We start from the raw sequence: 112,088 nt of genomic DNA on the forward strand, positions 1-112,088 counted from the left end.
CGTACACGACGGGTTTCGAGGGGGTCATCCCGTTCATCCAGCGCCGTCACTCGGAGACCGAGTCGGAGTGGAGCCGCGAGCGCTACGAGGGCTACATGCGGGAGATCCCGTGCCCCGCGTGCCAGGGCGCCCGGCTCAAGCCCGAGGTGCTCGCGGTCAAGGTCGGCGGTGCGTCGATCGCCGAGGTGTGCCGGATGTCGATCGACGAGTCGGCGGCGTTCCTGAACGCGCTGGAACTGGGCGCGCGGGAGCGGCAGATCGCCGCTCAGGTCCTCAAGGAGATCCAGGCCCGACTGGGCTTCCTGCTGGACGTCGGGCTCGACTACCTCTCGCTCGACCGGGGCGCGGGCACACTGTCCGGCGGCGAGGCGCAGCGCATCCGGCTGGCCACCCAGATCGGGTCGGGCCTGGTCGGTGTCCTGTACGTGCTCGACGAGCCCTCCATCGGGCTGCACCAGCGTGACAACCGGCGGCTGATCGAAACCCTCACCCGGCTGCGGGATCTCGGGAACACCCTGATCGTCGTCGAGCACGACGAGGACACGATCAAGGTGGCCGACTGGGCCGTCGACATCGGGCCGGGCGCGGGGGAGCACGGCGGTCAGGTCGTGCACTCGGGGCCGGTCGCCGACCTCCTCTCGCACGCCGACTCGCTGACGGGCATGTACCTGTCCGGGCGGCGGTCCATCGAGATGCCGGCCGTGCGGCGCCCGCGCGACCCGAAGCGACAGCTGACCGTCGTCGGCGCCCGCGAGCACAACCTCAAGGGCATCGACGTCGCGTTCCCGCTGGGCTGCATGGTGGCCGTCACCGGGGTGTCCGGGTCGGGCAAGTCGACGCTTGTCAACGACATCCTCTACACGACCCTGGCCAACAAGTTGAACGGCGCCCGGCAGGTCGCCGGCCGGCACCGGACCGTCAAGGGGCTCGACCAGCTCGACAAGGTGGTGCACGTCGACCAGAGCCCGATCGGCCGCACGCCGAGGTCGAACCCCGCCACCTACACGGGGGTGTGGGACCACGTCCGGAAGCTGTTCGCGCAGACCACCGAGGCCAAGGTCCGCGGGTACCAGCCGGGCCGGTTCTCGTTCAACGTCAAGGGCGGCCGCTGCGAGGCGTGCTCCGGCGACGGGACGATCAAGATCGAGATGAACTTCCTGCCCGACGTGTACGTCCCCTGCGAGGTGTGCCACGGCGCCCGGTACAACCGGGAGACGCTGGAGGTCCACTTCAAGGGCAAGACCGTCGCCGACGTGCTGGACATGCCGATCGAGGAGGCCGCGGAGTTCTTCGAGGCGGTCCCGGCGATCTCCCGGCACCTGAGGACGCTGGTCGACGTCGGGCTGGGCTACGTCCGGCTCGGGCAGTCCGCTCCGACGCTGTCGGGCGGTGAGGCGCAGCGCGTGAAGCTGGCCGGGGAACTGCAGAAGCGGTCGAACGGCCGGACGGTCTACGTGCTCGACGAGCCCACGACCGGGTTGCACTTCGAGGACATCCGGAAGCTGCTCGGCGTCCTGCAGGGCCTGGTCGACAAGGGCAACACGGTCATCGTGATCGAGCACAACCTCGACGTGATCAAGAGCTCGGACTGGGTGGTCGACCTCGGTCCCGAGGGCGGCAGCGGCGGCGGCACCCTGGTGGCCGAAGGCACCCCAGAGGACGTCGCGGCCGTGCCGGAGAGCCACACCGGGAGGTTCCTCGCCGAGGTCCTGAAGCCGTCGAAGCCGGTCCGGAGGACAGCAGGTAAGACGGCGGCGAAGACGGCTGCCAAGAAGGTCGCGGCCCAGGCACCGGCCAAGGCGGCCGCCGCCAAGACCACGACCGCGCGCAAGACGACGACCCGTAAGGTCGCGGCGCGCGCCTGATCAGCGAGTCCTTCCGAAGACTCGGCAATGCGTGACGAAGCCGTCCTGTCGGGCAGGGTCCCGCGTGGTTGCCGAGTCTTCGGCGGTTCTGCGGAACCGTCAGAGGTCCTCGTTCTCGGCCCCCAGGGCGAGGTCCGACCAGAACGGGATATGTGCATGGTCAGCAGTGGGCGGCTGCTCGTTTCGACCGAACTCGCGACTGATGTAGTCGAGCAGGTCACCGCCGTAGTGGATGACGTCCGTCTGATGCACTGACAGGACGGGCTCAGAACCTGTGAAGGGCGAGGCCGGGACGTACCGGTGCCCGTAGAGCGGGATCAGCACCTGTACGTCGGCCAGGTACTCCCGAGCGACCGTCTCGGCAGCCTTCGGATCCCGGGGGCGTGGCCCCCACGACGCGGGCCAGAACCCGTTGTTGTGCACGTCGAAGACGACGCCCTCGACGGGGGCGTCGAGACGCTGCCTCACCATGGCCGGCGTCGCGTGGCGCCAGTTGATCCAGGCGTCCCCGACCGGCAGCCCCGTGCGCAGCAACGCGCGGTGGAACTCGCCGAACGTGAAGCCGTACTTCTTCTCGATCCGCTTCACGTCGGCCTCGGTCAACGGGCGGTCGACCCGTACGCCGGCGTCGGACAGGGCAGCGACGACATCGTCGGCGTCGAACGTCATGCGCCCCATGATTGCCGGTCGGGTTCCGCGGAACCCGACCGGGGCAACAGGTCCTCGCAAGTGATGGCAGCCGTGATGGCAGGCACGGCGCTGATTTGTAGAGCGAGCGCTGCCACCACGCCTGTCTCCATCGGCGTGCCCGCTCACCTCACGCGCCGGACCAAGATCAATGTATTGATCGCTGAATCGGACGTGCAGTCATCAGGGCCAGATCATTCAGTCATCCATTCATTGATCAAGGTCGCGTCCGGACTGTCGGTGGTCCCTCCTACGGTGGGTGTCGAGGGGGCAGCACGGAGGCAGGGAACGTCATGGACGAGCACGCGGAAGGCCTGGAACGCGTCGTGACCGCATACGGCGCCGAGGACTACCTCCGGCAACTCAGTCATGAGCTGCTCGGCAGCCCGCGGCCCGAGTGCCTGGCCTGCTACGTGTTCCGGATGGTCAACGAGTTCGGCTGCGACCACACCCGACGGTTCACCGGACACTGGCGCCAGACCCGGGCCCGGCACGCCACGGGCCTGGAGCGGCGGCTCGACGGCGCCGGCGCGTTCTGCGACTGCCGGCTCTTCCGCAACGGCTGGCGGTTGGACGCGCCGCGAGCCGTCCATCGCGGCGAACGCCCGGCCTGTCCAGGGGTGGGGCCGCGGTCGGCCCAGCCGTGCGCCCTGTGGTGCAGGATCCGCCGGCCCCCACGTCAGCGCTGACGGCGACTGTCGCCCGCCCGACCTAGAGTGAGTACGTGCCCGATCCCGCGACCTACCGCCCGGCCACCGGTTCCATCCCGGAGCAGCCCGGCGTCTACAAGTTCCGGGACCCGTCGGGCCGGGTGATCTACGTCGGCAAGGCGATCAGCCTGCGGCAGCGCCTCAACTCCTACTTCGCCGACCCGGCCAACCTGCACCCGCGCACGCAGACGATGGTCTTCACCGCGGGCAGCGTCGAGTGGACGACGGTCTCCACCGAGGTCGAGGCGCTCCAGCTGGAGTACGCCTGGATCAAGGAGTTCGACCCGCGGTTCAACGTGAAGTACCGCGACGACAAGTCGTACCCCTACCTCGCAGTCACGATGGGCGAGGAGTTCCCGCGGGTCCAGGTGATGCGCGGGGCCAAACGCAAGGGCACCCGGTACTTCGGGCCGTACGCGCACGCCTGGGCGATCCGCGAGACCGTCGACCTGCTGCTGCGCGTCTTCCCGGTCCGCACCTGCAGCGCGGGCGTGTTCAAGCGGGCCGGGCAGATCGGGCGGCCGTGCCTGCTCGGCTACATCGACAAGTGCTCGGCCCCGTGCGTCGGCAAGATCTCGGAAGAGGACCACCGCGCCCTGGCCGAGGAGTTCTGCGACTTCATGGGCGGCTCCACGCAGCGCTACGTGAAGCGCCTCGAACGCGAGATGCGGCACGCCAGTAACGATCTCGAGTTCGAACGGGCGGCGCGGCTGCGCGACGACATCCAGGCCCTGACCCGGGCGATGGAGAAGAACGCCGTCGTCCTGCCCGACGACACCGACGCCGACGTCTTCGCCCTCGCCGAGGACGACCTGGAGGCCGCGGTCCAGGTGTTCCACGTCCGGGGCGGGCGGGTGCGCGGCCAGCGCGGCTGGGTCGTCGAGAAGGTCGAAGAGGTCGACACCGCCGGCCTGGTCGAGCACCTCCTGCAGCAGGTCTACGGCGACACCACCGCCGACGCCGTCCCGCGTGAGGTCCTGGTCCCGACCGAGCCCCCGTTCGCCCACGAGGTCGAGCAGTGGCTGGGCGGCCTGCGCGGGTCGAAGGTCCAGGTCCGCGTCCCGCAGCGCGGCGACAAGCGCGCGTTGATGGAGACGGTGGCCCGCAACGCCACGCAGGCCTTGGCCCTGCACAAGGTCAAGCGCGCGGGCGACCTGACGACGAGAAGCAAGGCGCTGCAGGAGATCCAGGAGGCCCTCGACCTGCCCGAGGCCCCGCTGCGGATCGAGTGCTACGACGTCTCCCACGTCCAGGGCACCAACATCGTGGCCAGCATGGTGGTCTTCGAGGACGGCCTGGCCCGCAAGAGCGAGTACCGCCGGTTCACGATCAAGGGCCAGGACGGCTCGGACGACGTCGCCGCCATGCGCGAGGTCATCACCCGCCGGTTCCGGCGCTACCTGTCCGAGAATGCCGACGCCCCGGTCGATCTGACCCCCGAGGCCGAGTCGGAGGAGCCCGGCGTCCCGGCCGCGATCGACCCCGAGACCGGCCGGCCCCGCAAGTTCGCCTACGCGCCCCAGCTGGTCGTGGTGGACGGCGGTGCGCCCCAGGTCGCGGCCGCGGCCGCCGCGATGGCCGAGCTGGGCATCGTCGACGTGGCCCTGTGCGGGCTGGCGAAACGCCTCGAGGAGGTCTGGCTGCCGGACGACGACCAGCCGGTCATCCTGCCCCGCACCTCCGAGGGGCTGTACCTCCTGCAGCGGGTGCGCGACGAGGCGCACCGGTTCGCGATCACGCACCACCGGCAGCGGCGCAGCACCCAGATGACGGCCAGCGTCCTCGACGAGGTCCCCGGCCTGGGCCCAGCCCGCAAGAAGGCCCTGCTGGCCGCGTTCGGTTCCGTGAAGAAGCTGAAGGCCGCCGACGCCGAGACCATCGCCGCCGTCCAGGGGGTCGGCCCGAAGGTGGCCCTGGCCGTCGTCCGGGCCCTGCACCCCGAGGAGCAGCCGGCGGCGCAGCCCGCGATCGACATGGCCACGGGTGAGTTGCTCGACTGACCGACCTGCGCAGTCCGGGCCCCGGCGTCTGACAGGCTGTGGACCGTGACGACTGGGGTGGCCGCCGACGGCGTGGACGAAACGCTGCGGCCGGAGCTGTTGGTGATCACCGGTATGTCCGGCGCGGGCAGCAGCACGGCCGCGAAAGCGCTGGAGGACCTCGGCTGGTACGTGGTCGACAACCTGCCGCCGCAACTGATCGGCGACCTGGCGGACCTGACCGCCAAGGCCGCGCCGGCGCTGCCGCGGGTGGCGGTGGCGGTCGACGTCCGGGGGCGCACGTTCTTCCCCGCCCTCAACGCGGCGCTCGCGCAGGCCCGGGCCCGGGGCACGCGCACCCGGCTGCTGTTCCTGGACGCGACCGACGACGTCCTGGTCCGGCGGTTCGAGTCGGTCCGCCGGCCGCACCCGCTGCAGGGCGCCGGCGCCCCGCTGGACGGCATCGTCGAGGAACGGATCATGCTCGGCGAGCTGCGCGGTGAGGCCGACACCGTGGTCGACACGTCCCGGCTCAACGTGCACGAACTCTCCAGCAAGATCATCACCTTGTTCGGCGACCCCGGCGACCCCCAGATCCGCCTCCTGGTCATGTCGTTCGGCTTCAAGTACGGGTTGCCGCTGGACGCCGACCTGGTCGCCGACATCCGGTTCCTGCCCAACCCGTTCTGGGTGCCGGAGCTGAAGGCCCACACGGGTCTCGACCCCGACGTCGCCGAGTACGTGCTCAGCCGGGAGGGGGCCGTCGAGTTCCTGGACCGGTACACGGCGGCGCTCGAACCCGTGCTGAAGGGGTACGTCCGGGAGAACAAGCGGTACGCGACGATCGCCGTCGGGTGCACGGGCGGCAAGCACCGCTCGGTCGCGATGGTCGAGCAGCTCAGCCAGCGGCTCGCCGTCCCGGGCGTCGTGGCCGTGACCGCCGTCCACCGGGACCTGGGGCGGGAGTAGGGGAATGGTGCAACCCGAAGCCGGGCCGATCCCCAGCCGCCGGGGCCCGAAGGTCGTCGCGCTGGGCGGCGGTCACGGCCTCGCCGCCAGCCTCGCGGCGCTCCGCCTCCTGACCGACCAGCTGACCGCGGTCGTCACCGTCGCGGACGACGGGGGTTCCAGCGGGCGGTTGCGGCGAGAGTTCGGCGTCCTGCCGCCCGGCGACCTGCGGATGGCGTTGTCCGCGCTGTGCGACGACGGCGAGTGGGGCCTGCTGTGGCGGGACGTGCTGCAGCACCGGTTCGCCAGCGCGGGCAGCCTGCACGACCACGCGATGGGCAACCTGCTGATCGTCACGCTCTGGGAGGTGCTGGGCGACGCGGTCGCCGGGCTGGACACGGTGGCCAGGCTGCTCAACGCGCGCGGCCGGGTACTGCCGATGACGTCGGTGCCGCTCGACATCGAGGCCACCGTGCGCGGCCTCGACCCGGGCGCCCCGGACGACCTGACCGTCGTGCGCGGGCAGGTCGCGGTGGCCACCACGTCCGGGCACGTCGACGCGGTCCGGCTGCTGCCGGAGGACCCGCCGGCCTGCCCGGAGGCGGTCGAGGCGATCCTCGACGCCGACTGGGTCGTGCTCGGGCCCGGGTCGTGGTTCACCAGCGTGATCCCGCACCTGAAGGTCCCGGGTCTGGCCGAGGCGCTGCGGACCACGAAGGCCCGCCGGTGCGTGACCCTGAACCTGACCCCGCAGCAGGGCGAGACCGAGGGCTTCTCACCCGAGGCGCACCTCGAGGTGCTCGCCGCCCACGCCCCGCAGCTGCGGATCGACGCCGTCCTCGCCGACCCGTCCTCGGTGGACGACGGGCGCGCGCTCGCGCGCGTGGCGAACGACCTGGGCGCGGGGCTGCTGCTGCGGCACGTCGCCGCGGGGGCGGACCACCACGACCCGCTGCGGCTCGCGGCCGCCTACCGGGACCTGTTCGGCACCGCCTGAGCGACCACCGGGGCGTCCCGCGTTCGGCATACATCGGCGATACGCCCCCTCGCCTAGGGTGGCCGGGGTGCGGGTGTTGGTGGTGGAGGACGAGCCCTACCTGGCCGATGCCGTCCGCGACGGGCTGCGGCTGGAGGCGATCGCCGCGGACGTCGCCCTCGACGGTGCGCAGGCCCTCGAACTGCTGGCCGTCAACACCTACGACGTGGTGGTGCTCGACCGGGACCTGCCCACGGTGCCCGGGGACGACGTCGCGCGGGCGGTCGCGGCCGGGGGCGACGGCCCCCGGATCATCATGGTGACCGCGGCCGATCGGCTCGACGACAAGGCGAGCGGGTTCGAGCTGGGGGCCGACGACTACCTGACCAAACCCTTCGAGCTGCGCGAACTGGTGCTCCGGCTGCGGGCCCTGGCCCGGCGGCCCGCGACCGGACGCCCGCCGGTGCTGGAACGGTCCGGGGTGCGGCTCGACCCGTTCCGACGCGAGGTGTTCCGCGACGGCCGGTACGTGGCCCTGACCCGCAAGCAGTTCGCCGTGCTCACCGTGCTGATGGAGTCGGCCGGGGGTGTGGTCAGCGCCGAAGACCTGCTGGAGCGGGCCTGGGACGCCAACGCCGACCCCTTCACCAACGCCGTCCGGATCACCATCTCCACCCTGCGCCGCCGCCTCGGCGAACCGCAGCTGATCCACACCCTGCCCGGCTCCGGGTACCGGTTCGGGGCGCCGTGACGGGCCGGCCCGTGGATTCCCCGGATTCCCCGGATTCCCCGGTGCCCCGCGCCCCGGGTCTGAGCGTCCGGTGGCGGTTGACCCTGAGCTACGCCGGGTTCCTGGTGGCGGCCGGCGCCCTGTTCAGTGTGGTCCTGCTGCTGCTCCTGCGCTACGCACCGACCGGTCGTCTCGTGCCGGCGCGGCCTGGCGGGTTCGCGCCCGACCGCCATGACCTGCTGGCGGTCGCCGTCCCGCTCTGCCTGCTGATGATCGGCTTCCTCGCCGTGGTGGGCCTGACCGGCGGGTGGCTGCTGGCCGGCCGGGTGCTGCGACCCCTGGAGCTGCTCGGCGCGGCGGTCCGGACGGCGGGGCAGGGCTGGCTCTGGAACCGGGTCCGGATGCCCGGCCGGGACGACGAGTTCCGCCGCCTGGCCGACGGTTTCGACCGGATGCTGGACCGGCTGGAGAGCACCTTCGAGGAGCAGCGCCGGTTCACGGCCAACGCCTCGCACGAACTGCGCACCCCGCACGCGGTGATGAAGACGATGCTCCAGGTGGCCCGGGCCGACCCGGCCGGGCGCGACGTCGACGAACTGCTGCGCCGCCTGGCCGAGACCAACGACCGGGCGATCGACACGCTCGAGGCGCTCCTGCAGCTGAGCCGGGTGGAGCGCACCGACGGGGTGGCCGGGCCCCGGCCGTGCGACCTGGCGCTGATCATGGAGGAGAGCCTCGAGGCCCAGGTCCCGCCCGACCGGGTCCGGGTGGAGACGTCGACGGACTCGGCGACCGTGCTCGGCGACCGCGCCCAGCTCGGCGCGCTGGCCGACAACCTGCTCCGGAACGCCCTGGTGCACAACGTGTCCGGAGGGACCGTCTGGATCGTCACCGGTCGGGACCCGCTCGGCCGCTCGTTCGTGTCGGTCGAGAACACCGGGCCGGACGTGCCCCCCGACCTGGTGCCCCGCCTCACCGAGCCGTTCGTGCGGGGGACCGGGCGGACCCGGTCCCCGGGGGTCGGCGAAGCGCCCGGCAGCGGGCTGGGCCTGGCCATCGTGGCCGCCGTGGTCGGCGCCCACGGGGCCGACCTCGACGTGAGGCCCCGGCCCGGGGGCGGCCTGCGGGTCGTCGTCCGGTTCCCGGTCCGGTCGGTGCTGCAGGCACCCTGACCGGACGCCCCGAGCACCCCCTTCGGGGGACGCGGGGCGTCCACCGGTCGGCCGAGCGGGGTGTTTGACCCCGGTGCGAGGATGGTTCACATGGCTCTGACCGCAGTGGTGAAGGACGAACTCAGCCGGCTCCAGGTGACGAAGCCCTGCTGCCGGAAGGCCGAGGTCTCGGCCCTGCTCCGGTTCGCGGGCGGCCTGCACATCGTGAGCGGCCGGATCGTGGTCGAGGCCGAGCTCGACACCGGCCAGACCGCCCGGCGGCTGCGCCGGGACATCGCCGACGTCTACGGCCACGGCTCCGACGTCGTCGTCCTGGCCCCCGGTGGGTTGCGCCGCGGCAGCCGGTACGTCGTCCGGGTGACCAAGGACGGCGACGCCCTGGCCCGCCAGACCGGGCTCGTCGACGGCCGGGGCCGGCCCGTCCGCGGGCTGCCGCCGCAGGTCGTCTCCGGCGCCACCTGCGACGCCGAGGCCGCCTGGCGCGGGGCCTTCCTGGCCCACGGCTCCCTGACCGAACCGGGCCGGTCGTCGGCCCTCGAGGTCACCTGCCCCGGCCCCGAGGCCGCCCTGGCCCTGGTCGGCGCGGCCCGCCGGCTCGGCGTCCAGGCCAAGGCCCGTGAGGTGCGCGGCGTCGACCGCGTGGTGATCCGGGACGGCGACACGATCGCCGCCCTGCTGACCCGCCTCGGCGCCCACGACGCCGTCCTGGCCTGGGAGGAACGGCGGATGCGCCGCGAGGTCCGGGCCACCGCCAACCGGCTGGCCAACTTCGACGACGCCAACCTGCGGCGCTCGGCCCGCGCCGCGGTCGCCGCGGGCGCGCGGGTCGAACGGGCCCTCGACATCCTCGGCGAGGAGGTCCCCGACCACCTGAAGATCGCCGGCCAGCTGCGCCTCGCCCACAAGCAGGCCAGCCTCGAGGAGCTCGGCCAGCTCGCCGACCCGCCGATGACCAAGGACGCCGTGGCCGGGCGCATCCGGCGCCTGCTGGCGATGGCGGACAAGCGGGCCTCGGACCAGGGGATCCCGGGCACCGAGGCGAACCTGACCCCGGAGATGCTCGACGCCTGAGGCGCGGCTCAAGTGTGTGTCCGGACACGGTGACCGGACATCTGCCGCCTGAGCAGCGACGGTAGGGTTGGCGGTGCTCGCAGACCGTGGGCAGACGTCCAGCTTCGAAGGGGAACAGTCGCGTGACCGTTCGCGTAGGGATCAACGGCTTCGGCCGAATCGGCCGCAACTTCTTCCGCGCCGCCCGGGCGGCGGGTGCCGACATCGAGATCGTCGGTGTCAACGACCTCACCGACAACAAGACCCTGGCGCACCTGCTGAAGTACGACTCGATCCTGGGCCGTCTCGACGGCGAGGTCAGCTTCACGGGCGACGAGATCTCCGTCGACGGCAAGAGCTTCAAGGCGCTCGCCGAGCGCGACCCCGCGGCCCTGCCGTGGAAGGACCTCGGCGCCGACGTCGTCATCGAGTCGACCGGCATCTTCACCGACGCGACCAAGGCCAAGGCCCACGTCGACGGCGGCGCGAAGAAGGTCATCATCTCGGCGCCGGCCAAGAACGAGGACATCACGGTCGTGATGGGCGTCAACCACGAGCTGTACGACCCGGCCGCGCACACCATCATCAGCAACGCCTCGTGCACCACGAACTGCCTGGCCCCCATGGCCAAGGCCCTCAACGACGGCCTGGGCATCGAGCGCGGTCTGATGACCACGATCCATGCCTACACGCAGGACCAGAACCTGCAGGACGGCCCCCACAAGGACCTGCGCCGGGCCCGCGCCGCCGCCCTGAACATCGTGCCGACCAGCACCGGTGCGGCGAAGGCCGTGAGCCTGGTGCTGCCGGAGCTGAAGGGCAAGCTCGACGGCTACGCGCTGCGCGTGCCGACGCCGACCGGCTCGGCCACGGACCTGACCTTCACCGCGTCCCGCGAGACGACGGTCGAGGAGGTCAACGAGATCGTGAAGGCCGCCGCCGAGGGCGCTCTCAAGGGCTTCCTGAAGTACACGACCGACGAGATCGTCTCCACCGACATCGTCACCGACCCGGCGTCGTGCATCTTCGACTCGGGCCTGACCAAGGTGATCGGCGACCAGGTCAAGGTCGTCGGCTGGTACGACAACGAGTGGGGCTACTCGAACCGGCTCGTGGACCTCACGGTCCTCGTCGGCGCCTCTCTCTGACCCGCCCCCCGCGACGAAGGACGGATCTCGCCGATGCTGACCATCGACGACCTCGGTGACCTCAAGGGCAAGCGCGTTCTGGTCCGCAGCGACCTGAACGTCCCGTTGGACAAGGAGACGGGGGCGGTCACCGACGACGGCCGGGTCCGCGCCTCCGTGCCCACCTGGCAGCGGCTGCTGGACGCCGGCGCCAAGGTGATCGTGTGCGCCCACCTCGGGCGTCCGAAGGGTGAGCCCGACCCGAAGTACTCGCTGCAGCCGGCCGTCGGCCGGGCCTGCGAGCTGCTGCCGGGCGTGAGCGTCACGCTCGCGGAGGACACCGTCGGCGAGTCCGCGAAGGCCGCGGTCGAGGCGATGGCCGACGGCGAGATCGTCGTCCTGGAGAACCTGCGGTTCAACGCGGGGGAGACGAGCAAGGACGACGCCGAGCGCGGCGCGTTCGCGGACGAGCTGGCCGCCCTGGCCGACGCGTACGTGAGCGACGGGTTCGGCGTCGTCCACCGCAAGCAGGCCTCGGTGTACGACGTCGCGCAGCGCCTGCCGCACGCGGCCGGCGGCCTGGTGCTGGCCGAGGTCGAGGTGCTGAAGAAGCTCACCGAGAACCCGGCCCGGCCCTACGCCGTCGTGCTCGGCGGGTCGAAGGTGTCCGACAAGCTCGGGGTCATCGACAACCTGCTCGAGGTCGCCGACCGGTTGCTGATCGGCGGCGGGATGCTCTTCACGTTCCTGAAGGCCCAGGGCTACGAGGTGGGCCAGAGCCTGCTCGAGGAGGACCAGCTCGAGACGGTCCGCGGCTACCTGGCCCGGGCCGAGGCGCAGGGCGTCGAGGTCATCCTGCCGGTGGACGTGGTGGCCGCACCGGGCTTCTCGGAGGAGGGCGCCGAGGTGTTCGCGGCCGAGGCGATCCCGGCCGACCGGATGGGCCTGGACATCGGCCCCCTGTCGGCGACCCTGTTCGCCGACAAGCTGTCCGACGCGCGGACCGTGTTCTGGAACGGCCCGATGGGCGTGTTCGAGGTGGAGGCCTACGCCGGCGGAACCCGCGCCGTCGCGCAGGCCCTGGCGTCGTCGTCCGGGTTCAGCGTGGTCGGCGGCGGTGACTCCGCCGCCGCCGTGCGGACCCTCGGATTCGACGAGGACGCCTTCGGTCACATCTCGACCGGTGGCGGGGCCAGCCTGGAGTTCCTGGAGGGCAAGACGCTCCCAGGCCTGACCGTTCTGGAGAGCTGAGCCCGTGGCCACTGGTACGACTGCAGATTCAGGACGCACCCCGCTCATGGCGGGGAACTGGAAGATGAACCTGGACCACCAGCAGGCGGCGCACCTGGTGCAGAAGCTGGCCTGGTCGCTGCAGGACGCGAAGCACGACTTCGACGCCGTCGAGGTCGCCGTCCTGCCCCCGTTCACCGACCTGCGCTCGGTGCAGACGCTGATCGACGGCGACAAGCTGAAGCTCAAGTTCGGCGCCCAGGACCTGTCCCAGCACGAGGCCGGCGCCTACACGGGCGAGATCTCGGGCGCGATGCTGGCGAAGCTGGGCTGCTCGTACGTGGCGGTCGGGCACAGCGAGCGGCGCGAGTACCACGGCGAGACCGACGCCCTGGTCAACGCCAAGCTGGTCGCGGCGTTCCGGCACGGGCTGACCCCGATCCTGTGCATCGGTGAGGGGCTCGAGGTCCGCAAGGCGGCCACCCACGTCGACCACTGCACGGCCCAGCTCGAGGCGGCGCTGACCGATCTCACCGCCGAGCAGGTGGCCACGATCGTCATCGCCTACGAGCCGGTCTGGGCGATCGGCACGGGCGAGGTGGCCACGCCGGAGGACGCGCAGGAGGTCTGCGCGGCGGTCCGGGACAAACTGGCCCAGCTGTACTCCCAGTCGCTGGCCGACGGCGTGCGCGTGCTCTACGGCGGGTCGGTCAAGGCGGCCAACGTCGCCGGGATCATGGCCCAGGAGGACGTGGACGGCGCGCTGGTGGGCGGGGCGAGCATCGACCCGGCCGAGTTCGCGTCGATCGCCCGGTACCGGGACCACGTCACCCGCTGAACCTGCTCGAACTGAACAGGTGTCAAGGGGATTGCCCGATTCTTCCTGCCGCAACCTGTCCGGATAAGCTCCCGGAATCGCTTACGCTGTGTGTCTGCGACCCGGAACGGGCCGCAGACCGCAAGAGTTCGACCAGGCACTTCGACCGACGAGGACCTCGTGACCGCGCTTCGCTACATCCTCCAGGGCCTGCTGGCCGTGACCAGCCTGATCCTCACGTTGTTGATCCTGATGCACAAGGGTCGGGGTGGCGGCCTCTCGGACATGTTCGGCGGTGGGATGAGCTCCAGCATGGGCAGCTCCGGCGTAGCCGAGCGCAACCTCAACCGGTTCACCGTCGCGACCGGGCTGGTGTGGGGCACCGCCATCGTGCTGCTGAACCTGCTCACCCGCTTCTTCCCGACCACCAGCTGACGAGACCGTTCAGCTACACAGCTTTCAAGGAGGGTCAGACGTGGCCAGTGGCAACGCGATTCGCGGCAGCCGGGTCGGAGCAGGGCCGATGGGCGAGGCGGAGCGCGGCGACGCAGCTCCCCGGTTCCGTATCTCGTACTGGTGCGCGAACGGCCACGAGACCACCCCGAGCTTCTCGGAGGAGGTCGGCGTCCAGCCGCCGGAGACCTGGGACTGCCCGCGCTGCGGGTTCCCGGCCGGCCAGGACCAGACCACCCCGCCGTCGCCCCCGCGCAACGAGCCCTACAAGACGCACCTGGCCTACGTGAAGGAGCGTCGTAGCGACGCCGACGGTCAGGCCATCCTCGATGAGGCGCTGGCCTCGCTGCGGGCGCGCAAGCTCATCCGCTGACTCCTGCGGTGATCATGCACAAACGCATGATGCCCCGCTGACCGGGTTCAGACCCGGCGCGGGGCATCATGCGTTTGTGCATGATCACCGCGCACTCAGGGGGCAGGGGCGGACTCGCGGTCCAGGAACCAGAGGGTGCGCTGCTCGCCGTGGACGCGGCGGGCGGGCAGGGTGGGCTCCCCGGGTACCGGGGTGAGCGCCTTGGCCACCGCCTCGGCCTTCCCGGCCCCGCTGGCCAGCAGCCAGACCTGCCGGGACGAGCAGAGCACCGGCATCGTCAGGGTGATCCGGGTGGGCGGGGGCTTGGGGGATTCCCGGACGGCGATCACCGAGTGGTCGCCGACGGCCAGCCCGGGGTGCCCCGGGAAGAGCGACGCGACGTGCCCGTCGGGACCGACGCCGAGCAGGACGACGTCGAACTCGGGTACCGCGCCGCCGCCCGCGGCCACCAGGTCGGCGGCGTACCGGTTGGCGGCCGCGTCCACGTCGTCCCCGTCCGGGCCGTCGCTGGGCGGCATGGCGTGCACGGTGCGCGGGTCCAGGTCGAGGGCGTCCAGCAGGGCGGCGCGAGCCTGCTTCTCGTTCCGGTCGTCGTCGTCCGCGGGCACGAAACGCTCGTCCCCCCAGTAGAAGTCGACCCGGTGCCAGTCGACGGCCGTCCGGGCGGGCGAGGCGGCCAGGGCTGCCATCAGCGCGTTGCCGTTGGATCCGCCGGTCAGGACGACGTGCGCCCGGCCCCGCGCCGCGATCGCGTCGACGACCTCGGTCACCAGACGGGCGGCCGCCGCCGCGGCGAGGGTCTGCGGGGTGTCGTGCACCAGGAGCTGCCGGGTCATGCCTGCACCTTTCCGGACGTCTTCCGGGCGGGAGACTTCTTCGCCGCGGTCCGCTTCTGCGGCACCCCGGCCCGGAGGACCTCGCCGAACAGTTCGTCCGGGTCGAGCCGGCGCAGCTCCTCGACCAGGCAGTCGGTGTCGGTCCGCCGTTGCATGGCGATCCGCCGCTCGGGACGCCCGGGCTGGGTGAGCGTTCCGACGGTGCCGCCGGGGCGCTCCAGGGTGATCGGACCGGACGCCCGGGTGAGGGTCACGGCGGTCACCCCGCTCCCGGCGTCCCCCCGGTGCTTCGTCACCGGCGCGTCGAGGGCCGTGCCGAGCCAGTCGGCCAGCAGCTCGAGGCTGGGGGAGTCGGACCCACCGGTCACGGAGATCTTCGTGACCCGCTCGTAGGGGCGCGTGTCGAGGGCGGCGGCCAGCACGGACCGCCAGCGGGTGATCCGGCTCCAGGCCAGGTCCGTGTCCCCGGGGGCGTGCCCGACCGCCAGTTGCTGCAGCCACTTCACCGGGTTCTTGGCCCGGGCCGCGTCGGTGATGCGGCGCTGCCCCATCCGGCCGATCGGGTCCTCCGAGGGGACGTCCGGGCCGGCCCCGGACCACCAGACGACGACGGGCGCATCCGGCAGCAGCAGCGGCACGATGACGCTGTCGCCGTGTTCGGCCAGCGGCCCGTACATCCGCAGCACGATCACCTCCGACGCCCCGGCGTCGCCGCCGATCCGGATCTGCGCGTCGAGGCGTGACGTGCCGCGCCGGTTGCCCCGCACGACGGCGATCACGCGGCTCGGGTGTTCCCGGCTGGCGTCGACGGCGATCTCGATCGCCGCGTCGGCGACGTCGTCCTCGGTGACCACCACGAGCGTGAGGACCCGGCTCAGTGCCGAGGCCCCGCCGTCCCCGCGCACGCTGACCAGCCGGTGGGTGAGCGCGGAGGTGCCGGTGTTCGGCAGGTCGATGATCACGGCCGCCTCCAGGTCCGTCCGTCGCGCTCCAGCATGGCGTGCGCGGAGTCGGGCCCCCAGCGACCGCTGGTGTACGGCTCGGGCTGACCGCGGCGGGCCCAGTGCGCGGTGATCGGGTCGAGGATCCGCCAGGACAGCTCGACCTCCTCGTGCCGCGGGAACAGCGGCGGGTCGCCGAGCAGGACGTCGAGGATGAGCCGTTCGTAGGCCTCGGGCGAGGATTCGGTGAACGAATGCCCGTACCCGAAGTCCATGTTCACGTCGCGGACCTCCATCGACGTGCCCGGCACCTTCGAGCCGAACCGGATGGTCACGCCCTCGTCCGGCTGGACCCGGATCACGATGGCGTTGTGGCCGAGTTCCTCGGTGGCGGTGTTGTCGAACGGCAGGTGGGGGGCCCGCTTGAACACGACCGCGATCTCGGTGACGCGCCGCCCGAGCCGCTTACCGGTCCGCAGGTAGAACGGCACCCCGGCCCAGCGGCGGGTGTCGATGTCCAGCCGGATCGCCGCGAACGTCTCGGTGGTCGAGTCCTGCGGGATGCCGTCCTCGTCGAGGTACCCGATCACCTGCTCATTGCCCTGCCACCCGGCGGCGTACTGCCCGCGGGCGGTGTGCTTGTCGAGGTCCGGGGGCAGGCGGACGGCGGACAGCACCTTCTGCTTCTCGGCGCGCAGGTCGCGCGCGTCGAAGGACACCGGCTCCTCCATCGCCGTCAGGGCGAGCAGTTGCAGGAGGTGGTTCTGGATCACGTCCCGGGCGGCCCCGATGCCGTCGTAGTAGCCGGCCCGGCCGCCGATCCCGATGTCCTCGGCCATCGTGATCTGCACGTGGTCGACGTAGTTGTTGTTCCAGATCGGCTCGTACAGCTGGTTCGCGAACCGCAGCGCGAGCAGGTTCTGGACCGTCTCCTTGCCGAGGTAGTGGTCGATCCGGAACACCGAGTCCTGCGGGAACACCGACTCGACGATCTCGTTCAGCTGCCGGGCCGACTTGAGGTCGTGCCCGAAGGGCTTCTCGATCACGACCCGGCGCCAGTGCTCGCCGTCCGGCCCGGTCCCGGCGTCGGCCAGCCCCGAACGGGAAAGCTGCTTGACGACGGTCGGGAAGGCACCGGGCGGGATGGACAGGTAGAAGGCGTGGTTGCCGCCCGTGCCGCGGACCTCGTCCAGCTCGCGGACCGTGTCGGCGAGCCGGTCGAAGGCGTCGTCGTCGTCGAAAGAGCCCGGTACGAAGCGGAATCCCTCGGCGAGCTGGCGCCAGACCGGTTCCCGGAACGGCGTGCGCGCGTGCTGCTTGACGGCCTCGTGCACGACCTCGCCGAAGTCCTGGTCGGCCCAGTCGCGGCGGGCGAACCCGACCAGCGAGAACCCCGGCGGCAGCAGGCCCCGGTTGGCCAGGTCGTAGATGGCCGGCATCAGCTTCTTGCGCGCGAGGTCGCCGGTCACCCCGAACATCACCATGCCGCAGGATCCGGCGATGCGGGGCAGCCGGCGGTCGCGTTCGTCCCGGAGCGGGTTGGACCGGTAGGTCGACGGGCTCACGCGCGCCGGGCCTGACCCAGCGCCCCGATCAACTGCTCGAGCGCTCCCGCCCCGGTCAGGTTGAGCCGTAGCACCGGCCGGTCGTGCTCGGCCAGCACGGTCGCATCACCCGCGGCCTGGGCCGAGATCAGCTGCCCGAAGGTGAACGGCCGGTCCGGGATCGCCAGGTCGTCCGGGTGGTCGGCGGTGATCTGCAGGTACACGCCGACCGGCGGGCCGCCTTTGTGGAACTGGCCCGTGGAGTGCAGGAACCGCGGCCCCCAGCCGAACGTGACCGGGCGTCCGGTGACCGCGGCCAGGCCGTCACGGACGTCGGCCAGCCGGGCGTTCGTGAGCCGGTCCAGGTAGGCCATCACGGCGACGAAACCGCGGTCACCGAGCTGCCCGAGCAGGGCCGAGACGGCGTCCACGACGGTGACCGAACCGCTCGTCGAGGCGGGGAGGAAGTCTCCGTGGGCGCGGATCTCGATGCCCGCGTCGGTGGCCAGGGCCGGTTCGGGCGCCGGGGTGGCGTCGAGCAGGCCGCGGGCGGCCTTCTTGGCGCTCTCGACGTCGGGCTGGTCGAAGGGGTTGATGCCGAGCAGGCGCCCGGCCACCGCGACCGCGTACTCCCAGAGCAGGAACTGGGCGCCCAACGGACCCCGGACCCCGGCCCGTGCCGCACCGTCCCCGTCGGGCAGCCCGTCGGACTCCGGGGCGAGCAGCGAGACCTGGACGACGTCGAAGGCGCCGGACTCCGGCGCCCGGCCGGACGGGACGACGACCGGCAGCACGCCAGTGTGGTCCTTGCCGGTGGACTCGGCGATGAGCTGCTCGGCCCAGTCGCCGAAACCCGGTAGGCCGGAACCGGAGTCGGTGATGAGGATCTTGTCGTGCAGCCCGCCGTCGGAGGCGGGGGAGGCGCCCAGCACGGCCCCGAGGACCAGCGCCGGGTTGCTCTCCGAGTCCTCCGCCAGGAGGTCACTGACCGAGGCGGCCTCGTCGAGCAGCCCGCCGATGTCGACCCCGGCCAGCCCCGAGGGCACCAGCCCGAACGCCGTCAGCGCCGAGAACCGGCCGCCGACCCCGGGATCCGCGTTGAAGACCTTCCGGTACCCGGCCTCCTTCGACGCGGCCTCGAGCGGCGAGCCCGGGTCGGTGACGATGACGATCCGGGACGCGGCGTCGATGCCGGCGTCGGTGAACGCCTTCTCGAACACCCGCCGCTGGCTGTCCGTCTCGACCGTGGAACCGGACTTGCTGGAGACCACGATGACCGTGCGCTCCAGCTCCACGAGCGCGGCCGCGACCTGACCCGGGTCGGTGCTGTCCAGCACCACGAGGTCGACCCCGGCCTCGGCCGCGATCACCTCGGGGGCCAGCGACGAGCCGCCCATGCCGCACAGCACGACACGGTCGACGCCCTCGGCCTGCAGTTCCGCCCGCAGGGCCAGGATCGGCTCGACGAGCGGTCGCGACGAGTCGGCCAGGCCGACCCAGCTCAGCCGGATGGATGCCTCGGACTCGGCCTCGGGCCCCCACAGCGTGGCGTCCTGGGCCGCGATGCGGCCGGCCACCTTGTCGGCCACCAGGGTGGCGAGGTGGGTCGCCAGAGCCGCGCGGGCGTCGTCCCCGGCCGTGAAGACGGCCAGGCCGGCGGCGTCGTCGGCCGGCCAGTCGGTGCTGTCGTTCATTCCCCGGTTCTCCGCTCTGCTCAGTTGCCCTCGACCTGGGCCTTGGCCCGGTCGAGCTCGTCGGTCACCGTGGCGAGCAGTTCGGTCCACGACTTCTCGAACTTCTCCACGCCCTCGACCTCGAGCAGGTCGACGACCTCGTCGTAGCTGATGCCCAGCCCGTCGAGGCGGTCGAGCAGCGCGGCGGCCTCCTCGTAGGTGCCGTGCACGGTGTCGCCGGTGATCTCGCCGTGGTCGGCCACCGCGTCGAGCGTGGCCCCCGGCATGGTGTTGACCGTGTTGGACGCGACCAGCTCCGTCACGTACATCGTGTCGGGGTAGTTCGGGTCCTTGACGCCCGTGGAGGCCCACAGCGGGCGCTGGGCCCGCGCCCCGGCGTCCTCGAGCGCCGCCCAGCGGGCGGTGCCGAACACCTCCTCGTAGGCCTGGTAGGCGAGCCGGGCGTTGGCGATGCCGGCCTTGCCCTTCAGCGCGTTCGCCTCGTCCGTGCCGATCGCCGTCAGCCGCTTGTCGATCTCGGTGTCGACCCGGGAGACGAAGAACGAGGCCACGGACTGGATCTCGGCCAGGTCGAGGCCCTTCTCCCGGGCCCGCTCGAGGCCCTCGAGGAAGGCCTCCATGACGGCCCGGTACCGCTCGAGGCTGAAGATCAGCGTCACGTTCACGCTGATCCCGTCGCCGATCGCGTCGCGGATCGCCGGGAGCCCCTCGACGGTGGCCGGGATCTTGATCATCAGGTTCGGCCGGTCGACGGTCTGCCAGAGCAGGCGCGCCGACTCGATCGTCTTCTCGTACTCGTGGGCCAGCCGCGGGTCGACCTCGAGCGACACGCGCCCGTCGAGGTGCCCGGTCGACTCGTACAGCGGCGCGAACATGTCGCAGGCCGCGCGGACGTCGTCCGTGGTGATCTCGAAGACGGCCCGCTCGGTGTCGGCGCCGGCCCCGACCAGGCCCTTGACCTGCTCCTCGTAGCGGTCGCCCTTGGCCAGCGCGCTGGCGAAGATCGTCGGGTTGCTCGTGACCCCGACGACGCCCTTCTCGGCGATGAGCCGCTTCAGGTCACCGCCCTCGAGGAGTTCGCGGGACAGGTCGTCCAGCCACACGGACACGCCGTTCTCGGCCAGGGCATCTATCGCTGGGTAGTTCGACATCGTCATTCCTCCTGAAAGTCTCGACCGCGGAGTAGTTCTCGAAGCTCAGGCCTCGGCCGCGGCGATGCTGTCGCGGGCCGCCGCGGCCACCGCCTCGGCGGTGATCCCGAACTCCCGGTACAGCGTCTTGAAGTCGGCCGACGCGCCGTAGTGCTCCAGCGAGACGATCCGACCGGCGTCTCCGACCAGCTCCCGCCAGCCCTGCGCGATCCCGGCCTCGACCGAGACCCGGGCGCGCACGGTGTGCGGCAGGACGCTGGCGCGGTAGTTGGCGTCCTGCTCGTCGAACCACTCCCGGCACGGCATCGAGACCACTCGGGTCGGAATGCCCTCCGCCTGAAGGGTTTCGCGCGCCTCGACGGCCAGCTGAACCTCGGAACCGGTACCGATCAGGATCACCTTCGGCGCGCCGCCGTCGGCCTCGGCGAGGATGTAGCCGCCCCGCGCCGTCCCGTCGGCGGCGTTGAAGGCGTCCGGGCCACGCTCGAACGTCGGCACGTTCTGGCGGGTGAGGATGAGACCGGCGGGCCGGTCGGTGTGCTCGAGGATGGTGCGCCACGCCCAGGCCGTCTCGTTGGCGTCGGCCGGGCGGACGACGTCCAGCCCGATCATCGCCCGCAGGGCGGCCAGGTGCTCGACCGGCTGGTGGGTCGGCCCGTCCTCGCCGAGGCCGATCGAGTCGTGCGTCCAGACGTACGTGACCGGGAGCCGCATCAACGCCGCCAGCCGGACGGCGGGGCGCATGTAGTCGCTGAAGGTCAGGAACGTCGCGCCGTACACGCGCGTCCCGCCCGACAGCGCGATGCCGTTCATGATCGAACCCATGGCGTGCTCACGGATGCCGAAGTGCAGCGTGCGCCCGTAGACCGAGCCCTTCCACATGTCCGTCTGCCGGGCGTCCGGCAGGAACGACGGCTCGCCCTTCATGGTCGTGTTGTTGCTCTCGGCCAGGTCCGCCGAGCCGCCCCACAGCTCCGGCAGCGCCGCGGCCAGCGAGTCGAGCACGGCGCCGGACGCCTTGCGGGTCGCGACGTCCTTCCCGCCCTCGAACGTGGGCAGGTTGGTCTGCCAGCCGTCGGGCAGCCGCCGGACGGCGAGGCGCTCCTGCAGGGCGGCTCGTTCCGGGTCGCTCTTCTGCCAGGCGGTGAACTCCTCGAGCCACGCGGCGCGCAGCGCCTGGCCTCGCTCCTGCGCCTTCCGGGTGTGCTCGATCACCTCGGGCTCGACGACGAAGCTCTCGTCCGTCGGGAAGCCCAGGATCTCCTTGGTGGCCGCGATCTCGTCGGCGCCCAGCGCCGAACCGTGCGAGGCGCCGGTGTTCTGCTTGTTCGGCGCCGGCCACGCGATGATCGTGCGGAGCACGACGATCGACGGCTTGTCGGTCGTGGCCTTCGCCTTCAGCAGCGTCTTGTACAGACCCGCGACGTCCTCGTGGTAGTCGCCACCCGCCGTCCAGTCGACCTCGTGCACGTCCCAGCCGTAGGCCCGGTAGCGGGCCGCGGTGTCCTCGGACAGCGCGACGTCGGTGTCGTCCTCGATGGAGATGTGGTTCTTGTCGTAGATCACGACGAGGTTGCCCAGTTCCTGGGTGCCGGCCAGCGACGACGCCTCGGAGGTCACGCCCTCCTCGATGTCGCCGTCGGAGGCGATCACCCAGACGGTGTGGTCGAAGAGACCCTCACCGGCCGGGGCGTCGGGCTGCAGCAGCCCGCGCTCGCGGCGCGCGGCCATCGCCATGCCGACCGAGCTGGCCAGCCCCTGACCCAGCGGGCCGGTCGTGATCTCGACGCCGGCCGTGTGCCCGTACTCGGGGTGCGCCGGGGTGAGTGAACCCCACGTGCGCAGCGCCTTCAGGTCCTCCAGCTCCAGGCCGTACCCGGCCAGGTAGAGCTGGATGTACAGGGTGAGGCTGCTGTGGCCGGCGGAGAGCACGAACCGGTCGCGGGCCGGCCACTGGGGGTCGGTCGGGTCGTGCTTCATCAGCTTCTGGAACAGCAGGTAGGCCACGGGGGCCAGGCTCATCGCCGTCCCGGGGTGGCCGTTGCCGACCTTCTGGACCGCGTCGGCGGCGAGCAGCCGGACGGTGTCGACCGCCCGCTCGTCGAGCTTCGACCAGTCCAGTTCGGCTGCGGAGTCGGTGCTGTGCGTACCGGTCGCGGTGTCAGTCACGGCGATCTCGGATCCTTTCCATAGAAAGCCCCTCGCGCTACGTGATCAGCCTAGTCTCCTGGTGGCGGGGCGCCTGTCCAGTCAGGCTCGGGCGGACGGAGGATGAACGTCCGGTGAGAGATGCCCCCGGACATGCCCAGGGGGGTCACCCGACCGGAGTCGCCCCCGCGTACAGTGTGCGACCGTGACCGCAGTCGAACCGCGCCGCGAGGCGGCGACCGGGCTCACCGCGACTCCGCGGCACGTGCCCGTCGTCCCGCCCGCCGCCCCGGGTCTGGAGCTGTCGGCGCCCTCGGGGGAGTCCCTCCAGGTCGTCGCGGGCGCCCGGCAGAGCCCCGGCCGCCGCGCCCTGCGCAAGGTGAACGCCTACGTCGCGCTGACCAAGCCGCGGATCATCGAGCTGCTGCTGGTGACGACCGTCCCGTCGATGATCCTGGCCCAGCAGGGCCTGCCGTCGGTGTGGCTGATCCTGGCCACGCTGGTCGGGGGCAGCCTGGCCGCCGGCAGCGCCAACACGCTGAACATGTACATCGACCGCGACATCGACAAGGAGATGCGCCGCACCGAGGGGCGGCCGCTGGTCACCGGTGAGGTGTCGCCGCGCGGCGCGCTGGTCTTCGGCGTCGTCCTGGGCGTCGTGTCGTTCGTCCAGCTCACCTGGACGGTCAACCTGATCTCGGCGGTGCTCGCCCTCGCCGCGATCCTGCTCTACGTCTTCTTCTACACGCTGCTGCTCAAGCGCCGCACCCCGCAGAACATCGTCTGGGGCGGCGTGGCGGGCTGCCTGCCCGCGCTGATCGGCTGGTCCAGTGTCACCGGCCGGCTCGACGTCGCCCCGTTCGTTCTGTTCGGGATCGTGTTCCTCTGGACGCCGCCGCACTACTGGCCGCTGTCCCTGCGCTACAAGGACGACTACGCCGCCGCCGGCGTGCCGATGCTGCCCGTGGTGGCCGACACGGTGACCGTGGCCCGGCAGATCGTCGTCTACTCGTGGGTGATGGTGGCCTGGTCGCTGCTGCTCATTCCGACCGCGCCCACGGGCCCGATCTACGCGGTGTCGGCCGTGCTCCTGGGCGCCGGGTTCCTCGCGGGGGCCTACGGGCTGCTGGGCCGGGCCAAGCGGGACGAGCCGCTGGAGCCGATGAAGCTGTTCCACGGCTCCATCACGTACCTGTCGCTGCTCTTCGTCGCCGTGGCCGTCGACCCGCTGGTGGGCCTGCACTTCTGAGCCTGCGCGCCACCGTGGGCACGGTGTGACACCGCGACCGTTGGATGAGCACTGTGTGACACCGTGCTCATCCGCCAGGACTCACACCGCGACGGGCGCCGCCGGACGAGGGACGTCGGCGCCGGTGGTCAGCACCGCGTGCGCCGTCGCTGTGACGGCCGCGACGAGCAGCGCCGCGCCGACCATGTGGGCGGCCACCAGGACGGCGGGCACGCCCGTGAAGTACTGGACGTAGCCGATCAACCCCTGGGCCAGCGTGACACCGAGCAGCTCGAGGGAACGCCGCTGGGCCGCCCGAGGGGCGTCGGTGAGCCGGAGGGCCAGGATCAGCGCGCAGACCAGCCCGACGAACAACCAGACGGCGTCCGCGTGCAACCAGCTGACGGTCCGCACGTCGAACCCGAACCGGTGCGAGACGTCGGCGTCGCCGGAGTGCGGCCCGCTGCCGGTCACCACGGTCCCCAGGACGACGACGAGCGCGGCGACCGCGCTCACCGCCAGCACCAGCCACCGGACCTCGGCGCGGGCGGGCGGGGAGGCCGCGTCGGACAGCTCGACACGCGACGGAACCGCCTGCAGCAGCAGCCAGGTCGACACCGCGACCAGCAGGGCCGAGCAGAGGAAGTGCAGCGACACGACCCACGGGTTCAGGTCGGTCAGCACGGACACCCCGCCGATCACGGCCTGCGCCGGGACGCCGAGCAGGGGCACCAGCCCCAGCCGCGCGAGCCCGCGGTCGCGCGGGGTGCCGCCCCGGGCCCGCAGCTTCACCTCGTGCCAGACGGCGAGGGCGGCCAGCACCACGGCGGCGACGAGAACGTAGGTGAGGAGCCGGTTCCCGAACTCGACGTACTTGTGCCACCCCTGGGCCTGCGTCACGGTCGGCGTGTACGAACCCGGCACGCACTCGGGCCACGTCGGGCAGCCGAGCCCCGAACCGGACAGCCGCACCACGCCACCGGTGAAGATGATGACGACCTGCATCACGAGGTTGAAGACCAGCACCCGGCGCAGCCCCAGGCCGTGGGCCCGGGATGCCGCCAGGGAGAGGAGCCGTCGCACCGCCGTCACGCGAACAGCCTAGAAGTCAGGGACGGCGCGGCCGGAGGGTGGGGTCCAGCTCGGGGGCCAGCACCGTGACCGACGCCTCCGTCACGGTGCGGCGGACCTCCTCGGGCCGGGCGTCCACCGGGACGCCGGTCGCGGCCGCGATCCGCGCCCACACCTCGTCGCGCGGGGCGACCAGATGGACCTCGGTGCCTTCCGTGGCGTCGACCGGGAAGACGTCACGCGGCACGGACCGCTCCGAACGCGCTGCGCAGCCGCGTGAACCGACCCGTACGGATCGGAGTGACCGAGGCCAGGGGCGCCGCGTCGACCCGCGACAGGGCCAGGGAGGCCTGGGCGGACGCCGAACGCGTGGAGACCGGGACCAGCCGGACCAGCGTCCAGGTCAGGTCGCGCCGGGTCAGCCCGACCAGCCAGGTGCCGAAGGAGTTCTGGGCCGGGTCGAAGGTGTGCCGCTGCGCCCAGGCGGTGATGAAGACGCGCTCGACGACCAGTTCGGCCGTGGGGCCGGCGCCCAGGGCCCGGACCGCGTACCCGTGCACGAGCGCGGCGTACCGCTCATAGGCGAGGGCCAGGGCGGCCGGTTCACCGGCGGCGAACCGCTCGGCCACGAGGACCGGCAGGGGCACCTCCGCGGCCGGGCGCGGAGGGGCGTCGAGCCCGCTCGGCAGGTGCATGCCCCGCGGCGGCGTGAGCACCGCGGCCAGGGCGGTCAATCGGAGTGCCTGCGCACCCGGGACCGGCGACTCCTTGTACCTGTCCGTCCGCATCAGCCCACCTCCTGCGGGCCAGCGTAACGGTGCGAATCACCGCCGAACAGGACGCCGCGGGGCGTGTTGCTCAGAGTGAGCGAAACCTCAGGAATCCCACCGGAACCACCGCGTCGCAGCGGCCCCGATGATCACGGCCCAGGCGGCCAGCAGCAGCAGTTCGCGCCCCGGCCAGGCGCCGTACTCCAGCGCCGCTCGCAGCCCGTCCCCGAGGGCCGCCGAGGGCAGCCAGCGCACCCCTTCGCCGAACCCGCCGAGCCGGTCGGAGGAGAGCACGACGCCACCACCGGCCAGCAGCAGCACCCAGACGAGGTTGGCCACGGCCAGGACGGCCTCGGCGCGCATCGTCCCGGCCAGCAGCAGCCCGAGCGCCACGAAGGCGGCGGAACCGAGCACGGACACTCCGAGTGCGGGCAGCACCCCCGACGCGGCGGGCGACCAGCCGAGGGCCAGGGCCGCCGCGCCGAGCACGACGATCTGGATCAGTTGCACCGCCACCGTGGCGAGCACCCGCCCGGCGAGCAGACCGGAACGCCCGAGCGGCGTCGTCCCGAGCAGGCGCAGGAACCCGGCCCGCCGGTCGAACCCCGTGCCGATCGCCTGCCCGGTGAAGGCCGTGGAGATCAGGGCCAGGGCCAGCACCCCAGGCGTCACGATGTCGATGCGCGCCGCGGAACCCGTTGCGGCCGTAGTGACTTCGACGAACGAGCTGCGCGCGAGACCGACCAGCACCAGCAAGGGCAGGATCAGCGTCAGCAGCAACTGCTCGCCGTTGCGCAGCATCGCCAGCAGGTCGAACCGGGCCTGGGCGAGGACCCGCGCACGGGCCGGGGCCGCCGCACCGGCGGGGGAGAGGTCGAGCGCGCTCATGCCCGGTCGACCTCCGTGCCGACCCCGGTGCCCGCCAGCTCGAAGAACACGTCCTCCAGGCTGCGCCGGCCGAGGTTCAACCCCTCCGGCATCACGCCGAGCTCCGCGCACCACGCGGTCACGGTGGCCACGTCCGCGGCCGTCAGCGGGCACTCGGCGGTGCCCCGCACCAGGTACTGGCCGGGCTGCGGCTCGGTCACGGTCACCGCGGCCGGCAGCCGGGCGGCCAGCGCGGCCGCCGGCAGCGCGGCGGGGGCGTTGAACCGGACGACGTGCCCCTCGGTCGCGGTGAGAGCGGCCGCGCTGCCCGAGGCCACCACGGTGCCGCCGGAGATGAGGACGACGTGGTCGGCCAGCTTCTCCGCCTCGTCGAGCAGATGCGTGGTCAGGACGACGGCCACGCCCGCCGCCCGCAGCCCCGCGACCAGCTCCCAGACGGTGACCCGGGACTGCGGATCGAGCCCGGCGGTCGGCTCGTCCAGGAACACCACGTCGGGGCGCCCGACGAGGGCGGCGGCCAGCGCGAGCCGTTGCCGCTCGCCCCCCGAGAGCCGGCGGACCGGCGTCCGGGCGCTGCCGGTGAGCCCGAGGCGTTCGAGCAGGACCCCCGGCTCGTGCGGGTTCTCGTGCATGGCGGCGATCAGGGACAGGACGTCGCCCGCGCGGGCCGCGGCGGGCAGTCCACCGCCGCCCTGCAGCATCACGCCCACCCGGGGGCGTAGCGCGGCGCCGTCGCGCTGGGGGTCGAGGCCGAGTACGCGCAGCGCCCCGTCGTCCGGTCGGCGCAAACCCTCGAGGCACTCGATGGTGGAGGTCTTGCCGGCGCCGTTCGGGCCGAGCACGGCCGTCACCTCACCGGCCCGGGCCGTGAGGCTCACCCCGTCGACCGCCTTGTGCCCGCCGTAGGCCTTGACCAGACCGGTGACCTCGACGGCGACGGAGCGGGGCCGCACGAGGTCGGGGGCGGCCTCGCGCGACGAGAAGGTGGCTGCCACGGGATCAGACTAGGCACCCGGGTCGACGACTTGAGCCGGGCGGGTAATAACGACACACTGATGTGGTGAAAATGCAGGAGGTGGACCAGCCGACCCGTGACCGGGTCAGCCGGGAGATCCTTCAGCAGGGGCCCGTCACCGCGCGTGACCTCGCGGAGACGCTGGGTCTGACTCCGGCGGCCGTCCGGAGGCATCTGGACGGGCTGGAGGCGCAGGGCCTGGTCGAGGTCCACTCGTCGTCGACAGCCTCCGACGGCTCCCCGCGCGGTCGCGGCCGTCCCGCGCGGCGGTACGTGCTCAGTGATTCCGGTCACGCGACCATGTCGGCCGAGTACGACCACCTCGCCGCACACGTCCTGGAGTACCTGGCCCGCACGGCCGGTCCCGAGGCCGTGGCGGGGTTCGCCCGGGAGCGGGCCGAGCGCCTGGCGGCGCGGTACCGTCCCGCGGTCGAGGCCGCCGGCCCCGGACCGGGCTCGCGGGCGCAGGCGCTGGCCGGTGTCCTGAGCGAGGATGGATACGCGGCCGCGGTGCGTTCCAACCCACGGGGTGCGACGCAGCTCTGCCAGGGCCACTGCCCGGTCCAGCACGTGGCCGCCCGGTTCCCCCAGCTGTGCGAGGCCGAGACACAGGCGTTCTCGACCCTGCTGGGCGTGCACGTCCAGCGCCTGGCCACCCTGGCGCACGGAGAGCACGTCTGCACCACCCACGTACCCGCACCACTGGAAGCACCCGTTTCGAGGGAGAAGAGAGCCGATGACCACCGCGTCGCATCCTGAGCTCGAGGGGCTCGGCAAGTACGAGTACGGCTGGGCCGACTCGGACGCCGCCGGCGCCTCCGCTCAGCGGGGGCTGTCCGAAGCCGTCGTCCGCGACATCTCGGCGAAGAAGAACGAACCGGAGTGGATGCTCGACCTCCGGCTCAAGGGCCTGAAGATGTTCGGCCGCAAGCCGATGCCGTCGTGGGGCTCCGACCTGTCGGAGATCGACTTCGACAACATCAAGTACTTCGTGCGCTCCACGGAGAAGCAGGCGGCCAGCTGGGACGAGCTGCCCGACGACATCAAGAACACCTACGACCGGCTGGGCATCCCGGAGGCCGAGAAGCAGCGCCTGGTCGCCGGGGTCGCCGCGCAGTACGAGTCCGAGGTGGTCTACCACCAGATCAACGAGGAGCTCGAGAGCAAGGGCGTCATCTTCGTCGACACCGACACGGGTCTGCGCGAGTACCCCGAGCTGTTCCAGGAGTACTTCGGCTCCGTGATCCCGGTGGGGGACAACAAGTTCGCGTCCCTGAACACCGCGGTGTGGTCGGGTGGCAGCTTCATCTACGTGCCGAAGGGCGTGCACGTGGAGATCCCGCTGCAGGCCTACTTCCGGATCAACACCGAGAACATGGGCCAGTTCGAGCGGACGCTGATCATCGCCGACGAGGGCTCGTACGTGCACTACGTCGAGGGCTGCACCGCGCCGATCTACAAGTCCGACTCGCTGCACTCGGCGGTCGTCGAGATCGTCGTGAAGAAGGACGCCCGGGTCCGGTACACGACCATCCAGAACTGGTCGAACAACGTGTACAACCTGGTCACCAAGCGGGCCACCGCCGCCGAGGGCGCCACCATGGAGTGGATCGACGGCAACATCGGTTCGAAGGTCACCATGAAGTACCCGGCCGTGTACCTGCTGGGCGAGCACGCCAAGGGCGAGACGCTGTCGATCGCGTTCGCCGGCGAGGGCCAGCACCAGGACGCGGGCGCCAAGATGGTGCACGCGGCCCCGCACACGTCGTCCTCGATCGTCTCGAAGTCCGTCGCCCGCGGCGGCGGCCGGACGTCGTACCGGGGCCTGATCCAGGTCCTGGAGGGCAGTCACCACGCGGCGAGCACGGTGCGCTGCGACGCGTTGCTGGTCGACACGATCAGCCGCTCCGACACTTACCCGTACGTCGACGTCCGCGAGGACGACGTGTCGATGGGTCACGAGGCGACCGTCTCCAAGGTCAGTGAGGACCAGCTCTTCTACCTGATGTCCCGCGGGATGACCGAGGAGGAGGCGATGGCGATGATCGTGCGCGGCTTCATCGAGCCGATCGCCCGGGAGCTCCCGATGGAGTACGCCCTCGAGCTCAACCGGTTGATCGAGCTCCAGATGGAAGGTGCGGTGGGTTGAGCAACCCCGTCAGCGGCGCGGTCGAGACGACCGGCGTCGTCGAACTCCACCGCGCCAGTTTCGACCTGGCCGACTTCCCGACCCCGAACGGTCGCGAGGAGGACTGGCGGTTCACGCCGCTCGACCGCTTCCGCGGCCTGCTCGAGGCACCGGCGACGTCCGGCGGCCACCTCAAGTGGACGACGGACCTCCCGGAGGGGGTCGTGCTCACCTCCGTCGGGGCGGACGACCCGCTGCGCCGCCAGGTGCCGAAGCCGGTCGACCGGGTCGGCGCGCTGGCCTACGCGCACAGCGACGGTGCGGTCGTCGTCCGGGTCCCGGCCGAGGCCGAGCTCGACGCGCCGGTGACCATCCGGCTGGACGGCGAGCCGGGCCCCGACGGGCTGCCGCAGCTCGTGCACGGGCACACGATCGTCGAGGTCGGGGCGCATGCTCAGGCCACGATCGTCCTGGAGCACCACGGCTCGGCCCGGTACGCCTCCGAGGTCTCCGTGCTGGTCGGGGACGGCGCACGGGTCCAGCTGGCCTCGTTGCAGCTGTGGGCGGACGACGCCGTACACCTCGGCCACGTCGGGATCCGGGTCGGGCGCGACGCGACCGTGCACTCGACGCAGGTCAGCCTCGGCGGTGACGTCGTGCGTGTGGTCGAGACGGCCGAGTTCGCGGGCCCCGGCGGGAACGTCGACCTGAACGGCGTCTACATCGCCGACGCCGGCCAGCACATCGAGCACCGGCTGTTCGTCGACCACGCCGTGCCGAACTGCCGGAGCAACGTGACGTACAAGGGCGCCCTGCAGGGCGACCGGGCGCACACCGTGTGGGTCGGTGACGTGCTGATCCGGGCGGCGGCCGAGGGCACCGACACGTACGAGCTGAACCGGAACCTGATCCTGACGGACGGGGCCCGGGCCGACTCGGTGCCGAACCTGGAGATCGAGACCGGCGAGATCGTCGGCGCGGGCCACGCCAGCGCCACGGGCCGGTTCGACGACGAGCAGCTGTTCTACCTCCAGGCCCGGGGCATCCCCGAGGCCGAGGCGCGGCGGCTCGTGGTCAGAGGATTCTTCGCCGACCTGGTGGCGAAGATCGGCGTCCCGGCCGTTCAGGACCGGTTGATGGCCGAGATCGAGAAGGAACTGGACATGGAGGTCAGTGAGTCGTGAGTGATTTCGAGCGCGCCTGCAGCGTCGGCGACGTGCCCGAGCCCGGTTCGGCTCACCAGGTGTTCGTGGGCGGCGAGATGCTGGCCATCGTCAAGGACTCCGAGGGCACCATCCACGCCATCGAGGACACCTGCACCCACGCGATGATCTCCCTGTCGGAGGGCGACGTCGACGGCTGCACCATCGAGTGCTGGCTGCACGGCTCGCGTTTCGACCTGCGCACCGGCGAGCCCACGGGGCTGCCGGCCATCACCCCCGTCGAGGTGTACCCGGTGAAGATCGAGGGCGACGACGTCCTCGTCGACACGTCGCGCACCATCGGCGAAGAGAACGCGGCGAAGCTCGCGGCTAAGGAGTAATACGTTGTCCACGTTGGAGATCCGCGACCTGCAGGTGCAGGTCGACACGGAGCAGGGCGCCAAGCAGATCCTGCGCGGCGTCGACCTCACCGTCCGCAGCGGTGAGACGCACGCGATCATGGGGCCGAACGGGTCGGGCAAGTCGACCCTGGCCTACTCGATCGCCGGGCACCCGAAGTACACGATCACCGGCGGCACCGTCACCCTCGACGGTGAGGACCTGCTGGCCATGAGCGTCGACGAGCGCGCCCGGGCCGGCCTGTTCCTGGCCATGCAGTACCCCGTCGAGGTGCCCGGCGTCACGGTGTCGAACTTCCTGCGCACCGCCAAGACCGCCATCGACGGCGAGGCCCCGGCGCTGCGGCACTGGGTGAAGGACGTCCGCGGCGCCATGGAGCAGCTGCGGATGGACACCGCGTTCGCCGACCGCAACGTCAACGAGGGCTTCTCCGGCGGCGAGAAGAAGCGCCACGAGATCCTCCAGCTCGAGCTGCTCAAGCCGAAGATCGCCGTCCTCGACGAGACCGACTCGGGTCTCGACGTGGACGCGCTCAAGGTCGTCTCCGAGGGCGTGAACCGGGCCCGCAGCGGCACCGACGTCGGCGTCCTGCTGATCACCCACTACACCCGGATCCTGCGCTACATCCGCCCCGACTTCGTGCACGTCTTCGTCGACGGCCGGATCGTGGCCGAGGGCGGGTCCGAGCTGGCCGACACCCTCGAGGCCGAGGGCTACGACAAGTTCACCCCCGCGAAGGCCTGACGTCTCCGATGTCCGGGTTCAGCACCGCCGAGGTCGACGCACTTCAGCACGGTCGACTGACCGGTGCTGAAGTGGGCGCGATCCGCGCCGACTTCCCGGTGCTGTCCCGGCACGTCAACGGTCGGCCGCTGGTCTATCTCGACTCGGCGGCCACGTCGCAACGTCCGGTCCAGGTGCTCGACGCCGAACGCTCGTTCGCGGAGGCGCACTACGCGGCGGTGCACCGCGGCGCGCACACCCTGGCCGGGGAGGCCACCGATGCGTTCGAGTCGGCCCGCGAGCGGGTGGCCGGGTTCGTCGGAATGCCCGCCGAGGCGCTGGTCTGGACCAAGAACGCCACCGAGGCGCTGAACCTGCTGGCCCTCTCGCTCAGCTTCCCCGGGCCGCGGCAGCTGGGCCCGGGCGACGAGATCGTCACCACCGAGCAGGAGCACCACGCCAACCTGGTGCCGTGGCAGGAGACCTGCGCTCGGACCGGGGCCACGTTGAGGTACGTCCCGCTCGGTGACGACGGCCGACTCGACCTGTCCGACCTCGGCTCGATCGTCACCGAGCGCACGAAAGTCCTGGCTTTCAGCCATGTCTCGAACGTCCTGGCCACGGTGACGCCGGTCGCGCAGCTGGTCGCCGCGGCCCGGGCCGTGGGGGCCCTGACCGTGCTCGATGCCTGCCAGTCCGTGCCGCACCTGCCGGTCTCCGTCCCCGAGCTGGGCGTGGACGCGATCGCCTTCTCGGGGCACAAGATGCTCGGCCCCACCGGGATCGGCGCGCTCGTCGCCCGGCCCGAGCTGCTCAGCGAGCTCCCGCCCGTCCTGACCGGCGGGTCGATGGTCGAGGTCGTCACCCTCGACGGCACCACCTACCGGGAACCGCCGCAGCGGTTCGAGGCGGGCACCCAGCCCGTGGCCCAGGCGGTCGCCCTGGCCGCCGCGGTCGACTACCTGGAGAAGGTCGGCCTGCAGCGCGTGCACGCGCACGAGCTGCACCTGGGCCGGTTGCTCCTGGACGGCGTCCGCTCGGTGCCCGGGGTCCGCGTACTGGGCCCTGAGGATGCCGAAAGCCGCATTGGGACGGTCGCTTTCAGCGTGGACGGCGTGCACCCGCACGACGTCGGTCAGGTGCTGGACGACGCCGGCGTCGCCGTCCGCGTCGGGCACCACTGCGCGCAGCCCGTGCACCGGCGCTACGGCGTCACGGCGAGTACCCGGGCCAGCGCCTACCTGTACACGACCGAGGCCGAGGTGGAGACGTTCGTCGACGCGCTGCGCACCGTCCGGCCCTTCTTCGGACTCGGCTGAGGGAGTACCGGATGAGCACCCCGAGCACGGCGATGCAGCAGCTGTACCAGCAGCTGATCCTCGACCACGCCCGCGAGAAGCACGGTTTCGGTGACCTCGCGGCGCCGACCGGCACCAGCCGGCAGTACAACCCGCTGTGCGGTGACGAGGTGACCCTGAAGATCGAGGTCGCCCAGGGCGCCGTGGCCCACGTGGCCTGGACCGGCGACGGCTGCTCGATCAGCCAGGCGTCGACGTCCGTGCTGCACGACCTGGTCACGGGCCGTCCGGTGAGCGAGGCGCTCGAGGTGCTGGCGACGTTCCGCGACCTGGTCCGCTCCCGCGGCCAGGTCGAACCGGACGAGGAGCTGCTGGGCGACGCGGTGGCCTTCGCGGGGGTGGGGCGGCACGCCAACCGGGTCAAGTGCGCGATGTTGGGATGGACCGCGCTGGAGGATGCGTTGCTCCAGTCGGGAACGCAGGGAGCAGGAGGAGAAGGCGATGAGTGAGGCAGCGGTGATCCCCGCGGACGCGGCGGACGTGGAGGAGGCGATGCGTGACGTCGTCGACCCCGAGCTGGGCATCAACGTCGTCGACCTGGGCCTGATCTACGGCGTCACCATCGACCAGGCCAACCACGCGACCATCGACATGACCCTGACCTCCGCGGCCTGCCCGCTGACCGACGTCATCGAGGACCAGGCGGCCACCGCCCTGGACGGCATCGTCACCGGCCACACGATCAACTGGGTCTGGATGCCGCCGTGGGGCCCGGACAAGATCACCGACGACGGGCGCGACCAGCTTCGGGCCCTGGGCTTCAACCTGTAACGGCACCGCGCCCGGCAGGCCGGCCGGGACGGCGTCCCGGTCTGGGACGGGGTTCGGCGTGCGGCGGCTTCACCGGGTGGTGCCGGGCGGTAGTCGCCCGGCCTGCACCTCAACCGCGCGCGGGAAGATGCCGATCTCCCGGTGTGGACTGGCTTCGCGCGCGCCCCGCCGAGATCGACGACACCACCCGGTGCCGTCTGCTCGAGCACGCCGCCCGGACCTCGGCCGTGGCCAACCTGTCCGCCCCCGCCCTGGTCACCCTGATCTGGGTCGTATTGGCCGGCTCCGGTGAGGTCGACCCCCCGCTGGTGGTCTGGACGACCGCGGTGGCGGTGAACTTCCTCGTCTACGGGGCGAATCTCCGCCGCATGCTGCGGGCCCTGCGCGCCGGGGCACCACCCCGACGCGAGAACGCCCTCCTCGCCACCAGCCTGGCGTCGACCGGCACGCTCTGGGGCAGCCTGGCGTTCGTGGTGCCGCCCGTCACCGACGGGTCGGCGGCGGCGGTCACCGTCTTCGGCATGAGCGTGGTGCTGATGGTCGGCAACCTGGTCTTCACGTCCGGCTCGACCGGTCCGTTCCTGGCCTTCCACCTGACCCTGGCCGCCACCTCCGGGACGGGGATGCTCGTGGCCGGCAACTGGCGGCTGGCCCTGCTCCTCGCCTTCACCACGGTCGGGGGTGCCGCCCTCAACCGGGAGCTGCACCGCACGGTCGTCGGTGCAGTCACGTTGGCCCGGCGCAACGAGTTGCTGGCCGCGCAACTCGCAGAGGCCAATGCCGGGCTCGCCGAGGTGGCCAGTCGTGACCCGCTGACGGGCCTGGCCAACCGCGACGTCTTCCGCGGTCGGATCCGCGACATCATGACCGACCGCCGCCCCGACGGCCCGCTGCCCGCCGTCGTGTACTTCGACATCGACCACTTCAAGACCGTCAACGACACCTACGGGCACGCCGTCGGTGACCGCTTGCTCCTGGAGGTGACCGACCGCCTGGCGCAGCGGGTCGGGCCCGGCGAACTGCTCACGCGGATCGGGGGCGACGAGTTCGTCCTGCTCGTCGACGACGGCCGCGACGGGCGAGGTCTGGAGGCGGCCGGCCGGGTGATGGACGCCTTCGCCGCGCCGTTCTCCCTGGACGACGTCACCCGCCGGTTCACGGCCAGCGTCGGCGTCGCGGTGGCCGACCTGACCTGCACCCACGTCGAACTGGTGGCCCGCGCCGACACGGCGCTCTACCGGGCCAAGGCCCTCGGCCGGGACCGGGTGCAGGACTGGGAGTCCATGCAGTCCGAGGCGGCTCTCCACATCTGATCTGCGCACCCGAGGACCGGGCGGTGGCAGGCTGTCCCCCGTGGGTAGCCGCGAGATCCGGGTCGGTGCCGACCGGCTCGAGCGGTGGGTGGCCGGTTTCCGCGAGCGGCACGGGCCGCCCACCGAACTGCTGGAGTCCGACGTCCTGACCCTGCGCGCTCCCGACGGCGCGACCGCCGTCCTGCACGCGACCTACCCGCCCCTGTCCGGTGCGCCGACTCCGGCGGCCCTGGCCGCCAACGCGGGCGCCGACCGGGTCGTCGCGGTCCTCCTGGTCCGCCGCGGCGGGTACGCCTGCGCGGTCGTGCACGGCGACCGGGTCACCGCCTCCAAGGTCGGGTCCCGCTACGTGCAGGGCCGCACGGCGGCCGGGGGCTGGTCGCAGCAGCGGTTCGCCCGCCGCCGCGAAGGTCAGGCCAAGCAACTGCTCGGGGACGTCGTCGAGGTCGCCCAGCGGGTGCTGCTGCCGGCCGGGGCCGACGTACTGGCCACCGGCGGTGACCGGGCGCTCGTGACCGACGTCCTGAACGACACCCGGCTCGCGAGCCTCAGGTCGCTCGACGCGGGCCCCTACCTGGAGGTCGGCGACCCGAAGTCCGACGTGGTGAAGGCCCTGCCGGACCGGCTGCGCGCCGTGCGGATCACGCTGACCGAGCCGTAGCCGAACCTCCGGGCCCGCGGCCGTACCGTCCTGAGGTCATCCGCAGACCCCGGGGGAGCACTCCGGCTCAGACCGAGGCGAAGGTGTTGCAGGAGTCGATGTCCCCGCTGGTGTAGCCGGTGGTGAACCACTGGGCCCGTTGCGCGGCCGAGCCGTGGGTCCACGACTCCGGGTCGACGCGGCCCTGCGCCTTCTTCTGGATCCGGTCGTCACCGACCGCCTCGGCCGCGTTCACCGCCTCTGCGATGTTGTCCTTGGTCAACGCGATGCCGTTGTCGGAGTCCTTGTCGGCCAGGGTCGCCCAGGCGCCCGCATAGCAGTCGGCCTGCAGCTCCATCGCGACCGAGTAGCGGTTCGCGTTGTCCGGGTCGCTCTGCTGCGCGGAGCGGACCTTGCGTTCGGTGCCGAGCAGGGTCTGCAGGTGATGGCCGTACTCGTGCGCCTCGATGTAGGCCTGCGCGAACGTACCCTCGGCGCCGAACTGCTGCTGCAACTGCTCCAGGAAGCCCAGGTCGAGGTAGATCTTCTCGTCCGGCGGGCAGTAGAACGGGCCGACCTGCGAGCTGGCCTGGCCGCAGCCGGTGTTCACGCCGTTCTCGAAGAAGACCAGGCGCGGCGGCTCGTACGACAGCCCGCGCCGGGAGAACTCCTCCGACCAGACGTCGTCGGCGACGTTGTAGACCTTGATCATGCGGCAGTCGACGTACTTGTCGAGGGCGCCGTCGGAGTTGCACCGCTTCTCCAGCTCGGCCGTGGACTCCTGCCGGCTGCTGCTGCCGGTCTGCGCCGGGGTGATCTGGCTGAGGTCGACGTTGCCGCCGCCGAGCAGCTGGACCAGCACGTAGACGATCAGGCCGACGACGCCCGCGCCACCGCCGATGGCCAGGCCGCCACCGCCCATGCCCCGGCGGTCGTCGAGACCCCCGACGTCCACCCGGTCGTTGTCGAACTCGATACCCATCGGGCCCTCCAGCGCTTGGGTCGGTCAGCGGGACTGATCACCCGACGGTAACGCCTGCGGGCGGGTCCAGCTCACGCACGGTGCCGTCCCAGCCGCTGGTGAACAGCGCGGGCGCGGGGCCGCCGGGCCCGACCACCCCCGGACCGACCCGCACCGAGCTGGCTCCGGGGACGGTCGCGATGGCGCAGTGCGCGCCCGTGGCCGGGTCGACCTTCTCCACCCGGTTGCCGAGATTGGCCGCCACGTAAAGACTTCCGTCGGGCGTGGCGGTCAGGTCGTCGACCGCGTCGAGGACGGTGCCGATCCGGGCCACGGTCCGCGCGGCCCCGGCCCGCGCGCCGCCCGACAGCAGCGGGATCGCGACGATCTCGCCCGTGTAGGTGTCGTCGCTGTAGAGCGTCGTCCCGTCCGGTGAGACCGCGAGGCCGTTCGAGTGCCCGTAGGACGACCAGCGGGCCGTCTTCACGCCTGTGGACGGTACGACGCGGGTGATGCCGGAGAGCCCGAACACCGCGCTGCTCGCCGCGGCCAGGCTGCCGTCCGGCAGGCCGGCCAGCCCGTTCGGCGCGGTCACCGAGGCGACCTTGCGGGTGGCGCCCGTGGCCAGGTCGATCGCGGTGACGGTGCCCGGCAGGGCCAGCGCGATGTTCAGTGCCGAGTCGCCGGTGTTCACGTAGAGCGTGCCGCCCGCCCGCACGAGACCGCCGGGGGCGTCGAGCCCGGTGGCGACCGTCGTCCGGCCCGTGGCGGTGACCCGCTCGACCGCGGAGCGGTCGACCGCGGAGACGTAGAGCCCGCCCGCGCCGTCCGGGGCGATGTTCTCGAGCGTGCCGAGCCCGGAGGCGACGGTCGTGACCGTCCAGCCTGCGCACCCGGCCGGGGTCGTCGCGGCACCCGCGGGGGCGGCCGCGCCCAGCAGCCCTACGGGGAGGGCCGCAACGGCCAGGAAAGCCCAAGATCGCCTCATGGCTCGGAGCGTAACCGGACCCCCGGCCCGGGCACCGTAGAATGGGCCGGCACGGACGTCGTCCGACGCCCGTGCCGGCCCCCACCACCTGCAGGAGAACCGCACCCATGATCGTCGCCCAGGGTGTGGAGCTGCGCGCGGGCGCGCGCCTGCTGGTGGAGAACGCCACCTTCCGGGTCGGCCCGGGGCAGCGCGTCGGGCTGGTCGGTCGCAACGGCGCCGGCAAGACCACCCTGACCAAGGTGCTGGCCGGCGAGGCCCAGCCCGCCGCGGGCACCGTGACCCGCAGCGGCGAGATCGGCTACCTGCCGCAGGACCCGCGGGGCGTGGACCTGGAGGAACTGGCCCGCGACCGGGTGCTGTCCGCCCGCGGCCTCGACGAGATCATCACGCGGATGCGCGAGACCGAGGGCCAGATGGCCAGCGCGGACGACGAGACGCGGGACAAGGCGATGGCCCGCTACGCGCGGCTGGAGTCCCAGTTCGTCACCCGGGGCGGGTACGCGGCCGAGAGCGAGGCGGCCACCATCTGCGCCAGCCTGTCACTGCCGGAACGGGTGCTGGACCAGCCGCTCGGCACGCTGTCCGGCGGGCAGCGTCGCCGGGTGGAGCTGGCCCGGATCCTCTTCTCCGACGCCGAGACCCTGCTGCTCGACGAGCCGACCAACCACCTGGACGCCGACTCCATCGTCTGGCTGCGGGACTTCCTGAAGGTGTGGTCGGGCGGGCTGATCGTGATCAGCCACGACGTCGAACTCCTCGAGGCGACCGTCAACGCGGTCTTCCACCTCGACGCCAACCGGTCGGTGATCGACGTCTACAACGTGGGCTGGAAGGCGTACCTGCAGGCCCGCGAGACCGACGAGAAGCGCCGCCACCGGGAGCGGGCCAACACGGAGAAGAAGGCCGCCGTGCTGCTGCAGCAGGCGGACAAGATGCGGGCCAAGGCCACCAAGGCGGTCGCCGCCCAGAACATGATCAAACGGGCCGAGAAGATGCTCGGCGGCCTCGAGGAGACCCGGCAGGCCGACAAGGTGGCCAAGCTGCGGTTCCCGTCCCCGGCCCCCTGCGGGCGCACCCCGCTGATGGCCTCGGGGCTGAGCAAGTCGTACGGCAGCCTGGAGATCTTCACCGACGTCGACCTGGCCATCGACAAGGGCTCACGGGTCGTCGTCCTGGGCCTCAACGGCGCGGGCAAGACGACCCTGCTGCGCATCCTGGGCAGCGTCGAGAAGCCCGACACCGGTCAGATCGAGGCCGGGCACGGCCTGCGGATCGGGTACTACGCCCAGGAGCACGAGACGCTCGAGGTCGACCGCACGGTGCTGGAGAACATGCGCTCGGCGGCCCCGGACCTGCAGGACGCGCAGGTCCGCACGGTGCTGGGGTCGTTCCTGTTCCAGGGGGACGACGTGCACAAGCCGGCCGGTGTGCTGTCCGGTGGGGAGAAGACCCGGCTGGCGCTGGCCACCCTGGTCGTCTCCGGAGCCAACGTGCTCCTCCTGGACGAGCCGACGAACAACCTCGACCCCGCCTCCCGGGCCGAGGTCCTCGACGCCCTGCGCCGCTACGAGGGGGCCGTCGTCCTCGTCACCCACGACGAGGGGGCGGTCGAGGCCCTCAACCCCGAGCGGGTCGTGCTGTTGCCCGACGGCGCCGAGGATCTCTGGAATTCGGACTATCTGGACCTGGTCTCCCTCGCCTGAGAACCGCTCCGGCGCAAAGATTCGGGCGCTACCCGGCGTCACGGACCCCCGCGGGGCTTTTCAAGATGCCGACCCGTGATCTGTTGACCACCATGAAGGTCATCTAGCCGTTCTCGGAAGAGGAGGATTCGTGGCCGAGACCGTCAAGAAAGGCGTCAGGATCACGGGCACCGACCGCTCGAAGCTCGCCGGAGAGCTCAAGAAGAAGTACACCCAAGGGGCCAGCATCCGGGCGCTGGCGGAGGAGACCGGCCGCTCGTACGGCTTCGTGCACCGCATCCTGACGGAGAACGACGTGGCCCTGCGCGGGCGCGGCGGTGCGACCCGGGGCAAGGCGAAGGCGGGCCGCTGAAACACTCCTGAGGGCTCCCAGGAGCCGGCGCGAGAGGCCGGCGAAGACTCCGGGCGCCCGTCCACCGGCACCACCTGGTAGGACGGACGTCGGGAAGCTTCGCCGGCGTCCGCGTGTTTGGAGTCCCTCGAGGGACCGATCAGGAGGGGCTCGACAGAATGCAGCCAGGTGGTGGCATGGCGGGGTGGCAGATCATGCGCTCCTACCGCCGTGACGAGGACGTGAAGGACCAGAAGCTCGCCCCGGGTACCCGCCGGCGGATCCTGGGCTTCGCCCGCCCCTACCGCACCCGGATCGCGGTCTTCCTCGCCCTCGTCGTCTTCGACGCCTTCCTGACCGTCGCCTCGCCGCTGCTGCTCAAGCGCATCGTCGACGACGGGGTGATCCCGAAGGACCGGGGCGTGGTCGTGGGGCTGGCCCTGGTCGTGGCCGCCGTGGCCGTCGTCGACGTGGCCGCCGGGCTCGTGCAGCGCTACCAGTCGGCGCGGATCGGCGAGGGGCTGATCTACGACCTGCGCACCCGGGTGTTCGGGCACGTGCTCCGCCAGCCGGTCGCCTTCTTCACCCGGACCCAGACGGGGGCGCTCGTGTCCCGGCTGAACAACGACGTGATCGGCGCCCAGCAGGCCTTCACCTCGACGCTGTCGAGCGTGGTCTCGAACGTGGTCTCGCTGATCCTGGTGGCCGGGGCGATGTTCTACCTGTCCTGGCCGATCACTCTGGGGGCGCTCCTGCTGCTGCCGCTGTTCCTGCTGCCCGCCCGCCGGATGGGACGCCGCCTGCAGGGGCTGGCCCGGCAGCAGATGCAGGTGCAGGCCGACATGGGCTCGCGGATGACCGAGCGGTTCAACGTCGCGGGCGCCATGCTGGTGAAGCTGTTCGGGCGACCGGCCCAGGAGGACGCCGAGTTCGGCGAGCGGGCCGGGCAGGTCCGGGACATCGGCGTCCGGATCTCCATGAGCAACTACTTCTTCTTCTCCGGGCTCACCCTGGTCGCGTCGCTGGCCACGGCCCTGGTGTACGGGGTCGGCGGCCTCCTGGCCATCGATCAGTCCCTGACCGTGGGCACCCTGCTCGCCCTGGCCGCGCTGCTGGGCCGGCTGTACGGGCCGCTGACCGGGCTGTCGAACGTCCGGGTCGACATCATGACCGCCCTGGTCAGCTTCGAGCGGGTCTTCGAGGTGCTGGACCTGCCGGCCCTGATCCAGGAGAAGCCGGACGCGAAACCCGTTCCCGCGGGCGCGGTCTCGGTCGAGCTGGACGACGTGCGGTTCCGTTATCCGTCGGCGGACGAGGTGTCGCTCGCGTCGCTGGAGACGGTCGCGGTGGCCGATCGGCGGGCCGGTGGCGAGGTGCTGCACGGCGTCTCGTTGCGGGTCGAACCGGGCCAGCTGGTCGCGCTCGTCGGGCCCAGCGGGGCCGGCAAGTCGACGATCGCCGCGCTCGTGTCGCGGTTGTACGACCCGACGTCCGGGGCCGTGCGGGTCGGCGGCCTGGACCTGCGCGACGCGCAGCTGCAGTCGTTGCACGACACGGTCGGCGTGGTGACCCAGGAGGCGCACCTGTTCCACGACACCGTGCGCGCCAACCTGCTCTACGCCCGACCCGAGGCCACCGACGACGACCTGCGCGAGGCCCTGCGCTCGGCCCAGATCTGGGACCTGATCGCCTCCCTGCCCGAGGGGCTGGACACCGTCGTCGGCGACCGGGGGCACCGGCTGTCGGGCGGCGAGAAGCAGCGCATCGCCCTGGCCCGGCTGCTGCTGAAGGCGCCCCGGATCGTCGTCCTGGACGAGGCCACGGCGCACCTCGACTCCGAGTCCGAGGCGGCCGTCCAGCGCGCCCTGGAGCACACCCTGGCCGGCCGGACGGCGTTGGTGATCGCCCACCGGCTGTCGACCGTGCGCGCCGCCGACGCCATCGCGGTCGTGGACGGCGGCCGGATCGTCGAGCACGGCACGCACGCCGAACTGATGGCCCGCGGCGGCCTCTACGCCGACCTCTACCACACCCAGTTCGCCGACCAGGACTCGTCGGTGATCAAGGAAACTTCTACTGCCCGCTCGGCGTGATTCCGACGCTTCGTGCATCGGTGGCAGTAGAAATTTCCATGATCACGGACTAGAGGGACGAGGCAGCTCCGCCGTCGACGGTGATCGTGGTGCCGTTGACGTAGGACGCGGCGGGCGAGAGCAGGAACACCGCGGGCCGGGCCAGTTCGTACGGTTCGCCGTAACGGCCCAGGGGAGTGCGGTTCTCGTACGCCCGGCGGCGCCCGTCGGGATCGCCCGACGCCGCGTCGAGCTCGCGCACCCGCTCGGTCTCGATCCGGCCGGGCAGCACGCCGTTGACCCGGACGTTGCGCGGGCCGAGCTCGGCGGCCATCGTCTTGCCGGCCATCGCCAGTCCGGGCCGCAGCCCGTTGGACAGGGCCAACCCCGGGATCGGTTCGCGTACCGAGCTGGACAGCATCAGGACGATCGAACCCCCTTCGCGGGAGCAGAGTTTCGCGATCGTGCGCGCCATCCGCAACGGACCCAGGAAGGTGGTCTCGAAGGCCACCCGCCAGGCGCCGTCGTCCAGGTCCATCAGCTCACCCGACGGCGGGCCGCCCACGTTGACGATGCCACCGTCGAGCCGGCCGTAGCGCGCGATGGCGGCGGCGGCCAGGCAGGTCTCGATCCCGGCCTCGGACAGGTCACCCGACACGGCCAGCGCCCGGTCGGGGCCGCCGAGCTGCTTGGCCAGCGCGTCGAGCGGTTCGTCGTCCCGCGCACACAGCACGAGTCGCGCGCCCTCGTCGGCCAGGACCTCCGCACACGCCCGGCCCAGGCCACGCGAAGCCCCCGTCACGATGTACACGCGGTCGCTGAGCCCGAGGTCCATACACCCCATCCCGTCAGACAACGTCGAATGAATCGCCATCGACGGCACATACGTACCGTCATTGAGCCATCACTCTACGACGTTGGCTGTGAAGAACGCGCGAGGAACGCCCTCTATTGGTCGAGCCGCCGTACTTCGCGCACCATCGCCACGCCGAACAGCACGTACGCGGCCGCTGCGAACGCCCACCACTGGAAGGCGTAGGCGAGGTTGATGCCGATCCCGAAGTCGGGCGGGTCGGCCGGCGCCGGCGTGTCGGGCGCCGCGGGCGTCTCGGCGACCAACTGCCCGTAGGCCTGCACCACCCGACCGCCGGCCGTCCCGGAGCCCGTCAGCGCCCGCACGTCGATCCGGGTCACCTGGCCGTTCGCAGCCCGCTCGGCGCCGACCTCCGACGGGCGCAACCGCGCGACCACGGTGACCTGACCACCGGGGACCGCGGGGACGACGGCCGGCCGGGTCACGTCGGAACCGGCCGGGACCCAGCCGCGGTCGACCAGCAGCACGAGCCCGTCGTCCGAACGGATCGGCACGACCACGTCGAAACCGGCCTGCCCGTCGCGCGGCTTGTTCCGGACCAGCACCTGGGCGTCGGCGACGTAGCTGCCGGTGACGCGCACCGGCCGCCACTGCAGGTGGGCGGGCAGGCTCGTGGTGAGCCGGCCGTCGACCTGGGCGTCGAGAGCCGCCAGGTCGACGGGGGCGGCGTCGTAGTTGTGCGCCACCAGGTTCTTGCGGGCCTCCCGGAACTCGTGCCGGTGGAACTGCCACCGGCCGAGGAACACGAACAGGACGGACAGCAGGACGACGCCGAACAGGGCCAGCAGCCAGCGCCGGTCGCGCAGGAGACCCAGGGCGCCGCGCACCTCGGCCCGGGTCGGCCACCGCTCGCGCCCTGCGGCGAGCCGTTCGGCCATCGTGCGCGACGGCGCGCCGTACCGCTCCTGCGGCCGCTGCACCTGCTGACTCATGCGTCCTCCACCGGGACGACATCCTTCAGGAAACCGCGCAGGCTCAGGAACGCACCCAGCGATTCACGGTGCTCGTCGCAGGCGGTCCAGACCTTCCGGCGCTCCGGCGGGTGCAGTTTCGGGTTGTTCCAGCGCAGCGCCCAGCGGGCCGGCGCCCGGCAGCCGCGGGCGCTGCAGACCACCTCTCGAGGGCCCTGACCAGGGCTGTCGTCAACCGCTTGATCCCGAGCGCCGTCAACCGCTTGATCGAGAGGGTCCGGCGGGGCGGGAGGCATGTCGGCAGTGTCGCAAAAGGCGGACGCCGGGCGGCCACGGGGGATGCCGCCCGGCGTCCTGAGGCGCGCCCCGACGGGGGATGCAGAGCGCGCCGAATCAGTATTGCACGCTCCTGTGTCACATTGATTGTTCAGTTAACCGGTCCGTTCGGGGGAGCCATTACTCGTCCATTCTGCCGATTGCCGGATGGTCCGGTCAGGCGCGGAGGACTCGGCGTCTCGGGGGAGGGCGATGAGCGGCGACTCGGTGACCTGGACGTTGTTGCGGCGCCCCGAGCCGACCGCATTGGCCATCACGACGGCGACGTAGGGGAGGAACACGGCCCCGGTGGCGAACACCCAGCGGGCCGGGCCCGGCACGACCACGGCCAGGACGACGCACACGGTCCGGATCGCCATCGCGATCAGGTACCGCTTGATCCGCGCGCCCTGGTCCTCGGACCGGGCGGGCCGGGCCGTCGTGATGCTCTGCACCGGCTGGGGACGGGAGTGCGGATCCACGGGTTCACGGTACGCCTGTGCGCGCCGATCGCTGAGCGGGCCGGCTCAAGACGCCTCGGACACGCTCGACATGTTCATCCCGCGCACCAGCAGGGCCGGCATCCGCGCCCGCGTGAACCAGTCCGACCACTCACGCGGCAGGCACAGCTCCGGCGCCCCCACGGCCGCCACCCGGGACAGCGCGTCGACGGGACTCTCGTTGAACCGGAAGTTGCTCGTCGCGCCGACCACCTCGCCGCCGCGCACGACGTACACACCGTCTCGGGTCAGCCCGGTGAGCAGCAGCGTCTGCGGGTCGACCTCTCGGATGTACCAGAGGCAGGTCAGCAGCAACCCGTCCCCGAGCCCGGCGGCCAGGTCGACCGCCGTCCCCGTGCCCTCGGGGGCCGACAGGCTGAGGTTGCCGACGGCCCCGGCGCGCGGGACGCCGGTCAGTGCCTCCGTGTGCCGGGTCCCGGCCAGCGCCGTGAGACGGCCGCCGTCCAGCCAGTGGACGGCCGGTGTGGGCAGGCCGTTGTCGAAGACCGAGGCGGTCGGGGACGACGCCCGCGCGATCACGCGGTCCGCACACCCGAGCGCGGGGTCGGCCGGGTCGCTGCGCAGGCTCAGGGGGACGTCGGTCAGCGGCTCGCCGAGCCGGGTGCGGCCGGGCGGGCCGCCGGGGGCGGAGTACACGCTGCGGCCCTCCGCCGCCGAGCGCGCGTCGGCGGACCAGTAGGCGTAGACCATCAGGTCGGCGACCGCCGAAGGCGGCAGCACGGTGTCGTATCGGCCGGGGGGCAACGCGATCCGGTTCGCCTGCCAGGCCAACCCCTGGCTGATCTCGGCGTCGAGCGCGGGCACGTCGACGTCGGTGAAGTCGCGGGTGCCGCGCCCGGCCCAGGCCGACCGGGACCGGTTCTCGGACTTGCCGTTCAGCTCGATCATGCCGACCGGTTCGACCACCCGGTAGCGCAGCCCGCCGCTCGTGCCGAGCCAGCTGGTGCTCAGCTCGTGCCGGGCGAACCCGAAGCTCTCCCGCCCCGGGGTGGCCCGGTCCCGGGCGAACAGCTCACCCAGCGCCCCGGCCACGTCGGCCAGCGTCGCCGGCCCGGTCTCCTCGGCCGGATCGTCCCAGCCGGGCAGCACGTCACCGGAGACCAGCTCCGCCGCGTCCTCCGCGGGCGCCCCCGTGCGGGCCACCCCGGCGGCGTCGGCGACCAGGGCCCGCACGGCGGTGACGTCCGTGGCCGGGCGGGTCAGGACACCGGCCGCCGTACCGCCCTCGACGGGGGTGGTGACGACCGCGGTGACGGTTCGGGACCGGGTGAACCCGTTCGTGGTCAGGCCGGACAGCGCCCAGCGCAGGTTGACCTGCCACGACTCCTCGACGATGACGACCGCCCCGAAGGGTCCGCCGGCCAGGGACCGCGCGGCCTCCAGGCCCGCCTCGACGAGGACCTGCGGATCGTCGCTCACCGGCCCGCCTCCTCGAGCGTGTTGAGAATGCTGACCTGGCTGAACAGGGCGCTCGGGCAGCCGTGGCTGACCCAGGCGGTCTGACCGGGCTGCGCCTTGCCGCAGTTGGGTGCGCCGCCCAGCACGTAGGTCTGCGGCCCGCCGAGCGCGCGCAACGAACCCCAGAACGAGGGCGTGGAGCCCTGGTAGGCGGCGTCCTTGACCTGGCCGGCGAGCCGGCCGCCGCGGATCCGGTAGAAGCGCTGCCCGGTGAACTGGAAGTTGTACCGCTGCATGTCGATCGACCAGGACCGGTCGCCGACGACGTACAGCCCGTCCTCGACGCCGCCGATCAGGTCGGCCGTGCTCGAGTCGCCCCGAGGCTGCAGGCTGACGTTGGCCATCCGTTGGACGGGGACGCTCAGCGCTGAGTCGGCGTAGGCGCAGCCGTTGCTGCGGCCGAGCCCCGTGCGCGCGGCCATCGCCCGGTCGAGCTGGAACCCGCTCAGGACGCCGTCCCGGACCAGGTCCCACTGCGTGGTGGCGACGCCTTCGTCGTCGAAACCTACCGTGGCGCAGGCGAATTCGGCGGTGCGGTCGCCGGTCACGGTCATCAGCTCGCTGCCGTAGCGCAGCGTGCCGAGCCCGGCGAGCGTGGCGAACGACGTGCCCGCGTAGGCGGCCTCGTACCCGAGCGACCGGTCGAGTTCGGTGGCGTGCCCGACGGATTCGTGGATGGTCAGCCACAGGTTGGTCGGGTCGATCACCAGGTCGTACCGGCCCGCCTCCACCCCGGGAGCGACGAGGCGCTCGGCCAGCAGTTCGGGCAGTTCGGCCAGCTCGGCGTCCCAGTCCCAGGCCGCCGACTCTCCCGAGCCGGTGAGGTACTCCCAGCCCCGCGCCGACGGACCGGCCAGGGTCCGCAGGCTCTCCGGTCCGTCCGTACCGAGGCCGACGACGGTGAACTCCGGGTGGATCAGCAGTCGCTGCTGGACGATCCGGCTGCCGGACAGGTCGGCGTAGAACTTCTGCTCCTTCACCTGCTGCACGTCGGCGTCGACGTGCTCCACCGACGACGTCGCCAGCAGTGCGGCCGACCGGTCGGACAGCAGTCGCACCCGGTCGGCCGCCGGTACGGCGAAGGGGTCGACCTCGCCGGGCCCGACCCAGGTGGCTCGGTGCACGGGCTCGGGGGCGAGCTCGGTGCGTTCGGCGGCCAGCGGCGCGCAGGTGCGCGCCACGTCGAGGGCGTGCCGGGCGGTGCGGGCCGCGGCGTCGGTGGTCAGCTCGTCGGTGGCGGCGAATCCCCACACCCCGTCGAGCAGCACCCGCACGGCGAGACCCAGCCGCTCGCCGTCCGCGCTCGACGCCAGGCGTCCGTCGCGCAGCGCCAGATGCCCGGTCCGCGCCCGCTGCACCCTCAGGTCCGCGTGCGCCGCCCCCGCCGCCCCGGCAACCTCGAGAGCCGCGGCGGCCAACTCGTCGAGGGGGAGCGAAGCGAACTCCCCGTCGATGCTCATGCTGTCGGAATGCACGTTCTCAAGGCCTCCAGGACGCCGTTGCCTGTACATCTGAACAGCATCGGCGTCAGGGGGTGAGGATCAGCTTCCCGACCGTGCTCCGCGACAGGAGCGCGCGGTGCGCGTCGGCGGCCTGGTCCAGTGAGTACGTGCCACCGGTGACCGCCCGCAGCCGCCCGGCCCGGACCATCGAGGCCAGCTCCTCCATCGGCTGCGCCAGCCCGCCGGGCAGCGTCAGCGCGTGGATCAGCCAGAACCCGGCCACGGTCTGTGAGCGCGCCATCAGCCGGCCGACCTCGACCGGCGACGGCGGTACCCGTGAGGCCATCCCGAACGTGATCAGCCGCCCGAGGGCACCGAGCGCGGCCAGCGAGCCGTCGAACACGTGGCCGCCGGTCATCTCCAGGACGATGTCGACCGGCTTCCCGCCGTTGGCCTCGCGCAGCGAGGCCTTCACCTCGGCCGCGGACGTCGTCCCCGAGAGGTCGACGGTGACGTCGGCGCCCAGCTCCGTGGCCAGCTTGGCCTTCTCCTCGCCGGAGGCGACCCCGATCACCCGGCCCGCACCCCAGGCCTTGGCCAGCTGGACGGCGAGGGTGCCCACCCCGCCCGCCGCAGCGTGCACGACGACCGACTCGCCGACCTGCATCCGGGAGCAGGTGCGCAGCAGGTGCCAGGCCGTCGTCCCCTGCACGATCAGTGCCAGCGCGCTGGCGTCGTCCACCTCGTCGGGGACGGGGAACGCCAGCTGGGGCACCGTGAGGGCCTTCTCGGCGTACCCGCCGCCGGCGCCCAGCAGCGCGACGACGCGCTCGCCGTCCCGCTCGCCACCGGAGATCCGGCCGACCGCCTCGGCGCCGGGGATCATCGGCAGCTTCTGCGCGGCCAGGTAGGAGTTCTCGGTCTGGTGGGTGTCGGCGTAGTTGATGCCGGCGGCGGACACCTCGATCAGCAGCTGCCCGGGCTGGGCCACGGGGTCCTCGACGTCCGTGACCCGCATGACCTCGGGCCCGCCGAACTCTACGATCTGCACGGCTCGCATCCCACCGACGCTACCGCCTCCGAGGGTCACCGCGCGTGCCTGCGCGGGTACGTCGGTGTACACCTGTCCGAGGCCGCTTGCGTTCCCGCGACCCCGGTCGGCTAGCGTGCCGTGGACATTCGGGCGGCCGCATCGTCGCGGACCGCGGTCGAGCCGGATCTCCTGGGAGCGTGCCCATGGGTCGTAGCGTTCTGGTCACCGGTGGCAACCGGGGCATAGGCCTGGCGGTCGCGCGCGCCCTCACGGACGCCGGGCACGCCGTCACCGTCACCCACCGCAGCGGCGAACCACCCGCGGGGCTGGCCGGGGTGCACTGCGAGGTCACCGACACCGACTCCGTGGACGCCGCCTTCCGGGCCGTCGAGGAACGCCAGGGTCCGGTCGAGGTGCTGGTCGCCAACGCGGGGATCACCCGTGACCAGCTGCTGATGCGGATGAGCGACGACGAGTACGAGGCGGTCGTGGCCACCAACCTGGGCGGGGTCTTCCGGTGCGTGCGTCGGGCCGCCACCAGCATGATCCGCAAGCGCTACGGCCGCATCGTGCTGGTCGGCAGCGTCGTCGGTCTGTACGGCGCCCCCGGGCAGGCGAACTACGCGTCGACCAAGGCCGCACTCGTCGGGCTGGCCCGCTCGGTCAGCCGCGAGGTCGGCGCCCGGGGCATCACCGTCAACGTGGTGGCCCCCGGTTTCGTCGAGACCGACATGACCGCCGCGCTGGCGCCCGAGCGTCGCGAGCAGTACCTGGCCGCGATCCCCGCCCACCGGTTCGCCGACCCGGCCGAGGTGGCCGCGGCCGTGTCGTTCCTGGCCTCCGACCAGGCCGGGTACATCACCGGGGCCGTCCTGCCGGTCGACGGCGGCCTGGGCATGGGGCACTGAGACGTAAGGGAACCCTGACAACCCACTAGGTTTCACGGAAGAGACCACGAAGGAGAGTCGCTGCGATGGGACTGCTCGAGGGCAAGACGCTGCTGATCACCGGGGTGCTGATGGACTCCTCGATCGCCTGGCACGTGGCCAAGCTGGCCCAGGAGGAGGGCGCCGAGGTCATCCTCAGCTCCTTCGGCCGCCAGATGCGGATCACCCAGGCGGTGGCCAAGAAGCTGCCGGCGCCCGCGCCGATCGTCGAGCTGGACGTGGCCAACGACGAGGACCTGGCCGCGCTCGAGGGCCGGCTGCGCGAGCACACCGACCGCATCGACGGGGTGCTGCACTCCATCGGCTTCGCCCCGCAGTCCGTCCTCGGCGGCCGCTTCCTGAAGGGCAAGTGGGAGGACGTCGCCACGGCCGTGCAGATCTCGGCGTTCTCGCTGAAGTCCCTGGCCATGGCCGTGAACCCGCTGATGCAGTCGGGCGGCTCGATCGTGGGCCTGACGTTCGACGCCACCGTCGCCTGGCCGATCTACGACTGGATGGGCGTGGCCAAGGCCGCCCTGGAGTCGACGAACCGCTACCTGGGCAAGCACCTCGGCCCGGAGGGCATCCGGGCCAACCTGGTCGCCGCCGGCCCGATCCGGACCACCGCCGCGAAGTCGATCCCGGGGTTCGAGGAGTTCGAGAAGATCTGGACCGAGCGGGCCCCGCTGGGCTGGGACGTGCGCGACCCGGGCCCCACGGCCAAGGCCTGCACCATGCTGCTGTCCGACTGGTTCCCCGCCACCACCGCGTCGATCATCCACGTGGACGGCGGGTTCCACGCGATGGGCAACTGAGCCGTCGGGGTCAGCCCCGGATTCAGCCCCGCGGCACGTCGAACGACCTGAGCGCCGCCCCGCCGGCGCGCAGGTCGGCCCACCGCCCGGGCACCGCGAGGACGGCGATGCCCGAGGTCGGGTACTTGGTCGCCACGTGCCGCAACGCGGGCTTGCTGCTGCCCGGCCCGGCCAGCTTCTCGACGGTCGTCGACATCGTCGGCTCGTGCCCGACCACGAGCACGACCTCCACCCACGCGGGGGTCACGCGGACGACGTTCAGCAGGTCCTTCCAGGTCGCGCCGTACAGGTCGTCCTCGTAGCGGACCGGGGGCTCCTTGGCCACACCCTGCCCGGCGAGCTGCCAGGTCTGCCGGGTGCGCAGCGCGGGGGAGCAGAAGACCAGTTGCGGCGCAGGCAGTTTCGCGAGGAAGCCGGCCGCCGCCTTGGCGTCTCGGCGGCCGCGCCCGGCGAGCGGGCGTTGCTCGTCGTCCACGCCGTAGGGCCAGTCCGACTTGGCGTGGCGCAACAGGATCAGGGTTCGCTTCGCCACCGCCCCATCCTGCCCTACGACATCCGAAAACGGTTGACCGGGGCGGTGGGTCACCCGCCAGGATGGGGTGCGTGCCCAGCCACGTGATCCGGCGCGAACGCCCCGGCGACGTCGCGACCGTCCGTGCCGTGCACGTCGCGGCGTTCCCGACCCCCGACGGCGCGGGCGAACCGGCGGAGGCCGGCCTGCTCGACGCGCTCAGCTGACGGCGTCGGCCAGGTCGGCCTCCTCGACCTCCGCGCGCGGGATGCCGAGCAGGTACAGCACCGCGTCCAGGTAGGGCACGGAGACGCTGGTGTCGGCCTGCGCGCGGACCAGCGGCTTCGCGTTGAACGCGATCCCCAGCCCGGCGGCGGCCAGCATGTCGAGGTCGTTGGCGCCGTCGCCGATGGCGACGGTACGGCTCAGCGAGAGGCTCTCCGACGCCGCGAAGCGGCGCAGCGCCTCGGCCTTCCCGGCCCGGTCGACCACCGGACCCAGTACCCGCCCGGTGAGGACGCCGTCCCGCACCTCGAGCCGGTTGCCCGCCACGTGGGCGATCCCCAGCTCCTCGGCCAGCGGGGCCACCACCTCGACGAACCCGCCCGAGACCACGCCGAGCGTGAACCCGAGCCGCAGCAGCGTCCGGCACAGCGTCCGGGCCCCGGGGGTCAGGCGCACGGCCGCGCGGACGTCGTCCAGCACGCTCTCCGGCAGCCCCTTCAGGCAGGCGACCCGTTCGTGCAGGCTCTCCGCGAAGTCGATCTCGCCGGCCATGGCCCGCTCGGTGATCGCCGCGACCTCCTGCGCCCGGCCCGCGTGGGCGGCCAGCAGCTCGATCACCTCGTCGCGGATCAGGGTCGAGTCGACGTCCATCACCACCAGGCGACGGCCGCGGCGGGCCAGCCCGGCGGGGGAGACCGCCACGTCCACGCTGTGCGCGGCCGCCTCCAGGCTCAGCTCGCGGCGCAGGGTCTCGGGGTCACCGCCCGACACGTCGAGCTCGAGCGTGGTGACGGGGTAGCGCGAGATGCGCCGGACCCGGTCGATGTTCGCGCCGTCCTTGGCCAGGCGGCCCGTGATCGCGGCGACCGCCTCGGGCAGCACCGGGTTGCCGAGGATGGTCACCACCAGCCGGTTGTCCCGCCGGGGGGCGTTGTCGCCCTTGCCCGGGACGACGTCCAGCTGGAGGTTCAGGGACGTCGCCGCGCGCTGGGCGCGGCCCACCGCCTTGTGCTCCTGGCCGCCGACCGTGACCAGCACCGCGAGGCTCAGGTGGCCTCTGACGACGACCTGCTCGACGTCCAGCACCTCGACCCCGGGGAGGCTCAGGGCCTCGAAGATCGTGGTGGTCACCCCGGGGCGGTCGGCGCCGGTGAGGGTGAACAGGAGCGTGCGGGCGTTCGGGTCCGGCTGGTGGGGCTGGTTGGGCTGGCTCACGGCTCGAGGCTAGCGGCGTAGGTTGTGCCGATGAGCGATCGGGTGGGCGCCCCAGAACACACCGGTGTGGTCACCGTCACCTATTGCACGCAGTGCAACTGGCTGCTGCGGGCCGCGTGGGTGGCCCAGGAGCTGCTGCAGACCTTCGGCGTCGAGCTGGGGGGCGTGACCCTGGCGCCGGGGACCGGCGGGGTGTTCACCGTGCACGCCGGGCCGACGCTCGTGTGGGACCGGAAGCGGGACGGTGGGTTCCCCGACATCGTCGAGCTGAAGCGCCGGGTCCGCGACGAGCTGGTCCCCGACCGCGTGCTGGGTCACGCCGACCGGGCGGCGGGCCGACCCGACGGGTGAGTCGGGCGCAGTGAGCTCAGTGAGCTCAGTGAGCCAGGACGACGAACGCCAGCGCCACGACGGCGGGCACGGTCTGCGCGGCCAGGATCCGCGGGCTCACGGTCGCCGCGCCGTACAGGCCCGCCACCGCGACGCAGCTCAGGAAGAAGACCCGGAACGCGAACCCCGACGGATCGCTCAACAGGCATCCCACGAACAGCCCGGCGGCCAGGAACCCGTTGTACAGGCCCTGATTCGCGGCCAACGCCTTCGACGCCTCGGCGAACTCGGGCGTCAGACCGAACACCGCGCGCCCGCGCGGGCGCGTCCACAGGACCATCTCCAGGAACACGATGTAGACGTGGATGGCCGCCACCAGCAGGGTCAGAACGATCGCGACGAGGTCCATGGTCGGGAACCTACCGCGCCCCCGGCGGGGCCTCCGGGACGCGCGGGGATACGCACGGGACACCCGTATGGCGTAGATCACTGCGATGCGTACCGGTTTGATAACTATCAGTGGATCACTTAGCGTCTGGTCCAGGCGCCCCCACCGTGGGCGTCGGGCGGTCGCGCGCCGAGGTCCATCAGCGCCCGCTCCGAGACACGAGATGGACGCCGGGGAACCACCTGGTGGGGGCGACGCCGAGGATGGCGCGTCGCCGTCCGACGTACCGCGAGCAGAGCGGACAGACACACGTCGGGCACCCGCCGCGGGGCGAAGCCGCTCCCCAGAGAAGCCCTCTGGGCCGGCCGGGCATCTTCCAGCCCGAGCCCGTCAGCTCACCTGGTAGGCGTGGGAAGGAAAACCCCTTGAAGGAGAACTCCCTCAGTAGGTCTGCCATGCCCGTGGGGCTGATGACCGCCGCGGCCCTCGTGCTCACGGGCGCCTCGCCGGCCTCCGCGCAGGAATCCGCACCTGAGTCGGCGCAGACCACCCCGAACGCCAGCGGCTCGCTCGACGAACAGCCGGTCGACGGGCAGGTTGCGGCCACCGAGTCGGACACCGAGACCGTCACGGCCTCGGCCACCCGCACGGACCGCGTCACGGTGAAACGCAAGCTCACCAAGAAGGTCTCGGCCAAGGCGACCGCCGAGGCCCGGGCCACGAAGAAGGCGAAGCGGTCGGTCACCGTCACGGTGACCCGCTACGCCCCCACCCAGGCCGAGGCCGAAGCCGAGGCCGAGCAGGTCGCGCACGACGCGGCGCACCAGAGAGCGCAGGACCGGGCCACGAAGGCGGCGGGCAAGTCCGCTGGGAAGGCCGCCCACTCGGCCGCCCGGAAGAAGGCCCGCACGAAGGCGAACCACAAGGCGCACAAGGAGTTCGACAACCTCGTGCTCAAGCGGGCCCGTGCCCTGAAGGGCCGCCCCTACCGCTGGGGCGGCAACGGCCCGAGCTCGTTCGACTGCTCCGGGTACGTCCGGTACGTGATGAAGAAGGCCGGGGTGAACAACCTGCCGCGCACGGCGGCCGGCATCGGGCACAAGGTGAAGCACGTGTCCAAGAAGCACCGCGAGGTCGGCGACGTGATCCTGTTCGGATCGGGTCGCGGCGTCTACCACATCGGCATCTACGCCGGGCATGGGAAGGTCTGGCACGCACCGGGTTCCGGGCGCACCGTGACGAAGGCGAAGATCTGGACGTCGCACTACTCGGTCGGCCGCACGGTCTGATCGAATCGGCGGTGGCACCGTTCTCGTTCGGCCCAGCCCCCGCGCTGGGCCGAACGAGGGCGGGTCGCCCCGCAGCGTGAGGGCCCGACCCGAGCGGACGCGCCACCCCGGGTGGCGCCGGGAACGCCGTCCCCGAAGCACTTTCGGCGCCGGACCGGCCGCCGAGTGGTTCACCCAGGTGCCCAGGAACCGGGTGCCGGGTGGCCGGACTCGCCGAAGTCCATCGCCGGTCACCACCGACCCGAGATGGACGCCGGGGACCCACCTGGCGAGGCGCACCGTCCAGCCTCGGGCGGCGCCGGACGACGACCGTGCACCGAACGCGCGTCGCCCACCTCGCCGCGGGGCGAAGCCGACCTGCCAGCACGACCGGAGGCCGGCCGGGCACCTTTCAGCCCGAGCCCGTCAGCTCACCTGGTAGGCGTGGGAAGGACTCACCGCCTTGCTCCTGCACGCCCCGAAACGCCTGCACCTGCCCCTCACCGCCACGCTCACCGCCACGCTCACCACCGTGCTCGCCACGGCTCTCACCACCGGGGCGCTCGTCCTGGCCGGTGGCTCCACCGCCTCCGCCGCGACCGCCACGGCGGCCGCGACCGGCACCAGCCCGGGCACGGCGACGACCCCCAGCACCGTCACCGACGGCGTCGTGGACAGCTCGGTCTCCTCGAGCACGGTCAGGGCCGAGAAGCGTCGCGGCTACATCCGGGTCACCGAGACCGGCGCCGCGACCGTCACCGTGGCCCGCACCGCGACCGTCACCCAGAAGGCCACCAAGCGACTGACCAGCACGGTCGCCGGGACCGGGACCGGGGTCGGCACGGCCTCCGAGCAGGCGACCGCCACCGTCTCGCTCACCCTGGCCCGCTACGGCGTCGACAAGGCCCACGCCACGGTCCGGGCCCGCAAGGCCGCCCGGCAGGCCGCCCTCGACGCGGCCACCGCGCAGGCCGGCGACGAGGCGCTCGACGCGGCCCGGGACGCGGCGGCCGCCGACGCCACGGCCGACGCCACCGTGAACGCCGTGCAGCGCGCCCTGGCCAACTTCTCGAGCCTGGTCCTGCGCACGGCGGCGTCCTTCGAGGGCACCCCGTACAAGTGGGGCGCGAACGGCCCGGCGGCGTTCGACTGCTCCGGGTACGTCCGGTACGTGATGAGGACGGCCGGCGTGGTCGACCTGCCCCGCACCTCGGCGGACATCAGCGCCGCCGTCACCCGGGTGGCCAAGAAGAACCGCCAGGTCGGCGACCTCATCTTCTTCGGTACCGCGACCGGCGGCGTCACCCACGTCGGGATCTACGCGGGCGACGACATGATCTGGCACGCCCCGGGCACCGGCCGCACGGTCACCAAGGCCAGGATCTGGACCACCCGGTACACGGTCGGCCGGGTCCTGACGGCCTGAGTCACCCGCTCGGGGGACCGAACCGTATGTCGAACGTCACGAGATCGCCGGATCCCTTGCCGGACCGGGGCTGACCGCCGACGGTCCAAGCAGGTGCCCACTCTCCACGGGCACCGGGTGGCCGGATCGCCGAGGTCCATCACCGGCCACCCCGAACCCCAACGATGGACGCCGGGGACCCACCTGGCGAGGCGCGCCGTCCAACCTCGGGCGGCGCCGGACGACGACCAGCGCCGCATGCGCCGTCGCCCACCTCGCCGCGGGGCGAAGCCGACCTGCCAGCACGACCGGAGGCCGGCCGGGCACCTTTCAGCCCGAGCCCGTCAGCTCACCTGGTAGGCGTGGGAAGGACTCACGCTCTTGCTCAAGCACACCCTGAACCGCTCACGCATGCCCCTCGGCGCCCTGGTGACCGCCGCCGCCCTGGCGGCCGGCGCCTCGAGCGCCGCGGCCTCCGACGTCACCGTTGACAACGTTGACACCGCGGTCGCGACCGAGACGGCCACCGTCACCGTGGCGCAGACCCGCGCCGACACGGAGACCGCCACCGCCCACCTGACCCGGACGGTGCGGGCGACCGCCACCGCCCGGGCGAAGGCGACCCGTCAGGCCACCCGGAAGGTGACCGTCACCGTCACCCGGGCGGCGGACAGCCCGTCCGGGGCGCACGCGGAGGCCGAACAGGCCGCGCGGGCCACCGCCCGGCTGCAGGCCACCCGGGCGGCGACCTCGGCGGCGGGCAGCGCCGCGGCGCGCGCCGCGCACGTCTCCGCCGCCCGGAAGGCCCGCAGCAGTGCGAACCGGTTGGCGCACCACGGCTTCGCGACGACGGTGCTGCGCCACGCGGCCGCCCTCAAGGGACGTCCGTACCGGCTGGGCGCCGACGGGCCGCGCGCCTTCGACTGCTCCGGCTACGTCCGGTACGTGCTGAGGGCCGCCGGGGTGAGCGGGCTGCCCCGCACGTCGGCCGCGATGAGCCGGGCCCTGACGCATGTCCGCAAGAGCAGCCGGCAGATCGGCGACCTGATCCTGTTCGGCTCCCGCCGGCACGGCGTCACCCATGTCGGCATCTACGCGGGGCACGGCACGATCTGGCACGCCCCCGGCACCGGCCGCCGGGTCACCCGCGCCCCGATCTGGACGTCCCACTACGCCGTCGCCCGCACCGTCTGACCCACGAGTGGAACGTTCTGCCCCGGAAACGGCTCCCGGGAGCGTCGTTACGGGCCAGAACGTTCCACTGGGCGGTCGCGGTTGACCTCGTCCCGCCAGGCGACCCACTCGCGCACCGGGCCGAGGTCGAAATCCGGACCGCCGGAACGGATCGTGAACCGGGTGAAGCCCAGCTCGAGCAGCTGCGGGCCGTACGGGTCGGGGGAGCGCTCCCACGACGGAACGTGGCGGGACGTCGGCGCGCCGCCGTGAGTACTCCGCTCGATCGTCGACGGGTCGCGCCCTTCGACCCGGCACCAGTCGTCCAGCACCTGCTGCTTGCGGGCCAGCAGCTCGGGGGTACCGATGCAGTGCCAGATGTCGGCGTGCCGGGCGACCAGGCGCAGCGTGCGCTGTTCCCCGCCGCCACCGATCAGCACCGGGATGTCGCGCAGCGGCGGCGGGTTGAGCGCTGACCAGCGGGCCTTGATCCGGGGCACCGCCGCCTCGAGTTCACCGAGCCGGGCCCCCGCCGTCCCGAACGGGTACCCGTACTCGGCGTAGTCGCGCTCGAACCAGCCCCCACCCAGGCCGAGGACGAGCCGACCACCGCTGATGTGGTCGACGGTGCGGGCCATGTCGGCCAGCAGGTCGGGGTTGCGGAACCCGACCGGTGACACCAGCGGGGCGAGCTCGACCCGTGAGGTCTGCTCGGCCCACGCCGCCAGCAACGACCAGGCCTCGAAGTTCCGGCCTGCCTCCCACCCGTCGTCCGTGCCGAACAGCGGGAAGAAGTGGTCCCAGACACAGATCATGTCGACGCCGAGGTCCTCGGCCTCGCCGACCACGCGCCGGATCGTCGGGTAGTCGGAGTGCTGTGGTTGGACCGCCAGGGCGATCCGCACGGGGCGAGGAACCATGTCAGGCACCGTAGGCCCTCACAGCGTGATGACGGCGTCCTTGCCGATCACGGTGATGCCGGACTCGGTGACCATGAAGCCGCGGGCCCTGTCCTCCTCCGGGTCGAGACCGATGCGGGCGCCCTCGGGGACCTTCACGTTCTTGTCGATGATGGCCCGGCGGATCACCGCGTGCCGCCCGACGTCCACGTTGTCCATCAGCACGCTGTCGCTGACCGTCGACCATGACCGGACCATCACGTTCGGCGACAGCACCGAACCCTCCACGAACGCCCCCGACACGACGGTGCCACCCGAGACGATCGAGTTCACCGCGTGCCCGATGCGGCCGTGCCAGCCGTGCACGAACTTCGCCGGCGGGTACGGGCCGAGGTGGGTGTAGAGCGGCCAGTCGTAGTTGTAGAGGTTGAACACGGGGTGCACCGACACCAGATCCATCTGCGCCTCGTAGTAGGCGTCGATGGTGCCGACGTCGCGCCAGTAGCCGCGGTCGCGCTCGTCGGAACCCGGGACGTCGTTGTCCTTGAAGTCGTAGACGCCGGCCTCACCGCGCTCCACGAAGTAGGGCACGATGTCGCCGCCCATGTCGTGCTTGGAGTCGTCGTTGTCGGCGTCCTGCGTGACGGCGTCGACGAGGGCCTTGGCGTCGAACACGTAGTTGCCCATCGAGGCCAGCACCTGGTCGGGCGCGTCCGGCAGCCCCTTGGGGTTCTTCGGCTTCTCCAGGAAGGCCTGGATGCGCTGCGGTTCGTCGTCGTAGGTCTTGATGACGCCGAACTGGTCGGCCTCGGCGATGGGCTGCCGGATGGCCGCGACCGTGCACGCCGCGCCGCTGGCCACGTGCTGGTCGACCATCTGCTGGAAGTCCATGCGGTACACGTGGTCCGCACCCACCACGACGACGATGTCGGGCTTCTCGTCACCGACGAGGTTCAGGCTCTGGAAGATGGCGTCGGCCGAGCCGAGGTACCACCGCTTGCCGACCCGCTGCTGCGCCGGGACGGGGGCCACGTAGTTGCCGAGGATGTTCGACATCCGCCAGCCCTGGGCGATGTGCCGGTCGAGGCTGTGCGACTTGTACTGGGTCAGCACGACGATCTTGAGGAAGCGCGCGTTCACCAGGTTCGACAGCGCGAAGTCGACGAGGCGGTAGATGCCCCCGAAGGGCACCGCGGGTTTGGCGCGGTCCGCGGTCAACGGCATGAGTCGCTTGCCCTCGCCGCCGGCGAGAACTATCGCCATCACCTTCGGATTCGCCATGTCTTGACGATAGGCCCGAAGGTCGAATCCGCACTACGGTGAGTTGCATGAGGGTTGACATTCTTTCGCGTGAATACCCTCCGGATGTGTACGGCGGCGCAGGCGTGCACGTGGCCCAGTTGGTGGGCGTCCTGCGGTCCCGCCTCGACGTCCGGGTGCACACGTTCGGTGACCCGCGCCCGGAACCGGGCGTCACGGCCTATCCCGAGCCCGAGACCCTCGCCGGGGCCAACGCCGCGCTGCGGACCCTGGGGGTCGACCTGGGGATGGCCGCGGGCGCGGCCGGGGCGGACGTCGTCCACTCCCACACCTGGTACGCGAACCTCGGGGGCCACCTCGCCGGCCTGCTGCACGACGTCCCGCACGTGCTGACCGCCCACAGCCTCGAGCCGTTGCGTCCGTGGAAGGCCGAGCAGCTGGGCGGCGGCTACGCCGTGTCGAGCTGGGCGGAGCGCACCGCCTACGAGGGGGCGGCAGGCGTGATCGCGGTGAGCGACGGGATGCGCAACGACATCCTGCGCAGCTACCCGCAGGTCGACCCCGCCAAGGTCGTCACGGTGCACAACGGCATCGACCTCACGGACTGGCAGCGGGTGGACGACGCCGGGCAGCTGGCCACGCAGGCCGCGGCTCTCGGGGTGGACAGTTCCCGGCCGAGCGTCGTGTTCGTCGGCCGGATCACGCGGCAGAAGGGGCTGCCGTACCTGCTGCGCGCGGCCGCGCTGCTGCCGCCCGACGTCCAACTGGTGCTCGCCGCCGGGGCCCCCGACACCCCGCAGATCGCCGACGAGGTCGCCGGCCTGGTGGCGAGCCTGGCCGAGACCCGCTCGGGCGTGGTCTGGCTCGACCGGATGCTGTCGCGGCCCGAGGTCTGCACGATCCTGTCGGCCGCGACGACGTTCGTCTGCCCGTCGGTGTACGAGCCGCTGGGCATCGTCAACCTCGAGGCGATGGCCTGCGGGGCCGCGGTGGTCGGGACGGCGACCGGCGGCATCCCCGAGGTCGTCGACGACGGCGTCACGGGCCGACTGGTGCCCATCGACCAGGTCGACGACGGGACCGGAACCCCGCGCGACCCGGACACCTTCGTGCACGACCTGGCCGCGGTGCTGACGGAGGTGACCTCCGACCCGGCGCGGGCCCGCGAGTACGGCACGGCAGGGCGGCGACGCGCCGAGGAGCACTTCTCCTGGGAGGCCATCGCCGACCGCACCGTCGAGGTCTACGAGTCCGTGCGGTGAGGCTGCCCGACCGGGTGGTCGATGCCGCCATCACCGCGGTCGCGGCCGTGTGGCGCCGGGTCCCGCACGGCGACGGCCGCCGCCGTCGTGAACTGCAGCTCGTCGCTGAGCTTTACGGCCGGCCCAGCCGCCGGCAGCGGGTGCGGGGCATCGTCCGGATGGCCCGGCTGTGGCTCGTGGACCCGGCCCTCAGGCGCGGTGCCGGCCGCCGTTCGGGCCGTCGGGCAGCCGGGGCGTCCCCGACGCCGGCGGCGGCCCCGGAAGGGCATCGGGCGCCGCGACCGGACGCTGCGCCGGCGGAGCGGAACCCGCCGTCTCCAGGTCGGCCATGAGCTGCTCCACGTGCTCCTTCGGGACCACGGTCGTGACCCCGCAGTAGGTGCACGTGAGCGTGGTCTTCTTCCCGATCGGGATCAGCGGGACCCAAAACAGCGTGAACTTGCGGACCTGCTGCTCGGCGCGCTGCGCCGCCGGGTTGTGGCACGACGCGCAGACGAACGTCATGACGCCCAGCAGGCGTACGTACGTCTTCCAACCCCACACGATGAAGAACACTGTTTTCCCCCGGTGATGCGCGGGACGGGCCTTCCCTGACCCGGCCGCCTGTTCGACACCGCCGAGGCTAGGCCAGTCCCTCAGGCCACGGACGGCAAATGCCGTAACTCGCGCCCCACGGGCCACACGTCAGGCCCGGGCGGTGGCGATCGCCAGGAGGTCCTGGGCCGGCCCGGTGGGGCGCTGCGCGGTCGGCCAGACGGCCCGCAGGTCGCGCCCGAGGTCCACCCCGCGCACGGCGACCTCGACCAGCCGGCCCGAGCCCACGTCGTCCCGAACCGCCAGGTCCGACAGGACCGCCGGGCCGGCCCCGGCGGCGACGGCCGACCGGACGGCGCTGCCGGTCGACACCTCGAGCAACGGGTCGGGCAGCGGCGGATGGCCCGGGAGGGCCCGCTCGAGCGCCGCTTCGAACGCGGCCCGCGTGCCGGACGCCGGCTCGCGGTGCACGAGCCGGGTGGCGGCGAGTTCCTCGACCCCCACCGGCGTCCGGCGCCGCGCCCACGGGTGCCCGGGCGGGACCACGACCGTCAGCCGGTCGCGGGTGACGATCCGGCTGCCGAGCCCGCGCGGCACCCCGGGGCCCTCGACGAAGCCGAGACCGGCGTCGCCGGCCAGTACGGCCTTCACGACCCCGGCCGAGTTCATGGCCGCGAGCTGGACGGCGGTCTGCGGCCGTTCGACGGACAACCGCACCAGCCAGCGGGGGAGCAGGTGCTCGGCCACCGTCTGGGACGCCGCGACGACCAGCCGGCCCTCACGCTCGTCGCGCAGGGACAGGATCCCGGCCTCCAGTTCGGCGGCGGCGTGCAGCACGTCCCGAGCCCAGTCGGCGACCAGCGCCCCGCCCGGGGTCAGCGTCGAACCGGTGGGGCCCCGATGGACGAGCGCGAACCCGACCTGGCGTTCCATGCTGCGGATCCGGGCGGACACGGCGGGCTGGCTGATGCCGTGCGCGGCGGCCGCCTGCCCGAGGCTGCCGGTCGCGGCGACCCGCAGCAGGAGGTCGAGGGAGTCGAGGTCCGGGACGTGGGTCAGCGCGGGGCCGGGCATCAGACCAGTCTATGGGCGCTCATCCAGCGACTCTATGGGCTGATCAGGTCGGGACCGCTACCGGCCTCCGGCCGTCGGACCGAGGCTGGACGGCATGGAACACGTACCGCCGAACTGGTTCGCCACCGTGATGGGCACGGGGATCGTCGCCGTCGGGGCGAAGCTGCTGCCCGTCTCGTCGCCGCTGCTGGACGCCGTGGCGCTCGTCTTCTGGCTGCTGGCGGTGGCGGTGCTGGCCGGGGTGGGCGCCGCGTACGTGGGCCACTGGGTGCGGCACCCGGACCGGGCCCGGGCCCACCTGTCCGACCCGGTCGTGGCCCACTTCCACGGCGCCGTGCCGATGGCCCTCCTGACCGTCGGCGCGGGCACCCTGCTGGTCGGGTCCGACGTCCTCGGGCCCGGTCCGGCGCTGTGCATCGACTGGGGCCTGTGGCTTGTCGGCACCCTGCTCGGGCTGGCGACCGCGGTCGGCGTCCCGTACCTGGCCATCACCCGGCACGCACCCACGCCGGCGTTCGGCGGCTGGTTGATGCCCGTCGTCCCGCCGATGGTCTCCGCCTCGACCGGCGCGCTGCTCGCGCCGTCGTTGTCGGGGCAGGCCGCCACGACGCTGCTCGCCGCCTGCGCGGCGCTGTTCGGGGCGTCGCTGCTCGCCGCCCTGTGTGTGATCGCGGCGATCTGGCAGCGACTCGCGACGCAGGGCGTGGGAGCCGCGGCGGCCGTGCCGACGGTGTGGATCGTGCTGGGCCCGCTCGGCCAGTCGATCACCGCCGCGAACGGTCTGGCCAACCGGGTACCGGACGCCCTGCGCGCCTCCGCGGTCGATGCGGCGGTCGTGTTCGGGCTCTGCGTCTGGGGTTTCGCGCTGCTGTGGCTGGCGTTGGCCCTCGGCCTGACGCTGCGGACGGCGCGCACCGACCTGCCGTTCTCGCTGACCTGGTGGAGCTTCACGTTCCCGCTGGGCACCGTCGTCACCGGGACCAGCGCCCTCGCCGTGCACACGGAGCTTGACGTGTTCCGCTGGACGGCGGTGCTCCTGTTCACCGGCCTGCTCGCCCTGTGGTCGCTGGTCGCCGCCCGTACCGTCCGCGGCCTGGCGACCGGCGCCTTCCGGGCGCCGCGCCCCGCCCCCTCGGCCGTCGTCCGCCCGCGCCGGGAGCTGGACTATGCGATCTGAGAACCCGCGCTAGACAGGCGTTCCCGTGACGACCGCCTCGTTCGTCCAGTCGCCGCCCGAGGCCACCGGAAGAACCCCGGCAAAGGCGGGGACGGGCATGGAGAGGCAGGTCTGGTCGACACCGTGCGAGACCACCTCGCGGTACACGCCCGGGTCGAGATCGGGACCCCAGTACCGCCCGGCGTCCTGGGTCACCCCGTCGGGGCCGGTGAAGACGGACCTGACGCTCAGCGCCCCGCAGGCCATGATCGACCGGCCGGTGAACACCACCTCGACGTCGCGGTTGCGCGGCGCTCTGAAGGTCTCGTGCAGCACGAACCCGTTCTTCTGGACCGTGCCGTTCGGGTGCGCGGCGATCTCCTCCGCCAGCCGGTCACCCCAGTCGCCGGGTGCGAACTGCCCGGCCGGCGCCTTCCCGGAGTCCTTGGCGGACTGCAGGTATCGCGCGTAGGTACGGAACCGCTGGACCATCTCGGCGCGCTGGTTCGCGCTGACCACCTCGAGGTACCCGTCCTCGGTCGTGATCGGGCGCCCCATGGTCACCTGGGCACCGGGGTCGGAGGCGTACCCGGTGTCCAGCACGAGTTTCCACGGCGTCGTGGGGGCGTTCCGGCGGAAGACCATGCGCTCCAGCCACGTGCGGTCGGCATCATGCATCGACGTGGCCACCTCGACCAGGAACGTCGCCGGGTAACCCGTCTGGTGCTCCAGGTAGATCTGTTTGGCCGTGTACGAACCGGGTTCGGTCCGGATCAGGCAGCCGCAGTGCGCCCGCGACACGTCACCGATCAGGGCCGGGCCGTCGTCCAGCTCCCTCAGCAGGTCGAGCCCGCAGCCGACCAGGGCCAGTTCCCGCGCCTCCCAGAAGGCGGCGAACACCTTCTCGGCGCCGTTCGGGGTGATCACCGTGCGCCCCGGCGCCGGCGCGCGTGTGCTCAGTTCGGCGGGCGGGTCACCGACGACGGGGGATGCGCAGGCCTCGGCGCGAGTCGTGGCGTCGAGGGCCGAGCTACTTTCGTCACCGTGGTGGTGCAGGGCCCGCAGCCCGTAGAACGTGGCGACGAACGCGAGCACCCCCACGGACATGAGCGCGGCCATGGCCGGCCAGCTGCGCCGCTGCCGCCGGGGCTGAGCGGGCATGACCGGCTGAACCGGCTGGGCCGGCAGGCGGGAGTGGCTCGGGGCGGCGCCGAGACCCTGGGGGTAGGGCGAGACCGGCCGTCCCGGGTCCACGGGCGCGTATCCGGCGGACACCGGAGTCTGGCCGGTCGGTGGTGCCGGCATCGGCGGGCGCGGCGCCGGAATCCGGGTCGCCTGGGTCCAGGTCGTCCCGTCCCACCAGCGCTCACCCGCACCCGCCGGGTTCGCCGGGTCCGGATACCAGCCTGGCCCCGGTACAGGGCTGGTCTGCGACATGGGTCCGGATTCGGCACCCGGGCCGGACGCCTTGAAGCGCACGCCCGGAACGTGTGGGATCGGTGACCGGATACGTCACGGAACCCACACGTTCACCCCGATCCAGACGCCCCGGGCGGACTACAGTCCGCGGGATGGGAGCGTGGGGGATGGGCGTCCTGGATGACGACGGCGCCTGGGACTACCTGGGCGACCTGATCGCCCGTCCCCAGGCCGAACGGACCACCACGCGGGACGCCCCGACCCGCAGGTCGAGCAGAGTCGGGTCCGAATCTCCCGCAGTCGGGTCCTGGTCGTGACTGCCGACGAGGCCGACCGCGCCGAGACCGAGGCGCGGCTGCCCGCCGAACCGGACGACCGGAACCGGCCGCGGCTGCACGACCCGGACGAGATCCCACGTCTGGCTTCAGAACTCGGTACCGCCCGGACGGACCTCGTGGTGCTGGAGATCGACGAGGCGGTCGGCTGGCCGGCCTGGCGACCTGGGGGTTTCTCGCTCTACCGCCCGGCCCAGCAGATCCTGGCTCGCTACCGGCTCGTCCCGCAGGCTTCGGGCGGGTATCGGCTCGATCCGCCCTGGAACCCGCGGTACCCCAGATCGAGCAGCTCGGTCGCGCGGGCGTCGCCGACCGTTCAGAACGGTGGGGCGGACGGCGTGAGCCGGGCCGGTCGGTCCGGCACCTGAGTGCCGCCCGGGGTCCGCCACACCAGCGTCGCGGCGTCTTCGTGGCGGACGGTCCAGCCGGTCTCGTGCTTGACCCGGTGGTGGTGACCACACAACGACTGGCCATTGCAGGCGCACGTCGCACCACCTGCGGAATGCGCTGTGCGATGGTCGAAATCACACGCTGACGCCCGAGTACGACACCCGGGGAACCGGCAGTACCGATCCCGGACCTGCACATGGTCTTTCAACGCCGCCGACGCCACGTACTTCGCGGTGCGCGTGCTCTTGCCCAACCCGAGCAACGTCCCGTGCTCGCCGTCGACGACCGCGCACTGGAACGTCCCTGATTCGACGGCATCCGCAGCCAACCGCCGAGCGAGGAGCGCGGTGGCCGGGCCGTACCCGTCGAGGTGGGCGGGCTGCTCACTGTCCCCGGCCAGAACGTTGAACGGCACCGTGATCATGAGCCGCGTCTTCGGCTGTACCCCCGTGGTTTCCCCGGTCAGCAGGTCCACGAGGACGTCAGCCCGGCGCTGGTCCGCAGTACGTGAGTCCTTGACCTGAGCCGCGGTCTGCTCCAGCACCGCCCGCACTCGCAGCCCGTCCTCGGCCGGCAGCAACGCCCACAGTTCGACCATGTCGCCGTTGACGGGCGTGAACACCACCCGCCGCGAAGCCCGCGCCTCCAGCGCACGCTCTTCGGCGACCTCCGGTTCCGCCGCGAGCACCCACCCCTTCAACAACTCCCGCAGCCCTGGCACCGTCACCCCACTCGCCGCCTCGATCGCGGCCGCCTCCAACCGACGACGCACCGACTCGTTCCGGACGTTGGTGAGACCGTCGGCGATGGTCTCGGCCTTCCGCGCATCGACCACTCCGATCGCCAAGGCGTCGAGGGTGGCCGGGAACCGGTCGATCAACCGGCACGAGGTGTCCTGCAGCTTGGTCGCCGCATACCGCGACATGCCCGTCTCGACCGCGATCTCATCGGCCACCGCCCGCAACGCCAACTCCGGCACCCGGTCGGTCACCGGCGCCCGCCGCGCGGTCAGCTCCGCGACCAACTCCAACTCCTGGGCCGCCAAAGCCGCCTTCGCCCGTTGCAAACCCCGCAACCCGGCCAGCAGCAACCGATCATCGGCATCCGTCACCGCCGCGCGGTCGTTCAGGGCATGCAACCGCAGCGACAAGGCCTCACCGGACGCGGAATCGAACTCCCACGCGCGCCCGTCCACCAGAGCCTCACGCGCGAACTCACGTTCCAGCTCACGCCAATGAGCCAGTTCATCCGGAGTCAGCTCCGGCTCCAGGAGAGGCGGCTCGTCGCCCCACCCGCTCTCCACGGAGCATTCCGACATGTGTTCGATTATAGTTCGAAACAACCTCTGCCGCAAGGCAAATGCCGGATCTGCGTCGATCCCTCAGTGCCCATGACCGGGCTATTCGGCCGCGACGTAGTCCTGGAACCAGGCGGCCAGGTGCGTGGCCTCGTGGCCGACCACGCCGACGACGGCCACGAGGGCGACGAGCAGCAGGAGGCGCCTGATCGACCGGCCCCGGGCCGATTTCCGGCGGATCGGGGCGCGCGCGACCCGGTGCCCGCGGGCCAGGTCCGGCCGGTAAGGCAGGTCCCACCCGTCGTAACGTCCCGATCCACCGTGCGTCATGCCTTCAAGATCGACTTCTCGCGAGGACCCTTGAGGAGTTTGTTGATCTTGGTGTCTGTGAGTCGACTGTGGGTCAGTCGGCGGGTTCGAGGATGCCGTTGACCGCGGCCACCATGGCCCGCCGGGACACGGAGTCGAGCTCGCGCAACGTCCGGGCCCGCGAGACCGCCTCGTGCCCCGTGACGGCCGCGCCGTCGTCCTCGGAGGCCAGCTGCACGATCGCCCGGACGCGGGCGGCGGTGGCCAGGACCCGCAGGCAACGGCCCGGCGTCCCGTCGGGCAGCGACCCCGGCTCCAGCCCGCCGTCGCGGATCGCGGCGACCCGGTCGGCGGCGTCCTCCCGCCAGCGCGCGATGTCGAGCCGGGCCAGTTCGGCGATCGCGGTGTTCAGGGCCGAGCGCAGCTCCCGGTCGGCGTCCGCCACGGACATGGCGAGCAGGGCGGCCACGCCGCCGGGGCGGTTGTCCACCGCAACGGCGTGCCAGGTGACCATCGCGCCCGGCTCGTAGACCGAGCCGAACTCCGTGACGTCGGGGACCAGGCCGAACCGGGCCCCGTCGCCCACGCCGACCAACACCGACTCGCCCGCGGCCAGCGCCGCCTCGTTGAATGCGGCCGGCCCCGGCAGGCCGAGCAGGTCGCCCGGGGCGGGTAGCACGACGCGGAACTCCGTACCAGGCGGCAGCATCGGCAGGACGTCCACCAGCCGGGCGGGGACGCCGCCCGCGGGCAGCCCGAACTCCGCCGCGACGGCGTCGTCCACCAGGACGTCGTGCGGCTCGTCGTCCCGCACCACGGCCCGGCCCACGGACACCACGTCGCAGCGACCGCCGAGCAGAGCCGTCCCCCAGGCGGCGAGACGCACGGAGCGGGGGAGATCCAGCACCCGTTCAGGGTAAACGCCGAACGGCGGGTGAAGCGCCCGTACGGGCGTGCCCTAGGGTCGGGGCCCATGAGCGTTGTGCTCGACCTCGAGTCCGTGAGCATCGTCCGGGACGGGGCGACCCTGCTGGACGACGTGAGCTGGCAGGTGCGCGAGGGGGAGCGGTGGGTGGTGCTCGGCGCGAACGGCGCCGGGAAGACGACGTTGATGCAGATCGCGGCGGCCCACCTGCACCCGTCGAAGGGCCGCGCCGAGATCCTCGGCGAGACCCTGGGCCGCACCGACGTGTTCGAGCTGCGTCCGCGCATCGGCCTGGCCAGCGCGGCCACCGCGGAACGCATCCCGCCCGGCGAGCGGATCGAGGACGTCGTGCTGACCGCCGCGTACGCGATCTCCGGCCGGTGGCGGGAGCGCTACGACGACATGGACGAGGGCCGCGCGGCCGACCTGCTGGCCGCGTTCGGCATCAAGCACCTGGCCGGGCGCCGGTTCGGCACCCTGTCGGAGGGCGAGCGCAAGCGCGTCCAGCTGGCCCGCTCGATGATGACCGACCCCGAGCTCGTGCTGCTCGACGAGCCGGCCGCGGGCCTTGACCTGGGCAGCCGGGAGCTGCTGGTCCGCGACCTGGCGGGTCTGGCCCAGGACCCGACGTCCCCGGTCCTGGTCCTGGTCACGCACCATGTGGAGGAGATCCCGCCGGGGTTCACCCACGTGCTGCTGCTGCGTGACGGGAAGGCCGTGTACTCGGGGCCCTTGAACGAGGGCCTGACGGACGCGAACCTGACAGCCACCTTCGACGTTCCTTTGAGAGTGCATCACGCCGCGGACCGCTGGTACGCGGTGCTCAAGATGGACTGAGCGTCGGCTCGACCAGGGTTCGACAAGGGCTCGAACAGGACTGAGGGGGCGGCATGGACTGGCTGCAGGAATCGCCGTGGCTGGCGTGGCTCGGGGTCGCGCTGCTGGCCGGCGTGGTCGAGGTGCTGACCCTCGACTTCGTGTTCGTGATGATCGCCGGCGGTGCGGTGATCGCCTCCGTGACGGCGGCCCTGGGCGCCCCGTTCGCCGTCCAGGTGCTGGTGTTCGCGGTGGCGAGCGTCCTGCTGCTGTTCACCGTGCGGCCAATCCTCAAGCGCTGGGCGGCCACCACCCCGATCCACGTCACCAACGCCGGCGCCCTGGTCGGCCGGGAGGCGCTGGTCCTGGAACCCGTGACCGACCGCACCGGTCAGGTCAAGCTCGCCGGGGAGGTGTGGACGGCGCGGACCGCGGGTGGGGCGGCCCTGACCACCGGGGCGCGGGTCGTCGTCCTGCGGATCGACGGCGCGACCGCCGTGGTGGGCCCCGAGGTACCCGCCGTCTAGACCTTGCTCATACTGGAAACACCACTGCAGGAAGGACATTCGACAATCATGGACGACTCTTCGGGGGGCGCAGTGATCGCCTTGATCGTGCTGGCTCTCATCGTCATCTTCGCGCTGACGACCATCGCCAAGGCCATCCGGATCGTGCCGCAGGCGACCGCGGTGATCGTGGAACGGCTCGGCCGGTACTCGCGGACGCTGGAGGCGGGGCTGAACTTCCTGGTCCCCTTCGTCGACCGGCCGCGGGCCATCGTGGACCTGCGCGAGCAGGTGGTCTCGTTCCCGCCCCAACCCGTGATCACCAGCGACAACCTGGTGGTCAGCATCGACACGGTCATCTACTACCAGCCGACCGACCCGAAGGCGGCGACGTACGAGATCGCCAACTACATCCAGGGCATCGAACAGCTGACCGTCACCACCTTGCGCAACGTCATCGGCTCGCTCGACCTCGAGCAGACGCTGACCAGCCGCGACCAGATCAACGGCCAGCTGCGGGGCGTCCTCGACGAGGCGACCGGCCGCTGGGGCATCCGGGTCAACCGGGTCGAACTGAAGGCGATCGACCCGCCGGCGTCGGTGCAGGACTCGATGGAGAAGCAGATGCGCGCCGAGCGGGACCGGCGCGCCGCGATCCTGAACGCCGAGGGTGTGAAGCAGTCCCAGATCCTGACGGCCGAGGGTGACAAGCAGTCCGCCATCCTGCGGGCCGAGGGTCAGGCGCAGGCCGCGATCCTCAAGGCGCAGGGTGAGTCCCGGGCCATCCTGCAGGTCTTCGACGCCATCCACCGGGGCAACCCCGACCCGAAGCTGCTGGCCTACCAGTACCTGCAGACGCTGCCGCAGATCGCGAACTCGGCGTCGAGCAAGCTGTGGATCGTGCCGACGGAGCTCACCCAGGCGCTGAACAGCATCAGCGGCGCCCTGGGCGGCCGGGTCGGCAGCGACGGCCCGTCGGGCGTGATCGGCGACTCCGGTCTGGACGACTCGATCGAGACGCCCACCCTGGAGGACCCGTCCGTGGCCCTCAGCCGCGCCCAGGCCGAGGCCGAGGGAGCGGTGAAGGACGCCGAGAGCGCGCGTCCGGACGAACCGAAGTAACACCCTGTGGTGATCATGCAGAAACGTCCGCGCACCCCGCGCGGACGTTTCTGCATGATCACCGCATGAGTTTGGCGGCGATCGCGGCCTGGGCGCCGAGCACCAGGTCGACGTACCACTCGGCGTGGTTGTAGGCCAGCAACGCCTTGTGGACGCCCGCGGCCGAGCCGCCCTTGGCGCCGGACGCGCAGAGGTACCGGGCCGCGGTGAAGATGGCGTCCTGCGGGTCCCAGGCCGACGTCGTCCCGTCGCCGTCGCCGTCCACGGCGTAGCTGCGGAAGGTGGCAGGCATGAACTGCATCGGCCCGATCGCCCCGGCCGACGACGGGCCGTTGTTGCGGCCGTGACCCGACTCGATCTGGCCGACCCCGGCCAGCAGGGTCCAGGGCATCCCGGCGCAGGTCTTCGCGGCGGCCTTGTAGGCGGTCTCGTACTCGGCCGGGATGCCGAGGGCGGTGACCGGCCCCGCGGCGGCCAGCCGGGCGGTACGGGCCGCCTGCGCGGCGGCGTCGACGGCGGCCGCGGCCCGGCGGGCGGCCCTGAGGGTGCGGGCGTGCTTGTCGAGGGCCGCCAGGGTCGCCCGGGCCTGGGCCAGGGCGTTCGCGGCGTCGTCGGTGTGCCCCTGCAGTTCCTGGAACGTCGCGTACTGCCGCGCGGCAGCGGCGTCGGCCAGGGTCTGGCGGCTGCGGGCCAGGGCCACGGCGTCGGCCTGCTGCTGCACGGCGGTGCGGTCGTCGGCCAGGACGCCGGCGGCGATCCGGTCGGCGGTGCCGACCCGCCACATCAGGTCGTCGGGGGAGTTCGCGGCCAGCAGGGAGACGAACAGCCCGGCCGGGCCGCCGTCGGCGTAGATCGCCCGGATCCTCCGCTGCTGCACGGCCCGCGCGCGCGACGCCTGGGCGGCGGCCTCGGAGCTGTCGACCTCGGCGGCCTCCTGCGCGGTCATCGCCTGCGTGAGGACGGCGACCTGCTTCGCCTCGACGTCGGCGGCCTGCTGGTACCGGTCGAGCAGCGCGTCGACCTTCGCGGCGGCCTCGCTGGCCCGGTCCTGCGCCGCCCGCAGCGAGTCGGCGCTCGCGGAGGTGGCCTCCGCGGCCGTGCTCACGATCAGCACGATCACCGCCAGGAGCACACCGATCGCCCGCCGGTGGTGGTGCCTCGCCATGCACAGACCATCGGCAGCCCGGCAGCGGGGCTGAAAGCCCCGCTTCAGTGATCGTGTTCGGCGGCTAGGGTGACGGCTCGTGACGCAGCAGGCCGGCCCGATCGAGGTGGACGAACCGGACGATCCGCGCCTGGCCGACTACACGGACCTCACCGACGTCGCCCTGCGCACGGCGCGCGAACCGGCCGAGGGTCTGTACATGGCCGAGAGCGAGAAGGTCATCCGGCGGGCGCTGGCCGCCGGGCACCGGCCACGCTCGCTGCTGCTGTCGCACCGCTGGCTGGAGCCGATGGCCGACCTGGTCGACGAGGTCTCGGCGACGGGCGCCCCGGTCTACACGGGACCGGCCGCAGTGGTCGACGCGATCGCCGGTTTCCGCGTGCACCGCGGCGCCATTGCCGCGATGCACCGTCCGAGTCTGCCCACCGTGCCCGGACTTCTCCAAACCCTGGCCGCCTCGGGCCGCCCGGCGCGTCGCCTCGTCGTCCTCGAGGACGTCGTCGACCACACCAACGTCGGCGCGATCGTGCGCAGCTGCGCCGGGCTCGGAGCGGACGCCGTCCTGGTCACCCCGCGCTGCGCCGACCCGCTCTACCGGCGCGCCGTGCGGGTGTCGATGGGCACGGTGTTCCAGGTGCCCTGGACCCGGACCGGCCCCTGGCCGGAGGACGTGAAAACCCTTCAGGCGGAAGGCTTCACGGTCGCCGCGCTGGCCCTGAAGGACTCGGTCGACCTCGATCAGCTCGCCGCGAACCCGCCGGAGAAGCTGGCCCTGGTGCTCGGCACGGAGGGCGACGGCCTGGGCGCGGGCACGACGGCGGCCGCCGACGTGTCGGTCAGGATCCCGATGTCCGGGGGCGTCGACTCGCTCAACGTGGCGGCGGCCGCGGCGGTCGCGATGTGGTCCCTGCGGGTGCCCCCGGTCAGCGGTTCGGCCTGACCCAGGACCGCGCAGACATCGCCGGGCGGCGGGACGAACCCGGGCCGGAACCTCCCGAACAGCCAGCCCGTGCCGTAGCGGACGCCCAGCCCGCGCAGCGCCCAGACCTCCTCCAACGACTCGACGTCCTCGGCCACCAGGTCGGCCCCCAGCTCACCCGCGAGCTCGGCGGCCGCGCGCACGAGACGCAGGCGGACGTCGTCGGAGTGAACGTCCCGGACCAGCCGCCCCGGCAGCCGGACGGCGTTCGGCCGCCACCGCCGCACCTGCACGAGTTCGGTCAGGCCGGCGTCGTGCAGCCGCATCGCGATCAGCGCGCCGCGGGCCCGGACCGTCTCGACGGCGTCGCACGGCTCGTCCACGACCCCCGGGCGCCCCTCGGGAGCGCCCAGGGTGAGCACGAGCCCGAGCAGGTCGTCCTCGTCGGCGAGCGCCCGGCGGACCGGCTCGAAGTGCAGGCTGCCCGACGGCAGGTCCAGCAGCGTGAACCGGTCGCCGGGCATGGTGGCCCGGGCCAGCAGGGTGGCCCGCAGGCAGGCCGCGCCCAACTCACCCGTCAGCCCGGCCTGGGCGGCGTCGCGGCGCAGGGCGCTGATGTCCTGCCCGCTCCAGCGGGAGGTGCGGACCTCGGCGTGGTAGCCGGCGCAGTCGCCGCTGAGCAGTTCGACGACGGGCGCGTGCACGCTGCGCATGGGGTCGGGATGGGCGAGCAGGGCCGCGAGCTCCGCCTCGGGATCCGGCGCGAAGCCCAGATCGGAGAGGTCCGTCGCATCGCGCACCGGCACACCGTATGGAACACCGAGTGATGTTGCCACTACTGAAGGTAGTGATGCGTGCCGCGTCCTGCGGTCAGGGAGCGGCGAGCGTGACCGGCACGCTCGAGGGGACGACGACGGCCGGCAGTTCGTGCCCCTCGACGAGGCAGGCGGTGCGCAGGCCGTCGACGATCCGGTCGCAGATCGCCCCGAGTTGCTCCACCTGGGTCTCGTCGAGCTGGTCGAACAGGTGCGCGCGGACGCTCTCCAGGTGGGTCGGGGCGGCGGCCTCGAGGGCGGCGAAGCCGGCGTCCGTCAGCTCGGCGAACGCACCGCGCCGGTCGGTCTCGCACGAGCGGCGCCGCACCCAGCCGCGTTCCTCCAGGCGGGAGACGGCGTGCGACAGGCGGCTGCGGGAGGACTCGGAGACGTCGGCCAGGTCGCTCATCCGCAGTGAGCGACCGGGGGCCTCGGACAGCCGGACCAGGATCTCGTAGTACCCGAGGGGCAGGTCGGCCCCGCGCTGCAACTCCCGCTCCAGGGCCTGGCCGAGCAGCCGGGTCGCCGCCAGGTAGGAACGCCAGACCAGTTGTTCCTGGTCGTTCAGCCATCGGGGCTCGTTCATGAGCCAAGTCTATGCAGGTGCTGTGCGGGACGGGAGAACTCTTTGTGACCGCCGTCACCAGCCACGAGGTGACCTCCGGCCGTACGGTTCGGCCCATGACGTCTGACAACGGGCGCCGGCGCCCGTTCCTCCCGCCGCTGGCGGCCCTCGTACTGGTGCTCGCCGCGGCCACGGCCTGCGGCGGCGGGGGAGACAAGGGGACGTCGTCCCCGCGGCCGGCGGAGACGGCGGTCGTGGGGCACGCCGGGCATTCCGCCACGGTCGCCACGCCCAAGCCGATCGCGCTGCGCGCGGGGGAGCGGTTCCAGACCCTGGGCATGGCCCGGCCGTACAAGCCGGTCGCGCCCACCGCCGGTGGCACGGACGACTACCGGTGCTTCCTGGTCGACCCCAAGATCACCAAGCCGACCTTCCTGACCGGGTTCCAGTTCCTGCCCCAGAACCCCGACCTGGTCCACCACGCGATCTTCTACGCGATCTCCCGGACGGAGGCCGCCGAGGGGAAGACGCTCGATGCGAACACCCCCGGCGACGGCTGGACCTGCTTCACCGGGACCGGGATCGGCGACGCGAAGCAGGCCATCGTCTCCGCGCCCTGGATCGCGGCGTGGGCGCCCGGTGGAGGCGAGACCCTGTCCAACCCCGGCACCGGCAAGCTGCTGCGACCCGGCGAGCAGATCGTGATGCAGGTGCACTACAACCTGCTGGCCACCGGCGGGAAGTCCGTCGCCACCGACCAGTCGGCGATCAAGCTGCGGCTCACCAAGCGCGGCGGCCTCGAGCCGGTGCACACCACGCTCCTGGTCGCGCCGCCCGAGATCCCCTGCCCGGCCGGTGAGACCGGCCGGTTGTGCGACCGCGCCCTGTCCCTGTGGGACATCCAACGGCGGTTCGGCGAGGCGGCCGGCGCGCAGGTGGGCGGGTTGAACCTGCTCTGCAACGACAACCGGGAGCCGGTGCCGAGCAACAAGACCCACTGCGACCGGAAGGTCGGCGAGCAGATGGTCGTCCAGGGGGTCGCCGGGCACATGCACCTGCTGGGCCGGTCCATCAGCGTCACGCAGAACCCCGGGACGGCGGGCGCCCGGAAGCTGTTGAACGTGCCGAACTACAACTTCGACGACCAGGGTGCCCGGATGCTCGACAAGCCGGTCACCGTGGCGGCCGGCGACACCCTGCGGGTCAGCTGCCGCTACGACGCCACGCTGCGCAGCAAGCTGCCCGCCCTGCAGACGCTCAAGCCCCGCTACGTCCTGTGGGGCGAGGGGACGTCCGACGAGATGTGCCTCGGCGTGGTGATCTGGACGAAGTCCTGACCCGTCAGGGCAGGAAGTACGTCGGGTTCGGCAGCTTCACGGTGTGGTCGGCGTAGCCGCCCTTGAGGTCGCTGTACTGGTCGCCGAGGTTCACGACGATGTCGTAGCCCAGCGACTCGATGTGGGCCCGGGTCGCGGACTTGTAGTGCAGCGTCGTGCACGACCCGTTCGGGTCAGCGGCGCAGGCCGTCTTCAGGTAGTCCGGGTAGTCGGCGACGGCCGGCTTGGTGAACAGGCCGTCCTCGCCGTCCTTCAGCGTCGTCGGGGCGGGGTACCCGGCGTCGACGCCCACCCCGTCGGTCGTGAGGTTCCCGAGGGTGGCCGGCTCCTGGGCAGCCCCGCGACCGGTGAGGAAGATGATCGCGAAACCTTTGGCCTGGGCCTTCTTCACCAGGTCGACCATGCCGGGCACGGCCGGGAACTTCTGGTCGGTGACGAACTGCCCGTTGGTCGTCGGGTTGTAGGCGAAGTTGCTGGCGATCTCGTAGTTGTAGGTGTTGAGCGTCGTGTCGTCGACGTCCAGCAGGATCGCCTTCTGCTTCGTGCCCTTGTAGGGCTTGTCCAGCAGCCGCTGCGCCGCCTTCGCCGTGCCCGCCGCCTCCCGGGCGTAGTTGCTGTCGGGGGCGAAGGTGCCGGTGCTCAGCGGGTCGCCGTAGTAGTTCTTGATCTGCTGGCGCAGGACATCGATGTTGGTGATCTGGTCGGCGCGGTGCGGCGTGAACGTCTGGATCGCCGGGCCGGTCGCGCCCCACGCGACCCCTCCCGCCACCAGCAGGGCGGCGCCCAGGCCGACACCGGCGGCGCGGACGGACCGGAGCTTCCAGGTCTGACGGTTCACGGGGACCACCTCCAGGAACGGGATCGGCGAGCTGCCGAGGCCGAACCTAGAGCCGAACCGGACGAACCGCCTTCCGGAGCTACGGCCGGTGGACGCTAGGGCTGGTCGAAGAGGGCGCTGACCGACTCGCCGTTGTGGATCCGGCGGATCGCCTCGGCCATCGCGGGTGCGATCGACAGCACCGTCAGCTTCGGCACGAACTTCTCCTTGCCGATCGGCACGGTGTTCGTGCAGACGATCTCGAGGACGTCGTCCTGCGCCTGCAGCTTGTCCAGCGCCCCCGACGAGAACAGGCCGTGGGTGGTCGCCACCCGGATGCTCTTCGCGCCCCGCTCGCGCAGCCGGTCGAGCAGCTCCAGGACGGTCGAGCCCTTGGCGATCTCGTCGTCCAGGACGATCACGTCCTTGCCGCCGACGTCACCGATGATCGAGCTGATCGAGACCCGGTCGTCGGTGAACCGCTGCTTGGCGCCCGCGGCCACGTCCGTACCCAGCATCCGGGCGAACGAGGCGGAGGCCTTCGCGTTGCCCAGGTCGGGTGAGACCACGACGGTGTTGGACAGGTCGTAGCCGGTGAAGTGGGCGGCCAGCTCGCGCAGGGCGTGCAGGTGGTCGACCGGGACCGAGAAGAAGCCGTGCACCTGCGGCGAGTGCAGGGTCATGGTCAGCACCCGGTTGGCCCCGGCGGTGGCCAGCAGGTCGGCGACCAGGCGGGCGCCGATCGAGATGCGCGGCGCGTCCTTCTTGTCCGAGCGGGCGTAGGCGTAGTGCGGCATCACCACGGTGATGCGAGCCGCCGAGGCGCCCCGGGCGGCGTCCAGCAGGAGCAGCAGCTCCACCAGGTGCTCCTGCACCGGCGGGACCAGCGGCTGGATCAGGTAGACGTCCCGTTCGCGGCAGTTGGCCTGCAGCTGGACCTCGAGGCAGTCGTTCGCGAAGCGCGCGACCCGGGAGGGCAGCAACGGGACCGACAGGTAGGAGCAGATCTCCTCGGCCAGTTCGGTGTGGGCGCCGCCACTGAAGACCGCGATGTCGCGCAACTCAACTCTCCTGCTGGTGTTTAGGCCTGCCGGGGTAGGGGCCGCGCGGGGATGCCGTCGCACCGGCGAGCATAGCTGCGCCGGGACGTCGGGTGACCCACCCCCTTGTGCGCATCGACACCCTCCCAGCAAGCTGCCGCCCGTGACGGATACGCCGGCGTACCACCACCTGGGTGAACCTCTGCAGCTCGGCCCGCTGAGACTGCGCAACCGGCTGGTGATGGGTTCGATGCACACCGGGCTCGAGAACCGGGCCCGCGACGTGGGCAAGCTCACCGCCTACTTCGCCGAACGGGCGCGGGGCGGGGTCGGGCTGATCGTCACCGGCGGCTACGCCCCGAACACCGAGGGTTGGCTGTCGCCGTTCGCCTCGACCATGAGCTCGTCGTCGACCGCGCGCCGGCACCGCCCGCTGACGGCCGCCGTGCGCGGCGAGGGGGCGGCGATCGCCCTGCAGCTGCTGCACGCCGGCCGCTACGGCTACCACCCGTTCGTGGTCTCGGCGAGCTCCGGGAAGTCGCCGATCTCGATGTTCAGGGCCCGCGGGCTGAGCGGCCGGGGGGTCCGGCGCACGATCGACGCCTTCGTGCGGTCCGCCGCCCTGGCCCGCGAGGCCGGCTACGACGGTGTCGAGATCATGGGTTCCGAGGGCTACCTGATCAACCAGTTCCTGGCCGAGCGCACCAACCGGCGCACCGACGCCTGGGGCGGGGACGCCGCGCGCCGCCGGGCCTTCGCCGTCGAGATCGTCCGGCGCACCCGCGCGGAACTCGGCCCGGACTTCCTGGTCATGTACCGGATGTCGGTGCTCGACCTGGTCGAGCGGGGCCAGACCTGGGCCGAGACGGCGGATCTCGCGCGGGAGATCGAGGCCGCGGGCGCCTCGGTGATCACCACCGGCATCGGGTGGCACGAGGCCCGGGTGCCGACCATCGTGTCGTCCGTGCCGCGGGCCGCGTTCGCCTGGGCGACCCGGCGGCTGAAGGACGTCGTGACGATCCCGGTGGCCGCCTCGAACCGGATCAACGACCCCGAGGTCGCCGAGCACGTCCTGGCCACCGGGGGCGCCGACCTGATCCAGATGTCCCGGCCGTTCCTCGCCGACCCGGCCTGGGCTGCGAAGGCCCTGGCCGGCCGGCCGGAGTCGATCAACACGTGCATCGCCTGCAACCAGGCCTGCCTCGACCACATCTTCGTCAACCGGCGGGCCACCTGCCTGGTCAACCCGCGCGCCTGCTTCGAGACGGAACTCGTTCTGGCCCCGACGGTCTCGCGCAAGAAGGTGGCCGTCGTGGGGGCCGGGCCGGCCGGGTTGGCCTGCGCCGTGGCGACCGCCGAGCGGGGGCACGAGGTGCACCTGTTCGAGGCCTCCGACGCCCTCGGCGGCCAGTTCGACCTGGCCCGGCGCATCCCCGGCAAGGAGGAGTTCGCCGAGACGCTGCGCTACTACCGGTACGAGCTCGACCGGCTCGGCGCCGTCCTGCATCTGGGCACCACCGCCACCGCCGAGAGCCTGCTGGCGCAGCGGTTCGACCACATCGTCGTGGCCACCGGCGTGACGCCGCGGGTCCCGGCGATCGCGGGCATCGAGCACCCGAAGGTGCTGCGCTACGACGAGGCGCTGCGCAACCCGCCGCCCGGCCGCCGGGTCGCCGTCGTCGGCGCGGGCGGCATCGGCGTCGACGTCGCGGAGTTCCTGACCCACACCGGCCCGGTGCCCGTACCGGTCGGCGCGTGGCAGGCCGAGTGGGGCGTGGACGACGACCCGCTCTCCGCGGGCGGCCTCACCACCCGGACGCCGGAGGTCGCGGCCCGCGAGGTGTACCTGTTGCAGCGCTCGCCCGGCCGGATCGGCGCGAAGCTGGGCAAGACGTCGGGCTGGGTGCACCGCGCGGCGCTGAAACAGCGCGGGGTGGTGGAACTGTCGGGCGTCACGTACGAGCGCATCGACGACGACGGGCTGCACGTGCGGGTGGGGGAGGAGGCCCGGGTGCTCGACGTCGACCACGTCGTGATCTGCGCGGGGCAGGAAGCCCGGCGGACCCTCTTCGACGAGCTGGACGAGATCGGCTACGACATCGCTCACGGCCAACGCCCGGGCCAGTCCTTCGGCCTGGACCTGATCGGGGGCGCCCGCCGGGCGGCCGAACTGGACGCCAAGCGGGCCATCGCCCACGGCACCCGGGTCGCCTCCCGGATCTGAACGGCGGCCCGGGCCCGTCAAGCCACCTGGGCCGGGCGCCGATCCACTGGTCATGAGGTCCCGGCCCTACCTGGTGGCGCTGGCCGCGCTGGCCGGGCTGGGTGCGCTTGTCGGCTGGGTCTCGCGGGACGACGGGCTGCCCGACTTCAGGCTGTTCGCCGCCGCCGGGCACGCGATCCTGAGCGGGCGCTGGGGTCAGGTCTACGACGACCCGACCGTGCAGGCCGGCCCGTTCGCGCTTCTCCTGGCCGCCCTGTGCGACCGGCTCGGCGGCGTCACGTTCGTGTGCATGGTCGGCATCCCGCTGGCCACCCTGGCCGCGGCCCTGGCCACCCGGCTGCTGCGCCACGGGCTGCGGCGCCCGCGCTCGCGCGGACTGGAACTGGCCGCCGCGGCCGTGACGCTGGCCTGGGAGAGCGCCCTGGGCGCCGTGCTCGGCGGGCACGTCGCCCAGGGTCTGATCCCGATGCTGTGGGTCGGTACGGGGCTGGCCGTCCTGCGGCGCCGACCGCAGCTCGCGGGATGGCTGCTGGCCCTGTCCACCGGGTTCGAGGTGTGGGGCGCCCTCGGCGTCCCCCTGCTGCTGCTCGGCACCCGGCGCGACGCCGTGCGCGGCTTGGCCGTGACGACCGCGGGGGCCGTGGCCCTGTACCTGCCGTTCACGCTGGCCGGACCGTTCCGGATGTTCGACTACCAGTGGGTGGTCACCCCCGGCTCGCTGCCCGCCCGGGTCGGGCTGTTCGGGGACGGGCTGCCCTGGTGGGCGCGGTGCGCCCAGGCCGCGCTGGCGGTCGGGGCCGGGGCACTCGTCGTCCGGTTCCGGCGTGACTGGGACGCCGTGTGGCTGGCCCCGCTCGTCGTCGTCGCCGTCCGACTCGCGCTCGACCCGCAGGCCTTCACCTACTACTGGACGCCGCTGGTCGCCCTCGGCCTGGCGGGTGTGCTGACCGCGCCGTCCGGATCGCCCCCGACCCGGGTCGTGCTGCCGGTCCTACTCGTGGGCTGGCCGTTCCTACCGGTCGCCGACGGCTGGGTGGGCCTGCTGGTGGTCACGATGCCGATCGCGGCGGTGCTCACCCGGCCTGGGGCTCCTGTGACACGTGCGTTCCAGGCGGGCAACGATTGTCACTCTTCCGGACGATTCCGACCGGTAGGGGTGGCGCATTCGGGTCTGCGACGATCAGGCTGATCCGCATGACCTACACGCCCGGCACGGACGACCTCTACGGTCGCCTGCTGCCGTTCGTGAAGCACACCGACGACGACCCCCGGTCGTGGGCCGAACGCTGGACCGTCGTCCTGGAGGAGGTTCAGCGCCGCAGCGAGCGGATGGGCCTCGACTTCGCGATCTCCTCGGTGTGGGACGACCTCATGGCGGAACGGCTGTAGGTACCGCCGTAGAGTCCGGTCCCGTGTCTGCCGTGCCCGCCCGGTTCGCGGCCCTGAGGAACCGCGACTGCCGGTACTTCCTGATCGGCGGCATGGTCTCGATGGCCGCCGACAACATCGAGCACGTCATCACCTACTGGGTCCTGTGGCAGCACTTCCACTCCAGTGCCCTGGTGGCCTTCGAGGTGCTCAGCCACTGGCTGCCGTTCCTGTTCTTCTCGGTCCAGGCCGGCGCCCTGGCCGACCGGTTCGACTGCCGCCGCGTGATCCAGGTCGGGCAACTCATGTTCATGGCCGTCTCGGCGGCCTGGGCCGTGCTGTTCGCGACCGGCTCGCTGACGATGTGGGCGGCCTGTGCGCTGCTGGTCGTGCACGGCTGCGCGGGCACCATCTGGGGGCCGGCCGACCAGCTGATGCTGCACGACTTCGTCGGGCCGGGCGAGCTGGCCAGCGCCGTGCGGCTGAACGCGACGTTCCGCAGCCTCGGCCTGGTCATCGGCCCGGCGCTCGGCTCCGTGCTGCTGATCGGGCTGGGCCCGGCCTGGGGCATCGCCGTGAACATCCTGTTCTACCTGCCACTCACGCTGTTCCTGCTGGTCACCCGGTACACGGGCCATACCCGGGACGAGTCGCCGCGGGTCCGGGTGTCGGCCTGGCAGGCACTGCGCGTGGTGCAGGACGTCGCCGGCGACCGGGTGCTGGTCAGCATGATCGCCCTGGCCGGGCTGGGGTCGTTCTTCATCGGGATCGCGTTCCAGTCGGTGATGCCCGTCTTCGCGGCCGATCTCAACCCGGCGCACAGCGACAACGCCTACGGGGTGCTGCTCTTCGCGCTCGGCGCGGGCGGCGTGGTGGGCGGCCTGGTGCTGGAGGTGGCCGGGCGGATCCCGCTCACGGTGCGGTCGGCCGTGGTCGCAACGCTGCTGTTCGGCGGGACGACGCTGTGGTTCGCCACGACCGGCGACTACGTGCTGGCCGTGGCCCTGCTGGCGATCGGCTCGGCGGCCAATCTGGCCGCGCTCTCGGTGACGATGACCGTCGTCCAGCTGCGCGCGCCGGCCGACCGGCGCGGGCGCGTGATCGGCCTGTTCAACGTGTCGGCCAACGGGCTTCGGTTCGGCAGCGGGTTGACGGTCGGGCTGTTCTCCGGGCTGGTCGGTGTGCACTGGTCGCTGGGGCTCAGCTCGGCCCTGCTGTGCGCGGGAGCTGTGCTGGTCGGCCTGTACGCCGTGCGCGGGCACGCCGTGCGTGGGCCCTCAGACCCGGCTGAACGACACGCCTGACAGCAGGAGGGCGGCGCTGGCCAGGTCGTTGACGACGACGCTCAGGTCCTCGTCGCGCTCGACGTGCCGGTCCAGGTGCAGGCCCATGACGGCGGCGTCGACGAACCGGGCGCAGCGGGCCGCCGCGCTCTCGGCCGCCCCGCACCGGGTCAGATAGCCGGCGAGCGCGGCGATCCAGGCGTCGTTGGCCCGGGCGACGGGGGCCGCCGGCGCACCGCCCTCGGGGGCGCCGAGCATGTCCTGCGCGGCGGCCTGCGCGTAGATCCACTGGCAGCGGTCGAGCTGGCCGTCGTCGTCCTTGTAGGCCGCCCACAGCGCCCGGACGCCCGAGGCCACGTCGGGCTGCGCGGGCAGACCGGCCAGCACGGCGACCGAGCGGGCGGTGGAGCGCTCGATGATGTCGGCGACCAGCGCGTCGCGGGTGCCGAAGTAGTAGACGAGCATCCGGTCGCTGGTGCCGAGCGCCGCGGCCAGGGGGCGCAGGCTCAGCCCGAGCACGCCGTGTTCCAGGGCCCAGTCGCAGGCCGCCTCGGCGAGCTCGCCCCGCCGGTCCTCACGCTTCGCCACGCCCGCCATCAAATCCCTCCTCGCCCGCGTTGTAGCAAGTGCTACAGTACCTGATGTAGCAGCTGCTACAAAGACTTGGAAGAGGGAAGTACCACCATGTTCGTCTCGTCAGCCCTGCTCGCGCTCGCCATCACGATCGAGGTCGCGACCACCGCCGTGCTGCCGAAGGCCCAGGGTTTCCACGACCCGTTCTGGTCGGCCGTGGTGGTCGTCGGCTACGCCAGCTGCACCTGGCTGCTGACCGTCGTCGTGAAGAACATGCCCGTGTCCGTCGCCTACGCGGTGTGGGCCGGGGGCGGTACGGCGCTGGTCGCCGTCGTCGGCACCGCCTGGCTGGGCGAGCCGATGGGCCCCGTCAAGATGATCGCGCTGGCCCTGATCGTGGGCGGCGTCGTCCTGCTCAACCTCGGCGACACCGGGCCCGGCGCCCACGGTGACCCCGCCGCGGGGGCCGGCGCGGCGTCGTCCCGGCCCGCTCCCGATCGCCCCGACGTCCTGACCGGCGCCCGCTGACCACCTACGCTGCGGCCATGGCCGCCTCCTACCCGCCCGACCACGGGTCCTTGCTCGCCGTGAGCGACCTGCACGTGTCGCACCGCGGCAACCGGCCCGTGGTCGAGGCGATCCGGCCGCGGCACGAGGACGACTGGCTGATCGTCGCGGGCGACGTCAGCGACACGGTGGCCGACCTGCAGTGGACGCTGAAGCTGCTGAAAGACCGCTTCCGGACGGTGATCTGGGCCCCCGGCAACCACGAGCTGTGGACGCCGCCGCACGAGGAGCTGAAGCTGCGCGGCGACGACCGGTACCGGCACCTGGTCGAGGTGAGCCGCGAGCTGGGCGTGATCACCCCGGAGGACCCGTACCCGGTCTGGACCAACCCGGAGGACGGCGAGGAGCTCGTCGTCGCCCCCCTGTTCCTGCTTTACGACTACTCGTGGCGGCCCGAGGGCATGACCCTGCCCGAGGCCCTCGCCTACGCCCGCGAGACCCGAGTCGTGTGCACCGACGAGTTCTTCCTGCACCCCGACCCGTACCCGACCCGCCAGGACTGGGCCGAGGCCCGGCTGCTCACCACGGAGGCCCGGCTGGCGGACATTCCCGCCGACCGGCGCACCGTGCTGGTCAGCCACTGGCCGCTGCACCGGGCCCCGACCACGATCCTGCGCTGGCCGCACTTCGCGATGTGGTGCGGCATGGACCGGACGACCGACTGGCACCGGCGCTTCCGGGCCGCGGCGGCGGTGTACGGGCACCTGCACATCCCGCTGACGATCAGCGTCGACGGGGTGCGGTTCGAGGAGGTCTCGCTCGGCTACCCGCGGGAGTGGAAGGACCGGACGCCGAACCCGCCCCGGCCGGTCCGCTCGATCTTCCCGGCCGACCCCGAGCGCAAGCCGATCGGGCACACGAAGCTCAAGGCGTGGGCCGCCGCGCGGATGGCGCAGCACGCCGCCGAACGCGCCGCGGGGGCGGTCGCGAGCAAGCTGACGGGGGCCGAGAAGACCCGGAAGGGTCGGGAACGGCTCTACCGGATGAACCCCTGACCCCGGGGCCGAAACGACCGTTTGGTTACCACTCAGTAATGGCCGGCTGACTCGGAGTAGTTCCCGAGAGTGTCTATCCGCCAAAGCCTCTTGTAATCGGCCGCTGACGCTCCAAGATGTCATGGTGACGTCGGACACAGCGGACAGCAGCCGTCTCGACGCCGGGCGGACCGTGGACCCGAGAGACCCCGCCGGGCGGCTGGAGAGGTTCTTCGACGACGGTCCGCGCCTGACGATCCGCAGCGACCTCGACACCCAGCCCGCCGGCCTGAACGCCCGGCTGAGCCCCGACCGACCCCGCCCCGTGGTGGCCGAGATCGGCACCGTGGACGGCCGGCAGGTCGTGGCCTTCGCCTGCGACCCGCGCATCGGGGGCGGCGCGATGAGCGAGGAGTCCTGCGCGGGGATCGTCGCCGCCTACGACGAGGCCCTGGCCCGACAACTGCCGATCGTGGGCATCTGGCACTCCGGGGGCGCCCGGCTCGACGAGGGGGTGCGCAGCCTCCACGGCGTCGGGCGGGTGTTCGCCGCCATGACCCGGGCCTCGGGCCGCATCCCGCAGATCTCGGTCGTGATCGGGCCCGCCGCCGGCGGCGCGGCCTACGGGCCCGCCCTGACCGACGTCGTCGTCCAGGCGCCGACGGGCAAGATCTTCGTCACCGGGCCGGACGTCGTCCGCTGGGCGACGGGGGAGGACGTCACCGCCGACGACCTCGGTGGCGTCGACGCCCACGGCAGCCGCAGCGGGGTCAGCCACGTGATCGCGGTCGACGAGGACGAGGCGATGGCCTACGGCCGGCACCTGTGCGCCCTCCTCACGCCCGACCCCGCGCCGGTGGACGCCGAGCAGGTGGCCGACCGCGACCTCGCCGCCCTGCTGCCCCGGCGGCCCGGCGTCGTCTACGACGTGCGGGGGCTCGTCGACGGCGTCCTGGACGAGCCAGGTCTCGAGTTGCAGGCCGGGTACGCGCGCAACGTGGTGACCACCCTGGGCCGGTTCGGCGGGCGCCCCGTCGGGATCGTCGCCAACAACCCCACGCACCTGGTCGGCTGCCTCGACAGCGCCGGGGCGGAGAAGGCGGCCCGGTTCGTGCGACTGTGCGACGGGTTCGGGCTGCCGATCATCGTGCTGGTCGACGTCCCCGGGTACCTGCCGGGTTCGGCGGAGGAACTCGGCGGGATCGTCCGGCGCGGCGCGAAGCTGCTGCACGCGTTCGCCGAGACCGTCGTCCCGACCGCCACCGTGGTGACCCGCAAGGCCTACGGCGGCGCCTACATCGCGATGAACAGCCGTTCGTTGGGCGCGGACGCCTGCTTCGCCTGGCCGGGCGCCGAGATCGCCGTGATGAGCCCGATCTCGTCGGTGCGGGTGCTGCACCGGCGGGCCCTGGCCGGGGTCGCGGGCGACCGGCAGCGGGCCGTCCTGGAGCAGATCCTGGCCGACGAGCACGCGGCCCAGGTGGACGGCGTCGCCGCCGCGGTGGAGCTCGGCATCCTGGACGCCGAGGTACGCCCCGACCGGACCCGCTCGGCGCTCGCCGAGGCTCTCGCGCGCGCCGCCGAGAAGGCCGGCGAGGTACGCGGCGGGCACGGCAACATCCCGCTCTGACCCTCGCTCATACTGTCGAAATGCACAGTTCGCGGCTCGGATTTCGGCCTCTCACTGTGCATTTCCGAAGCATGAGGGCTACAGGGTGCCCCCTGCGGCCGCAGGCGCGGACGGGTCGGCCCCGCCGTCCCCGACGCTCTCCCGGGCGATGAAGTCCTCGATGTTGAAGTAGTCGTCGCCGGCGCGCTCGGTGATGGTGAGCAACGTCTGCATCGACGCGACCTCCTCGACCTGCTCCTTGAGGAACCAGAGCATGAACTGCTCACCGAGGAAGTCACTCTCGGCCCGGGCGGCGGCGAACAGCGCCTCGACGTTCCGGGTGACCTCCTGCTCCTGGGCCAGGGCGAGGCGGACCAGCTCGACGGGGTGGTCGAAGTCGTTGCGGACGTCGGGCACGCCCGGGATCACGGGGGCGATGTCCCGGTCGAGGAGGTACTGCACCATCATCATCGCGTGGTTGCGCTCCTCGACGCCCTGCCGGTAGAAGCTCGCGGCGAGCTGCGGCAGATCGTGGGCGTCGAACCACACGGCGAGAGCCACGTACTGCCGCTCGGCGGCGAACTCCCGTCCGACCTGCTCCTGGAGCAGGGCGATGAATTTCGAATCGGTCGCAGATGACATGCGGCGAGCATAGGTGCGGAGGATGAGCACATGAGCCAGCTGTTCGACGTGTCCGGGAGGACCGTGCTGATCACCGGCGGCACGCGCGGGATCGGGTTGATGCTGGCCGAGGGCCTGCTCCAGGCCGGGGCGCGGGTGCTGATCACCTCGCGCAAGGCCGACGCATGCGCGGCCGCCGCGGAGCACCTGAAGCAGTTCGGTGACGTCAGCGCGTTGCCGGCGGACGTCGCCACGCCCGAGGGTGTGGAGGCGGTGCGTTCCGCGGTGGCCGAGTCGTTCGACGGCCGGCTCGACGTCCTGGTCAACAACGCCGGGGTCAGCTGGGGGGCGCCACTGGAGGAGTTCCCGGCGGTGGGCTGGGACAAGGTGCTCGGCACCAACGTGCACGCCGTCTTCGCGCTCACCGTCGCGCTGCTGCCGGCGCTGCGGGCCAACGCCTCCGACGCCTCCCCGACTCGCGTCATCAACATCGGCTCGGTCGACGGCATCCGGGTGCCGAGCATGGAGAACTACTCGTACTCGGCGGCCAAGGCGGCCGTGCACATGCTGACCCGTCACCTGGCGAAACGCCTGGCGGGAGAACGGATCACGGTCAACGCGATCGCACCCGGACCGTTCCGCAGCAAGATGACGGCGTTCTTCCTGGACGACGATGCCTCGCGCAAGGCGATCGGCGACGGCATCCCGCTGGGCCGGATCGGCGAACCGGACGACCTGGTCGGCACGACGATCTTCCTGGCCTCGCGCGCCGGCGCCTACCTCACCGGCGTGGTCATCCCCGTCGACGGTGGCCTCACCGGCACCAACCCCGGCATGTTCTGACCCGCTCATGCTGTCGACATGCACAGTTCCGGAGGCAGAATCTCCCCTCGCAATGTGCATATCGACAGCATGAGCCGGCGTCAGAGCTTGCGGAGGCAGGGACGGCGGCGGTGCGCCTCGAGCATCAACCGGCGGATCTCCTCGGTCGCCCCGGCGACCGACTCCACGCAGCGGGAGAAGGTCAACCGGACGTCGACATGGCCCCGGGCCGACTCGACCCGCAGGACCAGCCCGAACCGGTCGAGGGCGATCGGCAGCACCCGGGTGGCGCCCTGCATGATCGACGCGTCGCACAGCCGGGTCAGCAGTCCGATCGCCTCGGGGTGGTGGGACATCAGGTGCTGCAGCTGGTCGGCCGCGCCGAACTGGAGCGGGTCGACCGGAGCCTGACGGTAGTCCTCGACGTCGACGGCGGTGCCCTCGCCGGCGGCGTCGCGCCCGACCTCGTGCAGGTGGACCTGGTGCACCCGGATCTGCAGCGTCGCCACACCCGGGGCGGGCACGGGGGAGAGGCGCCCGAACAGCGACACCCGGGCCCGGACGCGCTCGCGCGCCGCCACGGGGCAGAGCTCGGTCAGCTCGACCTCGACCGTCAGGTCCTCACCCGACCCGGCTGCCTGCTGCGCGGCGGCGGCCAGCGCGCTGCTGGGTTCGAGGGTGAGCAGCAGGTCACCGACCGGGTCGTCGTGGTGACAACCCAGCAGGTCGACGCGCCCGCCCTCCCACTGCACCGACAGGGACGCGGCGGCGGCGAGCACCGTGCGGGCACGCTCGGCGGGAGAGGGCCGGACGGCGGGGTGCAGTCGGGTGTCCACGAAGCCTCCGAGAAGTAGGTAAGCCTTACCTAATTACGACCCTAGCGCGGCGTCGCGACACCCACCAGTCCCGCCGATTAGGGATTCGCCGGGCGCCCCGGGTAATCTTTCGGACGCACCATCCAGTTCCACCCTCCCTTTGCACACCGGCCCTGCGGAACGTTCGCGGCCCGGTGAAGCGTCATGGCGCGGCTCCCAGAGACACACGGGTGCCGCGTTGTTCGGCGTCCACGCCGGGGAGGACGCCCAACAGTTCATGACCGGAGGAAGATCCTTGGCGAACAACCCTCGCCCCAAGGCCAAGCTCAGCCGCGCGCTGGGCATCCCGCTGACCCCGAAGTGCGTGAAGTACTTCGAGCAGCGCCCCTACCCGCCGGGCGACCACGGCCGCGCCCGCAAGTCCACCTCGGACTACAAGGTCCGACTGCTCGAGAAGCAGCGCCTGCGTCACCAGTACAACATCAGCGAGACCCAGCTCAGCCGGGCCTTCGCCCAGGCGCACAAGAGCAACACCAAGACCGGTGAGGCCCTGGTCGTCAACCTCGAGACCCGCCTCGACGCCCTGGTGCTGCGCGCCGGCTTCGCCCGCACGATCTACCAGGCCCGTCAGGCCGTCGTGCACCGTCACATCACGGTCAACGGCATCCTGGTCGACAAGCCGTCGTACCGGGTCAAGCCGGAGGACGTCATCGCCGTCTCCGAGCGCAGCCGCAACAAGACCCCGTTCCAGGTCGCCGCGGCCGGCGCGCACGAGCTGGCCGTGACCCCGCCGTACCTGGAGGTCCTGATCGGGCAGCTGCACGCCCGCCTGGTGCGCCTCCCGGTCCGCGAGGAGATCCCGATCGTCTGCAACGAGCAGCTGGTCGTCGAGTACTACTCGCGCTGATCGAGCAGTTCCCGTCCTTCGTGGCCCTCGGTGACTCGTTCACCGAGGGCCTCGAAGACGTTTGGGGGCCGGACGGCCGCCACCGCGGCTGGGCCGACCGCGTCGCCCTGGCCCTGGCCACCCGGCAGGGCCGCATCGAGTACGCGAACCTCGCCGTGCGGGGCCGCCTGCTCGACCAGGTGGTCACCGACCAGGTGCCCGCTGCCCTGAGCCTGCGACCGGCCCTGGTCTCCTTCCACGCCGGCGCCAACGACCTGCTCCGGCCCCGGGTCGACGTCGGCTCGGTGGTCTCGCGCTACCGGCGGGTCGTCGAGGACCTGGCCGGCGCCGGGGCCCGGGTCGTCCTCTTCACCGTGATCGAGGGCTCGGGGGGCAGCGGCCGGACGGCGGCCGCCCTGGCCGAGCGGTTCGGCACCTTCAACGCCGCCGCGCGGTCCGTGGCCGCAGCCACCGGAGCGGTCGTCGTGGACGTCGGGCGCCACGCCTCCCTGCGCGACCGGCGGCTCTGGCACGAGGACCGGCTGCATCTCAACGCCGACGGGCACGCCCGGGTGGCGACCGCCGTCCTCGAGGCGCTCGGCGCCGACGACCCCGCCCTGCTGGGCGGACCCCTCGGCTGGTGGTCGCAGGCGCTGCCGACGGCCGCCCCGGTGAGCCGGCTGCGGTCGGTGCGGGACGACGTCCGCTGGGTCCGGCGGCACCTCCTCCCCTGGGTGGGGCGGCGGTTACGCGGCGTCTCCAGTGGGGACGCCGTGACCCCCAAGCACCCACACCTGGTCACGATCACCCCGGACGACGCCCCCGCCCCCTAGCGCGATCGGGTGGTTCGGGCGGCGCATAGTGACGACGCAGCGTGACAGCCGCGACACTGTTACCCAGCGAGCGGAGCGAGTGCTGGTCGGCTCCGGCAGGTTCTGGGGTCGCGTCACGCGGAGGTGCGCATGACCACGGTGGTCGTCGGTGGCAAGGTGCAACTGCACGGGAGCCGCCGCCCGGTGACCCTGCGCGCGCTGCGCGCGGCGGAGCTGAGCGGTGGCTGGAGCATCCCCGTGATGGTCGACTGGCAGGCCCTCCTGGCCGCCGACGTCGGCGAGGGCCCCTGCGAGGCGGACGTCGCCACCAGCACGGGCACGGTCCGGGTCCGCGCCACGCTCGACCGGGCCGCCGACGGGATGCTGGTGCTGCGGGACCCGGGCCTGGCGACGGCCGCCCTGCACGACCAGCGCCGCGAGAACGTCCGGGCCGAGGTGGCCCTCGACCTGCGGGGCACCCTGTTGCGCGGTTCGTACACCTCGGTCGCGAGCTCCGACGGGTCGCTGTCGGTGGCCACCGAGGTCCGGGGCCGCACGTGCTCGGTGTCGGGCGGCGGGATCGCGGCGTTCGTCACCGGCCCGCTGCCCACCCCCGGGTCGAGCGTCTACCTGGAGCTGGAGCTGCCGGACGGTGAGCTGGCCCCGACCGTGGTCGACATCGTGGAGTCGGCCGACGGTGAGGTGCGCGGCCGCTTCGTGGACATCTCGCCGCGCGACCGTGAGCGCCTGGTGCGGCTGGTCTTCGCCCGGCAGCGCGCCGACCTGGCGGCCCGGCGCCGGCAGCTCGGCCCCCGCTGACCCACCGCGGTCGAAGCGGGCCTGCGGAAACCGCTGCTCAGCTGCCGATCTTCGCGAGTTCCCGGCTTCGGCGCAGCCCGTCGAGCAGGGCCTCCTGCCCCTCGGCCGCCGTGTCGATGCGGTACCAGTTGCCGCCCGAGGCCTCGGCGATGGCCTTCAGCGCGCCGTAGTCGGCGTCGGGGCCCAGCCCCGCGGTGTAGATGGCGACCTTCTCGGTGCCCTTGTTCCGCTTCTTGATCTCCGAGACGACCTTGCCCAGCGACGCCGAGCCGGAGTCGGCGTTGGCGCCGTCGCTCAGCAGGATGATCGCGTTGACGGCCTTGGGGTCGTAGTGGTCGTGCATGTAGTCGAACGACGCCAGCGTCGTGTCGTACAGGCCGGTGCCGCCGCCGCTCAGGTAGCTCTCGAAGTTCTGGGTCAGCTCCAGCAGGTGGCTGCGCCAGGACTGGCCGCTCTTCGTGCTGCTGCCGAGCTTCTTCAGGGCGGCCCGCTCCGTCCAGTCGCGGTTGCCGTCGACCTTGCCCGCGAACGTCCAGGCGCCGACGTAGGCGCTGTCGGGCAACAGGTTCGCGCCGAGCCGGGCGGCCGCGGCGGCCAGCGAGATGCGGGTCAGTCCGTCGTCGAGCGGGGCCCGCATCGACCCGGACACGTCGATCACCGCGAGGATCCGGGAGGGGCGGGCCAACGCCTCGATGCGGCTGACCATGCCGTTCACGGCCGACGCGCTCGGCGGTTCGAGCTTGCGCGTCTGCAGCGGGTCGATGCCGTCTCCGACCGCGCTGCGCCCGTCGGGGCCCCGGAAACCGGCCTGGCGCACCAGTTCCTTGGACCGGGCCGACATCAGGCCCTCCTGGACCCGCGCGACCGCCGCCTGCCGCCCGGCGGACAGCTGCTGCCCGCCGACCCGCAGGATCGGGTACTCCATCAGCGGCGACCCCTCCTTGGGGTAGATCGCCACCAGGTTCGACCGCTGGTTGACGGCGTTGTTGTAGGCCACGGCCTGTTCGGTGACCGGCACCAGGGGAGCGGTGGACGACCCGGACCGGGCGTTGGCCAACGCGTCCCCGACCGAGGGAATCTCCTCGCGGTCCCCGGCGAAGACGGCGGCCACGACCGCCTCGTCGGCCTTCTTCCCGCCGCCCAGCGACTGCCAGAGAGCGATCAGCGCCTCGAGACCCTCCGTCTGGGTGCGGAAGTCGGGCACGGCCACCGACTGCTTGCCGCGGAGCACGGCCTTCCAGGTCGGGTCCCCGTCCTTCTGCGTCCAGCCCAGGTTCTGGGCGGCGAACTTGCTGGTGGTCACCACGACCGGCGTCGTGGCCAGCAGGCCCACCGTCTGCGGCGCCCACCGGGTCGCCTTCTGGCCCCAGACCACCGAGTCGGGCACCCACAGGTTCGGCGCCCGGTCGGCCGGCAGCAGGTCGGCACTGGCCAGGGTGTCCTGCGGCTCCTGCCCGCGGACCTGGACGGCGACGCAGTGCCGCTGGTCGTCGACGATGTCACCGTCGACGGGCTTGAGGATCTGGGTGACGGTCGAGACGAGTTCGGGGGCGACCACGACGTCCACCGTCTCGGCGGTGCACGGGGCCGCACCGGCCCACGGCAGCTTGCCGAGCGCCTCGGCCGGGCCGAGCAGGACGCCTGCGCCCAGCACCGTCACCAGCAGGACGACGACGAGCGCGAGTTTGGCGGGCAGCCCCATGCCGCGGCGGCCGGTCACCGGGGCCCGCAGGGGCCGGGCCGGGGTGCGGGGATCGGTGCGCGGGTCGAGCCGGGCCACGCGCTGGACGCCGGTGGAGGGGGTCAGGACCTTGACGCGCCCGGTGGACGGTCCGTCCGTGTGCCTACCCATGTCACCCGCCTCTCACGGTCGTCCGCGGCCTGCCACAGGTGACACAGCGTCACCAATGACGAGCGAATCAGGCGCCAGATTACCCGGATCGGCCCGAACTCCGGAACTACCAGCGGGTACGTCGAAGTGTCGGCCGATTCCGGTGACCCTGAGTTGCTGGAGGCCACCGACCCGTGGGCGCGACTAGAGTCCGGGACATGGTCGCGGCCACCCAGGAGATCCGGTTCGTCCGGGTCGACGGCGGGCGGGTCGCCGTGGCGAGCGTGGGGGAGGGGCCGCCCCTGGTCCTGCCGCCGCCGTGGATGAGCCACGTCGGGCACGAGTGGGACTTCCCCGAGTACCGGGCCTTCCTCACCCGGCTCGCCGGCCACCACCGGGTCGTCCGCTACGACCGCCTCGGCGTCGGCCTGTCCGACCCCGGGCCCGACCGGTCGCGCGGCGCTCACGCGGACGCCGGGCTGGAGGCCGCTCGGCTGGAGCAGGTGCTCGACGCGCTGGGTCTCGAGCGGGTCCCCCTGTTCGGCATCTCGTGGGGCGGCTGCGTGGCCGTCACCTTCGCGGCCCGCCGGCCGGAGCGCGTCTCGGCCCTGGTCACCAGCGGAACGCTCGTCGCCGGCACCGAGGTCGCGCCCGAACCGCTGCGGGCGGCCGTCGTCGACCTGGTCCGGGCCCACTGGGGCGCCGGCTCCCGGTTGCTGGCCGACATCTGGATCCCCGGGGCGGACGACGACGTCCGCGACCGGTTCGCGCGCGCCCAGCGGGCCTCCGGGTCGGCCGCGGTCGCCGCCGACTCGCTGCACGACGTCTACGCGACCGACATCCGAGCCCTGCTGCCCCACGTCGCGGCGCCCACGCTCGTCACCCACCGCCGCGACGACCGCGCCACCCCGTTCGCCGCCGGCCGGGAACTCGCGGCGGGGGTGGCCGGAGCCCGGTTCGTGCCACTGGACGGCGACATCCACCTCCCGTGGCTCGGCGACAGCGCCGCCGTGCTCGCCGTCGTCCTGCCGTTCCTGCACGAGCACTCGGACCGGCCCGGCGCCCCGGCCGATCCGGTACTCACCGGCCGCGAGCGGGAGGTACTCATGCTGGTGGCCGAGGGGCTCGCGGACGCCGAGATCGCCGTCCGGCTGCACCTGAGCCCGCACACGGTGCACCGGCACCTGGCCAACATCCGGACCAAGCTCGGCCAACCGTCCCGCGCGGCGGCCGTGGCGCACGCGGGGCGGTTGGGCCTCATCTGAGCGCGAGCGACCCGGTCACCAGGGGCCGGACGATCGACGGCATCCCTCGCCACGCCTCGCGCCGGAGCCCCGAGACGTCGAACCCGGCCTCCGACAGCAGGAGTGCCGTGTTCTGGTCGCAGCGGCAGCCGCCCGCCAACGCCTTCCACGGGCGGGCGTACCGGCGCTGGCGCCGGGCCAGTCGGGGGGCCTGCGCCAGCACGTGTTCCATCAGCACGAGCCGGCCACCGGGACGTAGCACGCGCGCCACCTCGGCCAGGGCCGCCCCCGGCTCGGGCGCCGTGCACAGCACCAGGGTCGAGACCACGGCGTCGAAACCGTCGTCGGCGAACGGCAGCGACTCGGCGGGCGCCCCCACGACCGTCGTCCGGTCCCCGGCCCGTCGCCGCAGCCTGCGCAGCATCGCCGGGTCGGGCTCGGTGAGCACCAGCTGTTCGAGGTCCTGCGGGTAGTGGGGGACGTTCAGCCCGGTCCCCGCACCGATCTCCAGGACGTCGCCGCTGAGGGACCCGAGCAGCCGGGCCCGGACGGCGGCCGCGGACCGGCGTTCGCCGAGGGCCAGGAACGGGTCGTAGAGCGCGGCGAAGATCCGCGCGTCGATGGACGGGTATTGCTCCACGCCAACGGGTGTCGTCTCCATGACGTCGATGGAACGCCCCTGACCCCGGGGTTCGCGTCGCCGGAACCGGCCATCGTGCGGCCCGCCCGGCGGCGATCACGGGCCATCGCGGGCCATCATGGGGCCGTGCGCCTGCGCCTGGGACGACCGCGGATCGACGACTACGCCGACCTGTTCGACGTCCCCGTGGCCGCCCCCGGCGCGGCGGTGCGGGTCACGTTCCTCGGGGTCGCGACCCTGCTGGTCGAGGCCGCCGACTCGAGCCTGCTGACGGACGGGTTCTTCAGCCGCCCGGGCCTGCTGAGCGTGGCCACGCGACCCTTGGCCCCGGACGGGACGCGGATCGGGGCCGCATTCCAGCGGGCCGAGGTCGGGTCGCCGGCGGCCGTCGTCCCGGTGCACAGTCACTTCGACCACGCGCTCGACGCTCCCGAGGTGGCGCGCCGGACGGGGGCGGTGCTCGTCGGGGGCACGTCGACGCTCAACATCGGGCGCGGGGCCGGACTGGCCGAGGAACAGCTGCTCGGCGTCGCGGACGGCGACACGGTGGGGCTGGGCGGGTTCGACGTCCGGTTCGTGGCCTCCCGGCACTGCCCGCCCGACCGGTACCCGGGCACGGTGGGGGCTCCGCTGCGGCCGCCGGCCCGGGCGAGCGCGTACCGGTGCGGGGAGGCCTGGTCACTGGTCGTCGCCCACAGGACGACGGGACGCCGCCTGCTCGTGCAGGGCAGCGCCGGCTTCGTACCCGGCGCGCTCGCGGGGGAGCGCGCCGACGTGGTCTACCTCGGCGTGGGCCAGCTCGGAGTGCGACCGGAGGACGAGATCCGGCGGTACTGGGACGAGACGGTGGTCGCAGTCGGCGCCCGCCGGGCGGTGCTGATCCACTGGGACGACTTCTTCCGGCCGCTCGAAGCCTCGCTGCGGGCCCTGCCGTACGCGGGCGACGACCTCGACGTCACCGTGCGGGTGCTGCGCGAGCTGGCCGGGCGGGACGGCGTGCGGCTGAGCCTGCCACGAGTATGGGTCCGCGAAGATCCCTGGCTGTGAACGGGTTTCAGCCGAGGCCCGGTACCGGAGCGCCGTGCGGCAGGCCGGCCGCGACGTAGCCGTCGTACAGCGGCTGGAACGGTGGGACGTCGTTCGCGTGCGGCCCCTGCACGTCCTCGCCCTCGAGGTGGCGATCGAGCACCCCGAGGCAGACGGTCCACCCGGTGGCGTTGCGGGCCGCCGCGTCACGCCGGCCCAGACGGTCTCCACCGGGTGCAGGTAGGTACGTGCGAACCGGACGGCGGGCCGTCCCTCGTGCTCGACGTAGGTGCCGCGGTCGTGCGTCGTCCTGTCCATCAGGGCTCTCCTTCGTGTGGATCGCGTTCGTCGAGGTGGGCGGCCAGCGTGTCGAGGCGCTCGTTCCAGAGCCGCCGGTAGGGGGCCAGCCAGGCGTCCAGTTCGGCGAAACCGGCCGGGACCAGCGCGTACAGGCGACGTTGAGCGTCCCGTTCGACCTGGACCAGCCCCGCATCGCGCAGGACGCGCAGGTGCTTGGACGCCGACGGCTGGGGGAGCCGGGTCGCTCGGGCCAGGTCGCCCACGGGCATCGGGCCGGCGCGCAGGAGGTCGAGCAGCGCCCGGCGGGAGGGGTCGGCCAGCGCCGTCCAGGTCTCCGTCACGGCCATGAATATGCCCCTTCTGGAATATTCCGTCAAGGACATATAAGCAGGCAGGGTACGGTGACCGCGTGACCGGGCCCGTCGAAGTCGTCCCGGCCGCCGTGGTGGCGGCCGTCCGGTTGGCCGCCTTCTCCGCGCTGGGTGCCTCGCCGGGCGGGGTGAACGCGAGCGACACCGACCCCTCGACCCGGCACACCGGCGTGCGCCTGGACGGCGACCTGGCGGCCGTGGCCACGCTGACCCGGGAAGCCTCGCCCCGCAATGCCTTTCGGCCCGTCTGGCGGGTCCGGGGGATGGCCACCCGGCCGGCGTTTCAGGGCCGCGGGCTGGGCGGGCTCCTGCTGGCCGAGGCGCTGACCCACGTCGCGGCCCACGGCGGGGGACTGGTCTGGGGGAACCTGCGGCTGGCCGCCGTCCCGTTCTACGAGCGGCACGGGTTCGTGGTCGCCGACGACGTGTTCCGGATCGCGAACGGCGTCGAGCACCGCTACGGCGAGCTGACCGTCCCACCCGCGCGGTCGTCGTCCACCTGAGGCTCGTGGGTGCGCCGGTACCGGCGCACGACGATCGTCAGGGCGACCGCGCCCACCACGCTGACCGCCGTCCCGACCACCCCGGCGATCACGGCCAGCCCGGCGTCCCCGGTGACCGAGGCGTCGCCGAGTGCGGTGTACGAGAAGGCGCGGGGCGCCGAGCCGAGCAGCGTGCCGACCCCGACCTGCCAGACCTTCAGGCGCAGCAACCCGTAGAGGTAGGAGAAGGGCGCGTCCGGCACACCCGGCACCAGACGTTGCAGCACCACGACGAGCAGCCCCTGTCGCCGCGCGAGATCGGCCAGCGCGGCGACCTTCTCACCGGACAGCTCGTCGACCGCCGCCCCACCGGCGCGGCGGGCCACCAGCAGGCACAGCACCGAGGTCAGGGCCGAGCTGAGCACCGAGACGACGAACCCGAGGCCCGTGCCGAACAACACCCCGCTGGCCGCCGACAGGATCGGCCCGGGCACGAACGCCATGGCCAGGAGCGCGGCCACGACCACGAAGGCGGCCGGGGCGAACCAGCCCAGCGGCTCGATCGCGTCGGCCAGGCCCGCCCGGCTGACGGGCGCGAACAGGATGACCAGCAGCGCGACGGCGAGCAGGGCCGTCGTGAGGACGGCCAGGCGGAGGGCGGGCCGGCGCACGTCGTCGAGGGTAGCGAGCCCCGAAGCTGTGAATATCCGGTCACAGGTTGCGAAGGGTGCGTATCAGGCGGAGGGTGCCTCCACGCGCGCGTCACGTCAGGGGGGCGCGTGCCGGCGGAGAGGACACGTTTTCATGCGCCTACGGATGGCGGCTCCGGCCGCGGTCGGAGCTCTCGCGGTCGGCCTGCTGGTCGCCGCCCCGTCGTCGCCGGCCTCGGCCAGCGGCGGCTCGACCTCCTACGAACCCCCGCCCATCGCCTGGGGGGCCTGCGTCGGTGACCTGGAGGGTTCGAGCGCGGAATGCGGCTACCTCACGGTCCCGCTCGACTACGCCAAGCCCGACGGCACGAAGATCAAGCTCTACGTGTCCCGCAAGAAGCACACCGTCCCGGATGCCGACTACCAGGGCGTCATGCTCGTGAACCCCGGCGGCCCCGGCGGTTCCGGCATCGTCTACTCGTTCCTCGGTGGTTCGGTGCCGAAGAAGGCCGGCGCGGCCTACGACTGGATCGGGTTCGACCCGCGCGGGGTCGGCCTCAGCGAGCCGTCCCTCAGCTGTGACGGGACCTACTTCGGGCTCGACCGGCCGCAGTACATCCCCTACACCAAGAAACTCGAGCAGACCTGGCTCGACCGCTCGGCCGGGTACTCGAAGGACTGCGCGAAGGCCGACGGCGCCGAGATCCTGGGCCACGCCAAGACCGTTGACTCGGTCAACGACATGGACAGCCTGCGCAAGGCGTTGGGCCAGTCCCAGATCAACTTCTACGGGTTCTCCTACGGTTCGTACCTGGGGCAGGTCTACGCCACGTTGCACCCGGCGCAGACCCGCCGGTTCGTGCTCGACGGCGTCGTGGACCCGACCCGGGTCTGGTACCAGGCGAACCTCGACCAGGACGTCGCGTTCGACGCGAACATGGACGTGTACTGGAAGTGGCTGGCGAAGTACGACTCCGTCTACCACCTGGGCACGAGCTGGAAGAAGATCAAGGCCGCGTACTACCTCGAGTACGCGAAGCTGGACCGCAAGGCGATCGACGGCGTCGGGCCCGACGAGCTGAACGACGTCATGCTCTCGGCCGGGTACTACGTCTACGGCTGGGAGGACATCGGCTCGGCCTTCGCCGCGCTGATCAACGAGGGTGACGCGAGCGGCATCAAGGAGATGTACGAGACGCCGCAGGAACCGGGTTCCGACAACGGTTTCGCGATGTACAACGCCACCCAGTGCACCGACGTGAAGTGGCCGCAGTCGTACAGCACCTGGCGCCGGGACAGCTGGGCCACCTTCGCGAAGGCGCCGTTCCTGACCTGGAACAACACCTGGTACAACGCACCCTGCCTGACCTGGCCCGCCAAGGCCGGCACGCCGGTCACCGTGAACGGCTCGAAGGCCCCGCCGATCCTGTTGATCGCCGAGACGAAGGACGCCGCCACGCCGTACTCGGGCGCGTTGAAGGCCCGCTCGCTGTTCCCGAAGTCGGTCCTGATCGAGGGTGTCGGCGGCACGACCCACGCCGGCTCGCTGTCCGGCGTGTCCTGCACCGACGACACGATCGCGGACTACCTGCTGACCGGGAAGCTGCCCGCCCGCAAGGCCGGCGGCGGCTCCGACGTCCAGTGCCCGCCCGTCCCGCAGCCCGACCCGACCGCCGTGACGGCGGCGGAGCAGAAGGCCGCGAGCGGTTCGTCGCGGCTCCTGGCGAAGGCCCGTCAGCGGGTCTTCGTGGGCTGAGCGTTCGAGGGCCGGGCGGGCCGCGTGAACCCGCCCGGCCCCGCAACGGGGGAGCACCCGCCCCGATGGACCAGACTGGGCGCATGACGTTGACGCTCATGGCCGTGCACGCGCACCCCGACGACGAGGTCACCCAGACCGGGGGTGTGCTGGCCAAGGCCGCCGCCCAAGGGCACCGCACGGTGCTGGTGACGTGTACGGACGGGCGCTGCGGCGACGGCCCCGGCGGCGTGAAACCGGGCGACGAGGGCCACGACCCCGAGGCGGTCGTCACCATGCGCATGGCCGAACTCGGGCGCAGCGCAGCCATTCTCGACATCGGGACGGTGGAGACGCTGGGCTACGGCGACTCCGGGATGATGGGCTGGGAGACCAACTCCGCGCCCGGGGCGTTCTGGGGGACGCCGGTCGCCGAGGCCGCCGACCGGCTGGCCGCGCTCATGCGCACCCACCGGCCCGACGTCGTCGTCACCTACGACCCGAACGGTTTCTACGGGCACCCCGACCACATTCAGGCCCACCGCATCACGATGGCGGCGGTCGAGCTGCTCGACGAGCCACCGGCGAAGGTCTACTGGACCACGGCGCCGCGCTCGCAGATGGAGAAGTTCTTCACCCTGATCGCGGAGCTCATGGCCGAGGCCGGCGAGGAGATGCCGGAGCAGAACCCCGACGAGGAGCCGCCGTTCGAGATGGGCGCCCCCGACGAGGAAGTCACCACGTACGTCGACACCACCTCCTTCGCGGCCCGGAAGTTCGAGGCGATGGGCGCCCACGCCAGCCAGGGCGACAACATCATGTTCCTGCGTCTCGGGGTCGAGCGGTTCACCGAGCACATGGGCATCGAGACGTTCATCCGGGTGCGCGACACGACCGGCGCCCCCGTGCCGGAGCAGGACCTGTTCGACGGCCTCGGCTGACGGTTCCGCGGAACCGTTCGCGCAACTATTAGTTGCGCGTCTGGTGGTGAATGCCCTAACCTCACATGCAACCAAACGTTGCAGGAGGTCGGGTCGTGGAGTTCGGCAGCATCGAGCGCGAGATCTTCGTCGAGGCGTCCCCGGAGGTCGTCTTCGACGTGATCAGCAGACCGGAGCACGTGCAGGAGTGGTGGCCCGACGAGGCGCACTACCCCGCGGAGCCCGGGGGAGACGGGTGGGTCCGGTTCGGCGACCCGGAGACGGACGGGAAGCGCGTCCGGCTCACGGTGGCGGACGCCGTCCCGCACCGGCTCTTCTCGTTCCGCTGGACGCACGAGGCGGGAGAGGTCGCGGCCCCGGACAATTCGTACCTGGTCGTGTTCGAACTGGAACCGGCGGACGGCGGCACGTTGCTGCGGATGACCGAGACCGGCTTCCGGGAGCGCGGCTGGGCCGAGGCGAAGGTCGCGGCCGAGCACGCCGACCACACGAGCGGCTGGGACTACTTCCTGGCCCGGCTACCGGTCTACGCCGCGAAGGTCGCGTCATGAGCACGGCCCTCGACGTCGGCCTCGGAGTCGACCTGGACGACGATCTCTGGTCGGCGATCGGCGACCCGACCCGGCGGCGCATGGTGGACCTGATGCTCGCCGACGGCGGCGGCACCGCCACGACGCTGGCCCAGCGGCTGCCCGTCACGCGGCAGGCGGTCGCCAAGCACCTCGCCGTGCTGGACCGGGTCGGCCTCGTGCACGGCACCCCCGAGGGGCGCGAGCGGAGGTACCGGGTGGATGACGAGCAGCTGGCCCGGGCGGTCGCGCAGCTGACTGCGGTCGGTTCGGCGTGGGACGCCCGCCTGCAGCGGATCAAGCGACTCGCGGAGCGGATCGAGAAGGCGACGAAGGAGACGAACTGATGGACATCCTGCACCGGATCGGCATCGAGAACAGCTCACCGACAACGGTTTACGACGCCCTGACCACCGTCGACGGCTTGGCCGGCTGGTGGACCGAGGACACCTCAGGGCAGGCGGGGGAGGGCGGCACCGTCGCGTTCCGGTTCCCGCCCGTGGGCGGCTTCGACATGGAGGTTCTGGCGGCGAAGCCCGGGGAGCGGGTGGAGTGGCGCCTCGTGGACGGCCCGGAGGAGTGGGTCGGGACGACGATCGACTGGCAGCTGCGCCAGGACGGCGACTGGACGATCGTCCTGTTCGGGCATCGCGGCTGGCGTGAGCCCGTCGAGTTCATGCACCACTGCAGCTCCAAGTGGGGCTCGTTCCTGATGAGCCTGAAGTCGATGGTCGAGACCGGCACCGGACACCCCGCACCGCACGACGTCCAGATCAGCGACTGGCACTAGGCGCGGCCGCCGGAGGAGCCCACCACAGGCCCTCTTGTCATAATGTCGATTATCGGCTCAGTGCTGCCACCAGCGCCTGGATCGCCGGGCTGGTGTCAGCGCTGCGCCGCCAGGCGGCGTGCACCTCGCGGGACGGCGGGCGCAGCAGCGGCCGGACGACGAGCCCGGGCGGCACCGGCGGGCGGGCCAGCCGCGGGATCAGCGCGATGACGCCGCCGGCGGCCACCAGGGACAGTTGCGTGGCGAAGTCGTCGACCAGGTGCCGGACGTCCGGCTCCTCGGACGCCTGCGCGAACAGTCGCCGGAACCATTGGTGGCACACGGTGCCGGGCGGTGACGTGACCCAGGCCTGGCCGGTCAGGTCCTCGACGGTCAGCGGGCGGTCCGGCCCGGACAGCTGCGCCAGCGGATGACCCTGCGGCATCACGACGTCGCCCGTGTCGGTGTGCACGTGCCGGCGCCGCAGCGACGCCGACATCGGCGCCGGCAACCCGTCGGCATCGTGCACCAGCGCCAGGTCCGCGGTCCCGGCGTCCACGCTGTACAGCGCCTGGTCCGGGTCCTGCTCGGTGACCTGGAGCGCCAGTTCCGGACAATTCCGGCCCAGTTCCGTCAGGGCCGGGGCCACCAGTCCCCTGATGCCCGTGGAGAACGCGACGACCCGCACGACACCCCGCGGCTCGCCGTCGGCCACCGACTGGGCCGCCTCGGCGCAGCGTTCGAGGGCCTGGAACACCTCGGGTGCGGAGTCGACGACGGCCTGACCGGCCGGCGTGAGCACCACTCCCCGACCGGCGGGCGCCAGAACGGGCACCCCGACCTGCTTCTCGAGCCGTTTGATCTGCTGCGACACCGCCGAGGCCGTGAATCCGAGTTCCTCGGCCGCCCGGGCCAGGGTGCCCAGCGCGGCCACTGATCGGAGGGCCTGCAGCGCCGCCACATCAATCATGAAGCAATGCTACGCATTACCAGCAAGAAAGCGTCGCTGGACCAAGGCAATCACCGGATAGCAGGATCGTCCCATGACCGACGTGCGCACCCCTGCAGATCTCTTCGGCCGCAACGTGGTCGCCATGGTGACCCCGATGGAGGCCGACGGATCGGTCAGCGAACCCGGCGTCCTGGCGCTCGTCGACCACCTGCTGAGCACCGGCGTGGACGGCCTGGTGGTGGCCGGGACGACGGGCGAGGCGCCGACCCTGTCGGACGAGGAGACCGCCCGGTTGATCAGGACGGTCGTCGACCGGGCGGCCGGGCGGGTCCGCGTGATCGCCGGGGTCGGCACCTACGACACCGCGCACACCGTGCACCGGGCCCGGGCCGCCGAGGCGGCCGGCGCGGACGCGCTGCTGCTGGTCACGCCGTACTACTCGAAGCCCACGCAGGCGGGCGTCGTCGCGCACTGCCGGGTGGTCGCCGACGCGACGCACCTGCCGGTCATGCTCTACGACATCCCGGGCCGTTCGGGCCTCGCCCTCACGGCCGCCACGCTCACGGAGCTGGCCGGGCACCCGAACATCCGCGCCGTGAAGGACGCCAAGGGCGACCTGTTCGAGGCGCTCACGCTGATGAGCAGCACGCCGCTGGCCTACTACTGCGGCATCGACGAGCTGAACCTGCCCTACCTGGCCGCCGGGGCGACCGGGCTGGTCAGCGTGGTCGGCAACGTCGCCGCCGAGCGCAACCGCCGGCTCATCGCGGCCGTCGACGCCGGTGACCTGGCCGCGGCCCGCGAGATCAACGCCGGGCTGATCGCCGTCACGGACGCACTGATGCGCACCTCCGGAGGCGCGGTGATGGCCAAGACGGCGCTGGCCCACCTCGGCGTCATCCCGACCCCGGCCGTGCGACTCCCCCTGGTCGAGCCCGAGACCGCGCACCGCGAGCAGGTCACCGCGGCCCTGGACGGCCTGGACGTCGACCTGCGGGTGGGCGAACTCTCAGCCCGTTGAGGGGTTCTCGGAGACCGACCCGGAGACGGACCCGGAGGCCGACGGGGAAGGCCCGCGGTCGTCGTCCGGCCGCGGACCTTCGACCTCCTGCGGGGAGGGCCGCGCCACGAGCACGGCCAGAAGGATTGGCAGCCGGTTCGCGCCGAGCATCGCCGCCACGGTCGCCGCCCTACGCCCGCCGGACGACGACGTCGCCGAACCCGGTCCGCGCCTGCACCTGCACCACCCGGTCCGAGCCGTCCGGCCCGGACACCTCGTCGAGCGCGTTGCGCAGCCGGCCGAAACCGGTGTGCACGTCGAGACTCGCGGCCGTCCCGGCGACCAGCCCGAACTCGATGTCGCCCTTGCCGGTCTTCAGCGAGGCGTGCCCGTGCGACAGCCCACCGACCCGCACGGCCCCGAAGCCGCTGCTGGCGGTGACGCTCCCCCGGACCGACCCGGCCACGATGTCGCCGTACCCGCTGGCCGCCCGCAGGTCGCCGCCGACGTCACCGACCTGACTGTCGCCGGCCCCCGTCTTCACGACCACGTTGCCCGTGACCGGGCCCAGCTGGACGCGGCCGTTGCCGGACCGCACGGTCGCGTCCCCGGTCACCGACCGGACCTCGACGAGCCCGTTGCCGGTCAGCGCGTCGAGCGCGCCGACGTCCTCGAGCCGGATGTCACCCGAGCCGGACCGGACCCGGCACTCGCCGAGCCGGCCGACCGTGCGGATGGGCCCGACCTGGGACTCGGCGCTGAGCCGGGAGCCGGTCGGGACCTGGATGATCACCTCGACCGACCCGGGCCGGCCGAAGAGGCCGCGCGCCTTCGGGCCCCGGACGGTTATCCGCCCGCCGACGAAGGCCACCGTCGTCTGCTCGGCGGCCCGGCGGTCGCCGTCCCGCCCCGGATCGCTCGGCAGCACCTCGACCGTGCTCTCGGCCGCGTCGGTCGCGGTCACGCTGACCGTGGCCACGCCCAGCTCGAGCGAGGCCAGCACCGGGCTCGGTGTCGTGTACGTCGGCATCTCAGCGCACCCACCCTCGGTAGACCTGGCTCCCCCACTCGGTACCCCCCGGCCGGCGGCCGCGCTGGTGGCCGCGCACCCGGCCGTCGAGCGCCGACGCCGCGGCCCGCACCAGCCAGGCGTTCACGGACAGCCCCGCCTGGCCGGCGGCCACCTCGATCTGCGCCTTCAACTGCTCCCCCAGGCGCAGGTTGATCCGGGCACTGGCCGCCTCGTCGGCGACCGGTTCCGCGGGAGCGGGCGGGACGTCGTCCCCCGGCTCCTCCTCCCCCACCGCCGCGGGTGGCGGGACGACGACGAACCCGGGCTCCCGGCCGCGCAGGCGCAGCTCCACCGACCCCGGGGCCAGGTCGCTGCTGATCTCGGCCGCCGCGTCGGACAGGGCGCCGAGCAGCGCGAGCCGCAGCGACGACTCCAATGGCGCCACCAGACGTTCGGCCAGCGCCCGCTGCTCCTCCCCCGCGGCCTCGGCGACCGCGACGAGGTCGGAGCGCAGGCTCTCGATGTACTCGTCAAGCTGCATGGCGCCATAGTGGCACCATAATGGCACCAAAGCAACACCCCAAGCGATGCCACGGTGGCGTGGGGCCGTCCCGGTCGACACCGGCCGAGTGCCACACAGGGTGGAGCGCACCGCCTCTAGGCTGCGCAGGTGCGGCCGGGACGAGCGGGACGAGCGGGACGAGCGGAACCACGGGGGCGGGGGTGAGCCGTCGGGCCACCGTCCGCGCCGGCGCCTTCTCCCTGCTCGGTCTCGTCGTCACGGCGGCGGTCGGATTCCTGCTCAGCCTGATCGTCGCCCGGGGTCTCGGCGCGGCCGGCGCCGGGGCGTTCTACCAGGCCGTGGCCCTGGGCACGCTGCTGCTCTACCTGACCGTGTTCGGCGCCGACACCGGCCTGCTGCGCGGGGTCGCCGCCCGGCTCGCCACGAGCCGCACGGCGCAGGTCGCGGGCCAGCTGCGGGTCGGGCTGCTGCCCCCGACCGCGGCCGCCACGCTGGCCGGGGCCGTCCTGTTCGCCGCCGCCGGGCCCGTGGCGGAGCGGCTGTTCGACGGGGTGGACGACCGCGCGTCGACGGGACCGGCCCTGGTCCGGCTCGTCGCCGTCAGCCTGCCCTTCTTCGTGCTCGGCTTCACCGTGCTGCACGGTGCGGTCAGGGGTTTCGGCTCGCTCGCTCCCCTGGTCTGGACCTGGCAGGTCGGGATGGCGCTCGCCCGGCTGGCGGTCGTCGCGGTGGCCGCCCTCGGCTTCGGTTCCCTGACCTGGGCCGTCCTCGGCTGGGCGGCCCCCGCGGTGCCGGTCGCCCTGGTGGCGCTGGTCGCCCTGGGACGACGGCTGCGCGCCGCCGAGCGGTCGGCGGGGGTCGGGCGCGCCGACCGGGTCGCGGAACCCGTTGCCGCACGCGAATTCTGGTCGTTCGCGGCGCCCCGTGGAGCGGCGTCCCTGTTCGAGATCGGGATCACCTGGACCGACGTCCTGCTGCTCGGGCTGCTGCGACCCAGCGCCGACGTCGGCGTCTACGCGGTGCTCTCCCGGTTCGTCACCACCGGCACCCTGGCCGTGCAGGCCGGCCGGACCGCCATCTCGGCCCGGCTGGCCGACGCCTTCGCCCGGGGCGACCGGTCGGCCGTGGCCGAGCTGTACGGCACGGCGGGCACGCTCGTGACGATGCTGTCCTGGCCGATCTATCTGTCGCTGGCCGTCTTCGCGCGGCCGCTGCTGGAGATCTTCGGGCCGGGCTTCGGCCGGGGGGCGAGCGCCCTGTCGATCATCTCGGTGGCGGCGCTGTACCTGACCGCGTTCGGCAACGTGTCCGCGGTCCTGCTGATGGGCGGGCGGTCACGTTGGACGGCGGTGAACACCGCCACCGCCCTGGTCGTCAACGTCGGCCTCAACCTGGTGCTGATCCCGACCCACGGCATCGTCGGGGCCGCCGTGGCCTGGGCCGCGGCCATGGCGGTCGACACGACGATGGGCTGGGTCCAGGTCCGGTTCCTGCTGGGCCTGCGGGTGGCCCGCGGCCCGTTCCTCGCCGTCGCCGGACTGGCCCTGCTCGTGTTCGGCGCGGGCGGGTTGCTGGTCCGGCACCTGGTCACCGGCTCGCCCGCCGAACTGGGGACGCTCGTCCTGCTGGGCGGGTTCTACCTCGCCGCGCTGTGGCCGCTGCGCGAGCGACTGGGCCTGGACGAGGAAACGGCCGGATCCACACGGGGTCACCCGCCGTCCGGGCGCGCGACCTGACCGGAGCCGACCGATCCGACACGTCCTACATACCGGACGGGCGTCGTCCCGCTGTGTGTCCGCTGTGCGAAAAGGCTGCTCCGACCGAGGGAATCTCGCCGTCCCCGGCGTGCGTCACCCGTCGGGGGCGTGATGAGGAGGGCCGGTTCGGCCGACTAGGTGGTGGTGACCCACCCCCTCCGCTCGCTGACCCGGGCGGCCCTCGTAGCCGTTGCCGTGGCCGGCCTCCTGGCCCCCACCGGGGCCGCCCGGGCCGCCGAGCGGGAGCCGACGACCGCCCAGGTGCAGGCCGAGCAGTCGTCCGTCGCCGCGCTCGAGGCGCAGGCCCGCGAGGCCGCCGACGCCCAGGACGACGCGGAGGCCGAGCTCGAGGCCGCGGCGCTGGTCGCCGCCGACCGGTTGGAGGCCTACAGCCTCGCGGTCAAGGCGCAGCAGCAGGCGACGCAGGCGGCCGACGACGCCCAGGACCAGCTCACGGCGGCCCACAACGTGGTCACGCAGCAGCGCGCACGGCTCGGGGCGTGGGTCCGGGTGACCTACCAGCAGGGCCTGGGCATCAGTGGGGACCCGACCGTCACCGCCATCCTCACCTCCCGCTACGCCGACGCCGGTGCCACCGTGGGCGTCCTGCGCTACCTCGGCAACGAGCGGAGCGCGGCGCTGAGGGCGGTCGAGGTCGCCGAGGCGCATCAGGAACGGCTGACGGAGCAGGCCGCCGACCTCGCCCAGGCCGCCTCCGAGACCGCGATCAAGGCCGGCCGGGCCAAGGACGAGGCGGACGCCGCCATGGACCGGCAGCGCTCGCTGCTGGCCGCGGCCGACTCGGCGTCCACGAAGTCCGCGCAACGACTGCTGAGCGCCCGGCAGAGCGACGCGCTGAGCGGCGGCGTCGGGACCTCGGTCGGTGGGAAACCGGTGACCGGGAAGACGGGCAGTTGCAAGGGCGGCCAGATGGAGCTGTACGCCAACGGGAAGATCCCGCTGTCGGCGCTCTGCCCGTTGTGGGCGAACGGCAACCACTACCTGCGGGCCGACGCGGCCTACGGGTTCAACCGGCTCAGCAAGGCCTATCTGCAGGCCTTCGGCGCGGCTCCCTGCATCACCGACTCCTACCGCTCCTACGCCTCCCAGGTCCGGCTGGCCAAGACCAAGCCGACGCTGGCCGCCAAACCCGGGACCAGCAACCACGGCTGGGGCACCGCGCTCGACCTGTGCGGGGGGATCAACTCCTACGGCACCAAGCAATACCGGTGGATGCTCGTCAACGCGCCGCTCTACGGCTGGTTCCACCCGTCGTGGGCGCGCCAGGGTGGCGGCCGCGAGGAACCGTGGCACTGGGAGTTCGGCGGCTAGTTCCCCGGCCGGCGGTCCTCCATGATGTGCTCGTGAGCACAGCGGAGACTCGGGCCGACGTCCGGGAACGGCGGGCCTGGTACGTCTACGACTGGGCCAACTCGGCCTACGTCACCACCGTCGCGACGGTGCTCTTCCTGCCCTACCTCACGGTGGTGGCCAAGCGCGCCGCGTGCCCCGGACGGGACACCGACCTGGCCTGCCCGGTCGACCTGCACGTCCTCGGCATCCCGGTCAGCCCGGGTTCGGTGGCGCTCTACGCGATCACCGCGGCCACCCTCATCTCCGCGGTGTTCCTGCCCGTCGTCGGGGCGTTCGCCGACCGCTCCGACCGCAAGCGCGTCATCCTGGCCCGGCTGGCCTGGACCGGCGCGGCGTCGGCCTCGGCGATGGTGCTGGTCAGCGGCACGAACTGGCAGCTGGGCGTCGTCCTGCTGATCCTGTCCCAGTTCAGTCTGGCCTCCTCACTGGTCGTCTACGACGCGATCCTCTGCGACATAGCACCGCTCGAGCAGCGGGACGCCGTCAGCAGCCGGGGCTGGGCCGCGGGCTACCTGGGCGGGGGGCTGCTGCTGGCGATCAACCTCGGCGTGGTCACCGCCCACGACTCGCTCGGCCTGAGCACCGAGGCGGCGGTCCGGATCAGCCTGCTGTCGGCCGGCCTGTGGTGGGGGTTGTTCACGCTGGTCCCGTACTTCGGGCTGCGGGACCGGCCGGCCGTGCACCGGGTCTCCGACGACCCCGCGGACCGTTCCCCCGCCACCCTGACCCAGCTGCTGCACACCCTGCGTGAGCTGCGCCGCTACCCGCAGGCCTGGCTGTTCCTGCTGGCCTACCTGTTCTTCAACGACGGCATCCAGACGGTGATCTACGCCTCGAGCATCTTCGGCCAGGAACAGCTCGGGTTCGAGAGCAACCAGCTCATCGTGGCCATCCTGCTGGTCCAGTTCGTGGCCTTCTTCGGCGCGCTGATCTTCGGCTGGGTGGCCCGCGGCGCGGGCCCGAAGAACACGATCCTCGGCGGGCTGGTGCTGTGGTGCGTCGTCGTGGGCATCGGCTACTTCCTGCCCGAGCACCGGTTCGGGCTGTTCCTGCTCCTGGCCGTCCTCATCGGGATCGTGCTGGGCGGGACGCAGGCGCTGGCCCGGTCGCTGTTCAGCCGGTTGCTCCCCCACGGCCGGGAGGCGGAGTACTTCAGCCTCTACCAGTGCTGCGAGCGCGGGACCAGCTGGCTCGGCACGCTGATCTTCGGGCTGGTCTACCAGCTGACCGGCTCTTACCGGGACGCGATCATCGCCCTGGTCGCGTTCTTCCTGGTGGGCGGCGCCCTGCTGACCAGGGTCGACGTCGAACAGGGCATCGCCGACGCGGCCCAGGAGGAGCCTCTCGCAGCCTGAGGCACCCAGGCTTCTCCCAGCTGCCGGTCGGGTGGGACACACCCTCGGCGAGCACTCTGGGCCTCATGAGACATCCCATGACCAGATCTGATCTGGAAATAGCGGAACAAGGTCGCCCCAGGCGACGTTGTCACCCAGCGGAGTCAACTGACATACGTAGGTCGACCGACGTACGCGAAGGGATGCCGTCATGAGCGAGCGGAGCATGCGGGGGACGCGGCTGGGATCCTCGAGCCTGGAGTCCGAGACCGGGATCCAGATGGCCGAACGTCAGGACATCACCTACCACTGCCCCAACGGGCACGTGATCGTGGTGCCGATGTCGATCGAGGCCGACGTACCGGCGCTGTGGGAGTGCCGGTGCGGCGAGACCGCCCTGCGCGAGGACACCGACCGGCCGGAGCCCAAGGCCACCAAGCCGGCCCGGACGCACTGGGACATGTTGATGGAGCGCCGGACCACCGCCGAACTGCAGCTGCTGCTCGACGAGCGGCTGGAGCTGCTGCGTTCCGGGCGGCTGAACGGCCGCCGCTCCGCCTGAACGCAGTAGGCGAGCGCGGTTACCCGTCCTCGAGGCCGGCCCCCACCGGGGGCCGGCCTCGACGCGTCGTCAGCGGTCGTCGTCCACGATCTCGCCCCGGACCACCGGACCCGACGCCGGACCCGCGCCCGGCCCGCCCATCGGCCCGCCCATCGGCCCGCCCATCGGCCCGCCCATCGGCCCGCCCATCGGCCCGGTCATCAGGGCCATCCGCTCGACCAGCCGCTCCAGCGGCCGCCGCACCAGTGACCGGGTCGGCGGGAACAGGACGGCCAGCGCCAGCACGTCGCTGACGAAGCCCGGGAAGATCAGCAGCACGCCCGCCAGCAGGATGAGCGCCGCGTCGGCGGCCTCCCGGGACGGCGTCAGCCCCTCCGCGGCCCGCCGGCGCACCCGCGACCAGGCGTTGGCCCCGGCCCGCCGGACCACGGCCACGCCGAGCACGACGCCGAGCGCCAGGGCCAACAGCGTCAGGCCGGGGCCGATCAGGCGGCCCACCTCGAGGATCCCGGCCAGCTCGACCACCGGAACCAGCAGCAGCCCGGCGAGCACCCGTCGTCCCCGCCGGCCGCGCCGGGCGGTCAGCCTTTCCGGCGGACCAGCCCACTCACCTGCTGGGCCCGGCGTGCCGCGCCCCACACGGTCACCCGCCACAGCGCCTCCATGATGATCGCCCGGCTCATCTTGCTGGAGCCGTGTTCCCGTTCAACGAACGTGATGGGCACTTCGTCCACGCGTAACCCGGCCTGGATCGCGCGGAAGGCCAGGTCGACCTGGAAGCAGTAACCCTGCGACGAGACTTCCTGCAGGCCGAGCTTCTCCAGCGCGCTGGCCCGGAAGGCCCGGTAGCCGCCGGTCGCGTCGTGCACGCCGATACCCATCGCGATCCGGGCGTACGTGTTGGCGCCGCGGCTGAGGAACTCACGGGACTTGGGCCAGTTCACGACCGAGCCGCCCGGCACGTACCGCGACCCGAGCACCAGGTCGGCGCCGGCGCCGATCGCGGCCAGCAGGTCGGGCAGCTGCTCCGGGGGGTGGGAACCGTCGGCGTCCATCTCGACCAGGACGTCGTACCCACGCGACAGGCCCCAGGCGAACCCGGCCAGGTAGGCGGCCCCGAGGCCCTGCTTGCCGGGCCGGTGCAGCACGTGGACCTGCTGGTCGTCGGCCGCCAGCTCGTCGGCCAGGGCTCCGGTCCCGTCGGGGCTGTTGTCGTCGGCGACCAGGATGTCGGCCGCGGGGACGGCGGCCCGCACCCGGCCGATGATGATCGGCAGGCTCTCGAGCTCGTTGTAGGTCGGGACGACCACGAGCACCCGGCCCACTGTCGGCTGCCCGTCGCTCATACCGTCGTCCAGACCCCTCCGTCATACGGTGCACTTCCCGTGCCCCGGGAAAACCTACACACCGGCGGTCCTCGCGCCGACCCGGCCCTCGCCGTCCCGCTCGGGGGCCGCGGACCCGACCGCGGACCCGGCCGACGCCCCCGTGCGCCCGGTCCGCCAGGCGCCGGCCAGCAACAGTAGGGCGACCCCGGCGAAGAGCACCTCGGGCAGCGCCCCCAACCGCGTGGCGAGCGTCTGAGAGTGCCGCAGCGGGACCTGGGCCTGCAAGACGCTTCGGGTGAAATGGCCTGAGCGCTGGACGATCCGGCCGTCCGGTTCGATGATCGCGCTGACCCCGACGGTCGAGACGTGCACGACGGCCCGACCCGACTCGATCGCCCGCAGCTTCGACATGGCCAGCTGCTGGACGCTCTCGTCCGTGTACCCGAACGTCGCGTTGTTGGTCTGGACGACGAGCAGTTGGGCGCCCTGGGCGACGGTGTCGCGCACCAGGCCGTCGTAGGCGACCTCGAAGCAGATCACGTCACCGATCCGGGCCGGGCCGAGCTGGAGGACCCCGGACTTCTTCCCGGCGACGAAGTCGGCCCGGACCAGGTCGACCTTGTCGCTGAAGTGCCGGAAGAACGAGCGGTAAGGGATGTACTCGCCGAACGGCACCGGGTGCTGCTTCAGGTACGAGGCGCCCGGGCCGGACGACGTCCACACGATCCCGGCGTTGCTGAGCGTGCCGTCGTCGTTCTGCAGGACCGCACCGACCAGGGTCGGGACGCCGATCTCGGTCACCGCGTCGTGGATCACTGCGGCCGCGTCGGGGTTGCGGTACGGGTCGATGTCACTGGAGTTCTCGGGCCACAGCACGATGTCGGGGCGGGCCGCCTTGCCCTGGGCGACCTCCTCGGCCAGGTGCGCGGTCGTCTTCGCGTGGTTGTCCAGGACGGCGCGACGCTCGGCGTTGAACTCCAACCCGGCCTCGGGGACGTTCCCCTGGATCGCCGCCACGTTCACCGTGCCGTCGGCGTCGGTGGCCGTGGGCTGGCCGGACGTCGGCAACGGGACGAGGTAGCCGGCCGCACCGAGCGCCGCCCCGAGCACCACCAGGCCGGCCGCGGGCACGAGGCGGGCCCCCAGGGAGCTGTTCTGGGCCCGGGCCACGTCGACGACCGCCAGGGCGAGGAGCGCTCCGGTCGCCGCGACGGCCCAGGTGACCAGTGGCATCCCGCCGAGCGCGGCCAGCGGCGCGTACGGCGAGTAGGCCTGCGAGGCGGCCAGCCGGCCCCACGGGAAACCGCCGAAGGGCACACTCCCCCGGAGACTCTCCTGCAGCACCCAGAGGCCACCGGTGGACAGGCAGAGCAGCGGGGCGCGGGTGCGCAGCGTGGCCCCCAACCGCCACGCCAGCGGGAACAGTGCGGCCATCGGAACCAGGTAGAGCGCCTCGACGGTCGCCAGGGCGAACCACGGCAGCTTGCCGACGTAGACGCCGCTCCACTTCACGTGGGGCACGAAGAAGGCGAGCCCGAAGAGCAGGCCGCACAGCGCCGCCGTCCGGGCCCGGGCGTCCTTCGTCGC

Annotated in this window: 117 protein-coding genes and 2 pseudogenes (2 of these 119 running past the window's edge); 67 read left to right on the forward strand and 52 right to left on the reverse strand. The window is 72.4% G+C overall.

Annotation, left to right across the window (positions count from 1 at the left end):
- Positions 1-1,865, forward strand: partial view of an excinuclease ABC subunit UvrA gene (gene uvrA, locus ACIB24_RS18105; RefSeq protein ID WP_398283221.1) — the 3' portion only. The gene continues 1,147 nt to the left of window position 1, outside the view; 1,865 of the gene's 3,012 nt are visible here — the last part of the coding sequence; its start codon lies beyond the left edge, outside the window; it ends in the stop codon at positions 1,863-1,865.
- A gap of 99 nt (positions 1,866-1,964) precedes the next feature.
- Here uvrA and ACIB24_RS18110 read toward each other — a convergent pair whose 3' ends face one another.
- Positions 1,965-2,534: a hypothetical protein gene (locus ACIB24_RS18110; protein WP_398283223.1), complete on the reverse strand. Its 570-nt coding sequence runs from the start codon at positions 2,532-2,534 to the stop codon at positions 1,965-1,967.
- Between the two features lie 311 nt (positions 2,535-2,845).
- Here ACIB24_RS18110 and ACIB24_RS18115 point away from each other — a divergent pair, with 311 nt between their 5' ends.
- The 12 genes from ACIB24_RS18115 to ACIB24_RS18170 all read left to right on the forward strand — a co-directional run bounded on the left by ACIB24_RS18115 (position 2,846) and on the right by ACIB24_RS18170 (position 14,117).
- Entirely contained in the window at positions 2,846-3,241 is a 396-nt protein-coding gene (locus ACIB24_RS18115) for a DUF2695 domain-containing protein (RefSeq protein ID WP_398283225.1), read from the forward strand.
- A 35-nt stretch (positions 3,242-3,276) separates the two neighbouring features.
- Complete coding sequence (gene uvrC, locus ACIB24_RS18120; RefSeq protein WP_398283227.1) at positions 3,277-5,262, forward strand: excinuclease ABC subunit UvrC; 1,986 nt, start codon at positions 3,277-3,279, stop codon at positions 5,260-5,262.
- 45 nt (positions 5,263-5,307) lie between these two features.
- Complete coding sequence (rapZ, locus tag ACIB24_RS18125; RefSeq protein ID WP_398283229.1) at positions 5,308-6,210, forward strand: RNase adapter RapZ; 903 nt, start codon at positions 5,308-5,310, stop codon at positions 6,208-6,210.
- Positions 6,211-6,214: 4 nt separating this feature from the next.
- On the forward strand, positions 6,215-7,186 hold the full coding sequence (locus ACIB24_RS18130; RefSeq protein WP_398283231.1) for a uridine diphosphate-N-acetylglucosamine-binding protein YvcK: 972 nt from the start codon (positions 6,215-6,217) through the stop codon (positions 7,184-7,186).
- Between the two features lie 67 nt (positions 7,187-7,253).
- Complete coding sequence (locus tag ACIB24_RS18135; RefSeq protein WP_398283234.1) at positions 7,254-7,916, forward strand: response regulator transcription factor; 663 nt, start codon at positions 7,254-7,256, stop codon at positions 7,914-7,916.
- Positions 7,917-7,957: 41 nt separating this feature from the next.
- A complete protein-coding gene (locus tag ACIB24_RS18140) occupies positions 7,958-9,067 on the forward strand; it encodes a sensor histidine kinase (RefSeq protein ID WP_398283236.1) in 1,110 nt (369 codons plus the stop codon).
- Positions 9,068-9,157: 90 nt separating this feature from the next.
- The gene (gene whiA / locus ACIB24_RS18145; protein WP_398283238.1) at positions 9,158-10,138 is read left to right on the forward strand and encodes a DNA-binding protein WhiA; all 981 of its coding nucleotides are present in this window, start codon (positions 9,158-9,160) and stop codon (positions 10,136-10,138) included.
- A 122-nt stretch (positions 10,139-10,260) separates the two neighbouring features.
- Positions 10,261-11,265, forward strand: a complete 1,005-nt coding sequence (gene gap / locus ACIB24_RS18150; RefSeq protein ID WP_398283240.1) for a type I glyceraldehyde-3-phosphate dehydrogenase — start codon at positions 10,261-10,263, stop codon at positions 11,263-11,265.
- Positions 11,266-11,298: 33 nt separating this feature from the next.
- Complete coding sequence (locus ACIB24_RS18155; RefSeq protein WP_398283242.1) at positions 11,299-12,495, forward strand: phosphoglycerate kinase; 1,197 nt, start codon at positions 11,299-11,301, stop codon at positions 12,493-12,495.
- A 46-nt stretch (positions 12,496-12,541) separates the two neighbouring features.
- Positions 12,542-13,312: a triose-phosphate isomerase gene (gene tpiA, locus ACIB24_RS18160; RefSeq protein WP_398283244.1), complete on the forward strand. Its 771-nt coding sequence runs from the start codon at positions 12,542-12,544 to the stop codon at positions 13,310-13,312.
- 159 nt (positions 13,313-13,471) lie between these two features.
- Complete coding sequence (gene secG, locus ACIB24_RS18165; RefSeq protein WP_398283246.1) at positions 13,472-13,726, forward strand: preprotein translocase subunit SecG; 255 nt, start codon at positions 13,472-13,474, stop codon at positions 13,724-13,726.
- Positions 13,727-13,766: 40 nt separating this feature from the next.
- Positions 13,767-14,117 (forward strand): RNA polymerase-binding protein RbpA, encoded by a 351-nt coding sequence (locus tag ACIB24_RS18170; RefSeq protein ID WP_398283248.1) that lies wholly within the window; start codon positions 13,767-13,769, stop codon positions 14,115-14,117.
- Positions 14,118-14,212: 95 nt separating this feature from the next.
- On the opposite strand, the gene pgl is transcribed toward ACIB24_RS18170, so the two are convergent.
- From pgl to tkt, 6 genes are read right to left on the reverse strand one after another with little or no spacing between them, the layout of a single operon-like run.
- On the reverse strand, positions 14,213-14,953 hold the full coding sequence (gene pgl / locus ACIB24_RS18175) for a 6-phosphogluconolactonase (protein ID WP_398283250.1): 741 nt from the start codon (positions 14,951-14,953) through the stop codon (positions 14,213-14,215).
- Complete coding sequence (locus ACIB24_RS18180; RefSeq protein WP_398283252.1) at positions 14,950-15,915, reverse strand: glucose-6-phosphate dehydrogenase assembly protein OpcA; 966 nt, start codon at positions 15,913-15,915, stop codon at positions 14,950-14,952. Before ACIB24_RS18180 ends, pgl begins: the two co-directional genes overlap by 4 nt.
- Positions 15,912-17,459 (reverse strand): glucose-6-phosphate dehydrogenase, encoded by a 1,548-nt coding sequence (gene zwf / locus ACIB24_RS18185; RefSeq protein WP_398283254.1) that lies wholly within the window; start codon positions 17,457-17,459, stop codon positions 15,912-15,914. Before zwf ends, ACIB24_RS18180 begins: the two co-directional genes overlap by 4 nt.
- Positions 17,456-19,132: a glucose-6-phosphate isomerase gene (locus ACIB24_RS18190; protein ID WP_398283256.1), complete on the reverse strand. Its 1,677-nt coding sequence runs from the start codon at positions 19,130-19,132 to the stop codon at positions 17,456-17,458. The genes zwf and ACIB24_RS18190 overlap by 4 nt, the downstream gene beginning before the upstream one ends.
- Before the next feature lie 20 nt (positions 19,133-19,152).
- The gene (tal, locus tag ACIB24_RS18195) at positions 19,153-20,283 is read right to left on the reverse strand and encodes a transaldolase (RefSeq protein ID WP_398283258.1); all 1,131 of its coding nucleotides are present in this window, start codon (positions 20,281-20,283) and stop codon (positions 19,153-19,155) included.
- 45 nt (positions 20,284-20,328) lie between these two features.
- Complete coding sequence (gene tkt / locus ACIB24_RS18200) at positions 20,329-22,452, reverse strand: transketolase (protein WP_398283260.1); 2,124 nt, start codon at positions 22,450-22,452, stop codon at positions 20,329-20,331.
- A gap of 280 nt (positions 22,453-22,732) precedes the next feature.
- Between tkt and ACIB24_RS18205 the strand changes: the two genes are divergently transcribed.
- Positions 22,733-23,680, forward strand: a complete 948-nt coding sequence (locus tag ACIB24_RS18205) for a heme o synthase (RefSeq protein ID WP_398283620.1) — start codon at positions 22,733-22,735, stop codon at positions 23,678-23,680.
- Positions 23,681-23,761: 81 nt separating this feature from the next.
- Here ACIB24_RS18205 and ACIB24_RS18210 read toward each other — a convergent pair whose 3' ends face one another.
- The 5 genes from ACIB24_RS18210 to ACIB24_RS18230 all read right to left on the reverse strand — a co-directional run bounded on the left by ACIB24_RS18210 (position 23,762) and on the right by ACIB24_RS18230 (position 27,383).
- The gene (locus tag ACIB24_RS18210) at positions 23,762-24,751 is read right to left on the reverse strand and encodes a heme A synthase (protein ID WP_398283262.1); all 990 of its coding nucleotides are present in this window, start codon (positions 24,749-24,751) and stop codon (positions 23,762-23,764) included.
- Positions 24,752-24,767: 16 nt separating this feature from the next.
- Complete coding sequence (locus ACIB24_RS18215; protein ID WP_398283264.1) at positions 24,768-24,977, reverse strand: hypothetical protein; 210 nt, start codon at positions 24,975-24,977, stop codon at positions 24,768-24,770.
- Positions 24,967-25,518 (reverse strand): sigma factor, encoded by a 552-nt coding sequence (locus ACIB24_RS18220; RefSeq protein WP_398283266.1) that lies wholly within the window; start codon positions 25,516-25,518, stop codon positions 24,967-24,969. Before ACIB24_RS18220 ends, ACIB24_RS18215 begins: the two co-directional genes overlap by 11 nt.
- Before the next feature lie 87 nt (positions 25,519-25,605).
- Positions 25,606-26,388, reverse strand: a complete 783-nt coding sequence (locus ACIB24_RS18225) for an ABC transporter permease (RefSeq protein WP_398283268.1) — start codon at positions 26,386-26,388, stop codon at positions 25,606-25,608.
- Positions 26,385-27,383, reverse strand: a complete 999-nt coding sequence (locus tag ACIB24_RS18230) for an ABC transporter ATP-binding protein (RefSeq protein WP_398283270.1) — start codon at positions 27,381-27,383, stop codon at positions 26,385-26,387. The genes ACIB24_RS18225 and ACIB24_RS18230 overlap by 4 nt, the downstream gene beginning before the upstream one ends.
- 80 nt (positions 27,384-27,463) lie before the next feature.
- Between ACIB24_RS18230 and ACIB24_RS18235 the strand changes: the two genes are divergently transcribed.
- From ACIB24_RS18235 to ACIB24_RS18280, 10 genes are all read left to right on the forward strand, one after another.
- Complete coding sequence (locus tag ACIB24_RS18235) at positions 27,464-28,162, forward strand: helix-turn-helix transcriptional regulator (RefSeq protein ID WP_398283272.1); 699 nt, start codon at positions 27,464-27,466, stop codon at positions 28,160-28,162.
- Positions 28,140-29,552, forward strand: coding sequence for a Fe-S cluster assembly protein SufB (sufB, locus tag ACIB24_RS18240; RefSeq protein WP_398283274.1), 1,413 nt, complete (start codon positions 28,140-28,142; stop codon positions 29,550-29,552). Before ACIB24_RS18235 ends, sufB begins: the two co-directional genes overlap by 23 nt.
- Positions 29,549-30,715: a Fe-S cluster assembly protein SufD gene (gene sufD / locus ACIB24_RS18245; protein ID WP_398283276.1), complete on the forward strand. Its 1,167-nt coding sequence runs from the start codon at positions 29,549-29,551 to the stop codon at positions 30,713-30,715. The genes sufB and sufD overlap by 4 nt, the downstream gene beginning before the upstream one ends.
- Complete coding sequence (locus ACIB24_RS18250; protein ID WP_398283278.1) at positions 30,712-31,074, forward strand: non-heme iron oxygenase ferredoxin subunit; 363 nt, start codon at positions 30,712-30,714, stop codon at positions 31,072-31,074. The genes sufD and ACIB24_RS18250 overlap by 4 nt, the downstream gene beginning before the upstream one ends.
- A gap of 4 nt (positions 31,075-31,078) precedes the next feature.
- Positions 31,079-31,837 carry a Fe-S cluster assembly ATPase SufC gene (gene sufC, locus ACIB24_RS18255; protein WP_398283280.1) on the forward strand — a complete coding sequence of 253 codons (759 nt, stop codon included), beginning with the start codon at positions 31,079-31,081 and terminating at the stop codon, positions 31,835-31,837.
- Positions 31,838-31,845: 8 nt separating this feature from the next.
- Positions 31,846-33,135, forward strand: coding sequence for a SufS family cysteine desulfurase (locus tag ACIB24_RS18260; RefSeq protein WP_398283282.1), 1,290 nt, complete (start codon positions 31,846-31,848; stop codon positions 33,133-33,135).
- An 11-nt stretch (positions 33,136-33,146) separates the two neighbouring features.
- On the forward strand, positions 33,147-33,623 hold the full coding sequence (gene sufU / locus ACIB24_RS18265; protein ID WP_398283284.1) for a Fe-S cluster assembly sulfur transfer protein SufU: 477 nt from the start codon (positions 33,147-33,149) through the stop codon (positions 33,621-33,623).
- Positions 33,616-33,945, forward strand: a complete 330-nt coding sequence (locus ACIB24_RS18270; protein WP_398283286.1) for a metal-sulfur cluster assembly factor — start codon at positions 33,616-33,618, stop codon at positions 33,943-33,945. The genes sufU and ACIB24_RS18270 overlap by 8 nt, the downstream gene beginning before the upstream one ends.
- A gap of 143 nt (positions 33,946-34,088) precedes the next feature.
- Positions 34,089-35,258: a diguanylate cyclase domain-containing protein gene (locus ACIB24_RS18275; protein ID WP_398283288.1), complete on the forward strand. Its 1,170-nt coding sequence runs from the start codon at positions 34,089-34,091 to the stop codon at positions 35,256-35,258.
- A gap of 40 nt (positions 35,259-35,298) precedes the next feature.
- Entirely contained in the window at positions 35,299-35,919 is a 621-nt protein-coding gene (locus ACIB24_RS18280; RefSeq protein WP_398283291.1) for an acVLRF1 family peptidyl-tRNA hydrolase, read from the forward strand.
- 67 nt (positions 35,920-35,986) lie between these two features.
- Here the strand turns inward: ACIB24_RS18280 and ypfJ are convergent, their stop codons facing one another.
- Both ypfJ and ACIB24_RS18290 read right to left on the reverse strand, forming a co-directional pair.
- Positions 35,987-36,874, reverse strand: a complete 888-nt coding sequence (ypfJ, locus tag ACIB24_RS18285) for a KPN_02809 family neutral zinc metallopeptidase (protein WP_449619062.1) — start codon at positions 36,872-36,874, stop codon at positions 35,987-35,989.
- A gap of 43 nt (positions 36,875-36,917) precedes the next feature.
- Complete coding sequence (locus ACIB24_RS18290; RefSeq protein ID WP_398283295.1) at positions 36,918-37,847, reverse strand: SMP-30/gluconolactonase/LRE family protein; 930 nt, start codon at positions 37,845-37,847, stop codon at positions 36,918-36,920.
- 107 nt (positions 37,848-37,954) lie between these two features.
- On the opposite strand from ACIB24_RS18290, the gene ACIB24_RS18295 reads away from it, so the two are divergent.
- From ACIB24_RS18295 to ACIB24_RS18305, 3 genes are all read left to right on the forward strand, one after another.
- Positions 37,955-39,553 (forward strand): ABC-F family ATP-binding cassette domain-containing protein, encoded by a 1,599-nt coding sequence (locus ACIB24_RS18295; RefSeq protein WP_398283297.1) that lies wholly within the window; start codon positions 37,955-37,957, stop codon positions 39,551-39,553.
- Positions 39,554-39,683: 130 nt separating this feature from the next.
- Positions 39,684-39,905: a helix-turn-helix domain-containing protein gene (locus ACIB24_RS18300; RefSeq protein ID WP_398283299.1), complete on the forward strand. Its 222-nt coding sequence runs from the start codon at positions 39,684-39,686 to the stop codon at positions 39,903-39,905.
- A 176-nt stretch (positions 39,906-40,081) separates the two neighbouring features.
- Entirely contained in the window at positions 40,082-41,977 is a 1,896-nt protein-coding gene (locus ACIB24_RS18305; RefSeq protein ID WP_398283301.1) for an ABC transporter ATP-binding protein, read from the forward strand.
- Positions 41,978-42,026: 49 nt separating this feature from the next.
- Here the strand turns inward: ACIB24_RS18305 and ACIB24_RS18310 are convergent, their stop codons facing one another.
- The 7 genes from ACIB24_RS18310 to ACIB24_RS18340 form a co-directional block, all read right to left on the reverse strand.
- The gene (locus tag ACIB24_RS18310) at positions 42,027-42,791 is read right to left on the reverse strand and encodes an SDR family oxidoreductase (protein ID WP_398283303.1); all 765 of its coding nucleotides are present in this window, start codon (positions 42,789-42,791) and stop codon (positions 42,027-42,029) included.
- 113 nt (positions 42,792-42,904) lie between these two features.
- Positions 42,905-43,762 (reverse strand): SURF1 family cytochrome oxidase biogenesis protein, encoded by an 858-nt coding sequence (locus ACIB24_RS18315; RefSeq protein WP_398283305.1) that lies wholly within the window; start codon positions 43,760-43,762, stop codon positions 42,905-42,907.
- Entirely contained in the window at positions 43,759-44,037 is a 279-nt protein-coding gene (locus ACIB24_RS18320) for a hypothetical protein (protein WP_398283307.1), read from the reverse strand. The genes ACIB24_RS18315 and ACIB24_RS18320 overlap by 4 nt, the downstream gene beginning before the upstream one ends.
- Before the next feature lie 135 nt (positions 44,038-44,172).
- Positions 44,173-44,538 (reverse strand): DUF3099 domain-containing protein, encoded by a 366-nt coding sequence (locus tag ACIB24_RS18325; RefSeq protein WP_398283309.1) that lies wholly within the window; start codon positions 44,536-44,538, stop codon positions 44,173-44,175.
- 45 nt (positions 44,539-44,583) lie between these two features.
- On the reverse strand, positions 44,584-45,996 hold the full coding sequence (locus tag ACIB24_RS18330) for a metallopeptidase TldD-related protein (RefSeq protein WP_398283311.1): 1,413 nt from the start codon (positions 45,994-45,996) through the stop codon (positions 44,584-44,586).
- A complete protein-coding gene (locus ACIB24_RS18335) occupies positions 45,993-47,495 on the reverse strand; it encodes a TldD/PmbA family protein (RefSeq protein WP_398283313.1) in 1,503 nt (500 codons plus the stop codon). The genes ACIB24_RS18330 and ACIB24_RS18335 overlap by 4 nt, the downstream gene beginning before the upstream one ends.
- 67 nt (positions 47,496-47,562) lie before the next feature.
- Positions 47,563-48,537 carry a zinc-binding alcohol dehydrogenase family protein gene (locus tag ACIB24_RS18340; RefSeq protein WP_398283315.1) on the reverse strand — a complete coding sequence of 325 codons (975 nt, stop codon included), beginning with the start codon at positions 48,535-48,537 and terminating at the stop codon, positions 47,563-47,565.
- 176 nt (positions 48,538-48,713) lie between these two features.
- Between ACIB24_RS18340 and fabG the strand changes: the two genes are divergently transcribed.
- Positions 48,714-49,418, forward strand: a complete 705-nt coding sequence (fabG, locus tag ACIB24_RS18345; RefSeq protein WP_398283317.1) for a 3-oxoacyl-ACP reductase FabG — start codon at positions 48,714-48,716, stop codon at positions 49,416-49,418.
- Positions 49,419-49,483: 65 nt separating this feature from the next.
- Positions 49,484-50,251: an enoyl-ACP reductase FabI gene (gene fabI, locus ACIB24_RS18350; protein ID WP_398283319.1), complete on the forward strand. Its 768-nt coding sequence runs from the start codon at positions 49,484-49,486 to the stop codon at positions 50,249-50,251.
- A gap of 22 nt (positions 50,252-50,273) precedes the next feature.
- Here fabI and ACIB24_RS18355 read toward each other — a convergent pair whose 3' ends face one another.
- Positions 50,274-50,783 (reverse strand): SixA phosphatase family protein, encoded by a 510-nt coding sequence (locus ACIB24_RS18355; RefSeq protein WP_398283321.1) that lies wholly within the window; start codon positions 50,781-50,783, stop codon positions 50,274-50,276.
- 71 nt (positions 50,784-50,854) lie between these two features.
- Here ACIB24_RS18355 and ACIB24_RS18360 point away from each other — a divergent pair, with 71 nt between their 5' ends.
- Positions 50,855-50,989 (forward strand): hypothetical protein, encoded by a 135-nt coding sequence (locus ACIB24_RS18360; protein WP_398283323.1) that lies wholly within the window; start codon positions 50,855-50,857, stop codon positions 50,987-50,989.
- Here ACIB24_RS18360 and serB read toward each other — a convergent pair.
- Positions 50,982-52,202 carry a phosphoserine phosphatase SerB gene (gene serB / locus ACIB24_RS18365; RefSeq protein WP_398283325.1) on the reverse strand — a complete coding sequence of 407 codons (1,221 nt, stop codon included), beginning with the start codon at positions 52,200-52,202 and terminating at the stop codon, positions 50,982-50,984. The genes ACIB24_RS18360 and serB overlap by 8 nt on opposite strands.
- A gap of 30 nt (positions 52,203-52,232) precedes the next feature.
- Here serB and ACIB24_RS18370 point away from each other — a divergent pair, with 30 nt between their 5' ends.
- On the forward strand, positions 52,233-52,553 hold the full coding sequence (locus tag ACIB24_RS18370) for a SelT/SelW/SelH family protein (RefSeq protein ID WP_398283327.1): 321 nt from the start codon (positions 52,233-52,235) through the stop codon (positions 52,551-52,553).
- A gap of 25 nt (positions 52,554-52,578) precedes the next feature.
- Here the strand turns inward: ACIB24_RS18370 and ACIB24_RS18375 are convergent, their stop codons facing one another.
- Entirely contained in the window at positions 52,579-52,941 is a 363-nt protein-coding gene (locus ACIB24_RS18375) for a DUF1304 domain-containing protein (protein ID WP_398283329.1), read from the reverse strand.
- A 434-nt stretch (positions 52,942-53,375) separates the two neighbouring features.
- Here ACIB24_RS18375 and ACIB24_RS18380 point away from each other — a divergent pair, with 434 nt between their 5' ends.
- The 3 genes from ACIB24_RS18380 (at position 53,376) to ACIB24_RS18390 (ending at position 56,787) form a co-directional block, all read left to right on the forward strand.
- A complete protein-coding gene (locus tag ACIB24_RS18380) occupies positions 53,376-54,209 on the forward strand; it encodes a C40 family peptidase (RefSeq protein ID WP_398283331.1) in 834 nt (277 codons plus the stop codon).
- Positions 54,210-54,651: 442 nt separating this feature from the next.
- Entirely contained in the window at positions 54,652-55,614 is a 963-nt protein-coding gene (locus tag ACIB24_RS18385) for a C40 family peptidase (RefSeq protein ID WP_398283333.1), read from the forward strand.
- Between the two features lie 360 nt (positions 55,615-55,974).
- Positions 55,975-56,787, forward strand: coding sequence for a C40 family peptidase (locus ACIB24_RS18390; RefSeq protein WP_398283335.1), 813 nt, complete (start codon positions 55,975-55,977; stop codon positions 56,785-56,787).
- Positions 56,788-56,834: 47 nt separating this feature from the next.
- Here ACIB24_RS18390 and ACIB24_RS18395 read toward each other — a convergent pair whose 3' ends face one another.
- Complete coding sequence (locus tag ACIB24_RS18395; protein WP_398283337.1) at positions 56,835-57,686, reverse strand: LLM class F420-dependent oxidoreductase; 852 nt, start codon at positions 57,684-57,686, stop codon at positions 56,835-56,837.
- An 18-nt stretch (positions 57,687-57,704) separates the two neighbouring features.
- A complete protein-coding gene (gene glgC / locus ACIB24_RS18400; protein ID WP_398283339.1) occupies positions 57,705-58,946 on the reverse strand; it encodes a glucose-1-phosphate adenylyltransferase in 1,242 nt (413 codons plus the stop codon).
- 47 nt (positions 58,947-58,993) lie between these two features.
- Between glgC and glgA the strand changes: the two genes are divergently transcribed.
- Positions 58,994-60,187 (forward strand): glycogen synthase, encoded by a 1,194-nt coding sequence (gene glgA / locus ACIB24_RS18405; protein WP_398283341.1) that lies wholly within the window; start codon positions 58,994-58,996, stop codon positions 60,185-60,187.
- A 189-nt stretch (positions 60,188-60,376) separates the two neighbouring features.
- Here the strand turns inward: glgA and ACIB24_RS18410 are convergent, their stop codons facing one another.
- Both ACIB24_RS18410 and ACIB24_RS18415 read right to left on the reverse strand, forming a co-directional pair.
- Positions 60,377-60,730 (reverse strand): zinc-ribbon domain-containing protein, encoded by a 354-nt coding sequence (locus ACIB24_RS18410; protein WP_398283343.1) that lies wholly within the window; start codon positions 60,728-60,730, stop codon positions 60,377-60,379.
- Positions 60,731-60,871: 141 nt separating this feature from the next.
- Positions 60,872-61,795: a LysR family transcriptional regulator gene (locus tag ACIB24_RS18415; protein WP_398283345.1), complete on the reverse strand. Its 924-nt coding sequence runs from the start codon at positions 61,793-61,795 to the stop codon at positions 60,872-60,874.
- 94 nt (positions 61,796-61,889) lie between these two features.
- On the opposite strand from ACIB24_RS18415, the gene ACIB24_RS18420 reads away from it, so the two are divergent.
- Positions 61,890-62,972 (forward strand): TDT family transporter, encoded by a 1,083-nt coding sequence (locus tag ACIB24_RS18420; protein WP_398283347.1) that lies wholly within the window; start codon positions 61,890-61,892, stop codon positions 62,970-62,972.
- 9 nt (positions 62,973-62,981) lie between these two features.
- Here ACIB24_RS18420 and ACIB24_RS18425 read toward each other — a convergent pair whose 3' ends face one another.
- Together ACIB24_RS18425 and ACIB24_RS18430 are read right to left on the reverse strand one after the other, a co-directional pair.
- Entirely contained in the window at positions 62,982-64,226 is a 1,245-nt protein-coding gene (locus ACIB24_RS18425; protein ID WP_398283631.1) for a hypothetical protein, read from the reverse strand.
- 42 nt (positions 64,227-64,268) lie between these two features.
- Positions 64,269-64,388 (reverse strand): annotated as a pseudogene (locus ACIB24_RS18430) (DUF2510 domain-containing protein); the annotation flags it as partial.
- 134 nt (positions 64,389-64,522) lie between these two features.
- Between ACIB24_RS18430 and ACIB24_RS18435 the strand changes: the two are divergent.
- Positions 64,523-64,687 carry a DUF4259 domain-containing protein gene (locus ACIB24_RS18435; protein WP_398283349.1) on the forward strand — a complete coding sequence of 55 codons (165 nt, stop codon included), beginning with the start codon at positions 64,523-64,525 and terminating at the stop codon, positions 64,685-64,687.
- Complete coding sequence (locus ACIB24_RS18440; protein WP_398283351.1) at positions 64,684-65,073, forward strand: hypothetical protein; 390 nt, start codon at positions 64,684-64,686, stop codon at positions 65,071-65,073. The genes ACIB24_RS18435 and ACIB24_RS18440 overlap by 4 nt, the downstream gene beginning before the upstream one ends.
- Here the strand turns inward: ACIB24_RS18440 and ACIB24_RS18445 are convergent.
- The 3 genes from ACIB24_RS18445 to ACIB24_RS18455 all read right to left on the reverse strand — a co-directional run bounded on the left by ACIB24_RS18445 (position 65,022) and on the right by ACIB24_RS18455 (position 67,608).
- Positions 65,022-66,413, reverse strand: coding sequence for an HNH endonuclease signature motif containing protein (locus tag ACIB24_RS18445; protein ID WP_398283353.1), 1,392 nt, complete (start codon positions 66,411-66,413; stop codon positions 65,022-65,024). The two genes, ACIB24_RS18440 and ACIB24_RS18445, sit on opposite strands and share 52 nt — an antisense overlap.
- Positions 66,414-66,494: 81 nt before the next feature.
- A complete protein-coding gene (locus ACIB24_RS18450) occupies positions 66,495-66,722 on the reverse strand; it encodes a hypothetical protein (protein WP_398283355.1) in 228 nt (75 codons plus the stop codon).
- A gap of 73 nt (positions 66,723-66,795) precedes the next feature.
- Positions 66,796-67,608, reverse strand: a complete 813-nt coding sequence (locus tag ACIB24_RS18455) for a hypothetical protein (RefSeq protein WP_398283357.1) — start codon at positions 67,606-67,608, stop codon at positions 66,796-66,798.
- A 66-nt stretch (positions 67,609-67,674) separates the two neighbouring features.
- Here ACIB24_RS18455 and ACIB24_RS18460 point away from each other — a divergent pair, with 66 nt between their 5' ends.
- From ACIB24_RS18460 to ACIB24_RS18470, 3 genes are read left to right on the forward strand one after another with little or no spacing between them, the layout of a single operon-like run.
- Positions 67,675-68,463, forward strand: coding sequence for an ABC transporter ATP-binding protein (locus ACIB24_RS18460; RefSeq protein WP_398283359.1), 789 nt, complete (start codon positions 67,675-67,677; stop codon positions 68,461-68,463).
- Positions 68,464-68,516: 53 nt separating this feature from the next.
- Positions 68,517-68,969 carry an NfeD family protein gene (locus tag ACIB24_RS18465; RefSeq protein WP_398283361.1) on the forward strand — a complete coding sequence of 151 codons (453 nt, stop codon included), beginning with the start codon at positions 68,517-68,519 and terminating at the stop codon, positions 68,967-68,969.
- Between the two features lie 48 nt (positions 68,970-69,017).
- Positions 69,018-70,070 carry an SPFH domain-containing protein gene (locus ACIB24_RS18470; protein WP_398283363.1) on the forward strand — a complete coding sequence of 351 codons (1,053 nt, stop codon included), beginning with the start codon at positions 69,018-69,020 and terminating at the stop codon, positions 70,068-70,070.
- 58 nt (positions 70,071-70,128) lie between these two features.
- On the opposite strand, the gene ACIB24_RS18475 is transcribed toward ACIB24_RS18470, so the two are convergent.
- Positions 70,129-71,235 (reverse strand): lytic transglycosylase domain-containing protein, encoded by a 1,107-nt coding sequence (locus ACIB24_RS18475; protein WP_398283365.1) that lies wholly within the window; start codon positions 71,233-71,235, stop codon positions 70,129-70,131.
- A gap of 79 nt (positions 71,236-71,314) precedes the next feature.
- On the opposite strand from ACIB24_RS18475, the gene ACIB24_RS18480 reads away from it, so the two are divergent.
- The gene (locus ACIB24_RS18480) at positions 71,315-72,175 is read left to right on the forward strand and encodes a TrmH family RNA methyltransferase (RefSeq protein WP_398283367.1); all 861 of its coding nucleotides are present in this window, start codon (positions 71,315-71,317) and stop codon (positions 72,173-72,175) included.
- Between the two features lie 62 nt (positions 72,176-72,237).
- On the opposite strand, the pseudogene ACIB24_RS18485 reads toward ACIB24_RS18480, so the two are convergent.
- A pseudogene (locus ACIB24_RS18485) lies at positions 72,238-72,867 on the reverse strand (EAL domain-containing protein); the annotation flags it as partial.
- A 157-nt stretch (positions 72,868-73,024) separates the two neighbouring features.
- Positions 73,025-73,555 carry a MarR family winged helix-turn-helix transcriptional regulator gene (locus ACIB24_RS18490; RefSeq protein ID WP_398283370.1) on the reverse strand — a complete coding sequence of 177 codons (531 nt, stop codon included), beginning with the start codon at positions 73,553-73,555 and terminating at the stop codon, positions 73,025-73,027.
- Positions 73,556-73,650: 95 nt separating this feature from the next.
- Between ACIB24_RS18490 and ACIB24_RS18495 the strand changes: the two genes are divergently transcribed.
- A complete protein-coding gene (locus ACIB24_RS18495) occupies positions 73,651-74,871 on the forward strand; it encodes a monooxygenase (protein ID WP_398283372.1) in 1,221 nt (406 codons plus the stop codon).
- 4 nt (positions 74,872-74,875) lie between these two features.
- On the opposite strand, the gene ACIB24_RS18500 is transcribed toward ACIB24_RS18495, so the two are convergent.
- Together ACIB24_RS18500 and ACIB24_RS18505 are read right to left on the reverse strand one after the other, a co-directional pair.
- Positions 74,876-75,709 carry an HAD family acid phosphatase gene (locus ACIB24_RS18500; RefSeq protein WP_398283374.1) on the reverse strand — a complete coding sequence of 278 codons (834 nt, stop codon included), beginning with the start codon at positions 75,707-75,709 and terminating at the stop codon, positions 74,876-74,878.
- A gap of 95 nt (positions 75,710-75,804) precedes the next feature.
- A complete protein-coding gene (locus ACIB24_RS18505) occupies positions 75,805-76,749 on the reverse strand; it encodes a ribose-phosphate diphosphokinase (RefSeq protein ID WP_398283376.1) in 945 nt (314 codons plus the stop codon).
- 142 nt (positions 76,750-76,891) lie between these two features.
- On the opposite strand from ACIB24_RS18505, the gene ACIB24_RS18510 reads away from it, so the two are divergent.
- The 4 genes from ACIB24_RS18510 to ACIB24_RS18525 are packed head-to-tail and all read left to right on the forward strand — an operon-like array spanning position 76,892 to position 81,624.
- A complete protein-coding gene (locus tag ACIB24_RS18510; protein ID WP_398283379.1) occupies positions 76,892-78,952 on the forward strand; it encodes an oxidoreductase in 2,061 nt (686 codons plus the stop codon).
- Positions 78,953-79,004: 52 nt separating this feature from the next.
- Positions 79,005-80,141 carry a hypothetical protein gene (locus ACIB24_RS18515; RefSeq protein ID WP_398283381.1) on the forward strand — a complete coding sequence of 379 codons (1,137 nt, stop codon included), beginning with the start codon at positions 79,005-79,007 and terminating at the stop codon, positions 80,139-80,141.
- Positions 80,142-80,146: 5 nt separating this feature from the next.
- Entirely contained in the window at positions 80,147-80,341 is a 195-nt protein-coding gene (locus ACIB24_RS18520; RefSeq protein ID WP_398283383.1) for a hypothetical protein, read from the forward strand.
- 23 nt (positions 80,342-80,364) lie between these two features.
- A complete protein-coding gene (locus ACIB24_RS18525; RefSeq protein ID WP_398283385.1) occupies positions 80,365-81,624 on the forward strand; it encodes an MFS transporter in 1,260 nt (419 codons plus the stop codon).
- Here the strand turns inward: ACIB24_RS18525 and ACIB24_RS18530 are convergent.
- Positions 81,598-82,191 (reverse strand): TetR family transcriptional regulator, encoded by a 594-nt coding sequence (locus tag ACIB24_RS18530; RefSeq protein ID WP_398283387.1) that lies wholly within the window; start codon positions 82,189-82,191, stop codon positions 81,598-81,600. The two genes, ACIB24_RS18525 and ACIB24_RS18530, sit on opposite strands and share 27 nt — an antisense overlap.
- Before the next feature lie 96 nt (positions 82,192-82,287).
- Here ACIB24_RS18530 and ACIB24_RS18535 point away from each other — a divergent pair, with 96 nt between their 5' ends.
- The 3 genes from ACIB24_RS18535 (at position 82,288) to ACIB24_RS18545 (ending at position 85,347) form a co-directional block, all read left to right on the forward strand.
- Positions 82,288-82,704, forward strand: a complete 417-nt coding sequence (locus ACIB24_RS18535; protein ID WP_398283389.1) for a DMT family transporter — start codon at positions 82,288-82,290, stop codon at positions 82,702-82,704.
- A gap of 17 nt (positions 82,705-82,721) precedes the next feature.
- Positions 82,722-83,738, forward strand: a complete 1,017-nt coding sequence (locus ACIB24_RS18540; protein WP_398283391.1) for a metallophosphoesterase family protein — start codon at positions 82,722-82,724, stop codon at positions 83,736-83,738.
- A 121-nt stretch (positions 83,739-83,859) separates the two neighbouring features.
- Positions 83,860-85,347, forward strand: a complete 1,488-nt coding sequence (locus ACIB24_RS18545; RefSeq protein WP_398283393.1) for an acyl-CoA carboxylase subunit beta — start codon at positions 83,860-83,862, stop codon at positions 85,345-85,347.
- 78 nt (positions 85,348-85,425) lie between these two features.
- On the opposite strand, the gene ACIB24_RS18550 is transcribed toward ACIB24_RS18545, so the two are convergent.
- Positions 85,426-85,968, reverse strand: a complete 543-nt coding sequence (locus tag ACIB24_RS18550; RefSeq protein ID WP_398283395.1) for a ferritin — start codon at positions 85,966-85,968, stop codon at positions 85,426-85,428.
- Positions 85,969-85,998: 30 nt separating this feature from the next.
- Here ACIB24_RS18550 and ACIB24_RS18555 point away from each other — a divergent pair, with 30 nt between their 5' ends.
- A complete protein-coding gene (locus tag ACIB24_RS18555) occupies positions 85,999-86,790 on the forward strand; it encodes an SDR family oxidoreductase (protein ID WP_398283397.1) in 792 nt (263 codons plus the stop codon).
- 80 nt (positions 86,791-86,870) lie between these two features.
- Here ACIB24_RS18555 and ACIB24_RS18560 read toward each other — a convergent pair whose 3' ends face one another.
- Positions 86,871-87,605 (reverse strand): DUF2470 domain-containing protein, encoded by a 735-nt coding sequence (locus ACIB24_RS18560; RefSeq protein ID WP_398283399.1) that lies wholly within the window; start codon positions 87,603-87,605, stop codon positions 86,871-86,873.
- A gap of 274 nt (positions 87,606-87,879) precedes the next feature.
- On the opposite strand from ACIB24_RS18560, the gene rpsD reads away from it, so the two are divergent.
- From rpsD to ACIB24_RS18575, 3 genes are all read left to right on the forward strand, one after another.
- Positions 87,880-88,491: a 30S ribosomal protein S4 gene (gene rpsD, locus ACIB24_RS18565; protein ID WP_398283401.1), complete on the forward strand. Its 612-nt coding sequence runs from the start codon at positions 87,880-87,882 to the stop codon at positions 88,489-88,491.
- A 20-nt stretch (positions 88,492-88,511) separates the two neighbouring features.
- Positions 88,512-89,303, forward strand: coding sequence for an SGNH/GDSL hydrolase family protein (locus tag ACIB24_RS18570; RefSeq protein WP_398283403.1), 792 nt, complete (start codon positions 88,512-88,514; stop codon positions 89,301-89,303).
- A 129-nt stretch (positions 89,304-89,432) separates the two neighbouring features.
- Positions 89,433-90,101: a PilZ domain-containing protein gene (locus ACIB24_RS18575; protein ID WP_398283405.1), complete on the forward strand. Its 669-nt coding sequence runs from the start codon at positions 89,433-89,435 to the stop codon at positions 90,099-90,101.
- A gap of 37 nt (positions 90,102-90,138) precedes the next feature.
- On the opposite strand, the gene ACIB24_RS18580 is transcribed toward ACIB24_RS18575, so the two are convergent.
- Positions 90,139-91,953, reverse strand: coding sequence for a VWA domain-containing protein (locus ACIB24_RS18580; protein WP_398283407.1), 1,815 nt, complete (start codon positions 91,951-91,953; stop codon positions 90,139-90,141).
- A 197-nt stretch (positions 91,954-92,150) separates the two neighbouring features.
- On the opposite strand from ACIB24_RS18580, the gene ACIB24_RS18585 reads away from it, so the two are divergent.
- Positions 92,151-93,197, forward strand: a complete 1,047-nt coding sequence (locus tag ACIB24_RS18585; protein WP_398283409.1) for an alpha/beta fold hydrolase — start codon at positions 92,151-92,153, stop codon at positions 93,195-93,197.
- Here ACIB24_RS18585 and ACIB24_RS18590 read toward each other — a convergent pair.
- Positions 93,190-93,816, reverse strand: a complete 627-nt coding sequence (locus ACIB24_RS18590; RefSeq protein WP_398283411.1) for a class I SAM-dependent methyltransferase — start codon at positions 93,814-93,816, stop codon at positions 93,190-93,192. The genes ACIB24_RS18585 and ACIB24_RS18590 overlap by 8 nt on opposite strands.
- 126 nt (positions 93,817-93,942) lie before the next feature.
- Here ACIB24_RS18590 and ACIB24_RS18595 point away from each other — a divergent pair, with 126 nt between their 5' ends.
- Entirely contained in the window at positions 93,943-94,863 is a 921-nt protein-coding gene (locus tag ACIB24_RS18595) for an MBL fold metallo-hydrolase (RefSeq protein WP_398283413.1), read from the forward strand.
- 7 nt (positions 94,864-94,870) lie between these two features.
- On the opposite strand, the gene ACIB24_RS18600 is transcribed toward ACIB24_RS18595, so the two are convergent.
- Both ACIB24_RS18600 and ACIB24_RS18605 read right to left on the reverse strand, forming a co-directional pair.
- The gene (locus ACIB24_RS18600; protein ID WP_398283415.1) at positions 94,871-95,005 is read right to left on the reverse strand and encodes a hypothetical protein; all 135 of its coding nucleotides are present in this window, start codon (positions 95,003-95,005) and stop codon (positions 94,871-94,873) included.
- Between the two features lie 154 nt (positions 95,006-95,159).
- Positions 95,160-95,489: an ArsR/SmtB family transcription factor gene (locus ACIB24_RS18605; protein WP_398283417.1), complete on the reverse strand. Its 330-nt coding sequence runs from the start codon at positions 95,487-95,489 to the stop codon at positions 95,160-95,162.
- A gap of 62 nt (positions 95,490-95,551) precedes the next feature.
- Between ACIB24_RS18605 and ACIB24_RS18610 the strand changes: the two genes are divergently transcribed.
- Positions 95,552-96,016, forward strand: coding sequence for a GNAT family N-acetyltransferase (locus tag ACIB24_RS18610; protein ID WP_398283419.1), 465 nt, complete (start codon positions 95,552-95,554; stop codon positions 96,014-96,016).
- Here the strand turns inward: ACIB24_RS18610 and ACIB24_RS18615 are convergent.
- Positions 95,971-96,666, reverse strand: a complete 696-nt coding sequence (locus ACIB24_RS18615) for a TVP38/TMEM64 family protein (RefSeq protein WP_398283421.1) — start codon at positions 96,664-96,666, stop codon at positions 95,971-95,973. The genes ACIB24_RS18610 and ACIB24_RS18615 overlap by 46 nt on opposite strands.
- A gap of 133 nt (positions 96,667-96,799) precedes the next feature.
- Between ACIB24_RS18615 and ACIB24_RS18620 the strand changes: the two genes are divergently transcribed.
- The 5 genes from ACIB24_RS18620 (at position 96,800) to ACIB24_RS18640 (ending at position 100,680) form a co-directional block, all read left to right on the forward strand.
- The gene (locus ACIB24_RS18620) at positions 96,800-98,401 is read left to right on the forward strand and encodes an alpha/beta hydrolase (protein ID WP_398283423.1); all 1,602 of its coding nucleotides are present in this window, start codon (positions 96,800-96,802) and stop codon (positions 98,399-98,401) included.
- An 83-nt stretch (positions 98,402-98,484) separates the two neighbouring features.
- On the forward strand, positions 98,485-99,321 hold the full coding sequence (locus ACIB24_RS18625; RefSeq protein ID WP_398283425.1) for a PIG-L family deacetylase: 837 nt from the start codon (positions 98,485-98,487) through the stop codon (positions 99,319-99,321).
- A gap of 95 nt (positions 99,322-99,416) precedes the next feature.
- A complete protein-coding gene (locus tag ACIB24_RS18630) occupies positions 99,417-99,872 on the forward strand; it encodes an SRPBCC domain-containing protein (RefSeq protein WP_398283427.1) in 456 nt (151 codons plus the stop codon).
- Positions 99,869-100,237 carry an ArsR/SmtB family transcription factor gene (locus ACIB24_RS18635; protein ID WP_398283429.1) on the forward strand — a complete coding sequence of 123 codons (369 nt, stop codon included), beginning with the start codon at positions 99,869-99,871 and terminating at the stop codon, positions 100,235-100,237. The genes ACIB24_RS18630 and ACIB24_RS18635 overlap by 4 nt, the downstream gene beginning before the upstream one ends.
- Positions 100,234-100,680: an SRPBCC domain-containing protein gene (locus ACIB24_RS18640; protein WP_398283622.1), complete on the forward strand. Its 447-nt coding sequence runs from the start codon at positions 100,234-100,236 to the stop codon at positions 100,678-100,680. Before ACIB24_RS18635 ends, ACIB24_RS18640 begins: the two co-directional genes overlap by 4 nt.
- Before the next feature lie 49 nt (positions 100,681-100,729).
- Here the strand turns inward: ACIB24_RS18640 and ACIB24_RS18645 are convergent, their stop codons facing one another.
- Positions 100,730-101,629: a LysR family transcriptional regulator gene (locus ACIB24_RS18645; RefSeq protein ID WP_398283431.1), complete on the reverse strand. Its 900-nt coding sequence runs from the start codon at positions 101,627-101,629 to the stop codon at positions 100,730-100,732.
- A 73-nt stretch (positions 101,630-101,702) separates the two neighbouring features.
- On the opposite strand from ACIB24_RS18645, the gene dapA reads away from it, so the two are divergent.
- Positions 101,703-102,632, forward strand: a complete 930-nt coding sequence (gene dapA / locus ACIB24_RS18650) for a 4-hydroxy-tetrahydrodipicolinate synthase (RefSeq protein ID WP_398283433.1) — start codon at positions 101,703-101,705, stop codon at positions 102,630-102,632.
- A gap of 169 nt (positions 102,633-102,801) precedes the next feature.
- On the opposite strand, the gene ACIB24_RS18655 is transcribed toward dapA, so the two are convergent.
- Both ACIB24_RS18655 and ACIB24_RS18660 read right to left on the reverse strand, forming a co-directional pair.
- Positions 102,802-103,641 carry a DUF4097 family beta strand repeat-containing protein gene (locus tag ACIB24_RS18655; protein ID WP_398283435.1) on the reverse strand — a complete coding sequence of 280 codons (840 nt, stop codon included), beginning with the start codon at positions 103,639-103,641 and terminating at the stop codon, positions 102,802-102,804.
- Between the two features lies 1 nt (position 103,642).
- A complete protein-coding gene (locus ACIB24_RS18660) occupies positions 103,643-104,164 on the reverse strand; it encodes a toxin-antitoxin system HicB family antitoxin (RefSeq protein ID WP_398283437.1) in 522 nt (173 codons plus the stop codon).
- 182 nt (positions 104,165-104,346) lie between these two features.
- Between ACIB24_RS18660 and ACIB24_RS18665 the strand changes: the two genes are divergently transcribed.
- The 4 genes from ACIB24_RS18665 to ACIB24_RS18680 all read left to right on the forward strand — a co-directional run bounded on the left by ACIB24_RS18665 (position 104,347) and on the right by ACIB24_RS18680 (position 109,173).
- On the forward strand, positions 104,347-105,882 hold the full coding sequence (locus ACIB24_RS18665) for an oligosaccharide flippase family protein (protein ID WP_398283439.1): 1,536 nt from the start codon (positions 104,347-104,349) through the stop codon (positions 105,880-105,882).
- 165 nt (positions 105,883-106,047) lie between these two features.
- Positions 106,048-107,235 carry a D-alanyl-D-alanine carboxypeptidase family protein gene (locus ACIB24_RS18670; RefSeq protein ID WP_398283441.1) on the forward strand — a complete coding sequence of 396 codons (1,188 nt, stop codon included), beginning with the start codon at positions 106,048-106,050 and terminating at the stop codon, positions 107,233-107,235.
- A gap of 32 nt (positions 107,236-107,267) precedes the next feature.
- A complete protein-coding gene (locus ACIB24_RS18675) occupies positions 107,268-108,632 on the forward strand; it encodes an MFS transporter (RefSeq protein ID WP_398283442.1) in 1,365 nt (454 codons plus the stop codon).
- A 190-nt stretch (positions 108,633-108,822) separates the two neighbouring features.
- A complete protein-coding gene (locus tag ACIB24_RS18680; RefSeq protein ID WP_398283444.1) occupies positions 108,823-109,173 on the forward strand; it encodes an RNA polymerase-binding protein RbpA in 351 nt (116 codons plus the stop codon).
- A 69-nt stretch (positions 109,174-109,242) separates the two neighbouring features.
- Here ACIB24_RS18680 and ACIB24_RS18685 read toward each other — a convergent pair whose 3' ends face one another.
- The 3 genes in view from ACIB24_RS18685 to lnt are tightly spaced (at most 42 nt apart) and all read right to left on the reverse strand, a layout consistent with a single transcriptional unit that may run on beyond the window.
- Positions 109,243-109,725 (reverse strand): FxsA family protein, encoded by a 483-nt coding sequence (locus ACIB24_RS18685; RefSeq protein WP_398283446.1) that lies wholly within the window; start codon positions 109,723-109,725, stop codon positions 109,243-109,245.
- Between the two features lie 29 nt (positions 109,726-109,754).
- Complete coding sequence (locus ACIB24_RS18690) at positions 109,755-110,531, reverse strand: polyprenol monophosphomannose synthase (protein WP_398283624.1); 777 nt, start codon at positions 110,529-110,531, stop codon at positions 109,755-109,757.
- Between the two features lie 42 nt (positions 110,532-110,573).
- Positions 110,574-112,088, reverse strand: the 3' portion of a protein-coding gene (gene lnt, locus ACIB24_RS18695; RefSeq protein WP_398283448.1) for an apolipoprotein N-acyltransferase. The gene runs 135 nt beyond the window's last position; the window shows 1,515 of its 1,650 coding nt (coding positions 136-1,650); the start codon falls outside the window, past its right edge — the gene reads right to left on this strand; the stop codon is at positions 110,574-110,576.

The sequence above is a fragment of the Spongisporangium articulatum genome (assembly GCF_044465595.1).
Classification (GTDB): domain Bacteria; phylum Actinomycetota; class Actinomycetes; order Actinomycetales; family Kineosporiaceae; genus Spongisporangium; species Spongisporangium articulatum.

Bases quoted from the DNA above. Each gene is read 5' to 3' on its own strand.
- ACIB24_RS18110 (WP_398283223.1), bottom strand. From the start codon at position 2,534: ATGACGTTCGACGCCGACGATGTCGTCGCTGCCCTGTCCGACGCCGGC.
- ACIB24_RS18115 (WP_398283225.1), top strand. From the start codon at position 2,846: ATGGACGAGCACGCGGAAGGCCTGGAACGCGTCGTGACCGCATACGGC.
- ACIB24_RS18130 (WP_398283231.1), top strand. From the start codon at position 6,215: ATGGTGCAACCCGAAGCCGGGCCGATCCCCAGCCGCCGGGGCCCGAAG.
- whiA (WP_398283238.1), top strand. From the start codon at position 9,158: ATGGCTCTGACCGCAGTGGTGAAGGACGAACTCAGCCGGCTCCAGGTG.
- ACIB24_RS18155 (WP_398283242.1), top strand. From the start codon at position 11,299: ATGCTGACCATCGACGACCTCGGTGACCTCAAGGGCAAGCGCGTTCTG.
- tpiA (WP_398283244.1), top strand. From the start codon at position 12,542: ATGGCGGGGAACTGGAAGATGAACCTGGACCACCAGCAGGCGGCGCAC.
- pgl (WP_398283250.1), bottom strand. From the start codon at position 14,953: ATGACCCGGCAGCTCCTGGTGCACGACACCCCGCAGACCCTCGCCGCG.
- ACIB24_RS18190 (WP_398283256.1), bottom strand. From the start codon at position 19,132: ATGAACGACAGCACCGACTGGCCGGCCGACGACGCCGCCGGCCTGGCC.
- tal (WP_398283258.1), bottom strand. From the start codon at position 20,283: ATGTCGAACTACCCAGCGATAGATGCCCTGGCCGAGAACGGCGTGTCC.
- ACIB24_RS18220 (WP_398283266.1), bottom strand. From the start codon at position 25,518: ATGCGGACGGACAGGTACAAGGAGTCGCCGGTCCCGGGTGCGCAGGCA.
- ACIB24_RS18225 (WP_398283268.1), bottom strand. From the start codon at position 26,388: ATGAGCGCGCTCGACCTCTCCCCCGCCGGTGCGGCGGCCCCGGCCCGT.
- sufB (WP_398283274.1), top strand. From the start codon at position 28,140: ATGACCACCGCGTCGCATCCTGAGCTCGAGGGGCTCGGCAAGTACGAG.
- ACIB24_RS18260 (WP_398283282.1), top strand. From the start codon at position 31,846: ATGTCCGGGTTCAGCACCGCCGAGGTCGACGCACTTCAGCACGGTCGA.
- sufU (WP_398283284.1), top strand. From the start codon at position 33,147: ATGAGCACCCCGAGCACGGCGATGCAGCAGCTGTACCAGCAGCTGATC.
- ACIB24_RS18270 (WP_398283286.1), top strand. From the start codon at position 33,616: ATGAGTGAGGCAGCGGTGATCCCCGCGGACGCGGCGGACGTGGAGGAG.
- ACIB24_RS18290 (WP_398283295.1), bottom strand. From the start codon at position 37,847: ATGAGGCGATCTTGGGCTTTCCTGGCCGTTGCGGCCCTCCCCGTAGGG.
- ACIB24_RS18295 (WP_398283297.1), top strand. From the start codon at position 37,955: ATGATCGTCGCCCAGGGTGTGGAGCTGCGCGCGGGCGCGCGCCTGCTG.
- ACIB24_RS18305 (WP_398283301.1), top strand. From the start codon at position 40,082: ATGGCGGGGTGGCAGATCATGCGCTCCTACCGCCGTGACGAGGACGTG.
- ACIB24_RS18310 (WP_398283303.1), bottom strand. From the start codon at position 42,791: ATGGACCTCGGGCTCAGCGACCGCGTGTACATCGTGACGGGGGCTTCG.
- ACIB24_RS18315 (WP_398283305.1), bottom strand. From the start codon at position 43,762: ATGAGTCAGCAGGTGCAGCGGCCGCAGGAGCGGTACGGCGCGCCGTCG.
- ACIB24_RS18320 (WP_398283307.1), bottom strand. From the start codon at position 44,037: ATGCCTCCCGCCCCGCCGGACCCTCTCGATCAAGCGGTTGACGGCGCT.
- ACIB24_RS18335 (WP_398283313.1), bottom strand. From the start codon at position 47,495: ATGAGCATCGACGGGGAGTTCGCTTCGCTCCCCCTCGACGAGTTGGCC.
- ACIB24_RS18340 (WP_398283315.1), bottom strand. From the start codon at position 48,537: ATGCGAGCCGTGCAGATCGTAGAGTTCGGCGGGCCCGAGGTCATGCGG.
- fabG (WP_398283317.1), top strand. From the start codon at position 48,714: ATGGGTCGTAGCGTTCTGGTCACCGGTGGCAACCGGGGCATAGGCCTG.
- fabI (WP_398283319.1), top strand. From the start codon at position 49,484: ATGGGACTGCTCGAGGGCAAGACGCTGCTGATCACCGGGGTGCTGATG.
- ACIB24_RS18370 (WP_398283327.1), top strand. From the start codon at position 52,233: ATGAGCGATCGGGTGGGCGCCCCAGAACACACCGGTGTGGTCACCGTC.
- ACIB24_RS18375 (WP_398283329.1), bottom strand. From the start codon at position 52,941: ATGGACCTCGTCGCGATCGTTCTGACCCTGCTGGTGGCGGCCATCCAC.
- ACIB24_RS18380 (WP_398283331.1), top strand. From the start codon at position 53,376: ATGCCCGTGGGGCTGATGACCGCCGCGGCCCTCGTGCTCACGGGCGCC.
- ACIB24_RS18395 (WP_398283337.1), bottom strand. From the start codon at position 57,686: ATGGTTCCTCGCCCCGTGCGGATCGCCCTGGCGGTCCAACCACAGCAC.
- glgC (WP_398283339.1), bottom strand. From the start codon at position 58,946: ATGGCGAATCCGAAGGTGATGGCGATAGTTCTCGCCGGCGGCGAGGGC.
- glgA (WP_398283341.1), top strand. From the start codon at position 58,994: ATGAGGGTTGACATTCTTTCGCGTGAATACCCTCCGGATGTGTACGGC.
- ACIB24_RS18415 (WP_398283345.1), bottom strand. From the start codon at position 61,795: ATGCCCGGCCCCGCGCTGACCCACGTCCCGGACCTCGACTCCCTCGAC.
- ACIB24_RS18420 (WP_398283347.1), top strand. From the start codon at position 61,890: ATGGAACACGTACCGCCGAACTGGTTCGCCACCGTGATGGGCACGGGG.
- ACIB24_RS18435 (WP_398283349.1), top strand. From the start codon at position 64,523: ATGGGAGCGTGGGGGATGGGCGTCCTGGATGACGACGGCGCCTGGGAC.
- ACIB24_RS18445 (WP_398283353.1), bottom strand. From the start codon at position 66,413: ATGTCGGAATGCTCCGTGGAGAGCGGGTGGGGCGACGAGCCGCCTCTC.
- ACIB24_RS18450 (WP_398283355.1), bottom strand. From the start codon at position 66,722: ATGACGCACGGTGGATCGGGACGTTACGACGGGTGGGACCTGCCTTAC.
- ACIB24_RS18460 (WP_398283359.1), top strand. From the start codon at position 67,675: ATGAGCGTTGTGCTCGACCTCGAGTCCGTGAGCATCGTCCGGGACGGG.
- ACIB24_RS18465 (WP_398283361.1), top strand. From the start codon at position 68,517: ATGGACTGGCTGCAGGAATCGCCGTGGCTGGCGTGGCTCGGGGTCGCG.
- ACIB24_RS18470 (WP_398283363.1), top strand. From the start codon at position 69,018: ATGGACGACTCTTCGGGGGGCGCAGTGATCGCCTTGATCGTGCTGGCT.
- ACIB24_RS18475 (WP_398283365.1), bottom strand. From the start codon at position 71,235: ATGGCGAGGCACCACCACCGGCGGGCGATCGGTGTGCTCCTGGCGGTG.
- ACIB24_RS18490 (WP_398283370.1), bottom strand. From the start codon at position 73,555: ATGAACGAGCCCCGATGGCTGAACGACCAGGAACAACTGGTCTGGCGT.
- ACIB24_RS18495 (WP_398283372.1), top strand. From the start codon at position 73,651: ATGACGTCTGACAACGGGCGCCGGCGCCCGTTCCTCCCGCCGCTGGCG.
- ACIB24_RS18515 (WP_398283381.1), top strand. From the start codon at position 79,005: ATGAGGTCCCGGCCCTACCTGGTGGCGCTGGCCGCGCTGGCCGGGCTG.
- ACIB24_RS18520 (WP_398283383.1), top strand. From the start codon at position 80,147: ATGACCTACACGCCCGGCACGGACGACCTCTACGGTCGCCTGCTGCCG.
- ACIB24_RS18535 (WP_398283389.1), top strand. From the start codon at position 82,288: ATGTTCGTCTCGTCAGCCCTGCTCGCGCTCGCCATCACGATCGAGGTC.
- ACIB24_RS18540 (WP_398283391.1), top strand. From the start codon at position 82,722: ATGGCCGCCTCCTACCCGCCCGACCACGGGTCCTTGCTCGCCGTGAGC.
- ACIB24_RS18545 (WP_398283393.1), top strand. From the start codon at position 83,860: ATGGTGACGTCGGACACAGCGGACAGCAGCCGTCTCGACGCCGGGCGG.
- ACIB24_RS18550 (WP_398283395.1), bottom strand. From the start codon at position 85,968: ATGTCATCTGCGACCGATTCGAAATTCATCGCCCTGCTCCAGGAGCAG.
- ACIB24_RS18555 (WP_398283397.1), top strand. From the start codon at position 85,999: ATGAGCCAGCTGTTCGACGTGTCCGGGAGGACCGTGCTGATCACCGGC.
- ACIB24_RS18575 (WP_398283405.1), top strand. From the start codon at position 89,433: ATGACCACGGTGGTCGTCGGTGGCAAGGTGCAACTGCACGGGAGCCGC.
- ACIB24_RS18580 (WP_398283407.1), bottom strand. From the start codon at position 91,953: ATGGGTAGGCACACGGACGGACCGTCCACCGGGCGCGTCAAGGTCCTG.
- ACIB24_RS18585 (WP_398283409.1), top strand. From the start codon at position 92,151: ATGGTCGCGGCCACCCAGGAGATCCGGTTCGTCCGGGTCGACGGCGGG.
- ACIB24_RS18605 (WP_398283417.1), bottom strand. From the start codon at position 95,489: ATGGCCGTGACGGAGACCTGGACGGCGCTGGCCGACCCCTCCCGCCGG.
- ACIB24_RS18620 (WP_398283423.1), top strand. From the start codon at position 96,800: ATGCGCCTACGGATGGCGGCTCCGGCCGCGGTCGGAGCTCTCGCGGTC.
- ACIB24_RS18625 (WP_398283425.1), top strand. From the start codon at position 98,485: ATGACGTTGACGCTCATGGCCGTGCACGCGCACCCCGACGACGAGGTC.
- ACIB24_RS18635 (WP_398283429.1), top strand. From the start codon at position 99,869: ATGAGCACGGCCCTCGACGTCGGCCTCGGAGTCGACCTGGACGACGAT.
- ACIB24_RS18645 (WP_398283431.1), bottom strand. From the start codon at position 101,629: ATGATTGATGTGGCGGCGCTGCAGGCCCTCCGATCAGTGGCCGCGCTG.
- dapA (WP_398283433.1), top strand. From the start codon at position 101,703: ATGACCGACGTGCGCACCCCTGCAGATCTCTTCGGCCGCAACGTGGTC.
- ACIB24_RS18655 (WP_398283435.1), bottom strand. From the start codon at position 103,641: ATGCCGACGTACACGACACCGAGCCCGGTGCTGGCCTCGCTCGAGCTG.
- ACIB24_RS18660 (WP_398283437.1), bottom strand. From the start codon at position 104,164: ATGCAGCTTGACGAGTACATCGAGAGCCTGCGCTCCGACCTCGTCGCG.
- ACIB24_RS18680 (WP_398283444.1), top strand. From the start codon at position 108,823: ATGAGCGAGCGGAGCATGCGGGGGACGCGGCTGGGATCCTCGAGCCTG.